Annotated in this window: 84 protein-coding genes and 1 tRNA gene (1 of these 85 running past the window's edge); 60 read left to right on the top strand and 25 right to left on the bottom strand. The window is 45.2% G+C overall.

Annotation, left to right across the window (positions count from 1 at the left end):
* The 5 genes from cdaA to HQN88_RS32095 form a co-directional block, all read left to right on the top strand.
* Positions 1–69: the end of a diadenylate cyclase CdaA gene (gene cdaA / locus HQN88_RS32115; RefSeq protein ID WP_173119988.1), read on the top strand. 753 nt of this gene lie to the left of the window's left edge; 69 of the gene's 822 nt are visible here — the last part of the coding sequence; its start codon lies off the left edge, out of view; the stop codon is at positions 67–69.
* Positions 62–1,306, top strand: coding sequence for a CdaR family protein (locus HQN88_RS32110; RefSeq protein ID WP_173119986.1), 1,245 nt, complete (start codon positions 62–64; stop codon positions 1,304–1,306). Before cdaA ends, HQN88_RS32110 begins: the two co-directional genes overlap by 8 nt.
* A gap of 30 nt (positions 1,307–1,336) precedes the next feature.
* The gene (gene glmM, locus HQN88_RS32105; RefSeq protein WP_173119984.1) at positions 1,337–2,677 is read left to right on the top strand and encodes a phosphoglucosamine mutase; all 1,341 of its coding nucleotides are present in this window, start codon (positions 1,337–1,339) and stop codon (positions 2,675–2,677) included.
* 465 nt (positions 2,678–3,142) lie between these two features.
* Positions 3,143–4,972 carry a glutamine--fructose-6-phosphate transaminase (isomerizing) gene (glmS, locus tag HQN88_RS32100; RefSeq protein WP_173119982.1) on the top strand — a complete coding sequence of 610 codons (1,830 nt, stop codon included), beginning with the start codon at positions 3,143–3,145 and terminating at the stop codon, positions 4,970–4,972.
* A 164-nt stretch (positions 4,973–5,136) separates the two neighbouring features.
* The gene (locus HQN88_RS32095) at positions 5,137–5,484 is read left to right on the top strand and encodes a helix-turn-helix domain-containing protein (RefSeq protein WP_274318812.1); all 348 of its coding nucleotides are present in this window, start codon (positions 5,137–5,139) and stop codon (positions 5,482–5,484) included.
* 362 nt (positions 5,485–5,846) lie between these two features.
* Here the strand turns inward: HQN88_RS32095 and HQN88_RS32090 are convergent, their stop codons facing one another.
* From HQN88_RS32090 to HQN88_RS32075, 4 genes are all read right to left on the bottom strand, one after another.
* Complete coding sequence (locus tag HQN88_RS32090) at positions 5,847–6,038, bottom strand: hypothetical protein (RefSeq protein WP_173119980.1); 192 nt, start codon at positions 6,036–6,038, stop codon at positions 5,847–5,849.
* Between the two features lie 683 nt (positions 6,039–6,721).
* The gene (locus HQN88_RS32085; protein ID WP_173119978.1) at positions 6,722–7,615 is read right to left on the bottom strand and encodes a hypothetical protein; all 894 of its coding nucleotides are present in this window, start codon (positions 7,613–7,615) and stop codon (positions 6,722–6,724) included.
* Positions 7,615–11,109: a hypothetical protein gene (locus tag HQN88_RS32080; RefSeq protein WP_173119976.1), complete on the bottom strand. Its 3,495-nt coding sequence runs from the start codon at positions 11,107–11,109 to the stop codon at positions 7,615–7,617. The genes HQN88_RS32085 and HQN88_RS32080 overlap by 1 nt, the downstream gene beginning before the upstream one ends.
* Positions 11,110–11,662: 553 nt before the next feature.
* On the bottom strand, positions 11,663–12,130 hold the full coding sequence (locus HQN88_RS32075) for a hypothetical protein (RefSeq protein WP_173119974.1): 468 nt from the start codon (positions 12,128–12,130) through the stop codon (positions 11,663–11,665).
* A gap of 54 nt (positions 12,131–12,184) precedes the next feature.
* Between HQN88_RS32075 and HQN88_RS32070 the strand changes: the two genes are divergently transcribed.
* The 6 genes from HQN88_RS32070 to HQN88_RS32045 all read left to right on the top strand — a co-directional run bounded on the left by HQN88_RS32070 (position 12,185) and on the right by HQN88_RS32045 (position 19,873).
* Complete coding sequence (locus tag HQN88_RS32070; protein WP_173119972.1) at positions 12,185–13,549, top strand: TnsD family Tn7-like transposition protein; 1,365 nt, start codon at positions 12,185–12,187, stop codon at positions 13,547–13,549.
* Positions 13,550–13,749: 200 nt separating this feature from the next.
* Positions 13,750–14,682, top strand: a complete 933-nt coding sequence (locus HQN88_RS32065) for a phosphoribosyltransferase-like protein (RefSeq protein ID WP_173119970.1) — start codon at positions 13,750–13,752, stop codon at positions 14,680–14,682.
* On the top strand, positions 14,682–16,607 hold the full coding sequence (locus tag HQN88_RS32060) for an ORC-CDC6 family AAA ATPase (protein ID WP_173119968.1): 1,926 nt from the start codon (positions 14,682–14,684) through the stop codon (positions 16,605–16,607). Before HQN88_RS32065 ends, HQN88_RS32060 begins: the two co-directional genes overlap by 1 nt.
* On the top strand, positions 16,597–17,547 hold the full coding sequence (locus HQN88_RS32055; protein WP_173119966.1) for a hypothetical protein: 951 nt from the start codon (positions 16,597–16,599) through the stop codon (positions 17,545–17,547). The genes HQN88_RS32060 and HQN88_RS32055 overlap by 11 nt, the downstream gene beginning before the upstream one ends.
* 27 nt (positions 17,548–17,574) lie before the next feature.
* Complete coding sequence (locus HQN88_RS32050; RefSeq protein WP_173119959.1) at positions 17,575–18,702, top strand: N-6 DNA methylase; 1,128 nt, start codon at positions 17,575–17,577, stop codon at positions 18,700–18,702.
* A 124-nt stretch (positions 18,703–18,826) separates the two neighbouring features.
* Positions 18,827–19,873: a hypothetical protein gene (locus HQN88_RS32045; protein WP_173119957.1), complete on the top strand. Its 1,047-nt coding sequence runs from the start codon at positions 18,827–18,829 to the stop codon at positions 19,871–19,873.
* A gap of 263 nt (positions 19,874–20,136) precedes the next feature.
* On the opposite strand, the gene HQN88_RS32040 is transcribed toward HQN88_RS32045, so the two are convergent.
* The 3 genes from HQN88_RS32040 to HQN88_RS32030 all read right to left on the bottom strand — a co-directional run bounded on the left by HQN88_RS32040 (position 20,137) and on the right by HQN88_RS32030 (position 24,501).
* Entirely contained in the window at positions 20,137–21,291 is a 1,155-nt protein-coding gene (locus tag HQN88_RS32040; RefSeq protein ID WP_173119955.1) for a hypothetical protein, read from the bottom strand.
* Entirely contained in the window at positions 21,288–23,204 is a 1,917-nt protein-coding gene (locus tag HQN88_RS32035) for an AAA family ATPase (RefSeq protein ID WP_173119953.1), read from the bottom strand. Before HQN88_RS32035 ends, HQN88_RS32040 begins: the two co-directional genes overlap by 4 nt.
* A gap of 616 nt (positions 23,205–23,820) precedes the next feature.
* On the bottom strand, positions 23,821–24,501 hold the full coding sequence (locus HQN88_RS32030; RefSeq protein ID WP_173119951.1) for a TetR/AcrR family transcriptional regulator: 681 nt from the start codon (positions 24,499–24,501) through the stop codon (positions 23,821–23,823).
* Between the two features lie 136 nt (positions 24,502–24,637).
* Between HQN88_RS32030 and HQN88_RS32025 the strand changes: the two genes are divergently transcribed.
* From HQN88_RS32025 to HQN88_RS31995, 7 genes are all read left to right on the top strand, one after another.
* A complete protein-coding gene (locus tag HQN88_RS32025) occupies positions 24,638–25,990 on the top strand; it encodes an MATE family efflux transporter (RefSeq protein ID WP_173119949.1) in 1,353 nt (450 codons plus the stop codon).
* Between the two features lie 303 nt (positions 25,991–26,293).
* On the top strand, positions 26,294–26,806 hold the full coding sequence (locus HQN88_RS32020; RefSeq protein ID WP_246320578.1) for a MarR family winged helix-turn-helix transcriptional regulator: 513 nt from the start codon (positions 26,294–26,296) through the stop codon (positions 26,804–26,806).
* A 50-nt stretch (positions 26,807–26,856) separates the two neighbouring features.
* Complete coding sequence (locus tag HQN88_RS32015; RefSeq protein WP_173119947.1) at positions 26,857–27,225, top strand: VOC family protein; 369 nt, start codon at positions 26,857–26,859, stop codon at positions 27,223–27,225.
* Positions 27,226–27,284: 59 nt separating this feature from the next.
* Positions 27,285–27,869, top strand: coding sequence for a TetR/AcrR family transcriptional regulator (locus tag HQN88_RS32010; protein WP_173119945.1), 585 nt, complete (start codon positions 27,285–27,287; stop codon positions 27,867–27,869).
* 317 nt (positions 27,870–28,186) lie between these two features.
* On the top strand, positions 28,187–28,900 hold the full coding sequence (locus HQN88_RS32005; protein WP_246320577.1) for an SDR family oxidoreductase: 714 nt from the start codon (positions 28,187–28,189) through the stop codon (positions 28,898–28,900).
* A 59-nt stretch (positions 28,901–28,959) separates the two neighbouring features.
* Positions 28,960–30,168 carry an MFS transporter gene (locus tag HQN88_RS32000; protein ID WP_173119943.1) on the top strand — a complete coding sequence of 403 codons (1,209 nt, stop codon included), beginning with the start codon at positions 28,960–28,962 and terminating at the stop codon, positions 30,166–30,168.
* Positions 30,169–30,644: 476 nt separating this feature from the next.
* Entirely contained in the window at positions 30,645–36,554 is a 5,910-nt protein-coding gene (locus tag HQN88_RS31995; RefSeq protein ID WP_173119941.1) for a galactose-binding domain-containing protein, read from the top strand.
* 138 nt (positions 36,555–36,692) lie between these two features.
* Here HQN88_RS31995 and HQN88_RS31990 read toward each other — a convergent pair whose 3' ends face one another.
* From HQN88_RS31990 to HQN88_RS31970, 5 genes are all read right to left on the bottom strand, one after another.
* Positions 36,693–37,010: a thioredoxin family protein gene (locus HQN88_RS31990; protein WP_173119939.1), complete on the bottom strand. Its 318-nt coding sequence runs from the start codon at positions 37,008–37,010 to the stop codon at positions 36,693–36,695.
* A gap of 32 nt (positions 37,011–37,042) precedes the next feature.
* Positions 37,043–38,158 (bottom strand): peptide-methionine (S)-S-oxide reductase MsrA, encoded by a 1,116-nt coding sequence (gene msrA, locus HQN88_RS31985; RefSeq protein ID WP_173119937.1) that lies wholly within the window; start codon positions 38,156–38,158, stop codon positions 37,043–37,045.
* Positions 38,159–38,185: 27 nt separating this feature from the next.
* Positions 38,186–38,740, bottom strand: a complete 555-nt coding sequence (locus HQN88_RS31980; RefSeq protein WP_173119935.1) for a redoxin family protein — start codon at positions 38,738–38,740, stop codon at positions 38,186–38,188.
* 15 nt (positions 38,741–38,755) lie between these two features.
* Entirely contained in the window at positions 38,756–39,472 is a 717-nt protein-coding gene (locus tag HQN88_RS31975) for a cytochrome c biogenesis CcdA family protein (protein ID WP_173119933.1), read from the bottom strand.
* Between the two features lie 221 nt (positions 39,473–39,693).
* Complete coding sequence (locus HQN88_RS31970) at positions 39,694–40,263, bottom strand: TetR/AcrR family transcriptional regulator (RefSeq protein WP_173119931.1); 570 nt, start codon at positions 40,261–40,263, stop codon at positions 39,694–39,696.
* 122 nt (positions 40,264–40,385) lie between these two features.
* Here HQN88_RS31970 and HQN88_RS31965 point away from each other — a divergent pair, with 122 nt between their 5' ends.
* The gene (locus HQN88_RS31965) at positions 40,386–40,709 is read left to right on the top strand and encodes a metal-sensitive transcriptional regulator (protein WP_173119929.1); all 324 of its coding nucleotides are present in this window, start codon (positions 40,386–40,388) and stop codon (positions 40,707–40,709) included.
* Positions 40,710–40,788: 79 nt separating this feature from the next.
* Here HQN88_RS31965 and HQN88_RS31960 read toward each other — a convergent pair whose 3' ends face one another.
* On the bottom strand, positions 40,789–40,947 hold the full coding sequence (locus HQN88_RS31960; protein ID WP_173119927.1) for a hypothetical protein: 159 nt from the start codon (positions 40,945–40,947) through the stop codon (positions 40,789–40,791).
* 246 nt (positions 40,948–41,193) lie between these two features.
* Here HQN88_RS31960 and HQN88_RS31955 point away from each other — a divergent pair, with 246 nt between their 5' ends.
* From HQN88_RS31955 to HQN88_RS31945, 3 genes are read left to right on the top strand one after another with little or no spacing between them, the layout of a single operon-like run.
* Entirely contained in the window at positions 41,194–41,394 is a 201-nt protein-coding gene (locus HQN88_RS31955; protein ID WP_173119925.1) for a copper ion binding protein, read from the top strand.
* Between the two features lie 14 nt (positions 41,395–41,408).
* Entirely contained in the window at positions 41,409–43,856 is a 2,448-nt protein-coding gene (locus HQN88_RS31950) for a heavy metal translocating P-type ATPase (RefSeq protein ID WP_173119923.1), read from the top strand.
* Between the two features lie 25 nt (positions 43,857–43,881).
* The gene (locus HQN88_RS31945; protein WP_246320582.1) at positions 43,882–44,745 is read left to right on the top strand and encodes a hypothetical protein; all 864 of its coding nucleotides are present in this window, start codon (positions 43,882–43,884) and stop codon (positions 44,743–44,745) included.
* A gap of 327 nt (positions 44,746–45,072) precedes the next feature.
* Here the strand turns inward: HQN88_RS31945 and HQN88_RS31940 are convergent, their stop codons facing one another.
* Entirely contained in the window at positions 45,073–46,293 is a 1,221-nt protein-coding gene (locus HQN88_RS31940) for a BNR-4 repeat-containing protein (RefSeq protein ID WP_173119920.1), read from the bottom strand.
* Positions 46,294–46,502: 209 nt separating this feature from the next.
* On the opposite strand from HQN88_RS31940, the gene HQN88_RS31935 reads away from it, so the two are divergent.
* The 3 genes from HQN88_RS31935 to HQN88_RS31925 are packed head-to-tail and all read left to right on the top strand — an operon-like array spanning position 46,503 to position 51,093.
* Complete coding sequence (locus HQN88_RS31935) at positions 46,503–47,513, top strand: aldo/keto reductase (protein WP_173119918.1); 1,011 nt, start codon at positions 46,503–46,505, stop codon at positions 47,511–47,513.
* Positions 47,510–48,223 (top strand): SGNH/GDSL hydrolase family protein, encoded by a 714-nt coding sequence (locus HQN88_RS31930; protein ID WP_173119917.1) that lies wholly within the window; start codon positions 47,510–47,512, stop codon positions 48,221–48,223. Before HQN88_RS31935 ends, HQN88_RS31930 begins: the two co-directional genes overlap by 4 nt.
* A 26-nt stretch (positions 48,224–48,249) precedes the next feature.
* Complete coding sequence (locus HQN88_RS31925) at positions 48,250–51,093, top strand: family 78 glycoside hydrolase catalytic domain (protein WP_173119915.1); 2,844 nt, start codon at positions 48,250–48,252, stop codon at positions 51,091–51,093.
* A gap of 33 nt (positions 51,094–51,126) precedes the next feature.
* On the opposite strand, the gene HQN88_RS31920 is transcribed toward HQN88_RS31925, so the two are convergent.
* Entirely contained in the window at positions 51,127–52,011 is an 885-nt protein-coding gene (locus HQN88_RS31920; RefSeq protein WP_173119913.1) for a helix-turn-helix transcriptional regulator, read from the bottom strand.
* 179 nt (positions 52,012–52,190) lie between these two features.
* Here HQN88_RS31920 and HQN88_RS31915 point away from each other — a divergent pair, with 179 nt between their 5' ends.
* The 11 genes from HQN88_RS31915 (at position 52,191) to HQN88_RS31865 (ending at position 67,514) form a co-directional block, all read left to right on the top strand.
* Positions 52,191–52,988, top strand: coding sequence for a phytanoyl-CoA dioxygenase family protein (locus HQN88_RS31915; RefSeq protein ID WP_056618113.1), 798 nt, complete (start codon positions 52,191–52,193; stop codon positions 52,986–52,988).
* 14 nt (positions 52,989–53,002) lie between these two features.
* A complete protein-coding gene (locus HQN88_RS31910; protein WP_173119911.1) occupies positions 53,003–54,154 on the top strand; it encodes a trans-sulfuration enzyme family protein in 1,152 nt (383 codons plus the stop codon).
* Positions 54,155–54,213: 59 nt separating this feature from the next.
* Positions 54,214–56,064, top strand: a complete 1,851-nt coding sequence (locus tag HQN88_RS31905; RefSeq protein WP_173119909.1) for a heparinase II/III domain-containing protein — start codon at positions 54,214–54,216, stop codon at positions 56,062–56,064.
* Positions 56,065–56,101: 37 nt separating this feature from the next.
* Positions 56,102–57,445, top strand: a complete 1,344-nt coding sequence (locus HQN88_RS31900) for a DUF455 family protein (protein ID WP_173119907.1) — start codon at positions 56,102–56,104, stop codon at positions 57,443–57,445.
* A 118-nt stretch (positions 57,446–57,563) separates the two neighbouring features.
* A complete protein-coding gene (locus tag HQN88_RS31895; protein ID WP_274319242.1) occupies positions 57,564–59,345 on the top strand; it encodes a sensor histidine kinase in 1,782 nt (593 codons plus the stop codon).
* Complete coding sequence (locus tag HQN88_RS31890) at positions 59,342–60,976, top strand: response regulator transcription factor (protein WP_173119902.1); 1,635 nt, start codon at positions 59,342–59,344, stop codon at positions 60,974–60,976. The genes HQN88_RS31895 and HQN88_RS31890 overlap by 4 nt, the downstream gene beginning before the upstream one ends.
* Positions 60,977–61,069: 93 nt before the next feature.
* Positions 61,070–62,143 (top strand): beta-galactosidase BglB, encoded by a 1,074-nt coding sequence (gene bglB, locus HQN88_RS31885; RefSeq protein ID WP_274319227.1) that lies wholly within the window; start codon positions 61,070–61,072, stop codon positions 62,141–62,143.
* Positions 62,144–62,185: 42 nt separating this feature from the next.
* A complete protein-coding gene (locus HQN88_RS31880) occupies positions 62,186–63,586 on the top strand; it encodes a Sapep family Mn(2+)-dependent dipeptidase (RefSeq protein WP_173119900.1) in 1,401 nt (466 codons plus the stop codon).
* Between the two features lie 192 nt (positions 63,587–63,778).
* A complete protein-coding gene (locus HQN88_RS31875) occupies positions 63,779–64,738 on the top strand; it encodes an ABC transporter permease (protein WP_173119898.1) in 960 nt (319 codons plus the stop codon).
* 27 nt (positions 64,739–64,765) lie between these two features.
* Entirely contained in the window at positions 64,766–65,686 is a 921-nt protein-coding gene (locus HQN88_RS31870) for a carbohydrate ABC transporter permease (RefSeq protein ID WP_173119896.1), read from the top strand.
* A 178-nt stretch (positions 65,687–65,864) separates the two neighbouring features.
* Positions 65,865–67,514: an extracellular solute-binding protein gene (locus tag HQN88_RS31865; RefSeq protein WP_173119894.1), complete on the top strand. Its 1,650-nt coding sequence runs from the start codon at positions 65,865–65,867 to the stop codon at positions 67,512–67,514.
* Positions 67,515–67,611: 97 nt separating this feature from the next.
* On the opposite strand, the gene HQN88_RS31860 is transcribed toward HQN88_RS31865, so the two are convergent.
* Positions 67,612–68,190, bottom strand: a complete 579-nt coding sequence (locus HQN88_RS31860; RefSeq protein ID WP_173119892.1) for a TetR/AcrR family transcriptional regulator — start codon at positions 68,188–68,190, stop codon at positions 67,612–67,614.
* Positions 68,191–68,419: 229 nt separating this feature from the next.
* Between HQN88_RS31860 and HQN88_RS31855 the strand changes: the two genes are divergently transcribed.
* From HQN88_RS31855 to HQN88_RS31845, 3 genes are all read left to right on the top strand, one after another.
* Positions 68,420–69,913: a DHA2 family efflux MFS transporter permease subunit gene (locus tag HQN88_RS31855; RefSeq protein WP_173119890.1), complete on the top strand. Its 1,494-nt coding sequence runs from the start codon at positions 68,420–68,422 to the stop codon at positions 69,911–69,913.
* A gap of 177 nt (positions 69,914–70,090) precedes the next feature.
* Positions 70,091–71,527: a SulP family inorganic anion transporter gene (locus HQN88_RS31850; protein WP_420794169.1), complete on the top strand. Its 1,437-nt coding sequence runs from the start codon at positions 70,091–70,093 to the stop codon at positions 71,525–71,527.
* A gap of 79 nt (positions 71,528–71,606) precedes the next feature.
* Positions 71,607–72,869, top strand: coding sequence for a voltage-gated chloride channel family protein (locus HQN88_RS31845; protein ID WP_173119998.1), 1,263 nt, complete (start codon positions 71,607–71,609; stop codon positions 72,867–72,869).
* Between the two features lie 332 nt (positions 72,870–73,201).
* Here the strand turns inward: HQN88_RS31845 and HQN88_RS31840 are convergent, their stop codons facing one another.
* The 3 genes from HQN88_RS31840 to HQN88_RS31830 all read right to left on the bottom strand — a co-directional run bounded on the left by HQN88_RS31840 (position 73,202) and on the right by HQN88_RS31830 (position 75,624).
* A complete protein-coding gene (locus tag HQN88_RS31840; protein ID WP_173119888.1) occupies positions 73,202–73,894 on the bottom strand; it encodes an MBL fold metallo-hydrolase in 693 nt (230 codons plus the stop codon).
* Between the two features lie 238 nt (positions 73,895–74,132).
* Entirely contained in the window at positions 74,133–74,735 is a 603-nt protein-coding gene (locus HQN88_RS31835) for a hypothetical protein (protein ID WP_173119886.1), read from the bottom strand.
* Between the two features lie 175 nt (positions 74,736–74,910).
* Complete coding sequence (locus HQN88_RS31830; protein ID WP_171637030.1) at positions 74,911–75,624, bottom strand: response regulator transcription factor; 714 nt, start codon at positions 75,622–75,624, stop codon at positions 74,911–74,913.
* Between the two features lie 299 nt (positions 75,625–75,923).
* Here HQN88_RS31830 and HQN88_RS31825 point away from each other — a divergent pair, with 299 nt between their 5' ends.
* Positions 75,924–77,162 (top strand): EAL domain-containing protein, encoded by a 1,239-nt coding sequence (locus tag HQN88_RS31825; protein ID WP_173119884.1) that lies wholly within the window; start codon positions 75,924–75,926, stop codon positions 77,160–77,162.
* A gap of 77 nt (positions 77,163–77,239) precedes the next feature.
* The gene (locus HQN88_RS31820; protein ID WP_173119882.1) at positions 77,240–80,494 is read left to right on the top strand and encodes a response regulator; all 3,255 of its coding nucleotides are present in this window, start codon (positions 77,240–77,242) and stop codon (positions 80,492–80,494) included.
* Between the two features lie 751 nt (positions 80,495–81,245).
* Here HQN88_RS31820 and HQN88_RS31815 read toward each other — a convergent pair.
* The 4 genes from HQN88_RS31815 to HQN88_RS31800 all read right to left on the bottom strand — a co-directional run bounded on the left by HQN88_RS31815 (position 81,246) and on the right by HQN88_RS31800 (position 84,367).
* Positions 81,246–81,608 (bottom strand): DUF5658 family protein, encoded by a 363-nt coding sequence (locus tag HQN88_RS31815; protein ID WP_173119880.1) that lies wholly within the window; start codon positions 81,606–81,608, stop codon positions 81,246–81,248.
* Between the two features lie 156 nt (positions 81,609–81,764).
* Positions 81,765–81,836, bottom strand: a tRNA-Lys gene (locus HQN88_RS31810).
* Between the two features lie 118 nt (positions 81,837–81,954).
* Positions 81,955–83,511, bottom strand: a complete 1,557-nt coding sequence (locus HQN88_RS31805; RefSeq protein ID WP_173119878.1) for an ABC-F family ATP-binding cassette domain-containing protein — start codon at positions 83,509–83,511, stop codon at positions 81,955–81,957.
* Between the two features lie 112 nt (positions 83,512–83,623).
* Complete coding sequence (locus tag HQN88_RS31800) at positions 83,624–84,367, bottom strand: spermidine synthase (protein WP_246320575.1); 744 nt, start codon at positions 84,365–84,367, stop codon at positions 83,624–83,626.
* A 259-nt stretch (positions 84,368–84,626) separates the two neighbouring features.
* On the opposite strand from HQN88_RS31800, the gene HQN88_RS38515 reads away from it, so the two are divergent.
* From HQN88_RS38515 to trpB, 10 genes are all read left to right on the top strand, one after another.
* Positions 84,627–88,244 (top strand): glycoside hydrolase family 44 protein, encoded by a 3,618-nt coding sequence (locus tag HQN88_RS38515; RefSeq protein WP_173119874.1) that lies wholly within the window; start codon positions 84,627–84,629, stop codon positions 88,242–88,244.
* A gap of 22 nt (positions 88,245–88,266) precedes the next feature.
* Positions 88,267–88,986 carry a stalk domain-containing protein gene (locus HQN88_RS31790; RefSeq protein WP_173119872.1) on the top strand — a complete coding sequence of 240 codons (720 nt, stop codon included), beginning with the start codon at positions 88,267–88,269 and terminating at the stop codon, positions 88,984–88,986.
* A gap of 250 nt (positions 88,987–89,236) precedes the next feature.
* On the top strand, positions 89,237–90,133 hold the full coding sequence (locus HQN88_RS31785) for a carbohydrate ABC transporter permease (protein WP_246320579.1): 897 nt from the start codon (positions 89,237–89,239) through the stop codon (positions 90,131–90,133).
* Positions 90,130–90,975 carry a carbohydrate ABC transporter permease gene (locus HQN88_RS31780; RefSeq protein ID WP_173119868.1) on the top strand — a complete coding sequence of 282 codons (846 nt, stop codon included), beginning with the start codon at positions 90,130–90,132 and terminating at the stop codon, positions 90,973–90,975. Before HQN88_RS31785 ends, HQN88_RS31780 begins: the two co-directional genes overlap by 4 nt.
* A gap of 80 nt (positions 90,976–91,055) precedes the next feature.
* A complete protein-coding gene (locus HQN88_RS31775) occupies positions 91,056–92,819 on the top strand; it encodes a cache domain-containing sensor histidine kinase (RefSeq protein ID WP_173119866.1) in 1,764 nt (587 codons plus the stop codon).
* Positions 92,797–94,407: a response regulator transcription factor gene (locus HQN88_RS31770; protein WP_173119864.1), complete on the top strand. Its 1,611-nt coding sequence runs from the start codon at positions 92,797–92,799 to the stop codon at positions 94,405–94,407. The genes HQN88_RS31775 and HQN88_RS31770 overlap by 23 nt, the downstream gene beginning before the upstream one ends.
* A gap of 182 nt (positions 94,408–94,589) precedes the next feature.
* The gene (locus HQN88_RS31765; RefSeq protein WP_173119862.1) at positions 94,590–95,918 is read left to right on the top strand and encodes an ABC transporter substrate-binding protein; all 1,329 of its coding nucleotides are present in this window, start codon (positions 94,590–94,592) and stop codon (positions 95,916–95,918) included.
* Between the two features lie 188 nt (positions 95,919–96,106).
* Positions 96,107–97,087: an aldo/keto reductase gene (locus HQN88_RS31760; RefSeq protein ID WP_173119859.1), complete on the top strand. Its 981-nt coding sequence runs from the start codon at positions 96,107–96,109 to the stop codon at positions 97,085–97,087.
* 164 nt (positions 97,088–97,251) lie between these two features.
* Positions 97,252–99,726: a S9 family peptidase gene (locus HQN88_RS31755; protein ID WP_173119857.1), complete on the top strand. Its 2,475-nt coding sequence runs from the start codon at positions 97,252–97,254 to the stop codon at positions 99,724–99,726.
* Between the two features lie 198 nt (positions 99,727–99,924).
* Positions 99,925–101,088 (top strand): tryptophan synthase subunit beta, encoded by a 1,164-nt coding sequence (trpB, locus tag HQN88_RS31750; protein ID WP_173119855.1) that lies wholly within the window; start codon positions 99,925–99,927, stop codon positions 101,086–101,088.
* A 436-nt stretch (positions 101,089–101,524) separates the two neighbouring features.
* Here trpB and HQN88_RS31745 read toward each other — a convergent pair whose 3' ends face one another.
* Complete coding sequence (locus HQN88_RS31745; protein ID WP_173119853.1) at positions 101,525–102,415, bottom strand: helix-turn-helix domain-containing protein; 891 nt, start codon at positions 102,413–102,415, stop codon at positions 101,525–101,527.
* 122 nt (positions 102,416–102,537) lie between these two features.
* Here HQN88_RS31745 and HQN88_RS31740 point away from each other — a divergent pair, with 122 nt between their 5' ends.
* The 5 genes from HQN88_RS31740 (at position 102,538) to HQN88_RS31720 (ending at position 106,825) form a co-directional block, all read left to right on the top strand.
* On the top strand, positions 102,538–103,611 hold the full coding sequence (locus HQN88_RS31740; protein WP_173119851.1) for a Gfo/Idh/MocA family protein: 1,074 nt from the start codon (positions 102,538–102,540) through the stop codon (positions 103,609–103,611).
* Between the two features lie 66 nt (positions 103,612–103,677).
* A complete protein-coding gene (locus tag HQN88_RS31735; RefSeq protein WP_173119849.1) occupies positions 103,678–104,514 on the top strand; it encodes a sugar phosphate isomerase/epimerase family protein in 837 nt (278 codons plus the stop codon).
* Between the two features lie 170 nt (positions 104,515–104,684).
* Positions 104,685–105,125 (top strand): MarR family winged helix-turn-helix transcriptional regulator, encoded by a 441-nt coding sequence (locus tag HQN88_RS31730; RefSeq protein WP_173119847.1) that lies wholly within the window; start codon positions 104,685–104,687, stop codon positions 105,123–105,125.
* Positions 105,126–105,198: 73 nt separating this feature from the next.
* On the top strand, positions 105,199–105,843 hold the full coding sequence (locus HQN88_RS31725; protein WP_337995185.1) for an NAD(P)H-binding protein: 645 nt from the start codon (positions 105,199–105,201) through the stop codon (positions 105,841–105,843).
* Between the two features lie 685 nt (positions 105,844–106,528).
* On the top strand, positions 106,529–106,825 hold the full coding sequence (locus tag HQN88_RS31720; RefSeq protein ID WP_173119845.1) for a hypothetical protein: 297 nt from the start codon (positions 106,529–106,531) through the stop codon (positions 106,823–106,825).
* A gap of 156 nt (positions 106,826–106,981) precedes the next feature.
* Here the strand turns inward: HQN88_RS31720 and HQN88_RS31715 are convergent, their stop codons facing one another.
* Positions 106,982–109,303: a helix-turn-helix domain-containing protein gene (locus HQN88_RS31715; protein WP_173119843.1), complete on the bottom strand. Its 2,322-nt coding sequence runs from the start codon at positions 109,301–109,303 to the stop codon at positions 106,982–106,984.
* A gap of 155 nt (positions 109,304–109,458) precedes the next feature.
* On the opposite strand from HQN88_RS31715, the gene HQN88_RS31710 reads away from it, so the two are divergent.
* From HQN88_RS31710 to HQN88_RS31695, 4 genes are all read left to right on the top strand, one after another.
* On the top strand, positions 109,459–110,979 hold the full coding sequence (locus tag HQN88_RS31710) for an extracellular solute-binding protein (RefSeq protein WP_246320574.1): 1,521 nt from the start codon (positions 109,459–109,461) through the stop codon (positions 110,977–110,979).
* Between the two features lie 666 nt (positions 110,980–111,645).
* Complete coding sequence (locus HQN88_RS31705) at positions 111,646–113,187, top strand: extracellular solute-binding protein (RefSeq protein WP_173119841.1); 1,542 nt, start codon at positions 111,646–111,648, stop codon at positions 113,185–113,187.
* 87 nt (positions 113,188–113,274) lie between these two features.
* Entirely contained in the window at positions 113,275–114,225 is a 951-nt protein-coding gene (locus HQN88_RS31700; protein WP_173119839.1) for an ABC transporter permease, read from the top strand.
* Between the two features lie 39 nt (positions 114,226–114,264).
* The gene (locus HQN88_RS31695) at positions 114,265–115,140 is read left to right on the top strand and encodes a carbohydrate ABC transporter permease (RefSeq protein WP_173119837.1); all 876 of its coding nucleotides are present in this window, start codon (positions 114,265–114,267) and stop codon (positions 115,138–115,140) included.
* Positions 115,141–115,343 lie beyond the last annotated feature (203 nt).

Below are 115,343 nucleotides of genomic sequence, written 5' to 3'. Positions count from 1 at the left end.
AAGCCAAAAGCGAAAACAAATGAGAAGAACCCTTTCATGAAATGGTGGGGAGGGCGTTCGAATGGATAAATGGTTACGCAATACAAACGTGGTACGGATCGTTGCGCTTGTTGTCGGGATACTGCTGTGGGTAGTCGTCCATATGGAAGAAACAAATATATCCGGGAACACAGCGCTGCGCGAGCGAGTGGAAACGATTAATAACGTCTCGATCACAACCAAATATGATGAGACGCACTACTTCATCTCGTCGATGAATCCTGCGAATGTACAGGTGATTCTGAAGGGGAAGGAATCGTCCGTTAAGAAAGTGACGGCTAGCAATACCTATCAGATTCAGCTGGATTTGACGCAGGTTGGCAAAGGCGACCATCAGGTTACCCTAGCACCGGTCGGAATACCATCGGATGTCGATGTGGAGATCGTTCCTAGAACGGTCCACGTCATGATTGAAGAGCTGCAGATGAAAGAGGTGCCTGTCGTCATTAATGTCAAAGGAACGCCTGCAGCAGGCCTCAAAGCGGGACAACCTATTGTGAAGCCAGGTAAAGTGTACATTACGGCACAAACGAGTAAACTCGATCAGATTGAGAATGTCCGCGGCGAGGTATCTGTGGATAAAGCTCAATCAGCAGTAACGAAGCAGGTCAGATTGCAGGCTTTTGACAAGGAAGGCAAAGAAGTAACCCTTAACATTAACCCTTCGGTGGTCGATGTCGAGGTGCCTATCACAAGCCCGTTCCAAACGATTCCGTTGCAGATCAAAGTAAGCGGTGAACCTCCTGCAGGTTTTGCCATCGCGATGATTACACAAACCCCTGATAAGGTGACCGTATACGGTGCACAGGATATTGTAGACCGCATGGAATTTTATCAAGGACCGCAGCTTAGTCTGCAGGATGTGAAGGAAACGAAGGACTTTGCACTGGACATTCCTCTCAGGAATAAAGTAACACAATTAGATCCTGCGAAGGTGACGGTCCATGTTGAAGTTGTGCCTTCGATCACGAAAGCTGTAGAGAACGTACCGATTACGATTATTGGTTCCAATGAAAATTACGAAACCAAAGTAACGCAGCCAGCGTCGGCTACCTTGAATATTACGGTAGAAGGTGCTCCTGCCATTATTGATCAATTGAAAGTTCAAGATATTCAAGCGATACTAGATGTTAGTAATTTGCCGCCTGGTAAGCATGAATTGAAAGTAACTTTAAATATGCCTACTTTCGTGAAACTAGGGCTTCCACAAGAAGTGAAGGCGATCGTAGAAATCAGCGAGAAAAATGTTAAAGCAGCAAATCCATAATGGGGAATAGAGAAAGAGGAGAATACAAAAATGGGGAAATATTTTGGTACAGATGGTGTGCGCGGCGTCGCGAATGGCGAACTCACACCAGAATTGGCTTATAAGGTAGGTCGCTGCGGCGGGTATGTGTTAACAAGACAAGCGAAGCATCCGAAAGTCGTGATCGGGAGAGATACACGTATTTCGGGGCCGATGCTGGAAGCGTCCCTTGTAGCAGGATTGTTATCGATTGGTGTTGAGGTGATTCGTATTGGTGTGGTGAGTACGCCAGCGGTTGCTTATTTGACGAAGGAGCTAGGCGCAGACGCGGGCGTTATGATCTCCGCTTCTCATAATCCGGTTGAGGACAACGGGATTAAGTTCTTTGGAGGCGACGGCTTCAAGCTATTGGATGAGACGGAGCTTGAGATTGAACAGCTGCTGGATGCAGCTGTAGATGAACTGCCTCGCCCAGTTGGCGGCGAGATTGGTACGGTTTCGGATCAGCCGGATGCGAAGTACGCTTATACGGCGTTCTTGAAGGAGACGGTGTCTGCGTCCTTCGCCGGCGTGAAGGTTGTTCTTGATTGTGCGAATGGCTCAGCCTATGAGCTGGCGCCTTTGATTTTCCGCGAGCTCGGAGCGGAAGTGATCACCATCGGCGCGGAGCCGAATGGGCGCAACATCAACGATGATTGCGGATCCACCCACCCAGAGACGCTACGCGCCGAGGTGGTTAAGCATGGCGCAGCCATCGGGTTGGCTTTTGACGGCGACGCGGATCGTCTGATCGCGATCGATGAGAAGGGCGATGAAGTCGACGGCGACTTCATCTTGAGCATTCTTGGCGATGCGCTGAATCGCAAAGGAAAGCTGAACCACGGCACCATTGTGACGACGGTGATGGCGAATATTGGTTTTTTCAAAGGCATTGAAAAAGCGGGCTTGAAGGCTCTGCAAACGGCTGTAGGCGATCGTTACGTGATGGAAGAAATGCGTAAAGGCGGCTACAATCTAGGCGGGGAGCAGTCTGGTCATGTTATATTCCTAGACTACATCTCAACAGGAGATGGCATTCTGACTGCGTTGCAACTGGTGAATACGCTAGTTGAATCGGGGCGTAAGCTGAGTGATTTGAAAGGGATTATGCGTAAATTCCCGCAATTGCTTGTCAACATCCGTGTAGCGGATAAAAGTAAGTTGAAGGACAATGCGGTGATCGAAGAAGCAATCCGTAAAGTGGAAGATGAGCTTGGAGATAACGGCCGTGTGTTGGTTCGTCCTTCAGGTACAGAGTCCTTGATTCGTGTTATGGCGGAAGGCCCAGACAAAGAGCAAGTAGAAGCATATGTTCACGATATTGCGAAGGTTATTCAAGAGCAACTGGTATAATAATAGGCTGCTAGTCCCTCATTTTTGCTGGAATAAGGCGAGATGGGGGATCAAGTATGCCAAAAACAAGTTGCAATGCTGGGTTAAAATGCATATGATGAAGTTACTCAAGAAGGAAAGGCAGGGCAGAGGTTATTTGTAACAAATAGCGCCAGAACTCGCATGCGGGACGGGAATGTAGGCTTTATAGGCTTACTACTACGCGGTGAGTTGACGAGGTGAAGGTGTTCGAAACATTCGGCGGGGACCTTCCGGCACGAGGAGTGCCGTTAAGTTGGAGAGCAAAATCGTTCGGGCGACCGGGCAGACAAGGATCCAACATCTATTAACGATTTATTAAATTTTACACGTAAAGAACGCCCTTATAGATGGTTTATTTCATTATGATTTATGACTGATTGAAAATCAGATCCTTGACAAACAGCCCTTCTAGAAGAGGCTTATACAAATTTGGAGGTTGTAACTATGTGCGGTATTGTTGGTTATATTGGAAAGCGTAATTCTCAGGAGATTCTATTGGATGGCCTTAAAAAGCTAGAGTACAGAGGCTATGATTCTGCTGGGGTAGCGGTGTATACGGCTGATGGATTGCAAATTAAGAAGGCCAAAGGCCGTATTGCGAACTTGGAGTCGAAGCTTGGTGAAACGCCGTTGAACGGAAGCGTTGGCATCGGGCACACACGTTGGGCGACACATGGTAAGCCTTCGGACGTGAATTCGCATCCACATACCGATAATTCTTTGAAATTCTCCGTTGTGCATAACGGGATTATTGAGAATTATATTACGCTGAAAGAAGAACTAATCGCGAAAGGCCATGTTTTCGTATCGGAGACGGATACAGAGGTTATTTCGCATTTGATCGCAAGTTTGTACGAGGGAGATATCCTCAAAGCGGTTCAGAAAGCCGTGAAGCACATGACAGGTGCGTTTGCGCTTGGTGTTTTGACAGAGTTCGAACCAGACCGCCTCGTTGCTGTGCGTCAAGCTAGCCCGCTTATTATCGGGATTGGCGAAGGCGAGAACTTCATTGGTTCAGATATTCCAGCGATTCTAGAGTATACACGCAATGTGTTCATTCTAAATGATGGCGAAATGGCGCTATTGACGCGGGATGCTGTCGAATTAATGACGTTAGAGGGGAATTTTATTTCCAGGGAAATGTTCCATGTCGATTGGGACATTGTTACGGCGGAAAAAGCCGGATTTGATCATTTCATGTTGAAAGAAATCTATGACCAACCGAAAGCATACCGTGACACGATGGGAAGTCGTATTTCGACTGACGGTAAGAGTGTGACGCTGAACGAGCTTACGATTACGCCTGAGGCAATCCGCAACATCAGCCGCGTGCATATCGTAGCTTGTGGAACAGCATTCCATGCTGGTATGGTCGGGAAGTATGTGATTGAGAAAATGGCGCGTATTCCGGTGGAAACGGATGTAGCGTCTGAATATCGTTATCGTTCCCCGATTATCACAAAGGATACGCTTGTGATTGTCGTGAGCCAATCCGGTGAAACGGCAGATACGTTGGCAGCACTTCGTGAAGCAAAACGTTGCGGAGCACACGTGTTGGCGATTACGAATGTTGTAGGAAGTTCTGTTGCGCGTGAGGCGAACGATATTATTACAACGTGGGCAGGACCGGAGATTGCGGTAGCTTCGACGAAAGCGTACACGTCGCAATTGATCGCGTTCTATCTCTTGGGCTTGCACCTGGCGCAAACATTGGACACACAAACGTCTGAGGAAATTGCTGAAGTGATTACAGCGATGAAGGAATTGCCTGCACAGGTAAGCGAGATCCTAGAGCAAGCAGAAGCGTTGAAAGTTGTTGCTGAAGAGATGGCGAAGCATGATAATCTATTCTTTATCGGTAGAGGTTTGGATTATGCGGTAGCGCTTGAGGGCTCCTTGAAGCTGAAAGAGATCTCTTACATTCACTCGGAGGCGTATGCTGCAGGAGAGTTGAAACACGGTACGCTTGCGTTGATCGAGGATGATATACCGGTGATTGCGTTAGCGACACAGCATGAGCTGCTAGAGAAAACGGTGAGCAACATTAAAGAAGTGAAGGCACGCGGCGCGAACGTATTGGGTATTGCTGTGGAAGGTGAAACGGAGCTGCAGAAATCAGTTGACAGCACATTCATTATCCCAAAAACGTTGGATGTGTTGACGCCTGCGTTGTCTGTGATTCCTTTGCAGTTGCTGTCTTACTACGCGTCGTTGGCACGTGGGAATGACGTTGATAAGCCTAGGAATTTGGCGAAGAGTGTGACGGTTGAGTAGGGTTTGGTAGCCAAAAGATCCTGATGTCTGGTGATATAAAAGTCGTGAACCAGTAAAAAAAGTCATGAACCAGTAAAGAAAGTCGTGAACCAGTAAAAGATGTCGTGAACCTCTAAGTCAGTCCCGATGAGTTTTATCATTCATCGGGACTATTTTTTTAAGGAGTGATACATATCGAAACAATAGGCAGCCGTATTAAAATGATTAGAAAGTTGAATAAGATAAATCAAGTTGATTTCTCTAATCGAATTGGAATATCGCAGGCAACACTTAGCGAGCTTGAACAAGACAAATATAAACCTTCGGTCGATACCATGCTTGCAATTGTTGAATGTTTCGATGTGGATGTGGATTGGATTCTTCTAGGATCTAGAGGTTCTCAAAATAGGGCTTTTGGAATTAGGAGTATCAATGAAAAAGATGGAAATATGCTACTTCATTTTGATAAATTAAAGGCAAGTGATCAGGATGAAATAGTTGAATTCATAAAGTTGAAAATAAATCGATATTAACTTTAACTTTTTTGAGTTCTGTTCAATTGTACTGTGAAAATAATGTGTAGACTGAAAAATCAAGTTTATTTGACCCCATCGTGGCGATAAACTCCCATGGAAATTAAAACTGCAGTCACTGAAAAAGATAACACTAAAGAAGACGCAGCATATTCATTTTTTAAAAGGGCAAAGCGCGCAAAATAAAGAGGTATTTGTTTCTTTAAAGAATTAGGAGACTTCTGAAATAGTCACAGAATAACCTGAGTTTTCTAGTCGTCGAACTGCGTACTTAACAATAGGTTGTTGTTTTTGTGTGTCAAAATAATCTTCTTCTGAGTCTACATACATTTCGTTACGAGTTATAAGAAAAAAGGGAATATTTACATATCGTGAGCCACATTGACGGCTGCTCGTTTTTTTCCTTTTCGTGCTGCCGTGCGTCTATACATAGCACCGAGATAGTTTTTTGAGGCTGCAAAAGAATGGGCTGCTTCAACTAAGGCAGATTTCAGATTTTTTTCCGTTTTTGGCTTAGGTTGAATTCCTTTTTCCTGCACTTTCGTAATGTCCAAGTACTAGTCCCCCAACATGAACAGAAATGTGCAGAGCTTGGAAACTGTTTTTTTAATATTCATCTCGCTTTCCTCTAAAATTTGTTCCGCCCATTCGAGTGGCTATACCAGTAATCAAACCTAAATGTTCGACGTGATCATGGAAAGGGGCTACCCGTATAGCGACTTGCTGATCTAGCATTTCGATCTGTTCACTTATGAAATCAATGGGAGTTAAGATGGTCATTATCATCAAACGTTGGTGAGGGGTTTTTGAAAGCGGGGAAGATGCTCTTGGTATTGAAGTAAATCAATGAAAAATGTCATAGTAACTAAATTCTGCTATAGATATCTACTGAGAAGGATTATTTGCTGCGGCATTTATTATGATTCCAGCTTTATCATGTGCCCAGCGATCAGTTTAGCTACGGGTTATAATCCCAGGAGAACGACCGATCTGCCCTGGCTACCGAATTAATACTCACAAAATAAAAGAAGTCAACCAGCAAAAAACTGGCTGACCTCATAATACGACGGATATCAAAGCCTCATATGAGCTACTTCACAAAAACATTTAATATTATGTACATGTCCGGTGAAACATCGTCAGATACGAAAAAATGTCCTTAGAATCGATTGGTCACTTATAAAAAAAGCACCGGGCTTTTAAAGCCCAGCGCTTTAGTAAACGGATATCGCAATTATTAGGTGGCTTCTTGAAAGAGGAAATTTCGTAAATCATCTTGGTGCAAATTCAAGACTTCCATGAAATAGGTAATTGGATTCACGGCTTGCTTGGAGGTTAGTATATAACTTAACAGTTTTGTTTCCAATTCTGACGGGGCCGATGCTTCCGTTCTGGTCGGTCTCCCTATCAGAGTGGAACATTTTTTTTGGAAAGCGCTAAAATACTTTCGGTTCGGGCGCCTGCGAAAAAGATCATGATATAAATAATCGTAATATTTGCGTATTGCTGAACTATAAAAGTCCTGCTGATTGGCGTACCAGTATATGATCTCTTCATTCCACTTTTCGACGATGCTTTGCGCTTTGGCGTCGCCTTTCGCATAATCTTCCTTCAGCAGGGTAAAGGCACGTTCCATACAATAGATCATTTCATTCGTTTGTTTCTCTAAATAGGCCAAGGCGTTCTTATAATCAACTTTGTCTTCCTTCACCCGCAGTGGGTCTGCAAAGAATATGCCATTCAAATCCTTCCCCAAACCATATACCCGATCCATCTGGTAATTCAGCTCTTCGTGCATATTGTGGCAATACCAACTTCTGAGTTCTTGGAGGCCGTACACAAACTTCAGCAAATCTTGTGCACAACGCATCTGGCCGTCATGCTGCGATAAATAGAACGAAAGATGTCTCAACAGACCGCCGTTCGTCCCGCGAAAGAGAAAGGAGCTGCAGTCAAAATACAACGTATACACATTGGTCAATGCAAGCCAAAACCTCTCCTTTTCGCTGTCTTGGTTGAAGAAGAACTTCGGGTTGTAATAATAGGAAAACAATAGGTTGGGATGAATGCTCTGAGCGAGAACGTTCATCTCCTGAACCTTCATGGAAGAAAATAGCACTCTCTCGTTCATCAGTCTTCAACCCTCTCCATTTCCTTGTAGCTGCCGCGTCGTCGATGTGCCTGAAAACCTGAATAGGAAAGGGACAATTGGATATCTTGGATAATCCCACCCCGACGGATTTCTTCCGGAAAATGAATATTCTCAACTCGATAAATGACGTGGTCGAGCAAAGGCCTCTGTTGCATCTTGTCGTTCTTGTCGTAAATCACCATATACCCGCGCTTATGTACTGCATCATATTCATACTTAAATTTGGAATGATAAGTCAACGGCACCCCATCTTCGTCACAGATCAAATGCAGCGCCCGTTTCTCGTGTTCTCTCGAATCTAGGAAAGGCTTGAGATAAGCGTTCGCCGAATTGAAATCCCCTAGCTGCGCGCTACATAACGCCGTCAAATACCGGATTCGATCCCTTACATTTTTACTGTTCTTGAAGTAGCTTTCGCATAACGATAGAAGCTCCTGCCACTGATGTGCATTTAAACGCGTCGGACGGCATTCCTTCTCCCCGAACAAGGGGGAACGGTTATAATACAACCATTTGATGTTGATATGCATAAACAAGCAGGCAGGGTCCTGATTCGTGATTTCGTAATACTTCTCCAGCAATTCAATGACCGTCTCACAAGCGGCCAGATGACTTTTTTTCTTTAACGGCTCGTTGTAGTCGAACTTTTCTTGCTCATTCTTTTCCAGGTCACGCAAAATATTACATGCTTTCAAATAGATCCCGTTCGGCTCTTTCTGCTCAACCGATAGATTGAAGTAGTCTTCGTTTTCGAGTAGCTGATCCATTTTCATTCCGATTTTGGCCCTCAGCAAGTTCAGTTCTTCCCGGCTTTCATATGAAAAACTGTCTTCTGATGCTTGGAACAAATCCAGAACCATATACATCTGTCTCAACGATCGAGTGATATACCCCAGGTCCTCTTTCCTTGCACGCTCAAGTTGATTTAAACCAGCATGCAAAATAGGGGTGTAGGCGTAGCCATTAGTAGGATAAGCGATAAGTACGTCTTGCAAAGAATCGAACAGCTCATCAAACAGCATGCCGCGATACGCTTCGTCCGTCTTAGGCAGTTGGAAGATCCTGTTGTTCAAATTTGCCTTTTCAATCTTCAACTGCGCCGTTATCAAGTCCATTCTGCGGCTATGTACAGAGTTAACGATTAGCTGTTCTCTTTCCCTGATTTGCTGTTCGGCGATCTCTAACGCTTCTTTGTAAGCTTCCAACTTTTCCTCGTTGATCAGTGTGCAGCGGACCATTAAACAATATTCCCTGCGTAGCGTAATCTCTTGCAGAACTAACGAATTGTCTCGATCCTTTACCCGTCGCTCCTTCAATACGTCGATTAATTCGTCGAATTTTTCGTAAGCATCCTCCCAGAGCGATTTCTGCTTAAAGGCGTTGTTATTCGGACCGATCAGCTGCAATATGTTACGAATCATCAAGTATTCCCTGTTATTATGACAGGACACATACCTTAGCAGATTCGAAACGATATTATCCAGTATTTGTACTTTCCCGTCTTTTTGGGTTGGGTTGATACCCAATTGCTCCAGTAAAATCTTCGACTCCAATTCGGTTCTCACGCTGATGCTACTGTCCCAGTTATCGTCGTCGTTTTGCTCGTAGGATAGGAACGTTGCAGAGGAAATCGCATCCCGAAGTGCTTTATTTCCCGTGTTAAATCCACCCATCATTCGTAGGGCAAGAATATAAGGCATCTTCTGTCCATACCAAGTGCATATGGCAATAGTTACTATAACGGTTCGAAACCTCTCGTCGATTTCTTTCCGACTCGCCTCCTCCGTTACGTCGTCAGCACAGACGAATCCGACAAACTTCTTGCCTGCAGTCTCGTATGCCGCCTTAATGGCGTTAGCGAACGTGCTTTCGAACATATCGGCTTCTTGGCTTTCAGTAAAGTCGATGACTCGATCGACGAGTTGGCTGGTTCCTTTATCGACTTCCCGAAACACTTTCTCGCCAATGGTCGAACGTATATCATCAATGATATATAAAGAAGCGAGAAAATTTTCATTCCCGCCGTATCGCTCGATCAAAATATTAACTTCCTCTTTACTCAGTCTGCCATTTTCATGTAGAATAGCCTTGATTTTCTCGAGCTCACCTTCTCTCAACTTGACGTCGGTGCTAATAATGCGAAAATCGTCGTCGTTTTTTTGGTTCGTAAATTCATAAGAAGAGCAGACGATTTGAACCTTTCTTCCTCTGCTTCGCAATGCATTGAGGAGCTTCACGGCCTTTTTTCGAGATTCCTGGGAATAGGCCGCTAAGTCCCAGATGATGAGAACTGGGACCGCCGAAACCGTCTTCTCCTCTAGAATCCTGACCAAATCTTCCAGATGACTGAACAGGCTATTAGCCTGCCATCCAGTTTCGTCCGAATAGTCATAAGAAAAGCTTATACTGGGATCCTTAATATAAATGACGGGATAATGCTGTTGCCTAAAAATCCGAACGGCCAAAGCGCCCAATGCATTCGATTTTCCGCTGCACGCCTGGCCGCATAGCATAATCGGTTTGGCTTTTCGTTCCCTTGTGTTGGCATCCTTCAAGATCCCTATCGTCGCATCGTACAACTCGTCCTCGAAGTAGCGATGAATGTGAAATTGATACTCTTCGCGGAAGCCATACCAGAGCGGTTCGCCTTCGGCGCTGTTTTTTAAGAAACTTTTAAAATAGTTGCCTCGCATCTCTCGAGGGATTACGACGCTTTTCTCCACCGTATCGTAGTCCAAGAGAGTGGCGAATCGGCTGACATAAAAGAGCGTTTCCTTCTCTTGCGTCGAGTTCAATGGAAAGGACGGGCCGCCCACGAACACTCTCTTTTCGTTATTTGAATCTCTCGAATAGAAATCGTCAAGGTCGCCGAATAAATAATCGGCTTCGAATTCTTCTTCGGCGAATTTCGAATATAAATCCGTAATCTTGTCCGGGGATGACACCGCAAATCCGTCTTCAATGGCTTCTTTGCATCGGCGATTCTCGGTAATTCGGTAGTCCGACTCCAAGAAATAGATGAGAGAACGTCTCTTCAGCGTATACGCAAGATTATTGAGCGCTTTCGCACCAATAACTTCGTGATTAGGATCAAAGCCTACGCAAGCCATGCGGCCGAATTCTTTGAGACGGTTCTTGATTACGTTGAACATATTCTCGGCTTCGGTTTCAATCTCGGATGATTTCCGATCTTGATTATAGTCTGGATCGCCGAACAGCCATACCAATGGCACCTGCGTCTTGCTCCAAACCACATCCTTCAAGTCCAAAGCGGAATACACCGGTTGTACTTTTCTGTTTTCGCTGGAAAACATATTAAGAATCTGCGGGTCCATCTGCGTTGTAAAGACGCAACTCCACCCGATTTTGCTAATATCTGCATGCCGACGAGGTTCGAATTCATCTCCTAAAAACAAGATCATCGGTTCTAAATTGATCATTTGTTGAATGTCCGAAAGTAAGTTATGTGTCAAAAAAATTATCCTCCTTAGCAGAAATGATAAACTAATTTGTAATCCTATTCGACGATATAGTCCAAAATCCTTCCAAATTATTCTTTACCAGTGCATTTCGTCTTGCAAATCAACTGATTGCATGAAGCGATTGAGGTCGTCGTATGTAAAGCAATCTAAGTGGGGCTTGACGATCGAATTAAAACTCCAGTAACAAGGGTTTAAGCCACTTTCTGTTGTGATTATTTACATGGAAAACCAGAGGATTGGTTAAAATTCGTGCATTTGAAGTGACTGAAAAATGGTATCAGTCATAGATGAAACTGGAAATCAACTTTTATTACCAGGCGAATTTTAACGTTTGGAGGTAATTAAACGCAGAAAATCGGTGGGTAAAGCTGGGCAGTAGCGTTGCATAGGTAAAGGTAGAGCAACATTAATGCGAAGGCATTCAAGGAATCATTGAAGGTCAAAAACCTGTCTCTATCCAACAAAATAATAGATTACCAAGTGATATGAAGGTATAGGTGAAAAAGTTGTTTCTTACCCTTTATGAAGTGAAACGGCTGAGCTACTAGCAGGTCTTATTTAATTTATCGATATTGTTTGCTAGAGAGAATAACGAATCTACTGTTCCTTGTAATACCCAATATTGTGTTCCATTTAGATGATGGTTTACTAAGTTAGTTTGTTGAGCTATTTCAACAAGAATGATATGTGTTAGCCTAGAGATGGAATATTCTTTGTTATCATAGTCCCATTGAACTTTAGGTTTACCATTGCCTAATAGTAATGTTGCCTTTGATATAAGTTCGCTATGATAATGATCAGAGGGTTTATTTACGGGTAACAATACAATGCGATCCCCATTTTTTATTATTCCCCTATCGAGCAGCAGTTGTAGACTGTTGCGTCTACGTCTGTTTTGTGATATTTCTGCAGTCTTTACATCATACTTAATTATTTGAAGAAATTCCTCAAAAGGATTGTTGCTTTCTAGAAACGCTGAAGTTACTCCGCTGATCTTCTCTCCAACATTCATTGAGAAATTAGCTTCAAAAAGTTGTCGGTTGATTAGAGAAGCAACAAGATTAAAGTGATCGGTGTGGCACTGGGGTATTCGGCTATGGAAGGACACTGCAAACATGGGCACGTCATTGATAATGACGCCGAACCTTTTAGCGATCATTTGCAAGAAGACATCCATGAAGATCTCGAATTTTTGTTTAAGTACAATGACCAGATGAGCTTAGGTATTGTCCGACAAAAGTTTCTTGAGCATCTTTTCAAAGGAGGATATGTATCCACAGATGGCAAAACACGTCGTCAACTACTGGCTCAGAACTTTCTCGAAAATTATTCATCGGATGAGCTAGCGAGTGTAGGTTTAAGTGCGGATTACATAGCTCAACGGAATACATTAGAAAGAGTATTCTGGGGAGATTCTCTTGTCATTAATTTACCAATATTATTCTTATTAATCAGGTTCATTGCAGGGTCACTTGAAAGTTTCATTAGTACTTCCGTCCCTTATGCAACTGAAATACCTTTTGGGCTGGGACCATGGCCGTGTGCAAATAAGTATTGCCCTGATTACAATAAAATGGTTATTCAGAAATGTAGTCGAGTAGACAACAGATACAGAGGTGTAACTGGGAAGTTCTATTGTGCCACCTGTGGTAATGAATACGTAAGGGACTGGAACAGGAAAAAAGGGATAAAGGAAAACATTAGAGCAGTAATTACAAGTGAAACAAAGAAAAACGAAATTGTGGCGCTATATCGTAATGGAGGGCTTTCCATGGAGACAATAGCATGCCAGTTGTACTGTTCAGTGTATTCAGTAAAGCAGGCAGTAAAAAGCGATCTACTATTAGGAATAGAGGAGCATGCATGCGCCGCGGAACAAATAAGCCCTAAAAGGGATGCTTTCCGCATCAAAGTTGAGTCCACAATTAATAAGAATCCGGGTCTAAACAGGTATGAGATTTGTCTGAAGTGCAAAACAGCATATGAATGGTTAAAAAGGAATGACACGGTTTGGTTGGAAAAGCGGTTACCTGTGTCAAAGTCGTTTGATAGATTTGATTGGAATGAAGTTGATGAATTGCTTTCTCAACGAGTTAGTGAAGTTGCACGGGGGTTAATTGAGAATAATCCTGGAACAAGGGTCGGCATCTATTCTATTATTGGGGCACTAAACAAAACAGAAAGTGGTCGGATTAAGAACTATAGTCAACATTTGCCCATAACACAAAAGGTGCTAGAACAAGTTGTTGAGACTAAAGAACAGTACCAGCTTCGTCACTTGGCAGCTTTGGTGTGGCAGCTTAAGAGTCATTATGGATATGAGGAAGTTACACTGGACACAATTCTATCCTATCGAAGGTCCTACAGGGCTATATCAAAAGATATGCGTGATGCAATTACTGCAAAGTTAGTAGAGATACAGAATGTATAAGACCAAAAGGGGGAATTTGCCCTCTTTTTTTATTTTCATGTTTGTATGAGAAGGAAAATAATGTTGATTGCTGTTGAATGTAACAGAAAATCAAAGTATCCCAGAGAAATACATGACGAGAATAAAGGAAATATTAGTAATTTGTCGAAAATAATATTAATGTGTTGCATAAATGAAACAGTTTAGAAAGTTGGTTGTCAATGACAAAAGAAATCCCTGTGGAAGCAACTGAATTTGTAAAAACAGTATTCGATAAAATCTCAACTCTTATTAAATATGGGGTATGGGGTAATGTATCAATTGACAGGTTTAAGAGATGGCGAAAGCAATTTACTACAGAAGAGCAACTGTACTATGCAGCATATTTAGCATACCAACTTATGTTTTATAATAAAAGAGATGTTATAGCATTAATCAATCATTCTTTCACAGAATCTATTCGTGAGATTGCACTTGCTTCAATTAATGACAGTAGCTATAAACAAAAAGATATATGGAGAGAGATCATATTACAAACAAAACAAAAGATACTGGTATGTCCGCTTGCAACCGATTCTGCAGCCTCAAGTAGTTTTATGATTGCAAGAATATTAAGAGATCAAAATATAATAACTGAAACTGAACTGTGTAATAACGTACAAGATATGATATATAAGCTTAGAAGAAGAGAGGTAAAGGCAATCATTTTTGTAGATGATATGATAGGGAGTGGAACTCAGGCAATTGAATTTTATACAAATCGGACAGATTTAGGAGAGAAATACATAAGCATTCGAGATATGATTGCTGAAATAAAACCGGATATTCCTGTTTACTTAACAGTTGCAGTGGCACCTCATGATGCAGTATTAGATGTAATTGACAAGACAGGGCTTAGGGTTATTGCGGCAGAGATACTCACAGAAAAAAATGATGTTCAAAAAGAGAGTTTTTGGTTTCCAGAAGATTTTACAAATGGAATTGAGTTTTTGAATGATCTCGAAACCGAAAAAAATATACCATCTAAAGGGTATAGAGAAAAATCATGGGCGGTAACTTTCGAACATGGTGCGCCCGATGTCTCGTGTCCTTTTTATTATAAGGAGCACAGTGAATGGATTTCATTGATCCGTTATAGAGGGGAAGATGTGTAATGGAAAATAAGATTATTTTTGCTACAAGAGCAGAAGAATTAGGTAATAGGGTATTTGATTATTTCGCAATGCCACCACAATCCTTTTACTCAAGATTGTTAAAAAACAAAGCAGCTGTCCTCGTAGGTGGGAGAGGCACTGGCAAAACGATGCTTTTAAAATCAATGGCACTTGAATATAAAATAATCAATAAAAATCAAGAAGAATCAGTAAATCTATGGGATATTGAGAATCATATAGGGTGTTATATAAGAATTGATACAAATGTTGTTTCTAGTTTTAGAGGCAGAGGAATAGAAGACGAGACTTGGGGGCATCTGTTTGCACACTACTTTAACTTGAGGATTTCCCAACAAATAACAAAGACCTTAAATATTATAAAAAACAAGAGCCTTATTCAGAAAGACTCGCTAAATGAATTCATAAACCGATATGCAGAGATAGTTGATTTTGATGGTGAAGCGTCTGATCTGAATTTCGTTGAAAAGGATATTAGAAGGAAGCTTGATGAATTAATAAAGTATATAAATAATCCGAGAAAAGTAAAAGAACCAATCCTGACAAATAATGGGGATATTTTTTTTGAATTATGTAATATATTGGCGGAAAACTCGCAATTCACTGGTAAGACCTGGTTTATTCTTTTAGATGAATTTGAAAACTTAAGTGAGAATCAGCAAAGAATAGTAAATACCCTAATTAAAATAAACCAACCACCAGTTATATTTAAGCTAGCGATGCGTCCGGGAGGTTGGTGGACTCAACAAACGTTATCTCTCACCGAGTCACTGGAACAGATTGCTGATTTTGATTTAATTGATTATCAAACCGATTTTAAACATGAAGATTATTCCCAATTGATTATCGAAGCATTTAATAAGAGCCTATCTCTAAATCAAGTTAGAAATCCCGACTTTCTAGATGTTAGAAATTTGTTACCGAATCTTGGGGCGGAGGATGAAGCGCTATTATTATTAAATAAGAGTAAGCGGAAACCGGAATATGTTGAAAGAATTATAGCTCACGTAAATAACTTTACATCGGATACAAATAAACAAAAAATGCTACTTGAGAAACTTATTTTAGAGGATAAACCGCTAGAAAGTAGGTTCCATTTAGTATTATTAGAACGCAAAATGACGCCAGAGAATATTGTTTTTTTAAGAGAAAAACAGAACAAAAAATTTATTGAGTTGTACAGGCACAATAGAATAGGAACTTTGTATCTACTTTGTAGTGACTACAAGGCAAGAAAAATATATGCTGGGTTTGAAACTTATGTATTGTTGTCATCTAAAATTATGAGAAACTTTGTAGCACTATTTTCTCGGGCTTGGGAATTAAGTGTCGATGAGGGATTCAGCCCACTAGAACCAAAGGCATTTGATTATTTGACGCAGTCTAGAGCAGCACATGATGTTAGTCGGGATAAAGTATTTGAGGTTAAATCCTATCCGTCAATTGGTTCGAGCCTTTCTTCGTTTACTAATCAATTAGGTCGTGTATTCGAGCAACTCAATAAGGATGAAAGACAAAGTCAGCCTGAGAGGAATCACTTTGCTATTCTTGGGGATGTATCTAATGAGGCTAAAGGGATCTTGCGAGGAGCACTGATGTATTCTGTTTTACAAGAAATACCAGCTACGAAATTAAGGAAAGATACAGAAATTCGAGGAAGTGACTATTTATTGAATAGAATATATGCACCATATTACAACATATCTATTAGGAAAATGCATAAATTGGAACTGCAATCGAGTGAGTTTGAAAATTTAATATTAGGAAGTGACCACGATAAAAAGGACATCTCTGTAAAGCTATTAAGAAAGTATCTAAAAAATGAAGCTGTTTCAACTAATGTTGTTGAAACTAAGCAAATGGATTTATTTGATACATTTCTTCAGGGGGATAGGAATGGATATTGAAAATCTCATATCTTGGAGAATACTAAGTGAAAACGATCTCGATAAATCATTAGAATCTCCAACGGTATTGATAAAGGGTTACCACACGGATGAAAGAGATAGTTATTTTAGAAGTAAGATGCCTACAGCAACTAAAATTGTGGTACTTACGTACGATCACTCTCTTGCAAAATTGAGCATTCAACTTGAAAACTTTTCGGAAGAGATTAATTTCTCTGATGATGATCCAATTGTGAACGCAGAAGATCTAGTACAAAAACTAATCCAATATGAACACAACATTGTAATAGACATCACATGTATGGCTAACGAAGCTATGTTTATTTTACTAAAAGCATTTTATGATTTTTCATATGATAGGTTAATAGTAACTTATGTGCAGCCTATCGAGTATAGTAAAAAAAGAGATGCTACGTTAATGCCCAACTTTCAATTAAGTGAAGGGATCACTTCAATTACCTCGATACCTGGATTTTTAAGATTATCTAATGATATGCAGTCATCTGTTCTAGTTTTCCTTGGTTTTGAAGGGGGAAGATTCAAAGAACTATGTGAGCACTTATTAACCGAGGGGCCAGTGGAAATTAGCCCGATAATACCACTACCCTCATTTTCAGCGGGGTGGCACATGTTGGGGCTTTATTTTAATTTAGACACGCTAAAATCTACTGAGGTGTTTTCAAAATTAAGAAGAGTCACTGCGTGGGATCCTTTTTATGCTTTGGAAGTATTGGAGTCAAGTTATAGAGAGCATTCAGAAAATTATCAAGTTATTGTGGCTCCTTTAGGAACCAAACCACACACTCTTGCATGTGCTTTGTTTGCTATTAAACATGAAGATGTATTAATTATGTATGATCATCCGAAAGTGAGTTCACATAGAACATCTGGTATTGGAGTGCGTAGGGTCTACTCACTTGAGGGCTTATTCTTCGAATAATTTGGCAGTAATAATAGGGTGAGATTAATGAGGGATTTTAGTAAATATTATACTCCTAAAAAATTGGCGGAATTCTTAGTTAATGAATGCGGGGTTATCGAACCTGCATCAATTGTTGATATTTGCGCGGGATCATGGAACCTATTAGATGCTGCAAGTGCTAAATGGAATGAAACCGAATGCATTGGTATAGATTTTGATATACGGTCTTCTAGAAGCCTGATAATGGATGGTAGGTTTTATTCATATGATTGCTTCAAGAATGATAAAAGGTTTGATTTAGTCCTTGCTAACCCTCCGTTTCAGTATGAGAAGGTTAGTAAACAATTATTAGAAGTAATAAAGGAAAGTATAAATTTTAACTTTAGTGGTCATATATACACCAGGATTGAAAGCACAATGATGCTATTTAATGCTCTTTTGGTCGGGGTAGGAGGTACACTAGCTTCAATAGTACCTAATAGTATTATTGAATCACAAAGTCAAAAAGATTTAAGAATTTTCCTTGCTAGTAAGTTTCATATACAGAAGATAATAAAGCTACCGGATAATGTTTTTGACCGAGATATTAGTACTTCTATAATAATTCTGAAAAATGAAACAAGAGAAGTCAACACTGAATATTATGGTGCCAATTCCAATGGAGGAGAATTTCAGAAAAATAGCATTGCAAGTTTGCCCTATGAAGAAATTATAAGCGGAAATTGGGGGCTTATTCCTGAAGGGAATCTTCAGCATAGTAGTACACAAAATATACTTCGAAATAACATTTCTAGTAGTGATTTACACGATAAAGTGGAAGCAAGTATTCCAGTTATTCATAGTTCGTCATTTTCAGCTACAAACTCAATAAATCATAACAAAATTAGGTATACCACAAAACTACCTGCTAAGGTCCATACTACCAAAAGAGGGGATATTATTTTAATAAGGGTTGGACGACAAAGTGGTAGATTCGCGATTATCACGGAGAGAGAAGAAGATTTTATTACTTCTGACTGTGTTCTGATTATTAGAAATCAATACTTAGAACTCAACGAAGATACCATAAAAACCTTGGAATCAAATTCAATTAAAAAAATTATTAAAGGAGTTTCCGCTAAATATATAAGCACCGCTGATTTACAAAAATACTTACAAGGCATCGTGAACTAGACTATTAATTTGATTTTAATGTCATATTAGATATTGAGTAGGAGTGATAATTGATCATTAGATTGAAAAGTAATATTCATTATGATTCTATTAATCCGATATCAAAAACTAAACGAGGTTTAGAATGAATGCACTAATAGCAACATATCAATCTGTAATGCAACGCGTGATTCAATATGTGGAAGACCGGGCTGGAATTATCCCTTTTAGTAGCATACTATTGTGGTATCTACGAATGCCATTCATAAGTAAGGTAGTTATAAACATTATTCTTAGTATTTTTTCAGTGTTTTTATTTTATAATATCGGTTTTGTTATACTTCAAAGTAAAGCTAAGAATGAAGTTCTCTCCTTTGTTTCAGCCTATAACAACTCGATAACTTTTCCGATACAACTTATTTATTCTTATGCTTTTATTTATTTCTTTCTATTAATAGGTTCAATGTTACCAGTAGCAGTTTTATATTATACTGTTCAACTAATTCATAATTATTTAATACCTAATTTAAATAGAAATAATTTCAGTTCTAAAAAAAAGAAGGTATTCATTTATGTAATAATTTCTTTAGCTTTATTAGTAGCATTTATTACATACTTTATTATTTCTAGAGAGATGTTTCCCTTTTTACTTTATTATTTATTATATCGATTAGATGGTCCAGGTTACTTTGAACAACTATATAAATATTTTATTTTTCACGAAGAACTTAGAATTACTGAGTACATTAATCTAGATAAGTTAATAGCGGAATTAAACATCGCTTTTATCTTACCTTCATTTATTACTACTCTTTCTGTATTTATGCTTTTTTTGGCGTACAAGTACCTAAAACCATTTACTGGAAAAAAAGCTATGTTATTCCCAGTTGTATCTTTGCCTTTATCTTTTCTTTTGTTGTTTTTATTCATTCTACATTCAACGCAGCAATGGGGGGCATTAGGAAAGAATCTAGCTCAGTTTGATAATGATTATGTATGCATAGAATATAATCATCCTAACAACCAATATGCTAGTTTAGCGGGGATACGTATTATCCAAACAAATAATGTGATTGTTTTAAGGAGTGTAACTGATATAACATATACCGTTTCTTCCGATAGAATTTATGTTAAATCATTATTGGAAAGGCCAAATAACAATTTAGACAATTCATGTTCAAATTATAGGTGATTTTAAGAGCGATTTTAAACTCTCAGTAATTAAAACTTCACTATGCATTAAACCACATCAACGTGGTATATTATGTGGTTCCCGAATTTTCTTTTGCATGGTAATATCCTAAGCAAAAATAAGCGTTACTGCTATGAAATTTTGAACTGCTTATGTGATTTCTTGATGTGCATACTTGTGGTTTACTTCAAATCTTAATGAGTGTTTAATGATTTAGGGCGTAGTGAAAAGACTGCCGTTGGCTCTCATGGCAGTCTTACTTGTTACCCTTTTATTATTACATCGTAGGCAAGCTTTGATAAAGGTCGCATTGACAGCTTTTCTGGCAGCAATTTGTTACCATATAGGAATAGATTGATTTGTTCTTCACTCAGCTTCATGGTGTTAAACAGCTTTTGCATGTCATCCTGATACGTCTTGGCATATGCATGCTTCTTGTAAAGTAGCTCTCTTACATATTCCTTATGGCTCTGATAGACCTTTGCCAAGTTGAACAATTCCATGCTGTTCTGAATTTGAACTGCATATGTGCTTGTACTGTCGAATTCCAAATCAAGATCAAAGTGTGTGCTATTTCCAGTTAAGGTATCCACAGTGCTATTTCCATTCAATTGCACCTTAAACCATGCACTTTCGTCAAACCCGCGGTGGTATGGATAAACAATATCATAACATTTGGCTAGTTTGAATCGGGAATTGCAGATTTGGCAAGAGGGTACGAAATTGAATAGTGACAGAGAGAAGAGTTTGAATGCGGAATTAGGATGAAAGTGATCCAGATCCGCTGTTGTCTTGGTTGTCCCATCCTCATCGTAGTGGGTAATATACTGACGATTACAATAAGGGCACACTTCTGTGCCGATCCGAGATAATATCTCATGGCGATAGTCTGCATCCATGAAGTCATAGTCTGTAACTCCGCTGATTGCTTGATTCAGAGTCTTTAGATCGCGTTTGACATCCTGTATGAAATTTCGGAACAGAATATTGTTCTGGAAATAACTCTGATGCCTGGCTTTATGACTGGAAATCCACGAGTTATCGTATCGGGATAAGAAATCTCTGCGATAATTCTCCCTATTCGGCTTGGAAATCGCCTTGCCTGCTTTGTTCAACTCATCATCGATTTGGAACGAGCCGAAGTACACAAGTTTACACGTCTTCATATAACAGTCGATCTGTGGGTAGGAGGAGCACGTCGTCTCCATTGGGCTGGAAAGCAGATCATCTACAAATCCGGTGTGGAGTAATCCGCTTGCGTCATCTTCCCACAGCGTAGTAAAGGCTGAGCCAGTGAACGGGTTCGTTATCGGCGTTGCGACCTTGGCCCTGTTGTATCTATTGATCATCTCGCCACGCATTTTGTTGCAATATTGCGGTCCGTTGGTTAGTAAGGGTGTTTGGTCTAATTGAATCATGGTCGTTCCCTCTGTTCGTTGCGTAGCCGTGCTAATTCCTGTTCTAACTCAGTAATTCGCAGATCGCGTTCGCGGGCTGGGAGAAGCCGCCTCTCGGCATCCCTCAACAACTCCTGTAGCTTCCTGCGAATCACCTCATCCCCGATTGCAGCAATTATCGCAAATATGTGCTCAATTCGGTCTTTATTGTACTCCTGAAGGCCAGTAATCTCCTGTAAAAGGTTAGTGAAGATGGTTTTTGCTTGCTCACCCAGTGGGGAATCGATGAAGAAGTCGCTTTTGATAATGTCGTAAAAATTACTCATGAGCCCGAAATTCGCCTGATGTACCTTTCTCTGTATTCCATCGTAGCTTTTCGTAACTCTAATGCAGCAGATATGCTCCTTTGGCACGTCCGATACTATGAAGGGAGAGTGCGTAGAAAGAATTATCTGAAATTTCACATCGCGCGCTGCATCAATTTTATTCAAGAACAAGACTAGGTTACGAATGTATCTCCGGGACCATTCGGGATGAAACGATGAATCTGGTTCATCCAAAAGTAGCAATACCGTATCGAGCTGCCGATTGTTGACAGCTATTTCAACGGCGGTATAGAGATTGGCAAATCCGTTTACAAATTCTAATTCCCCAGTACTCAGTCGACCGATGCTAATGTCCAACATCGGGTATGTTCCACATATATGGTTGAAGTACCAATCCAGATGCTGGAGCACATCATGAATAGCGACTTCATCTTGTTGATTGAGTTGTATGACGATCTTCGAAGTCTTGATGAAGAAGCGGTCATCCACGGCTTTTAGAAGTTGTACGAGACTATGAATTGCCTTAGTATCAAGGTGATGCCAGTCAGGATGTTTGAATTGAGTCATGATCTCGTTAAAGATTTGCAAGATCGTCAGTAAATACGCCACTCTCTCCTCAAAAGACAGATCTTTGCATGTAATCGCTTCAATGATTGCTCTGTACTTGATCAGCTCCTCTTCATTGAGAATCTCATGACACTGGTTCGCCCATGTATCAATGATGAGCATCTCCAGATACAGGATTATGAAGTGATGTTTGAGACTCCAGTCTGTGGGTATACGAGAGAAGTAGGTTATTTGGGTCTTATCCTGATATAGCTGTAAATCAAATGCCTCCAAAAGCTCTGAGCGCAATTCGAAAGTTTCGAAGATGTTATCGTATAGGGAGATCTCGCATATTGCTTCGGATGCAGTAAATTCTGGCTCAAGGACTTCATAACCTTTGCTCAGGAACTTATATAGGTTGGCATGAGAAGGTTTGTTCAAATAATCTCTCTTGAACCCCACATAATGGTCGCCCTCGTTTGTCACTGTGTCCCCAGCAAACCAGTTCCTCCTCCTCTCGTTCGTAAGATACAAGGAGAAGACACTCTGGTCCAAGGTAAACAAACGTTCTTCCCTCTCATAAGAGCTTTCTTGAATATATTCATAATAAACACCTGTTTCCGACTGGAAATCGAACCGAACACAAATGCTGTATTCATAGCTGGTGGTTTCGTAAATTCCACTTATATTGTCGAATATATGGGGATTATACCCTTCAATAACGAAGATATCTTCCTTCACATGATAGACGGCGAACCATTCTGTATAAGGAGCCTTCCCAGGTTGTTGGATGTGTTTAAACATACGAAGGCGTCTTGACTTGGTGGAGCCGATGAGGTCCATCAACGTAGTTTTGCCAGCGCCGTTCTTCCCAACAATCAAGTTGATGTTGCTAATCTTATCCCCCCATAAGCCCTTGTAGGGATTATTAATTTCTTTAATGACAAGCTTGCGTTCTGCTTGAAGATACTGCACTTTGAAGTCGTTAGTGAGATGGAACGCCTGTTCTTTTAGGCACCTATCAATATCACCGATGTACACAAATAATAGCTGTGGATGCACTGTTGTCCCTACCTTCCCTTCCAAGAATCATCTGTTTGACATATTCTATAGTCGACAAATGATTTCCTTTTTTAACCATACGAGTCGCATGGGAAGGGCGGATTGAATACACAACAGAATATCGTGGCTCGAGCCCATTTACAACCTTCTACAAGAGCACCTTGCCCATTGGTAGATCCTATAGTTAGAATTTAGTAGCCTTGGCAGTACAAATCGCTCCCCCCAAGAATCTGGTCATGAGATCATTATTTGAAAAGGTGGTTCACAACATTCTTTACATGGTAATTTTTAGTGGTTCATGACTTTCTTTTTTTCACCTTTGTCACGTGCCGCGGCAAACCCAGTAAAATCAACAAAATTAGTTCACGACTTTTATATCACCTGACACTGAGTGAGATATATCTCACTCAGGATCTTTTTTTGATTTCATAAAAATATATCTATTGCACCATTTGCTCTAAATTTGGCTGTACCACGTTGGAAACAACAGTGCTGTTGCAGCACTCATCAAACCGCCGCTAAAGACAAAGAAAACAAGTGCAAATATTAACGATAACACTTAGTGTTCAGTGAATACCGCCCCTCCGAAAATCGGATCGGCATTTTGCTTTACATTCTACTTTTCCTGTTCCTTTATCACTTGCTCAATTCCTAACAGGATCAGCTTCAAGCCGAACTCAAACGATCGGTCAGTCCCCATCAGCTCGAACTGCCCGCTCTTGAACATCCTCCGGAATAGTCCTGCATCCGCCTCACTCATGGCGTCCAGGAGGCGATCCATCTCCCTCTGCGGAAACTCTCCCTGCTCCTTAAGGACAGCCGCTACATTTCGCTGATGCTCATAATCATCAAGAACGAAGTAGAAGACATAGTTCATGACCGTAAGGATCGCTTGTAATTGATGCTCTTGCTCAAGCGGGGTCGATTCCATGCAGAGCAGCATACGGTTGGTGAACCGGATAATATCCGGCTCGTGGGGAAGCGTAAGCATCATCAGCTGCGTGGAACAAGGGTACCTGCGCAACACATCCCGTGTTGTTATCGCAAACCCTGTTAGCTGCACCTTCCAATCTCCCTTGCCGTCGAATTCATCCAAGGTTATTTTTGATATCTGGTTGGCCAATCGTTGGTAGAGATCTTGCTTGCTCTTGAAGTACCAATACAGAGAGGGAGCCTGGATTCCTAGTTTGTCGGCCAAGCGTCTCATACTGAATTTCTCGATACCATCTGTCCCAAGAAGCTCCCACGATGTACTCAAAATCTTTTCCTCAGAAATCTGAGGCTGCTGCTTTTTCATCGTTACTCACCTTTCCATCTAACAGTGTAAGGTTTTCCTTTACAGGTCTATAGATTCATGATATCATCTAACACTGTAAGGCACAACCTTACAGTGTTAGAGTAGAGGTCAAATACACGATGAAAGTAGTGATCATATGGATGCAGAAAACCTCCATTTTTTTGAGAAAGCTTCAATCGCCAAAGCCGTAGCTCATTTCGCAGTTCCCATGATGCTAGGCACGTCAATGAGTGTTATCTATTCCATCTTGAATGCCTATTTCCTTGGCACGCTTCATAATACCGCTATGTTAACTGCACTCGCACTAACCTTGCCATTATTCGCGGTCATTATGGCGTTAGGTAACTTGATTGGCATGGGCAGCGGTACATTCATCTCCCGTTTGCTAGGGGAGAAAAAATACGAGGATGTCAAACATGTATCTTCATTCGCCTTTTACAGCAGTTTAGTTCTCGGTCTTATCGTGATGGCTGTCAGCCTTCCAATGATTGATTCAATCGTTCGTAGCTTGGGAGCAACAGCTGAATCCTTCGCATTCACCAAGGACTACGTCACAATTATGCTGATTGGTTCGCCAATCGTCGTATTATTCTTCACGCTGGAGAATATCGTTCGATCGGAGGGAGCCGCAATCACGTCGATGACGGGGATGATTCTGAGCGTTGTCGTGAATATTATTCTTGATGTGCTCGTTATTTTCGTGTTCCATTGGGGCGTAAAAGGCGTTGCTTCTGCTACGATCATTTCTAACTTGGTTGCGATTGTCTTCTACGCCTTCCACATGAGAAGTAAGAGCCAATTCTTAACGATCTCCTTAAAATGGTTCAAGGCTACCAAAGAAATTGTGAGCAATGTATTCAAAATCGGAGTTCCCGTCTTTATTATGAGCATTTTCCTGGGTGCGATGTCGCTCATCTTTAACCATTTTCTTGTTGAATATGGGGATCCGGCAGTAGCAGCTTTCGGAATATCGTCGCGACTATTGCAATTTCCCGAATTTATTCTAATGGGACTATGCGAGGGTGTCGTGCCGCTCATTGCCTTTTCGTATACGGCGAATAAATTACGCATGAAGCATACAGTTGGATTTACGATCAAAGTGATCGTGGTGTTGGCCGCCGTGTTCGGCGTCATCGTCTATTTAATTTCCGACCACTTAATCGGATTATTCACGAATGACCCGCAATTAATCGAGATGGGCAGCTACATCCTGCATGTAACGTTCTTATCCCTATTTATTACGGGTATGACCACGTTGTTTACAGGGATCTTTCAAGCAACGGCGCAAGGGACCGCCGCATTCATTATGTCCGTTATTCAGGGGATTACTCTGATTCCTGTGCTCTATTTAGCCAATCGAATGAATGGCTTTCACGGTGTAGTCTGGTCGCTCGTCATAGCGGATGCCGTCGCGTTCCTTGTTGGTGCTATTATGCTGTATATTCTGCGGAACAAATTGCAGCCGGATTTGGATAGTTTAGTACAGTAAGAAACATAACTTGCAGAAAGACATGGCGTACGCAAGTCGCTATGCTCAGGCTTACCATACCGGGAGGAATGGTAAGCTTCCTTTTTACCCATCGGACTTGCAACACCATGTAAATCAATCTCGCCATGCTAGACGCATCAGTGCTTGCGTTGGCGCTTGTCCAAAACAGTAATTTCGAGGGAGGTTATTCGCTACTAGGAGCAAATGATGTACGAGTATTCGTCGCCTAAGGCGAAAATCGCTAAGGTGTAACATTATCATTATACAAAATTGTGTTCATAATTAGTTGCGATAGCATCCTATTTGTCATATACTAAAATTAGTTGCAATAACATCCTATTTAAAGGGGGAAATACACTGGGTCACCAATGGAGTCAAAATGACGGAGGTAAACCATCAGAATCACATGGCCAATACATCTCAGCCATATACCGCCATATGCAGATAGCGATCTCAGCGGAGTTAGCGGCATATCGAATTGGAAGCGGGCAATATATTTTTCTAATGGCAATCGCGTTTGGTCAGCCAATTACACAGAAAGCATTGAGCGAAAAGCTGCTTATTGATAAGACGACAACCGCGAAAGCAATTTCTAAGCTAGAAGTAGAAGGCTATGTACGGAGGGAAGTCGACACCGCGGACAACCGCTACCAGTTGTTATATTTGACGGAAGCGGGACATGAGGTAGTACCAAAGGTACAGGAAGCTCTGGCTCATGTAAAAAATAAAACCCGAAAAGGCATGACAGACGAAGAGTATGACAAGATGTTAAACCTGTTGAAAATCGTGCTTCACAATTTGACCGAGCAGGAGTAGACGCAGGATTGTTCGGAAATGAGTTAATAAATGTGAGGAGGAGAACTATAATGAAAGCTATTCCTTTTATCGTTGTGGAAAATTGTAAGGATGAAATCAACTATTATCAGAGCATTTTTGGTGGCGAAATCGTGATCTTACGCAAACAGGGAGAAGAAGTGCTTAACGCGGACCTACATGTAGATGGCGCAATCCTTAAATTTGCTGATACATTAGCGGCAAAACCAGCAGTGAAAGGCGATTATGTGAGAGTGTTCGTGAGCATCGAGAAAGAGGAAGCGTACCGAACAATCTATAGAGAGCTTGCAGCCAATGGGGCTATTAACGTAGACATGTATGAAGCACCATTCAACGGACTGCTAGCCATTGTTACGGATCGAAACGGCGTTTGCTGGGTATTGTCCTATTATCGAAGTTAGTGCATTCTTGACTGACCGTTCTTAAACGTGTATGATAGCTAGGAAAGGAGGTTGTTAGGATGGCGAGACCTAAAGAGTTCGATCAGGAAGCCGCGCTAGATAAAGCGTTGGAGGTGTTCTGGGAGAAAGGTTACGAACGAACATCGATTCAAGACTTGGTGGAACGTACAGGTGTTCATCGTGGTAGCTTATATGATACGTTCGGGGATAAGCATAAATTATTCTTAACTTGTTTGGATCGGTTCCGAATGGTTGCGAAGGAACGTGTGTATTACATCTTGGAAGAAGAAGGCGAACCCAAAGAGGTATTGCAGCGCTTCTTTACGAAGCTGATCGATGTTTCACTAAGCGATGAGAATCAGCGCCGCGGATGTTTTGTGGCAAACACGGCTATGGGAATTGCTAACACGGATCCCGTTATATCACTGCGTGTAGAAGCTCATACACTCGATTTGGAAACGACATTCTATCATTTCCTGATTCGCGCGCAACAAAAAGGAGCACTCAAGAGTAAGTTTGGGATTCGTGAACTTGCACGGTTTCTTGTAAATACAAGACACGGTCTGCACGTTATGGCCAAAACAGCAACAGATCGCAAAATGCTGGAGGATGCAGCGGCGGTGGCTATGTCGATCTTAATGTAAGAAAGATCATAGCCGTCGGCATTTATTTGTCGTTTTTGGAATGATTGTTCTTGAATAAAATTCGTTTTTCATCAAATACTATACAGATAAATCAGTGGAACTCAATTATGATGGGGAATGGTTATAAATAGTTATTGACCGATCGTTCTTGAATTGGTATGCTGTATGACGTAGGGAAGATGAAAGACGATGGATAAGGGCGAAGGCTAATTACGCCCTGAGATGTAGGAGTTTCATAGTCAACAAAAAGGCATTTTTTTAGCCAATTAAAGAATGGTCATTCTTTAATAATGAAAATATGAATTGGAGGCATTACAATGTTGAACATGACAAATCAAATTGCGTTAGTCACAGGAGCGAACAGGGGGCTTGGCCGTCAATTTACGCTTGAACTGATTGCTAGAGGGGCTAAAGTGTATGCGGGTGCTAGAAATCTTGAAACTGTAGATATTCCTGGTGCCATTCCGATTCAATTAGATATTACGGATCCGAAATCTGTAGCCGCGGCTGCTGAAGTAGCAAAGGACGTGACGTTGTTAATTAACAACGCGGGGTCATCAACCGGCGCGTCATTGCTCGAAAGTGACTGGGATAACATTCAACTAGAATTCGATACGCATGTGTTCGGTACACTCGCCATGGTTCGTGCATTTGCACCGATTATTGAGCGAAATGGTGGGGGAACCATTCTGAATGTACTCTCTGCCCTATCCTGGTTCAGTATCGGGGACGCTGGAGCTTATACCGCTGCTAAATCGGCAGAGTGGGGATTGACTAACGTGCTGAGACTGAATTTAGCTCCTCGCAACATACGAGTTGCCAGTCTGCACGTCGGGTTTATGGACACAGATATGACTGCGAATATTCAAGCGCCAAAAGTTAATCCTACTGATATCGCCAGAATTGCTATTGACGGCATTGAAGCCGATAGCTTGGAGATCGTAGCTGACGATACGAGTCGTAAGGTGCAGAAAGGCCTTGCAGGTGGAGTGGCAAGCTTGTATCCACAGTTATTTCAGACTCAGGAGTAAATTAGTAATCGATTAGTTCTAAACAAGGTATGAAAATACTAATGAAGGAGGAAAGATGAATGAAAACATTGTCAACGAAAGCGGCCTTCTGGGCCGTAGCTTGGATATTAACAGTCAGCTTGTGGGCAAGTACAGCTCCTTCGATTGTATTTCCTATTTATGCTTCGGAATGGCATCTTTCGAAGGCAGTAACGACAGGTATTTTTGCAACATATCCGATCGTGCTTATTCTGGTCCTCATTATCTTAGGGAACATTTCGGACTACATTGGCCGTCGAAATACATTGTTAATCGGGCTTATTTTTCTACTCATAAGCGCATTAGCTTTTGCTTCAGCACCGAATGTGTTTTGGCTGTTTGGTGGTCGAATACTGCAAGGTATTGGAGTTGGGCTGACAGCAGGTTCTGGTGCCGCGGCACTTGTCGAATTTAATCCGAAGTCCAATCAGAAATATCCTGGATCCATTAATACAATCACACAAGCTAGCGGGTTGTTTTTCGCAACGATTATCGGTGCCATTCTCATTAAATATGCCCCGTCGCCGCTGCATTTTAGTTACTGGGTTTTAACCGCTATTGTGTTGATTAGCATGATCTTATGTTTCTTCATTCCGCAAAATAAAATTGTTAGGAAAACTGGTTGGAAGCCGCAAGGTATTCAAATCCCGCCAGGACAATGGGGTCTATACGCATTAGCTGCATTAGCAGTAGGCACGGGTTTCGCGAATGGTGCAGTCTTTTTGTCGCTAGGCGCTCAAATTGCACGTGACGTCATTGGAACGAATGACATTCTTATTATAGGAACAGTGCTGTCGATATCATATTTGCTTGGCGCGGTTAGCGCAACGATTGCAGGGCGCTTGGGTCCTAGAACGTCGATCAGAGTTGGGATGATTTCCGCCTTTTTGACCGTGATTATGTTAGTTGCCGCTTCGGAGTTGCATTCCTTTGTGCTATTCTTCATCTCGTCGATCCTCGGTGGGCTTGGCTATGGTTTCTCTGCTGCCGGAGGAATTGGTATTGTCGTAATCAACGCATCTGCTCAATATCGCGTACAGTTTATCTCTGCGGTACTGGTTGTCGCTTATTTGTTCCAAGGCCTCAGCGCATACGGTGGCGGGGTGATATCGACGGCATATGGTTTTAGTAATGCGATTTGGATTCTAGCTATCGTTGTGGCTTTCCTTGCCATCCTTACCTTATTCCTTTCGATGAAAAACCGCATGGCAATGGTGCCAACACCTGTTACGCCTAAACCGATTGGATGATATATAAGCATGCAAAATCCCCTTTAATATACACTCAAAAAAACCTTATGAACATAAGGAGTGAGTGAAATTGAAGGGGATACTTTGCGTGCGAAACGTCATTTTAGACATTTACAAAAAAAATAAAATATAGATCATACATAAAAACTATCGCTATATAGGCAATAATACCCATCAATTTACATGAGTTTGTTTGAGGGTATGTACACGCGATGAGACTGCGTACATCTAGAATTATTGTCTCAAGCTCGGCTGAAATAATGAACCGAAAATTATATTTTAATGCTTTCCATTTAGGCATAAATTGGACTAGTAGGCCCGACCCTTAGGTAGATGTGCTCATTGTTTTATTTTACCAGTGGATAATATAATCAGGCTGTGAAATACAGTCGACAAAATTCGCATGGAAACGTGGACAATGACTGCATGCACAGTTCGAACCCCATAGGGGCAACATCTAAGGAGGATAAATCGGTATGGCTTTACAAGCTAGAAGTATTCGCAAGAAATTTTTTAAGATTATTTCTGTATTGATCGCTTCATCCATGGCACTTAGCGTATTTAGCGTGTTACCTACCCCAAAGGCGACTGCCGCAAAGGCTGCTGCTAGTTCGCATCTCATTTCGTATGAGGGAGCAACGTACGCTTCATCGATGGAGGGCGGATTAACGCCCGATAAGGCGGTAGATGGCGTCACGGACTCCCGCTGGGGAAGTAGCTTTAGTGCAGATCCACAGTGGATTTATGTTGACCTTGGTGCTAAGGCAACCATTGACCAAGTTGTTCTTCGCTGGGAAAACGCCTATTCCAAATCCTATAAGATTCAAGTATCCGACGATGAGGCGCAGTGGAAAGATATTTACGTAAATGCTGCCGGTGACGGGGGCGTGGATACGATTGCTCTAACAGGATCTGGGCGTTACGTTCGTATGTTGTCTCTCGAGCGCGCAGGGAATTATGGCGTTTCGCTCTATGAATTTGAGGTTTACGGTACAGGTGGAACTAACCCTCAGCCCATAGTTCTTGGTGAGGATGTTGCTTTAAATAAACCAGTTGTCGCTTCCTCCTACCAAATTGCTGAGAAAGACAAACCACTTATGATCCCGCAGAATGCTATAGACGGGGATATGAAGACGCGATGGTCCTCCCACGATACTAGCGATGAGTGGATATATGTTGATTTAGAAAGCGTTCACACGATCGGACGGATTCGTTTGCAATGGGAAAATGCTGCAGGTAGAATTTACGACCTTCAAGTATCTGATGATGCCGTCAATTGGAAGACGATTTACAGAGAAGTGAATGGGCGAGAAGGTTTAATGGATACGCAGGTCTATGCCAGTGGCCGCTATGTGCGAATGAAAGGCATTAGTCGGACGACTAGCTTTGGTTACTCGCTATTCAATTTCTCCGTGTATGATTACGTGTCAGGGGATCCTCAACCAACGTATACCATTCCGACACTGCCAACTGCTTCTACAGTAAACGTTGGAAAGGGTAGTTATTTGACCAATGATGTTTCAATGCCACAGCCTAGACCGCCGGTCAATAAAATGGATGATGTCGCTGCGCCGATTGCTTCCAACGATTGGTGGCAGTCCGTATTGATTAAAGATTTGAGTGACAGTTTGATCACACTACCGCTTAAATCCAAATATACCAATCAAGGTCTTAGTATCCTGAACCCTGGCGCGGGCTGGGTGGATGAGAGTGGGAACTCGCAGTATGCAGGCGGAGATCCCGATGTTTACTTGATGTCTGGCAATATCAGTGCCTCCCGCATTAAGAATAAAATATCCGGGTACAGCGACTGGGCTGCTACTGTCGTATTAAGTGACAACGAGACCGAAAAAATGAAAACAACGTTCGTCAAAGGTTCACCTTATCTTTACTCCGAGTTCAGCGATCCATCAACGCCGGAATTATACTTTCCTGCTACAACGCGGTTTTTCGATGACCGCAACAACGAGATCCTGTCGTCTGAAGGCGCTTCTGTAAAAGCGGACCATATTGGTTTCACTGTTACCAACAAGGATGGGGCTCCGAAACCCCAAACCGTAACCCGAAACTACGGTGTGTTCGCACCGGAAGGTTCAACTTTTACGAAAGTCGGGGGCAAAATTAAGGTTCGATTAGGTAATGAACAGCATTATTTGTCCTTGGCTACGATTCCTGAGGCCGGTGATTTGAACTACTTTTATCAACATGCTTATGCTTTCGTCACAAATACGACAGTCACTCCGAGTTTTAGTGAGGATACGTCGGATGTCACGACCAAGTTCGATGTGATGATTGATCAGAAGCGGGCAGATTTGGCTCCAACAACTTTGATGACATTATTGCCGCATCAATGGAAGTTGACGGATTCATCACTTACGAATCTTACGTATTCGTCCATTCGGGGTACATTGAAGCTGCATGAAGGCAACTCCTTTACCACGGTAGACAAATTCAACGGAATTGTGCCTCAATTTACAGAGCCGAGTGATCCATCATACTCACGTACTGCTCTGTTAGAGCAATTGGACTTCCTAGATGAGTCGACCTCCAAAAACATCATGGCAGGCGATGCGTACTGGCAAGGAAAAGTTCTTCATCCTTTGGCTATGGGTGTATTGATTGCCGATCAAATCGGCGATACCTATTATAAAAATGTTTTCCTTAGCAGATTGAAAACGATTTTGACCGACTGGTATACGTATACGAAGGGCGAACCGGAATACTTTATGTATTACGATCCTACCTGGGGTACTATGTATTACAAATCCAGTGAATTTGGTGCAAACACAGGTTTAACGGACCACCATTTTACGTATGGTTATTATGCGTTCGCTTCCGCCATCCTAGCCACGTATGATCAAGATTTTAAAGACAATTACGGCGGCATGGTTGAGCACCTTATTCGTGACTATGCCAACCCATCCAAAAACGATCCACTCTATCCATTCCTTCGCAACTTCGATCCGTATGAAGGCCATTCATGGGCTGGCGGGTATGGGGACAATAACAGCGGGAATAACCAAGAAGCAGCGGGAGAGGCACTCTTCGGTTGGGTCGGGGAATACATGTGGAGCTTGCTTTCTGGCAGCAAGGCAGATCGCGATATCGCCATTTATGGCTTTACGACCGAACTAAAAGCGGTACAGCAATATTGGTTCAATTATGACAACGACAACTGGCTGCCAGGGTTTAAGCACAAATCGGTCGGTCAAGTATATGGAAGTGCATATAATTTCGGTACATTCTTCAGCGGTGATCCTGTTAATGTATACGGCATCCACTGGCTGCCGACTGGTGAATATTTGACAAGCTATGGCTTTGATACACAAAAAGCTGCAGATTTGTACAATGGCTTCGTGAAGGATAATAAGGGGCCTGAGACGGCTTGGCAGCATATTGTTTGGCCAATCCAGTCGCTTAGCGATTCACAAGGCGTTCTGAACAAATGGACGACGGAAGGTACACAGAAGAACGAAATTTTCGATACCTATTGGTTTGTACATAACATGGCTACTTTGGGTCAGCGCTCCAACGAGATCTGGGCAACAGGCTGGTCGAGTGCAACGGTGTATAAAAAAGGAACTACTTACTCATCGATGATCTGGAACCCGACGAACGCACCTGTTACGGTCACTTTCCGCAACGCAGCTGGTATAACCGGCTCTGCCATTGTAGGGCCAAAAAGCCTTGTGAAAGTTGATCCTACGAAAGTTAGTGACAGGAATCAAAAGATAGCTCCACCATTAGCGCCGGATTCTTCACAGAATACGTCGGGTCAAGCAATCGAATTGACTTATGCCGATAATGAAGCATGGAGAAACGCGATTAACACGGTAAAAGTGAACGGAAGCAAGGTGGATACTTCAAAATATCACGTAGCACCAGGTAAAATCACCTTGGATTCCAGCTTATTTGTCGAGGAAAACAGCTATATCATTACGATTTCAGCTGACGGATATCCGGATGCTGCGATTGAGCAAAATATCATTACGAGCTCTACGGTTAACCTTGCGTTGAACAAACCAACCCTTACTTCGGAGAAATCGAACAAAGCTGGTTCCTTCGCTGTAGATGGCAAGTTGGATACACGTTGGGAGTCTGATTTCAACGATCCACAGTTCATTACTGTCAATCTGAAATCAGCATATAAAATTAGCCATGTACGCTTGAACTGGGAAAATGCCGCAGGCAAAAACTATACCGTTCAAGTTTCTAAGGATGGGGAGTCATGGACAACCGTATACACTACAACGCGCGGACATGAAGGGATCGATGATATTACATTCCCAGCAGTGGATGCAAGATATGTCAAAGTGGACGGTACGAAACGGACAACGCAATACGGATACTCCCTTTGGGAGATCGAAGTATTCGGCACCCCTTCAGGTGCTCTGGATACACCTGACCTAACGGCAGATACGACTATGAATAGAGTTGGTCAGCCAATTGACATCACGTTTAACACAGATGCGGCTTGGAGTAGTGCGATCAGCGCTGTGAAGGTCAATGGAAACGTACTGAACATGGGTCAATATAGTGTTGCGTCTGGAAAAATTACGTTGGATGCTTCTGTATTCCCTGAGGTCGGCAGCTATGAGATTGCGATTGAGGCAAAAGGGTACACGACGGCTGCCGTTCAGCAAGTTATCATCACGAGCTCAACTGTGAACCTTGCGTTAAACAAACCGACATTCACCTCGGTAGATCAAGGACAAGCAGGCAGTAAAGCGGTTGACGGAAACAAGGATACAAGATGGGAGTCGGCGTTTACCGATCCTCAATTTATTACGGTTGATTTGGGCTCAGAGCACACCATAAGCCGTGCGCTTTTGAACTGGGAAAATGCCGCAGGTAAAAGCTATACGATTCAGGTTTCCACAGACGGAGCCAATTGGAAAACGGTTTATACGACAACTTCGGGTCAACCAGGTATCAACGACATTTCATTCTCACCAGTGAGTGCTAGATATGTGAAGATGAATGGTACAGCACGGACCACGGCATATGGCTATTCGTTGTGGGAGTTTGAAGTATATGGCAACCCATCGAATGCGCTAGCAGCTCCTACACTGAACGCAGATACTACGTTGAATAAGGTCGGTCAACCGATTGAAATCACCTTCGCGGATGATGGGGTATGGCGTAATGCGATTAACGCGGTGAAGATCAACGGAGCGATTGTGTCTGCTGCTCAGTATAACGTAGCATCTGGGAAATTGACTTTGGACGCATCCTTATTTGCAGAGGCTAACAGCTATACGATCAGCGTTCAGGCATCAGGCTACAACGATGCTATCGTGCAGCAGGAAGTGACTACAAACACGAATTTGGCTCTTAATCTTGCTTTGAACAAACGGACGATTACCTCCGAGAATCCGCTTCAAGGCGGGAATAAAGCGGTGGATGGCAATAAAGGTTCTCGTTGGGAGTCAGCTTTCAGCGATCCGCAGTTTATCACGATTGATTTGGGCGTCGAGCATGTCATTAACGCTGTGCGCTTGAACTGGGAAAATGCAGCGGCAAAGAGCTATACGCTGGAAGTTTCCTTGGATGGCGTAACATGGAAGACGGTCTATGCGACAACAACAGGTAAAGCTGGAACCGATAATCTTACATTTGCTCCAGAGAGCGCAAGATATGTGAAGATGAACGGTACGACACGAACAACGCAATATGGCTATTCGCTTTTTGAATTTGAAGTGTATGGCAGCGCCGAAACGGCACCAACAGTACCCGTTACAACACCTGTTCTAACGGCAGATACAACGAAGAATACGGTAGGTCAGCCGATTGAAATCACTTATGTAGAGGATGCAGCATGGCGTGAGGCGATCCAAACGGTGAAGGTCAACGGAGCTGCGTTAAACACAGCGAACTATACCGTATCACCGGGGAAAATCACCCTAGACGCTTCCTTATTCACTGAACCTGGTAACTACGTGATCAGCGTTCCGGCGACCGGATTTGGCGAAGCTTCCGTTCAACAGGTTATCACGCCGAACTTGGCAGTTAATCTTGCTCTGAACAAGCCGACACTCACGTCGGAGAACCCATTGCGAGGTGGCAGTGATGCGGTGGATGGAAATAAGGGCTCACGTTGGGAGTCGGCATTCAGCGATCCACAATGGATCATCGTTGATCTGGGAGCAAATGTCTCGATTAGTAATGTCGTTTTGAACTGGGAAAATGCTTCAGGCAAAGCGTACACCGTCGAAGTATCTACGGATGGAGAGTCATGGTCACCTGTGTATGCAACGACAACCGGAAAAGGCGGCATTGTTAACATTGACTTCAGCCCAGCCAACGCTAGGTATGTAAAAATGAACGGCACGCAACGTAACACGCAATATGGCTACTCACTATTTGAAATGGAAGTATACCAATAAGGGTATCTGTGAATAACTTAAGCTAGTTAACATTGAAAGGACCGGAGACACTTTGTAAGAAGTGCTCCCGGTCCTTTTTGACCACTAAAACGCGGTCGCTCATCCTCGAATGGCTTCGATAGAAGGTTTTCTCATATATCAGACTAGGGTCTCTAGATATTCTCTAATCTGGCTTGGCGTCTTGGCAAATTTGCTGTGCAAATGAGCTAATTTCTGACCCTTTTTGAAAACTAGCAGGCTTGGTATACCTCGCACTTCATACTGCTCTGCAAGATCTACAAATTGCTCCGAATCAATCGCATAAAAATGCTTGTCGGGGTGTTCAGTGATAATGTCCCCAATAAAACGATCTAAATTCTTACAATCGTGACACCACGTTGCATCAAACTTTAAAACCGTAAAGCTATCATCATTGATTTTATCTTGAAATTGTTCGGAGGATTGTATTCTTTCCATAGTGGTTTGCTCCTTTATATTGAATTTCTTATTCATTCCACAGCTGCACGTAAATATCCATAGCCTTCCTGCTGCATCTTATCCTGTGGAACAAATCGGATAGAGGCGCTATCGATACAATATCGTTTACCGGTCGATTCGGCGGGACCGTCATCAAACACATGTCCGAGATGAATGGCTCCTACACGACTCTTAAGCGCCGTACGAATCAAGTTATAACGCGTATCCTTCTCATAAGTCACGACATCCGGATCAATCGGTCTAGTAAAGCTTGGCCACCCGCAGCCTGAATCGTATTTGTCACGACTGGAGAAGAGGGGTTCTCCTGTAGCGATATCAACGTAGATGCCAGGATCATACGTATTCCAGTATTCATTGGAGAAAGCTTGTTCCTCAGCCCCAAGCACAATGACTTTATACTGAAGATCAGATAATTTCGCTTTCAGTTCTTCGTTACTCGGTCGTGTGTACAAAGTGGGGTCAACTTTAATAGGCTCATCCAGAATGGTTAAATCAACGTGGCAGTAGCCATTTGGATTTTTCACTAAATAATCTTGATGCTCTTCCTCAGCTAAGTAATAGTTCGTTAAAGGCAGCACTTCCGTGACGATCTTTTTATCATATTTCTTCTGTTCACTTGAGATCACTTCATTAATAACGGAGATGTCGCTTTCGTCAACATAATATACGCCTGAACGATAACTAATCCCTGCATCATTTCCCTGTTTATTTAAACTTGTTGGATTGATGATTTTAAAGAAACGTTTCAGCAGGTCGGATAACGCAATTCGTTCCGGATCATACTTAACTTCGACGGTCTCGGCAAACTTACGATCCTCCCGAACAACATCTTTATAAGTGGGATTTTCTCCTATGCCATTCGCATATCCTACAGTTACATCCTGTACACCAGGAATACGTGAAATGTAAGCTTCAACGCCCCAGAAGCATCCGCCAGCCAAATAGATAGTTTGCAGCTTGCTGTTGGAGTAATCAATACTATCATTCGGGTTTTCTGAACGGGTAGTCGTGGGTCCTGTACTTGCTTTTGTAGCTTTCGTTGTAGTTTGTGAAGTGAAACTTGGACTTGCACAAGCTGTTACAAACAGTAGGAGCAGCAAACTACTTATATGAACAAATTTTCTCATTTCATTTCCTCCTAAAAGCTTCGATCATCAATGAATGTCGCCAAAGTTGGTTTGTATCACACTATTCGAGTTATGACCTGGCACCGATTTAGCTAGAATGCCATCAGAACCGATGTAGTACGAGGAAGGATACCCTCTGACCCCGAACTTCTGAGCCCACTTGCCATCTTCATCTAGCAAAACGGTTACATGAGTTCCTGTTTGGTCGGCCTGTAACCCCTTAAACCACTTGGTAAAACGCTCGGAGGATTGCTCACCTCGATAATTGGGGTTAACGATAGTAATCACTTTGAAATCGTTGTCTTGACTAGCCAATTCATCAATTTCATCTAACCCGGCTAAACAGATCGAACACCAAGAAGCCCAATATTTCACATAAACCTTTTCCCCAGCAAAGCTAGCTAGATCTACTTTCTTGCCATCTAAATCTTTCAATGTAAACTGAGGTGCAGCCTGTCCTTTATTTAAAGCAGTTGGCGGTGAATGCTCTGACTGTGCTGCTTGCGTACTTCCACAAGCCGTGAGAACTAGTAGCGTGAGCAAGATAGCTATAGAAACCATCCAATTTCTTTGTATTATCATGATAGAATCGCCTCCCTAGTTAGTTAAAATAGTAGCAAATATATTTAGGTTATTCGTCATCAGTAATACGCCCATCACAATAAGTAAGATACCGGATATGACTTTAATAGCAGGTGTATAGGCATTCAGTTTTCTTAGCTTACTTAATAGTAAATCTGAAAAGATGGAGAGAATTAGAAATGGAATCGCTAATCCAAGTGTGTAAACGAGCATATATCCTCCGCCAACCAGCGACGACCCTTCACTTGCAGAAAGGCTAAGAACAGCAGCTAATATGGGGCCGATACAAGGCGACCATCCGAAGCTGAACGTTAAGCCAAGCAAGAATGCCGCCGTGAAACCCTTCCGCTCACTCGTTGAAATCGTTAATTTTCTCTCCCGCTGTAGAAAGAGCAGTTGGATAAGACCTGTCTGAAAGATCCCGAATATAACAACAACGGCACCACAAAAGACGATAAACGAGGAGCTATTAATAACCGTCCCCAAGGCTCCTGCCCCAAATCCAAGTAGCAAGAAGACGGAAGAGATGCCTAAGATAAAAAATAAGGTATTACCGACCAGATGGGGATGAAGCTTCATCTTTCCTAATCGGATTGCCCTTACGTTACCTCTAGGTGAGACCGCTCCGAGATGAGCCATATATACAGGAAGTAAAGGTAAGATGCATGGTGAGAAAAAAGATAATAATCCAGCAATAAAAACACTTCCGGCAAAAACATGTTCAGTGAACATATATGTAGCCTCCTTCCTGACTTGTTTCTATATAATAGACCGGTCGTCTAGTGAATGCAAGCTTTGTGCTGAAATTAATTTGCGAACGGTTGCTATAAGAGGGATTCAGGCATGTGAGGACGGTTTACATAAAAATTAAAAAACAGCAGATCAGTGGTTACGTTGAACGGCTGTTTTGGGTAACTAGCTAAACATAAAGATGTCTAGTTTGTCTATTTTGTCTAGTAGAGAAGATCGGTAAAAATTGTAGTGATGGTTAGTTCTAGAGGTGCACTGGAGCGGGAGACCTTGCACTGAGCGAGGGCACCTTCGATACTGGCAACGATGTGGGTGGCAAGCCTCGCAGGATCAGAGTTCGTGGAGATTTCACCAGCCTCTTTGGCCTCGGTAATTGTTAATGTGAGCTGTTTGACCCAATTGTCGAGGGCGGCAGCAACAGCGCGCGAAACCAAGTCACTTTGAGATGGCATTTCCGTCGAGAAGTTTCCGAATAAGCAACCTCGCACATATCCATCACGCTCTGCAAAGTCTAGGAGATGATCGATATGGTTATGAATACGTTGAAGCGGGGAAGTGCTGGAACTAGTCAGGAGTTCGATACGATTATTCTTGGTGTATTCAATGACAGTTGCTTCAGCCAACGCTTCCTTACTTGGAAAGAAGTGATAGAAGGAGCCCTTGGGTACGCCTGCGGCCTTGGTGATGTCGAGCACACCAGTCGCTGTATAACCGCGCGAATAAAACAAGTCAAGCGCGGCGGCGATAATCGTGTCGCGAGTATTGGGTTTCATAGGAAATCTCCTTTCTAATACCCCTATATATTAGACCGGTCGTTTATAAAAATGCAACCCCTTTTGTCATTTGCATAGGGTGGGGGGCTATGATAAAATGCAATCAATAGGGAGTGATAGGGATGACGGAGGAGAGCCATTCACACGAGATGTGTGCATCTTCAAGCGAACGAAAGAGTCACCATTCCGATAAAGCCAAGAGTAATCTGATCACGCGATTGAACCGGATCGAAGGGCAAATTCGTGGGGTTAAGGGGCTTATTGAGAAGGATACTTACTGTGATGATGTGCTGAATCAGATTTCATCCATCCAATCCGCGTTAAATGGGGTAAGCAAGCAATTACTTGAGCATCATATGAAAAGCTGTGTCATTGATCGCATTCAAGAAGGCGATGAAGAAGTGATAACCGAGTTATTAACAACGATAAATAAACTCATGAAATAGGGACGGAGCTATCCTACCCACGTACGTAAAAGGACTTCACCATCTCGATGAGGTCCTACGTGTGTTCATTATCACGTGTCTATTTCTTAATAAGGTTCAATTTAAGCGCCTGCTGTTCCGTTAGAATAAACTCCTGTTGAGGCCAAATATCCTCATCTGCATCTCTGCCGAAGAGACGAAGAAGCTCTAGCCAGACCCCTTTTTCTATCGCCTCTGCAGCTGTAATCATGATGTTCATAATAAAACACCTCCTGTGTTTAATTACACGGATCTATTGCTTTTAAAACGAATTAGGCAGGATGTTCCGAATGTGCTTTATGGATAGGATATGCGCAAGGCTATGAATTCATCCACGAAATGTGTGGGAAGATAGGTGGATGCCTATGGTGAACCCTTAAATGTGTTAAGTCTCGGACTTGACTAATATAGGGTAGGGGGGTATACTAAGTTTATTGACGATAACCATAATAAAGGAGAATGAACTATGCAAAATGTAACGTTAAAAGTAGCAGGCATGTCCTGTAACCATTGTGTGAATTCCGTTGAGGGAGCTTTAAAAACGATTGGCGCTACCGGGAAAGTGGACTTAGCAAGCGGTACGGTGAATGTGGATTTTGATGAAAATAAGCTGACACAAGATGCAATTAAAGAAGCGATTGAAGAGCAAGGTTACGACGTCAACTAAAAGAGGTGTAGATCATGGAAACTGCGGATGCTGCAACAAACACGAAGCAAACATCACTGCAGATCACGGGAATGACATGCGCCGCCTGTGCCAATCGGATTGAGAAGGGTTTGAACAAGTTGGAAGGGGTCACGGAAGCCAATGTTAACTTCGCGATGGAGCGAGCAACGGTAACTTATGACCCTAGTCGCATCGATGCAGCCAAGATGGAACAAAGCATTCAGAAGCTAGGCTATGATACGCTGAAGGAAGCCGTTGATTTACAGCTTGAAGGCATGACCTGTGCAGCCTGTGCCCAGCGGATTGAGAAGACTTTAAACAAGTTGCCTGGCGTGAGCGTGGCGACGGTTAATTTTGCGATGGAAACGGCCCATGTCGTGTACAATCCAGCCGATCTTACGGTATCTGACATGCAGAAGCGAGTGGAGAAGCTCGGCTACAAAGCAGTTCCTAAACAAGAGCAAGGCGACCCCGCGGAACACAGGCAGCAAGAGATCGGAAAGCAGAAGCGTAAGCTCCTGATATCAGCGATCTTATCATTGCCGTTGCTGTGGTCGATGGTCAGCCACTTTTCGTTTACCTCATGGATTTGGATACCGGAATTGTTCATGAATCCGTGGTTTCAATTGTTGATGGCAACGCCGGTTCAGTTTTACATCGGGAGACAATTCTACGAAGGTGCTTATAAAGCGCTGCGCAATGGCTCTGCCAACATGGATGTACTGGTTTCACTAGGAACATCGGCAGCTTACTTCTATAGTCTGTATTTGACGATCGCTTGGGTTATCGGGGGCGCCGGCATGCATCATGGACCGTCTCTGTACTATGAAACAAGTGCTGTACTGATTACGCTAGTCATCATGGGGAAATTGTTTGAAGCATTGGCTAAGGGACGGACATCGGAAGCGATTAAGTCTTTGATGGGGCTGCAGGCGAAGACCGCGTTAGTCATCCGCGAAGGGCAAGAGCTCAACATACCCATTGAAGAAGTGGTGACGGGAGATATTGTGCTCGTCCGTCCTGGAGATAAAATACCGGTAGACGGAGAAGTGCTTGAAGGTCTATCCTCTGTGGACGAATCGATGCTCACTGGCGAAAGTCTGCCCGTAACTAAGAAACCTGGTGATGCGGTAATCGGAGCAACCATCAACAAAAATGGTAGGCTTCGCATGCAAGCGACAAAGGTCGGGAAAGAAACAGCGCTGGCACAAATTATTAAAGTCGTGGAAGAAGCGCAAGGTTCAAAAGCACCGATTCAAAGGGTGGCCGACGTTATTTCTGGGATTTTCGTTCCCATTGTAGTGGGTATCTCACTTGTCGCTTTCCTAGTGTGGTATTTCATAGTGACACCGGGCGATTTTGCAGGGGCTCTGGAGAAAGCCATAGCCATCTTGGTTATTGCTTGTCCTTGTGCGCTGGGCTTAGCGACACCGACTTCGATTATGGCGGGATCAGGGCGAGCGGCCGAACTGGGGATTTTGTTCAAAGGCGGCGAGCATTTGGAGAAGACGCATCAGATTGATGTGATCATTTTAGATAAAACAGGTACGGTCACCAAAGGAAAGCCAGCACTAACCGATGTATACGCGGAAGGTGACGAAGCGCAATTCCTACGACTTGTAGGCGCAGCGGAGAGAAACTCGGAGCATCCCCTCGCAGAAGCAATTGTGGCTGGGATTAGAGAAAAGGGCATTGAACTACCCGCAGTAGAATCATTCGAAGCCATCCCAGGCTATGGCATTCAAGCTGTCGTTGAAGGGAAAGAGCTGCTCATCGGAACGCGACGACTCATGGAGCAATTCGGTGTAGATGCGAAGGTTGCCTATGACACGATGTCGAAGCTCGAGGAGTCTGGTAAAACAGCTATGCTTGTTGCCATTAATAAAGGGTACGGGGGTATAGTAGCTGTAGCGGATACCGTCAAAGAAACGTCCCATGCCGCGGTTCGTCGTTTGAAGGCGATGGGCATTGAGGTCATCATGATCACCGGAGATAATGAACGGACGGCCAAAGCGATCGCAGATCAAGTAGGTATTGAGCATGTCCTCGCGGAGGTACTACCAGAAGGCAAAGCGGCAGAAGTGAAAAAACTCCAAGCGCTAGGAAAGAAAGTGGCGATGGTTGGAGATGGTATTAACGATGCACCGGCGCTAGCGACGGCTGATATCGGGATGGCGATCGGGACGGGTACGGATGTGGCGATGGAAGCCGCTGATGTAACGCTTATGCGCGGGGACTTAGCGAGCATTCCGGATGCGATCTACATGAGCCGCCAAACGATGCGCAACATCAAACAAAATTTGGTCTGGGCACTCGGCTACAATACGTTAGGGATCCCCATTGCTGCGCTTGGCTTATTGGCGCCTTGGGTGGCGGGGCTTGCCATGGCATTAAGCTCGGTTTCTGTCGTTCTTAATGCGCTTCGGCTGCAACGTGTGAAGATTCGCAAAGAATTGACCTAGACATAGGAGAGAGAAGCGCGTGTATATGCATAAAATAGGGCTTATCTCAGTTATGCTCGCGGTGCTGTTTCTAAGCGCATGCAGCAGTGTTAGAGAAGCCTCCTCGAGCAAGAGTCAGCATGGCAGTCATGGAACAGCACCTAGCCCAGCAAGTACTGATGAACACAGCGGACATGGGGGAGAAATGCCGAAGGCATCCACGAACCTGAAAGCAGCGTTCACCTTCGGATCGACAAGTCTGCAAGCCAATGAGAAGTCGGAATTAACGATCCAAATTACGGATGATGCCGGCAAAGCAGTGACTGATTTTCAAGAGAATCATGAGAAGCTGCTGCATTTGATTATAGTGAATCACAATCTATCGTCTTTTCAACACATTCATCCGGTCTACCAAGGAAATGGCAAGTTTACGGTCAGCGCAAGCTTCGATGCAGGCGGGGATTACAAGCTCATCGCTGATTTTATTCCTAGTGGTGGAACGAGCACTACGCTCAGTCAATGGGTAAAAGTTGCCGGTAAAGAGGCAGAGCATACCGTGCTTAAAGCAGATGCCAAGCTGCGGCAAGAGGTTAGCGGTAAGGATGTTGAACTTTCCTTGAGCAGCTTGAAGGCCAAAGAAGAGGTAACACTCCGCTTCACAATTCGAGACGCTCAGACGAAGAAGGAGATCACGAATCTGCAGCCATACTTAGGCGCTGTAGGCCATGTTGTCATTCTGTCAGCCGATGCCGAACAGTACATTCATGTACATCCGCTTGAGGAGAAGGCAACGGGTCCCCTTGCAAAGTTCGCGACCTCATTCCCAGAAGCGGGAATCTATAAGCTGTGGGGACAGTTCCAGCATAATGGAGAAGTGTTTACAGTGCCTTTCGTCGTTGAGGTGAAATGAGTCCATATAAGCTAATGAATAAGGGGATGTCCCACTGCCGCATCACATTTAGATGTAAAAACTACAGCTAATGTGCTCGAATTTGAGGTGTTTTCGTGATTAGATGGAAAAATACAGGTAAATTCTATGAAATTTGATAAATCGATACAATTGGAGGAATTTAACTACAGGAAATACAGTTAATCATCCGAATTCGCTAAATCCGTTTCAAATAGATGGAGTAAATCTAGTTAATTTATGGGAAGTTGTTTTATTCTTCATGTGTCAATAACGAAAAAGAGGCGTTTCAATAAGTCTACATAGACTATTGAGACAGCCTCTTTTTGTTTATTGTGTCCGCGTAACTAACTTCATCTTCAAAGCCGTCTCATAGTTAGTAAAATGCACATAATCCCCATGCATCCACAGAAGGAGCGCGTCTTCTTGTCCGTTGTTCCTAGCTAGGACAGGCCTCACGTTATTGTGAGAAGAACCACTGGTCACGGCAGTAGATTCCCATGTTTTACCTTGATTCGTCGTGTGCCAATGCTCGATTTCGAAAATACCATTGACCAAACGCGACAGATACACGTTGGCCGGATCGGCATGATCGAGTATAAGTCCGCCCGAGTAGAAGGGTTCCCGTTCCACGGCGCCTTGCTCGGTTTGCGGGAACCAAGAACCGCTGGCTGTCATTTCATGATTCTCCCACGCATCGCCGTTCCAATAGCTGTACCAATAACGGTGGTCCGAATTGGCGTGGAAGACGGCGTACACGATGACAGGGCGACCATGGGCATCCACCGCAATATCCCAGATCCATGCCTTCGTATCGTGCAGGGTTCCGTCGAAAACCACATCGGCTTCACGGGGAAGCATAGGCAGGTCGGATAGCGGCTTTATAGTTGAACCGTCCGCATGAGAGAGGATGCCATCTTGGATGCTAGCACAGTAGATGCTGTTGTGCGGTTCTATATTCGGGTGCCCGTCGGTAAAAGCAAACCAGAGGGTATCCTCGCGATTACTGGCATACTTAACGTAGGGGCGGGCCCCTTCTCCCATGATTAAGGTTTGGGGTTCCGACCATGTCCCCTCTTTATCGAGTAAAGAACTGAAATTAGGTTTGAAATTACCGCCGCGCCAGAACAAATATTGCTTGTGTTCTTGGCGGAGATGAATCGGATTTGGATATGTATATCCATGCATGCCGCTCGTATTCTCCGGAAGTTCTTGTTCAGCGCCAAAGGACGTGATATCCTCTGCCGTTTCCATTTGACGGTAATACATCGTCTTCCCATTATGAGCAGAGTAGTAGATGACTGCACGTCCATCTTCAGGGAAATACAACGCGGGGTTCGCATGGTCATCCTGCTGCAGACTTGGCTTAATCATGACGGAGTTAACGGACTCGTCACGATGATCATAGGTACCGATCATGACATGGCCCTGCTTCGTTAACCAACCGACATAGGTACGGTCCTGCTGTCCGACAAATCGGACTGCCCGTGGGTCAGCGAAGAAACACCACGCCCCATCCTCGGTAAAACTTGCATGCTGTTCGCCTCGCATAGAAATCAATTCCTCCTTCATATACGTTTCGTCCCTCCATGTATTCGGACGCAGATACGTGGAAATGTCCGGAATTTCCTACATTCTACCTCATCCGTTCTGAGCTGTGAAGTTCGAATTTAGCGTGCTTTTTCTGGCAGATCGACCAAGAAAATCACTTCGTAAGCGCCTTATACTGAAAGGTGATTCGAGGGAGGAGAATGCTGCCTATGCAATATCGGAAATTTGGCAATACGGGATGGGATATTTCAGAAATCGGTTTCGGGGGCTGGCAGATTGGCGGTGGCGGGGCTTTCGGTCAAGTCGATGACCGTGATTCAGTGAAAACCTTGCTTGCAGCTTGGACTAGGGGAATTAACCTTGTAGACACAGCTCAAATGTATGGTAAAGGCCACTCGGAGGAAGTCATCGGTCAGGCACTCAAGGAATGGCATCACAATCATATTTATATTGCTTCCAAGGTGCAGCCCGTTCAATGGCCGCATCCGAATGAGCTTGATCCAACTATGACAGGGCGCTATCCCAAAGCTCATATTCGCAAGCAGTGCGAAGACAGCTTGACCAGGCTAGGTGTGGAAGCCATTGATTTGTATCAGTTGCATGGTTGGTTCCCTAAGGGGTTAGAAGATCTAGAGTGGCACGAGGCGTTGACGGAACTCCAGAAGGAAGGCAAAATCCGTGAATTCGGCGTGTCCATTCGCGATTATCGTCCGCAGGACGGTATTGCGCTTGCAGAAGCTGGGCTGATTCAGGCTGAGCAGGTTGTTTATAATATTTTCGAACAGAGGCCTGCAGAAGAACTGTTTCCTACATGTAAGAAGAATGGCGTCGCTGTTCTTGCCCGGGTCCCTTTTGATGAAGGTTCGCTAATCGGCAGCTGGACACCGGAAACTTACGATACGTTCGCGCCAGGTGATGTAAGACGGAACTATTTCAAGGGCGAGCGTTTCCCGCGGACGCTGGAGAAGGTGGATGCGATTAAACGGATGGTCCGTGAATACGATGCAACGATGACGCTTGCCGAAGTTGCGCTTCGTTTCTGTTTGTCGAATGAAGCTGTAAGCTGCGTCATTCCGGGGATGCGCAACGTGAACGAAGTGGAAGTCAATCTCAAAGTATCGGATGGCAAGCCGTTGCCGCCAGAGTTGCTGGAGCAATTGAAGCCGTTCAATTGGCCGCGCAATTATCATAATCCGGATACGTTGGTGGATCCGTTATGAGTGCTTTTGCCAGATTCCATAAGCGCTTAAAGGAGAAAGCAGACGATGTCCGAGCTCGCCCCGTCACTTACGTTGCTTTCGGTGATAGTGTGACCCAAGGATGCATGGAATACGCTACCATCGAGCATGAGCAAGTCTACCACAATCTGCTGAAGAGTCGTATCGTGAAACGGTATCCTACGACGATTCTGAATGTCATCAATGCTGGCGTATCGGGGGATACGGCTGTGAAGTCGGAGGCGAGATGGCAGCGGGATGTAATTGCGTATCAACCGGATCTTGTGACCATTGGCTTCGGCGTTAATGATTGTCATGCTGGGGAGGCAGGGCTTAAGCCATATTTGGAGAAGATGGACGCGTTAGTGAGAACTGTGAAGCGAGATACAGAAGCAGATCTGCTGTTGCTTACGCCAAATATGATGATGTTGCACGACAACAATAACATTCATGAGAAGGATCGACCTGTCTTGCCTGGATTCTTAAATGCGGCTGAGAAGGGATGTTTACGGCTGTATACCCTTGCGCTGAGGGCGTATTTGGAGCAAGAAAAGCTGGCTTATGTGGACATATATGCGTTGTTTGAGGACTGGTTGCTAAAGGGGCAAGCCCCTCATGTTAGATTAGCCAATGGCATTAATCATCCGGATCGCGCCATGCATGTCCAAATAGCAGAACGAATCGAAGCTCGAATATTCGAAGGACACGAATAACTTCTACAAAAGGTGGGGAGCACCGCATGTTCGAACAAGCGAAATGGATATGGAGGTCGGGAGACCGAAGACCTATTAATGAGCACATTCTTTTTAGGAAAACGTTTACATACGAGACAGAGATATCTAATCGAGCAATACTGTCTATCTCTGCGGATACCAAGTTTAGGTTATGGGTAAATGGAACGGAGCTGGGAGAAGGACCTATTCGTTCGACCGCAGATCACTGGTATTACGATGAGTTTGATATTACTCACCTATTGAAGCCAGTTGCGAATGTAATTGCCGTACAGGTCTGGCACTACGGTCATTCCAATTATCAATACATCGAGAATGAAGCGGGTCTTCTTGCAGAATTATGCTTGCAGGGCGAAGAAGGTATTCAAGTGATTGGCACAGATGAAACATGGCTCTGTTGTAGACATGAGGGATATGATGCTGATGTCGTCAAGCGAAATGTGAATTTGGGTTGGATGGAAATATACGATGCCAATGCGCTGAGCGATCAATGGGTGCTTCCCACTTACGATGACGGGAGCTGGGTGAGTAGTGAAGTTGTTGCTCCCTATGGAGGAGCGCCTTGGGGGCGACTGTATCCCCGAGTCATTGAGCCGTTGTCCACACAGATCATCAGGCCGAAGCAGATCCTAGCACTTAGTGAAATTGCACCCATCCGCCAAGTGATATCTGTCAATATGCGAGATAATTTGTATCCAGGCTCGCGCGATGCGAATGCGAAGATATTCAGCGGGTTTTTGGCCGTTAGGCTGGTGGCTGAGTCAGAAGCCAAAGGTCGTTTAACGTTCGCCCATTCCAAATGGAACGGCGTTCAGGGACGGTTCAAGATAAATGACCGCTGGTATGTTCATAATGACGAGATAGGGCTGGCAGCTGGCGAGCATCTGTTCATGCTGGAAATTTGCGGCGTTCATAATGATTTGTTCTGCCATATGGAATTTGATTTCGATAGGGAACTGCATTTCGCTCATCCTAGGGGGGACGATCAGGACAGCTCCTTCGTAACCATTGGCCCATTCGAATCGATAGAATCGTATGCCGATGGCTTTCAGCCTGTATACGGGGGCGTTGAGAAGAGAACAGGTTTGAATCACGAGCATGCGCTGCTGCTGGAAATAGGAGCTTGCTCCACTTTGAAGGCGTTCGAGGCGTACCATGACATGTGCAAAAATGTTCATCCTAGGCATGTGCTTGTTAATAAAATGATCTATTCGTTGATGATGCGTAAACGATTCGTCAAGCACTATCCCATTACGAACCAGCTAGAGCGAATGCTCCATGATCATCTGCTGCCGACAGTACTTCCTGACACCGTAGAAGGCGGGGATCTGGAAATCGTATTGGATTTCGGGAAAATTTATGTAGGTACGATTGAACTAGAAGTTGATGCACCTCAAGGGACGGTGATCGATGTCTACGGCTTCGAGAACCGCGTCAATGGCGTCAATGCCTATACATCCGGCTGCAATAATTCATTTCGATACATTTGCCGTGAAGGTAGACAGGTGTTCAAGAGCTTTACCCGGATGGGATTCCGATATGTGATCGTGGCGGTGCGTAACGCTAATACGCAGATACGGATTCACCGAGTTCAGCTGAACCAATCTAGCTACCCGGGCACGGATAAAGCGTTATTCCGCTGTTCAGATCCCTTGCTGAATGACATTTGGGAAATTTCGAGGCATACCTCACATATGTGCATGGAGGATACATTCGTCGATTGTCCCACCTATGAGCAGGTATTCTGGGTAGGGGATTGCCGAGTGAGCGCACTTGTTAACTATCAGTTGTTCGGTTCCTATGAGCTTGTCAGGCATTGCTTGGAAATGGTACCGCGTTCGCGGAGCCAAAGTCCGCTTCTGCTTGCCTTATTTCCTACGGATTGGCAGGCAGCAATTCCGATGTGGACGTTTAGTTGGATTATTGCCTGTAAGGAGTATGTCGATTACAGCGGCGACCCTACATTCATCGAGGCGATCTATCCGGAAATCAGGATAACACTCGAAGCGTACAGAGGATTTCTCAACGACGATGGCCTATTCGATACCAGCTCTTGGAATATGCTCGATTGGGCGCCAATCGATATTCCCTCCGTTGGTGTAGTCACAGCGCAGCAGGCGCAGTTGGCCCAATGCCACCGAATCGCAGCGGAGATGGCGGAAACGCTGGGTCTACAAGGCGAAGCGAGGGAGCTGCTACAACACGCAGAGCAGTTGAAGCGCGCGATTGGTGAACATTTGTGGGACGATGAGGCTCAAGTCTACCTAGATGGTATCCACCGTAATGGTAAGCCTTCCACAACGACAAGTCTCCAGACGCAAGTGTTGCTGTATCTGGCGGACTGCCTGGGAGAGCGGCAGATGCTCATTATCGAACCTCAGCTGCTTCATCCACCGAAGAGTTGGATTCAAATTGGCTCTCCCTTTTTCTCGTTCTATTTGTTTGAGGTGTGGAAGCGTTTCGGTGAACTGGATCGCACACTGGCGCAAATTAAGACGGACTGGGGTCAAATGATCCGATACGGCGCCACCACTACGTGGGAGACCTTTCAGGTATTCCCTAGGAGTCATGCGCATGCTTGGTCAGCTGCGCCAGCTTTTGTCCTTGGCAATCAGCTGCTGGGCATTGAGAAAGTAGAGGAGGGTTACCGGAAAATTCGAATCGCCCCGCCTGTGACGGAACTGCTCTGGGCAGAGGGGAGCGTTCCGACTGTTTACGGGCGTATCGATGTATCGTGGTCCAAGGAAGCGGGAAAACGAGTGATGCATGTAGCTGTTCCGCTAGAAATTCAAGTAGAGGCTGTACATGAGCAGTGGGCGGATTGGGATATTCAGATTCATGTGATCGGATAGCGCGGAATGGAGATGTTCAGGCAGGTGATGACGTTAAGCTTCTTTCTGGCCTCTGCGGAATTTGCCAGGTGAAATCCCGTTCATCTGCTTAAAAAGCTTGTTGAAAAAGCTCAAGTCGTCGAAGCCGACCTCTTGCGCTATCTGTAAAATGTTGCTATTTGAAGAGAGCATCAACTCTTTCGCTATCCGTATGCGAATTTCATTGCGGAATTCGATAAAAGTCTTGCCCATGTACTGCTTAAACCTAGATGTGAAGGCGGACTGGCTCATGCCGCACATCTGGCTGACTTGGGCAAGCGACAGCGGATTCGCGTGATGCAGCTCGATAAACTCGGCTACGCGCTCAATAATTTTATGCTCAGAAGCTAGCGCTGTCATTGGTTTGTGCAGCATTTGATCGTAGCAGCGGCTGAGGAATACGAACATTTCGATGAGTCTGGTCTTCACGAGCAGACGATAACCGAGCATCTTCTCGGTGTATTCGCTAAGGATACGGTCCAGCAGCTGTTTCATCTCGATCCGTTGGTGCGGATTCAGTCTGAGATGGGATTGGAAATGCACGGACTGCCGCAGAAAAGGCTCCACATAGAAAAAGTCGACGAACGACGTTACGTTGGATAGCGATTGAAGCTCGTGACTTAAAATGGAAGGAGCAAGCAGTATGTTATAAACGATGAGATGTTCATCCACGAAATAAGCATGCTCGACATCCGGCTCGATGACGAAGACGTCACCTTCTTGGATAAGGTATTCCGCTCCTGCATAGATATGACGACCCGATCCCTCTACCACATACACAAATTCGATGAATTCGTGTGAATGCGGCTTGACGGATTCTTTTTTTTTGAACGTGTACTGCTCGAGATGAAAGGGGAATTCGGATGCTTCCAAGTAAGCTTCGTTTTGAAATCGGGTCATCGGACAAGACCTCCGGATAGGAAGATAAGTGCTTCAGTACTTTTTATCATAGAGTATATCTAGTTAGAAGGAAAGCTGGTAAATCACCTTGAAACTCTGATGAATTCACCAAGTCTGCTCCCCTGTACACATGATAAAGTGAAATTAAAGTACAGAAAGTACAAAAGGAGCTGGCTGCCATGACCAACGCTATTCAATCGCTATTAACCTTGGAGCAACGCACATTTTATCAAGAGAACGGGTTCGTGCAAGTGGATAATGTACTGAATGAGCAAGAGTTAATTGAGCTTCGTCAATGCATGGAAGAAGTGATGGTCGAGGAGTCTGCGTCGCTGTCCTTGCAAACGGATAAAAAAGGCGGCAGCTACTACCGTGTGCTTAACCAGCGTGTTAACGTCTGGCGGGACCATGCCGGCATGCATAAATATTCATTCAACCCGCGTTTTGCGCAAATGGCACTCGAGCTTACTGGGGCTAGCGGGATTCGTCTCTTTCACGATCATGCCCTATGGAAAATGCCAGGCGATTCGAAGCCGACCCCGTGGCATCAAGATTACCCTTATTGGCCCATGACGGAGCAGGGAGCTATGTCGATATGGATCGCACTCGATGACGTGGATGAATCGAATGGTTGTATGATGTTCGTACCGAAATCGCAAAATGCCGGTAAACTGAACCATATCGATTTGGCTAATCCTCAAGATTTATTCGAGTTCGTTAAAGGGACCGATTACGAGAACGCAAAGCCTGTGAAGGTGCCGTTAAAAGCAGGCAGCTGTACGTTTCATAATGGGCTTACCTTTCACTATGCGCATTCAAATGTAACGGATAAACCTAGGCGTGCACTTGCGATTATTTACATGCCGGATGGAACGACCTTTAACGGGAAGAAACATGCGATAACAATGGATTTGAACTTGCAGGAGAATCAACCGTTGGCAGGTCGGATGTTCCCACTATTAGCCTCCAGATCGTAAGGAGGAGGGTAGATATGGACAAAGATGACTTCAAGAGTAAGGAAGACCTTCTTGCTCATCTCGGTGACGATTATGACCGTTTTTTGGGTGCCATCGTCCCGCCTATTTTTCAAAATTCACTGTTCACAAGGAAAACGGTTAATCACGGGTATACGTATACGCGCGTAGCCAACCCGACGACGGAGATTGCCGAAATGAAAATCGCAGCGCTAGAGGGTGGGGAGGAAGCACGTTGTTTCTCTTCGGGCATGGCCGCTATAAGCGCTGCCTTGTCCTACTATCTTGAGAAAGATAGCCATGTGATCTGTCCCCGTGCGGCCTACGTGCCGGCGAAAGCATTTCTGGAAACCTACATGAAGAAGTTCGGCTGTGAGGTTACGCTCGTATCAGGGGAAAGCATCGAGGAATTCGAACAAGCGATTCGCCCGAATACGAAAGTTATTTATTTGGAAAGTCCGCTATCGAATATTTTCTCGCTTCAGGATTTGCAGGCCATCTCCGCTTTGGCGAAATCTTACGGGATTGCGACGATTATTGATAATACATGGGCGACGCCGCTCTATCAGAATCCTCTAGCCTATGGCATTGATCTTGTGGTTCACTCCGCATCGAAATATTTGGGTGGACACAGCGATATTCTGGGTGGTGTCATTGTAGGCAGTAAGCAGATTCTAGAATCGATTACCAATAACGAAAGAAGTTTGTTTGGGGCTGTTATGGATCCCCACCAATCCTGGCTCCTTATTCGGAGCTTGCGAACCCTCGCGGTTCGGATGAGGCAGCATGAGGAGAATGGCAAGAAGGTCGCTGCTTTCCTTGAAGGTCATTCTCGCGTATCCGCTGTCTACTATCCAGGCTTGCCTAGCCATCCGCAATACGAGCTTGGGTGCAGGCAGATGTCCGGTTACTCCGGTTTACTAAGCTTCGTGCCTAAGGGCGACAAACAGCAGATTATGAAGATGATGAAGGGCTTGCGCTATTTCGAAGAAGGTCCCAGCTGGGGTGGTTTCGAGAGTCTCATTAATTCACCTGGGCTATGGGTCAACGAGGAGACATCCCTCTTGTCAGGAATTCCGATCGGTCTGATGCGCATTTCAGTTGGTCTAGAGAGTGCAGATTCGATAATTGAGGATTTAGATCGCGCACTGGTCGGAATGACACGCTAGTCGTTAAGGGAAACTGTCGATCGTAAATTGCACGAAGTATGAAGGAGACGAGTGTTGACGTGAGCTATGTACAGGATTGGCAGGCTGTTCAAGAGAAAATTCGGACGGAAGCTTGGGCGAAGACCGTTTATGATACTCTGGTTGAGACCACGGAGTGGTGGGTCACTCATTACGCAGATGATCCAAGGAGAATTACGGGGTGGGGGCATAACTATTTCTGTGAAGCTTGCGGGAGCAGGATTGATTTCGAGCGGGAAGCCCCTCATGTGAATAGCTGCGGAAGCTGTGGCCACGTCAACAAGGGTGCACGATTCGATCAAGCCTGGAATTATTTGTACCGGGATGAAGCGCACAAACACGTTTTTTATGCAGGGGTGCTGTATCAGCTCACGGGCGATGAACGTTACCCGGCTTACATCCGCAGCGTCTTGTCATTCTATTGCGATCATTATGAGCAGCTTCAGGTAGATGTTCCAGCGGGTTATGTTGGAAAAATAGCTGGCATTAATCTCTGCGATGCGGTTGGTATGATTTGGCTATTGCAGGGCATGGAGATGATTAAAGAGACGTTCAGCACCGCAGAGCTTCAGCACTACAAAAGTCATCTGTTTAATCCCCAGGTAGAGCTGCTGGAAAAACTCTGTAAGAGTATTCACAACATTACGTGTTGGATGAAGGCGGCTGTGGGCATGACGGGGATGTTCTTCGGTGATAGCAGCTACGTGGAGAGAGCATTGGAGGGGCCATTCGGCTTGCTGCAGCAATTGCAGCAGGGGGTAACAGCGGAAGGTTTCTGGTACGAAGGTTCATTTCATTATCATTTCTATTGTGTAGAACCGTTTACTTATTTCCTGTTATTCGCCCGTATGTATGAGGTGACATGCAATGGGATGGAAGAGATTGTTAAACGGATGTATGTGTTCCCAGCTGAGCTTGTGTTCGATAACGGTGTTTTCCCGAATCCGAATGATGGCTGGCCAAATATCGCACTGACTCACTATGCGGGACAGTATGAGTACGCGAATCGATTGTTCCCAGATCCAGCCTTTGAATATGCGCTTTCCAGATCCTATGGGGCGTACTATCGGCAAACGATGGCTTATGGAGGGATGATCGAAAACTCACCTGAAGGGTGGGTTCAGCGTCTCCTCTTCGGCAAAGGGGAATACGCAGGGGAAGAGATGCTCCGCGTCACAACAAACTATCCAGCTTCTCAGATTTGTTCGTTACGGGCAGGGAAAACAGCTTTATTTATGAAATACGGACTGAATACGCGGAGCCATGCGCACCCTGATGTAATGAATATCGAGCTGTTCGATGCGGATTACCTATGGTCTCACGATATTTCCTCGAATGGGTATGGTTCTTTCTTGTTTCTAGAGTGGCAGCGGAAGACAATCGCTCATAATACAGTCGTCGTCGATGGTGTTGATCAGGTCTATTCGGAGCGGGGAATGATTGAACAATTTGAACCGGAGAGGAATCGCATCCGTGCCAAAGCGAAAGAGGTATATCCTGGCGTTGATTATGCACGCGATATTCAGCTTCAAGAAGGATGCATCTCGGATACGTTTGAGGTCATCACTGCGGACGAACATCAGACAGATTGGCTTTTTCATTGCCAAGGGAGGATGGAGACGGCGTTTGAAACGCAGCCGTGTTCACCCATCGGGAGCGAGTTTGGCTATCAGCACTTGATGAATCTGCGTGTATGCACGACAAGTGACAGCTGGTCGATACGGTGGATTATGGGAGAAAGAACGTTAACGCTTCGGATGGAAGGGTGCATAGGAACTGATGTTTATGTATTCGAAGGCTACGAAGATACAACAGCTAAGAAACGATCCGGTGTGTTGGTAAGAAGGCAAGGGTGTGGAGCGGCGTACCGTGCCGTTTATACGATAGAGTGAAAGCTTAAAGTCAGTTCTTCTTAGGGGGTAATTATCAATGGCGAAGAGAATTGAAGTGGACGTAACGGATTACAGCTTCCTTGAAGCTGCTTCTTCCTATAAAGGCTCGCTGCTGCGACCGATAGATACCGCAAAGTTGCTGAAGATGTGTTTCTGGTTAGAGTTCGAGCTGTCACGAATGACGATGGGATGGGTCTCGTCTGTTCCAGATTGGGATCTGAAAGGGGAACTCGTGCGATTATCGTACCTGCACACCCAGCATATGGTACAGCTGCGTGAACGGATCAGCGAGTTGCCTGGAGCGGATATTAATGAGAAAGCCTGGACGCCGAGTGGTCTCCAAGAAGCTTGTCAGCGTATTACACAAGCGGGCGGGCTGATTGAATTTGCTGCTGGCTATAAGTTCATCGTCCAGAAGCTTTATGAGCAGTATACCGCTTTCCATGAAACGCTGGATCCGATCCTCGATGGACCGACGTTTGATAAACTGCGATATATCGAGCTGGATAAGGAGCAGATGCTTTCCTGGGGCATTCCTTACGTGAAGTTTGCTTATGTGGAAGATGGGCAGAAGCGTGAGGCGTATCATAGTTGGCTGGTTTATATCGATCACGTATGGAAGGTGCTTGAGAAATCATCGTCGGGGAAAAAGATTGAGTGGCCTGACCATCCGGTTCTTGAGCCGGCAGGCCCGATCCCACTGAAACCTGCTAATGATCCCAAGTATCCGCATGTCGATCTGACGAAATATAAAAGTGCCATGTTCGATCCGAAATCTCCCACTTACGATAGCTTAAAACATATGATCTTCATCAATGCCAGTGAAATGTCGGCTGTAGAAAGCTTAACCTATCTGTACTACGGTGTACAAAAAATGCCCGTAGATTTCTACCTGGATGTAGCACGGCACACCTGGGATGAAGTTCGCCATAGTCAAATGGGCGTTCGTCGATTGAAACAGATGGGCTATCGTACGGAGGATTTCTCTTGGCATCCATCCACAGCGCCGACGCCAGAAACGATGGATCAAGTGTTTCCTGAGTTCTATGCTAGTCTGACGATGGTTATGGAGCCTTGTTCTTTCATAAAGAAGCGCAAGTCGATTGGTGCCTTCATGAAGCACGGTGATCCCCTGTCATCTATCCAATCCGAATACGATATTGCTGACGAGCGTCTGCATGTTGGGTTCGGGCAGAAATGGGGTGCGAAGCTATTCGAGCATATGGAGGATTTCATATCAGCTCAGAATGCAGCAGAAACGGTTAAGCAGATGCACCTTCGCAAAATGGGTTACAGTCAAGAGGAGATTAACAAAGTGCTGCACAGCTTCCCAGAATTCTGTGGGTTTGCAACGATGGAACTTAATTACGACAAGTACTAATCCATACAATCAATAGCCGATTACCGTGGAAAGGTTTATAATGCTAACAATAAGTGCGTGAGCTGTGGGCTCACGCACTTGCCATTCCATCAGAATGCGGGTGAAGCGTTTGTCTAAGGTGATTTCCAAATTTCTGAATTTAAAGCTGCGTACGAAATTTCTACTGTCCTTTACAGTAATGATCTTATTAACTGTGCTGATGATTAGCATCGTTAATTACTATGTGTCTGTAAGCGTAATCAAGCAGAATACATCCGTTTTTTCTCAATACTTAATTGAGCAAATTGGGATAAATCTCGAGAAACGGACCAAGGACATCGAGGAGCATGTATTCCAACAATTCCGAAATTCCACGCTGAATACGACGCTGAGCATTTCCAAAGATGCAAGTGAATCGGATTTGTATATAAAAAATAAGGTCATTAGTGAGTTTATGAAAGATTTAGTGTTTTCCAAAGATGAGTACTTGTCGGTCATGGTTATTGATACGGCGGGCAACTCATTCGGGTTCGAACGCAGTGCGACCCAAAACTACAACAAAGACCTAATGAATCTGAATATCGAGAAGATTAAAGATCAGCGTGGTCGCACTTCTTGGGTTCCGGGAAGTAGCAACGTTATCTTCATGGAAAAGGCTGTATACGACGTTACGTCTAGCCGTTATGTGGGCATGATTATCGTTGGTGTGGACATTAATCTAATTGGTAGCATATACACGAATGTGGATGAACTCACGAAGGGGAACATCGTCATCTTAAACGAGGTACTTGAACCGCTATTGTACGACAGGCTTGTTTCCGAGCCGACTCGCTATTTCATCGAAAACAAGATGTACGCTGGGAAGCCCAGTCTCAATCAGGGTTTTCAATTTGAAGGGCAAACGTACATTTCTACTATAATTTCAACACCCTATGACAAGTGGATGATTGTCCAAGTTATCGCTGTCAATGAATTAACACGTGGCACAGAAGTCATCAAGTTTTGGACATTGAGTACCATTCTTGTCTCACTATTCCTAGCTTTCATCTTAGCGGTTATCATTTCTAGCAACATCACAGGAAACGTTCGACTGCTGCTCCAAAGTATGACGCACTTCTCCGTAGACTTTACCCATAAAGTCATTGTTCCCAGAAGCAGAGATGAAGTAGGGCTGCTTGCGGAGAAATTCAATTCGATGGCTCAGAAGATCAGCGAGTTAATCCACACCGTCTATGAGGAGAAGCTGCTTAAGCAAAAAGCGGAGTATCGCACGCTTCAGTTCGAATATAAGGCGCTGCAAGCCCAGATTGACCCCCATTTCCTCTACAATACCCTGGAGTCCATTCATAGTTTAGCCAAGCTGCGTGGCGACGAACAAGTCAGTGAAATGATCTACCTTCTCGGCAAGCTGCTCAGAGAGAGCATTAGCAAGAAGGGGGATATCATCTACCTGCATGAAGAAGTGGATTTTATTAGGAGTTATTTATCTATTCATCAAATCATCTATGGCAATCGAATTGAAGTTAATTATTATTTTGACACGAGCTTGATGGCCTTTAGGGTTCCTAAATTCATTCTGCAGCCACTCGTAGAAAACTCGATCAAGCATGGGATTGAAGAGAAAGTAGGTAAAGGGATTGTCAGTATCGGCTGCTGGATGAAGGAAGACGTTCTCTATCTTGAAGTATCCGATAATGGCGTAGGCATTGATGAAGAAACGAAGGAACACTTGCTCAACCCACCAGAGCACTCGAAGCTGAAACAGAAGGATAAGCATACGAACGTTGGGATTATCAGTGTGCACAAGCGGATTCAAATATTATTTGGAGAAGAATACGGCTTAAGTATTATGAGTGAAATGGATCAGGGGACAACGATTCGGATTCGTCTTCCCATCCTGACGGAGGAGAGCTCCAAATGACATATAAAGTCGTGGTTATTGACGATAAACCGCTGATCCGGCAAGCGATTGTGCAAATGATTGCTTGGGATAAGCTAAATTGCACCGTAGTCGGTCAAGCGGAGGATGGAATAGAGGGTAAACGTTTAATTAAGGAGCTTCAGCCAGACATTCTCGTGACGGACATCAAAATGCCAGGCTTAAGCGGGCTCGATTTAGCTGAAGAGATGAGTACGGACTTTCCTTTGGCCAAGACAATCTTAATTACAGGTTACCAGGATTTTGAATATGCGAAGAGGGCTGTTCGACTTGGTGTATTCGATTTTATCGTCAAACCCATTAATTACGAAGAGCTAAGCCGAGTGATCGGGAGTGCTGCATCGGAGATCGATTTTAAGCGCAAGGAGAATGAGAATACGGTCAAGATGGCGTCTGCTTACGTCGAGTTGGAGAAACAACATAGCGATTCTATTCCCACGCTTAGAAGTAAGCTGATTAGTGATCTGATTACAGGAACAGGCGATATGCAAGAACAAGTCAAGAAACTTGAAATCCTTTATAGCCGATACGTTGTGCAAATTGTTCGTCCAGAAGATAGAGGGGGGTATTCTGGTGCAACGAACGCAGTCAAGATTAAGCAACAGATACAACTCCGTCTAACGGAACAAGCGCATAGTCTAGCTGCCAAGCGTGATTTCTATGTGATTGAGTCTCAGCGGAATAATGACCTTATATTCGTATGTTTATTCCCCAAGGTATTGTCGCAGAGGGAGTTCAGAATGAAGCTGCAGGGCTTCTGTAATGCGTTTATTGACGTGGCTAAAATGAAGGAGCAAATTTCCTGTCATATTGCGGTCAGTTCCGTGTATAAATCACTTCTTGAGCTGCCGGAAGCTTTCAGGGAAGCTTCTTCGATTATGGATTCAAGCTTTTTCCTGATGGAGGAAAGTGTGTTATTCCCGGATCATTGCGAGCAAGAGAAGGAACTGGGTAAATTCTCAATTATTCAGGACTTGGAGCAGTTTAATCAAATGTTGGAGGACAAATCCAGCGAAGATATAATGGCGTATTTGGAGCGGTTTCTGAAGCAAATTACCGCCTATAGCGAAGGGAATATTCTTGTCGTGAAGGGGTTACTCTCCGAAGTTTGTCTTGCAGTCGCACGCTATTATTTCCGTGTAACTGGCGATGAGTTCGGACTTGGTAAAAGTGTCGACCAAATTCTTGAGGATGTGTATCGGCTGACGAGTATGAAAGAAGCTTCTACTTACCTCACGACGTTTATTGGAACGATCAAAAAGAAGCTAGAAGGCGGGGAAAAGGTCTATTCCCTTGTTGTCAAAAAGGTAATCGATTACATCAACAGTCATATCGCCGACACCATCAACTTGACGTCAACCGCTGAACATTTTGGCCTGAGCTCGAGCTATTTAAGCAGGTTGCTGCGTACAGAAACCGGTATTAATTTCGTGGATTTGGTGTCTAAAGCTCGAATAGAGACAGCCAAGCGTTTGCTTATGGATCCCAAAAATAAGGTAAATGAGGTAGGCGAAATGGTAGGGTATAAGGAATACGCTTATTTCTATCAGGTTTTCAAGAGACTTGAAGGTCAGTCGCCGAAAGAATATAAGAACAGAGGTAAAGAAATCTAATAAAAGGGTAAGATTCTCGTATGTAAACTGCTGAACGTGTGCGTTACATTATGGTTACAAGCACTTTATAGTGCGTATTGGGAGGTGCTTACCGTGACTATAACGCAAATACAGCGGCAAGAGATAGAGATCATGATTCATAAAGTCATTAGCGGGATGAAAAATCTGGAGGCAACGATCCAGGAAGACACGCCAATCAGCATTATTACGATGGATAAATGGGACTGGTCCCAAGGAGTAGGCTTGTTCTCCCTCTATTTGTATTATAAGGAAACCCAAAATCGGGATGTGTTTACGTATTTAACGGAGTGGTTCGATAGCCGGATTCGCGAGGGGCTTCCACCGAAGAACGTCAATACGATGTGTCCGCTGCTTACGCTCAGCTACTTGTACGAGGAAACGCGCAATCCAGAGTACTTACGGATATGTGAAGAGTGGGTTAGTTATGCGGCAGATGAGATGCCACGCACGCCTGAGTTTGGGATTACCCATGAGACGATCGATAATGCGAATGAAGGTGAGTTATGGGACGATACGCTCTATATGACGGCGTTGTTCATGGGCAGGATGGGCATTTTGTTGGCCAAAGATCACTATGTACAAGAAAGTATTCGTCAGTTCCTCGTCCATCTGAAGTATTTGACGGATAAGAAAACGGGACTATTTTTCCATGGTTGGAGTTTCAAGGAGGGGCATAATTTCGCGGAAGCGCTCTGGGGTCGCGGTAATGCGTGGTACACGGCTGGGTTGGTCGACTACCTAGATATCGTTAAGATACCGCTAGGTGTAGAAGTATTCCTGCTTTCTTCGCTAGAACGTCAGATTCAGAAACTGACGGAGATGCAAAGACCGAGCGGGATGTGGACGACACTGCTGAACGATCCGACATCCTACGAGGAGACTTCAGCAACTGCGGGGTTTGCTTACGGCATTCTGAAGGCTGTTCGCAAAGGTTATATCAGCGAAGTCTACAAAGAAGTCGGGTTGAAGGCACTGCGAGCGGTTATGCATAAGGTTGACGCCAAGGGAGCCGTTCACGGCGTATCTTACGGAACACGCATGGGGCGTACGTTACAGTTTTATCGCGACATCCCACTATGCCCGATGCCCTACGGGCAATCCATGACGCTGCTGATGTTGGTAGAAAGTCTTCATCATGTCGACTGACTGTTGGTTGGAAGCGAATGTGAAAAAGTGGGAGGTATATAGATGATCATTGGGAAAGAAATTCACAAATATCGGGATGCGATTACAGCTGGTATTTCCGAACTTGTACAAATAAGAAGCATCATGGGCACCCCGGAGCCGGGAAAACCATTTGGAGCTGGCGTCGATCATGCTTTGCAATATATGCTCCGATTGGCTGAATCGTTAGGGTTCGAAGTGACCAATGTGGACGGGTATGCGGGTCATGCCGAATACGGACAAGGTGAGGAAATCGCTGCAGTGCTTGTTCATCTGGATACAGTAGAAGAAGGGGCTGGATGGATGTTTCCGCCGTTTGGAGGCCTCATCGAGAATGGCAAGATTATCGGAAGAGGTGCGTCCGATAACAAAGGACCAGCTGTAGTCGCCTTGTATGCGCTGAAAACGCTAATGGATTTGGGCATTACCGGCAGTCGCCGTCTCCGCTTGATCTTCGGTACGAACGAGGAGAGTGGCATGAAAGACCTCGACTACTATTTCGAGAGGGAACAGCTTCCGGTTATGGCATTTGCGCCTGATGCGGGCTACCCTATTTTCAATGTGGAAATGGGAAGTATGAACGTGGTGTTTTCGAGTGAACAAGAATCTACTTCCACGAAACCGCAGCTGATGATCTTGTCTCTGAAGGGTGGCAACATGCTTACACTGATTCCGGAGACCTGCACGGCGTCGCTTTCTCTCGCGCAACTCACCGACAATCAGGTGGCAGACTTTCACGATGCAGTTAACCTGCATGCGAATATGTCGTTCGCATACGACAGGGATTGCGGTCTAGTCTTAACGGCGGGAAGTGAGTTTCTAGCAGACAGTCCAACAGGCTCGCGAAATGCGATCGCGAATATGGTTGCTTTCCTCTGTGCGCAAGGACTGACTACGAATTGGGATTATTTCTTACATTTCCTAAACAGTAAGATTGGCGCCGAGAAGGGTGGGCAGTCGCTCGGAATTGCTTGCAGCGATAGCGTATCAGGTTCGTTGGTTGTTTATTTGCGCACCATTTCCTGTGACCTTCTTCGTGCGGAGTCCCTAAGCAATATTCGGTATCCAGTCAGCCATGATGGTGCTGGTATATTAACTACGATTGCTGGCCTTGCAGGCAAGAATGGCATCCACATGGAACTGACGCGACATCTATTTCCGGTGTATGTGCCAGAGACCCATCCCGTCATTGTCCGGTTAAGCCGCGCTTACAAGAAAATCACCGGTGATGAAGCCGTGCTGCTGCGTATGGGTGCCGGCACCTATGCCCGTAAAATGAGGAACAATGGTGTCGCATTCGGTGCGGGGTTGCCTGGAGGCGTTGATACCCGTGTCCATCAAGCAGACGAATTTATCTTTATCGATGATATGATGCAGCATGCCGAAATCTGCTTACAGGGCATGTATGAATTATTAATCGATTAACAGAAAGTAAGAGATAGGAAGCTAGAAGTAAAGAAAACTAATAAAAAGTAAAATTTCTAGCATGTCAATCGTTTTCGCAAGGAAGTACACTTGCAACATGCCTAGAAGAATAGGCTGAGCAGTGAGTTTATTTACTAGTATAGAAAACGCTTTCACTTGTGGGGGTTCGTATTTGGAGAAAGGAGCAAGGGTATGGAAGTACAATCTCAGAAACAGCATGTAATTGCACAGACGGACCGTAAACCGAGAAACGCTTTTACCAAAGAGCTCTTTAAAAATTACGATTTGTACTTACTGCTTGTCCCGGGCATTATCTTCTTCTTTGTATTTTGTTATATTCCTATGTTCGGGCTTGTCGTTGCTTTTAAGGATTATAACATCTTCAAAGGCATCTTCGATTCGGACTGGATAGGCCTGCATCATTTCAAGGAGATGCTGCAGATTCAGGATTTCTATAGGATCGTCCGCAATACGCTGCTACTTAATGTGCTGGGTCTCATCGTGGGATTCCCAGCTCCAATTATTCTGGCGTTGATGCTGAATGAGATCAGAGCGAAATATTTCAAGAAAATATCGCAATCGCTTCTGTATTTGCCTCACTTTATGTCATGGGTCATCATGGGCGGGATTATTTATAATCTCCTATCCCCGAAATATGGGATCATCAATAGTATGATGAGATTCATTGGGATGGAAGAAATCTATTTCATGATCGAGGAGACCTGGTGGGTCATCGTCTACACCTTGTCCAGCGTATGGGCAGGAGCGGGATGGGGAACGATTATTTATCTTGCAGCGATGACGATGATCGATCCTTCTTTGTACGAAGCAGCTGTTATGGATGGTGCAGGCAGATGGAAGAAAATCGTGCATATTACGCTGCCGGGAATTATGCCAACGGTTATTATCCTGCTGATTCTCAATATCGGTCATATGGTTTCTATCGGTTTCGAGCATCCTTTTGCCTTGCAGAATCCTGTTGTTACCAATATCTCGGAGGTAATCAGCACATACGTTTATTCTTCGGGGATTAAGCAGGGACAATTCGGCATTACGACGGCCATCGGGATGTCGCAATCCATCATTAATCTTATTCTTGTGCTTGGTGCGAATTATTTTGCCAAGCGTCTGGGTAAGGAAGGACTTTGGTAAAATTCGAATGAGTAGGAGAGTAGAGATATGGCGGCTACTGCACACAAACATGGAAATAGACGCAGCTTATTCGGCAAGTATTCAGGATGGGACGTCAGCTTTAACATCGTTAATTATACGCTGCTCATCCTATTTACCTTCATTTGTATATTTCCTTTCATTAATACGTTAGCTAATGCCTTTAGCTCCAGCCATGCCATTCAGACGGGTAAAGTGGTGCTTTGGCCTGTAGATTTTCAGCTTGATGCGATGAAATCGGTCGTCACAGATTCCAATATTATCAGATCGTTAGGTGTAACGATCTATATCACGGTAGTTGGTACTGTACTGAACATGTTATTCTCGATCACAACGGCTTATCCCCTTTCTAGGAAGGATTTGAAGGGCCGCAAATATTTTATGAATTTCATGATTGTGACTATGGTTTTCAGTGGCGGTATGATTCCCAGTTACTTGTTGATCAAGTCGCTAGGACTGTTAAACAGCTTATGGGCGTTAATGCTTCCAGGTTTAATCAGCGCCTTTAACGTTATTATCATGAAATCCTTTTTTCAGGATCTCCCTGAAGAGCTGCGCGAGGCGGCCGTCATGGACGGCTGCGGCAATTTGCGATACTTAGCACAGGTAGTCCTTCCCCTATCTGGTGCCGTATTGGCAACGATCTCTCTGTTTTATGCGGTCGGTCATTGGAACTCCTACTTTGCAGCAGTCTTGTACATCGACGATTCAGCGCTCTATACGTTACAGGTGAAACTGAGGAACATTTTGCTGCTTGCCCAGATGGATACCTCTTTGGAAACAATGCAATCGTTGGATAATCTCAACGTCATTGAGGAGTCTCTGAAGGGAGCTACGATTGTCTTCGCGACTGTACCGATTCTCATCGTTTACCCTTTCCTGCAAAAGTATTTTGTAAAGGGGTCGTTCCTCGGATCTGTTAAAGGATAAAGAATAAGCTGAATATCAAAAAAACTATCAAAATGTCAAAATTATCGAATAGAAACGCAGCATGAAAGCGCCTATATTTACAATGCAAGCGCTTAAGTAAAGTGTTATCTCAACAAGATATGGGTGAAATCCCAGTTCAACGAGTAGGTCTGCAAATGAATACTAGGGAGGAAGCAGTATGGTAAAGGTGTTTAAAAAAGGGGTATTAGGAAGTTTGACGGCTATGCTCATGCTTTCGGGTTTCTTGGTTGCTTGCTCCAACAAGGATGACGGGGCTAGCACAGCAACAACTTCACCTAGTGGCAGTAACTCAGCAGCACCAAGTAAAGAACCTGAAAAACCAGCCAAAATTCGTGTCACCTTGTGGGACCGCGCGAATGCGCCAGAGGGTCAGAACCTGGGCAATAACTCGATTATTAAATACGTCATTGATGAAACGAAGAAGATTGGTCTGGACGTGGAATTCGTTTCCCTGCCTAGAGCGCAGGAATCGGAGAAATTGAATGTGTGGATGGCTTCCGGCGAAGCACCTGACCTTATTTTAACCTACTCCATGGACACAATCTTCAAATTCGCTGAACAAGGTGGATTATGGGAGCTGGATACGTATCTAGCCAAATATCCAGACTTGATAAAGAATAACAAAGTCGCGCTTGACCAAGTGGGTATGTACAAAGGTAAGCGGTATGCGATTCCTGCCCTGAAAGCAAACACGTATTCCGGTCCTAACATGAAGATTCGTAAAGACTGGCTTGATGCGCTAGGGATGAAGAATCCGACTACGAACGAAGAACTCTATCAGGTATTGAAAGCTTTTAAAGAGAAAGACCCAGGCAACGTAGGGAAAGACAAAGTGATCCCATGGGCTCTCCCTGCGATTAACCAATCGATGAAAGCCTTCTACTATGGTCCCATGTTTGGCTTCGGCGTCAATATGGACGGTCCGAGTAATCAGTTCTATGCGCCAGATGGCAACTATAAGAATGGTGTCTTCACATCTTCCGTTGCTACGCCTGAAGGAAAAGCCTATTACCAATGGATGAACAAAGTGTACAAAGAAGGACTGATCTCCAAGGAATTCGTCACCGATGTGAACTCGCAGCAATTTACGCAACAAGTTAACAGTGGTGTTGCCGGTTTCGTCGATTCCAACGACACACCTTGGAACATGAATGTGGCTACACGTAAGTCGGTCCCAACCGCAACTTGGGTACCTGTAGAACCATTTAAACGTCCGGATGGATCTCAGCTTATGTCAAAAGTATCGGATTTCTCTATGCTTGTGGCTGTTCCGAAATCCAGTAAGAACCCGGATGCTGTTATGAAGTATCTGAACTGGATGGTTCAACCGAAGAATCTTGCGACCGTACAAAGCGGAATCGAGGGAGTAAACTGGAAGGATGACGGTGGAGTTAAAGTCCAGATTGATCCTGAACTGAACAAGAAAACTACGTGGGTATCTCTGGCGGGAGATCTTGCCATTGTTCAGCAAGGGGGACCTGCATTAAACAAAGAACAACTCCTTAAGTCAGTAGCACTTTCACTTCCGGACGAAAAGCAGCGAGAAGAATATGCCAATTCATTCGTTACTTACTATGATATTTTCAAGAAATTCGGCAAACCGAACACAGTGATTGACTCACCTCGGCCTGTAGCCCTGAAAACCGTAGCAGTCATCGAGAAAAGCCTGTATGAAGGGATCTCTAAAGTGATTATATCTGCGGACTTCGAGAAAACGTATGCGGAGATGCTTGGCAGTTGGGAAAGAGCTGGAGGAAAAGATTACGACAAAGAGATTAGCGACGCTTATAAAACGATGAAGAAGTAACAAGATTGCAATTGCATGTAGGGGAGCGAACCGATTTCTGGTTCGCTCCTTTTTTGCTAACCTGGATAGCAACTAATATGCCCGCGTGGTTGCAGGATTATTCCGGTTTGGGCAGATGCAGGAGCTCTGCAAGCTGTAAAGCCAGGAATTCTGGTGTGTAAGGCAAATCATTGCGAAGCCAGAAGACGATCGTGCCAATGATGGCTGAGGAGCCGTACCAGATGGCGATATCCCTCTTAACCTTCACATTTATAGAGGACGAAGCCTCTAACTTGTCCATTCGACTCGTGATAAAATCAGCGATCAACTTCATGAGCCGTTCCGTGAATACAGGAATGCGCTTGGAAGCAAGAAGTACCTTATAGAAATTGGAGTTTTCCGCGATATGCTCAAGCATATTCAGGATGATCTGAATATTGAAACCAGGTGGATCTGGTGCTTCCTTCAATATACTATGGATTTCATTAATCATTTCCTCAGCTAACTTATCAATCATATCTGGAATATCTCGATAATGAAGATAGAAGGTAACGCGATTAATCGTTGCTCGCTCCGCAATACGATTCACGGTAATTTTCTCAACATCAAGCTCCTGAAGTAATTCAATAAATGCTTCTCGAATCAAAAGCCTTGTACGAAGCACGCGGGGATCTGTTCGTTGTAATTTGCTTGTCATAAGTAATCAGTTCCTTCTTCCTTAATAGGATATACGACAATTTCGACTTGATTTGTGGATTATGTAAGGGGTAGACGACAAATTCATTAAAACTGTTAACTAATAAACATTTATAAAAAAGCTGTTGCTTGTGAACATGAGGTTTGATGACTATAATACTATTTACATCAAGTTTATTATACAACACATTGTCAATTAGTTAGAAATTGAATTTGAAAGGAATAATGATATGAGTAAAATTACTGCATTTGATCCTAGTTCTATTAAGAAAGGTCCCCTTTTGTTTGTCATGATTCTGGGGGCATTCATTGCCGTTCTGAATCAGACGATTATGAGCGTTGCCTTACCGCCACTCATGATCGAATTCAATATTGCCGCTTCAACAGGACAATGGTTGACCACTGGTTATATGTTGGTTAACGGTGTGTTGATTCCGATAACAGCGTTCCTCATGCAACGCTTTACGACGCGGGAGCTATTCCAAGCGTCGATGATTATTTTCCTCATCGGTACCATTGTTTCCGCCGTGGCGCCAGGTTTTGAGATGTTGTTGACGGGTCGTCTGATTCAAGCAGCAGGGGCAGGTATTATCATGCCGCTTCTGATGAATGTTATTTTAACGATCTTCCCTCCAGAAAAGCGTGGAGGAGCAATGGGAATGGTTGGATTGGCTATCATTTTTGCTCCTGCCGTAGGTCCTGCTCTAGCTGGTTATATTTTGGAACACTATTCGTGGCGTACTCTTTTCTACGGTATTATTCCAATTGTTGTTGTCGTGATTGCCGTCGCTTTTATCTATCTGAAAAATGTATCTGAACGTCAATATCCCAAAATTGATATGTGGGGTGCCATCCTTTCAACGATCGGATTCGGTTTCCTTCTGTACGGCTTTAGTAGTGCTGGTGGCAAAGGTTGGTCAAGCGCAGAAGTTATCTTATCTATTATTGTAGGTGTAGTTGCATTAATTTTGTTTACATGGCGACAACTGGTTATCAAAGAACCATTACTAGATCTTAGGGCATTTAAACATAACATGTTTACTTTGACCACTTTAATCAATATCGCAGTAACCATGGTTATGTACGCGGATATGATGTTGCTTCCGCTGTATTTGCAAAATGCTCGCGGATATACGGCGTTAGAGTCTGGTATTCTTATGCTTCCTGGCGCATTGCTTATGGGCTTAATGATGCCAATAGCTGGCAAGCTGTTCGATAAATTCGGAGCGAAGTGGTTGTCCATTATCGGGATGGTCATTACGATCATAACCACGCTTGGATTCATCAATTTGACGGATTCCACAAGTTATACGTACCTAGTTCTCATGTCCACAGGACGTCGATTTGGTATGGCACTATTCTTAATGCCGATCACGACGGCGGGGCTCAATCAATTGCCTGCAAGGCTGAATGCGCACGGTACTGCGATATCCAATACCATTAAGCAAGTGGCTGGCGGCGTTGGTACGGCACTATTGATTACCGTTATGACAACTAGAACCAAATCTCATGTCATCGAGTTAATGACCGCAGGTAAAACGGCGACTGCTACGAAGGATATGATTAAAGAAGCATCCATTCAGGGGATTAATGATTCTTATTTAGTTATTATTGGAATCGCGGTTGTCGGCTTGGTGCTGTCCTTCTTCATCAAACGTGTAGGTCAAGCGGAGGAAGAAGAAACAGAAGTTGTGACAAATCACAAACCAGTACACGCATCGTAAGACAAATAGAAGCCTCTCGGTTAAGTACAGTGCACTCCTTTGGAGTGTGCTGTGCTTTTTATTTTTGATCTAGAGGGATGTCGAACATTTGTGTATAATGAGACAAGTTGACGAACGGACCCGACTTTTCTGAGACTGAAAGGTCAAGAAACACGAAGAAGGAGTGGTGCTAGGTTGTTGGTTCATAGGTTTAAAATGGCGTGGTTCTCCAACGTCCGGAAGGATGTACTCGCGGGGATAACTGTCGCCTTAGCGCTAATTCCCGAGGCTATCGCCTTTTCGATCTTAGCGGGCGTAGACCCGATGGTGGGGCTGTATGCCTCTTTTTGTATTGCTGTGACGATTTCCATAGTAGGCGGTCGCAGAGGGATGATTTCGGCAGCAACTGGCGCTATGGCTTCGTTAATGGGTCCTGTCGTGGCAAAATACGGTATCGAGTATTTATTTGCCGCGACGATACTTACCGGCGTTCTCCAGTATGTGATGGGGCTTTTGAAATGGGGCAGATTCATTACCTTTATCCCCCATTCGGTCATGACGGGATTCGTGAATGCCTTGGCGATCATTATTTTCATGGCGCAGTTCCCCAGTTTTGAAGGGGCGAATTGGCAAATGCTCCTGATGATTGCTGGTACGCTGGTTATTATTTATGTGTTGCCGCGATTCACGCAGGCAGTGCCCTCACCCTTAGTGGCTATTGTTGTTATGACGATCATTGCTATGAGTCTGCATCTAGATCTTCGAACCGTTGGAGATATGGGCAAAATCACACAAGAGCTGCCATTTTTCCATATTCCACAAATTGATTTGTCCTTTGAGCTCATCTGGCGCATGCTGCCGTTCTCCTTAGCCCTTGCAGTTGTTGGTATGACGGAATCACTGATGACGGCCACGATTGTAGATGAGATGACGGAAACGAAAAGTGATAAAAATAAAGAGGTCAAAGGCCAAGGGATCGCGAATGTGGTCTCAGGGTTGTTCGGTGGAATGGCAGGGTGTGCGATGATCGGGCAAACGGTTATCAACGTGAAATCCGGAGGGAGAGCGCGGTTATCGACGTTCGTATCCGGGGTGTTTCTGCTATTCCTTATTCTTGTTCTTGGTGATGTCGTTCGGCAAATTCCGATGGGAGCGCTAGTTGGCGTGATGTTCATGGTATCGATAGGGACCTTCGATTGGCGTTCACTGCGGACGTTAGCTAGAATTCCGCGGAGCGATGCCTTGGTTATGATCGTGACGGTCGCCGTCGTTTTGGCAACATCCGACTTGGCTTTAGGCGTTGTAGCTGGTGTGATTTTGAGTGCATTGGTCTATGGTTGGCGATCTGCAAGAATTAAGGCTCATGCCAGTATAGAGAAGAATGGTTCCAAAGTGTATCGGATAACGGGACAGCTGTTCTTCGGTACGATGGCGCATTTTGTAGAGCTTTTCGATTATAAAAATGACCCGGAAGCAATCGTTATCGATTTTAGCGCTTCTCATGTATGGGATCATTCGGCCGTGACGGCGATTGCCAAAGCCATGCAAAGATACGAACAAATTAATAAGACGGTCACGATAATTGGCTTGAACGCGGAAAGCAAGCTTCTGATGGATCGAGTTGGACCACTGTAACACTAGGCCTTTCAATGAGGGGTGAGAATTAACGTTGAAACATCGTCTAAGGGCACTCGCTGCACACGCCGCTGCATTCATGCATGTTGCATTAATAGGTTCATTTATTAAATGGATTTTCTATGGAAGTCTAGTGGGGATTGTGACAGGTTCAGCTTCGGCGCTGTTCCTAGCCAGCTTAGATCTTGTTACCGAGAAGCGAATGAACCACCCATGGTTGTTGTTCCTTTTACCTCTAGGCGGGGCGCTGATGGCTTATATCTATCTGAAAATGGGCAAAAATTCAGGCCGGGGGAATAACCTGATCCTAGAACAGCTGCACGGAGGGAAGGAAGCGATTCCTTTTCGTATGGCTCCACTGGTGCTCATGGGGACGCTGGTCACGCACGTATTTGGCGGATCAGCAGGTCGTGAAGGGACAGCTGTGCAAATGGGGGGAAGCTTCGCTGAGTGGATAGGGCGTATCTTCCGTGTGGACGAGGCGGATCGCAAAATTTTGCTCATGTGCGGCATCAGCAGCGGGTTTGGCTCTGTTTTTGGGACACCGCTTGCCGGAACCGTCTTCGGCTTGGAAGTGGTCGCCATTGGAATGGTGAGGTATCAGGCGCTGATCCCATGCTTTATTGCCAGCTTGGTAGCGCATCTCGTTACCCTAGCCTGGGGGATACAACATATTCACTATGCCATGGGGAGCGTACCAGAGTTATCCACAGGGGTTATACTCAAGGTTGTGTTGGCGTCGATCCTTTTCGGATTAGCTAGTATCCTCTTTAGCGAGCTTACTCATGGGATGAAAAAGCTGTACACGCGGCTATTCGCGAACCCAGTATTGCGAGCCTTTGTCGGCGGCCTTGTCATTATCGCGCTTGTTGCGGTATTCAGAACGAGGGACTATCTGGGGCTGGGCATCCCTTTACTGCAGCAAGCTTTTGAAGAGCCGGTAGCTCACTTCGCCTTCTTGTGGAAAACGGTATTCACCGCGCTCACGCTCGGCGCTGGTTATCTCGGCGGGGAAGTAACCCCGCTGTTCGTTGTTGGTGCCACCCTGGGCAATTCGCTAGCTGATTTATTGGGCCTTTCTGCGCCATTCTTAGCGGCGCTAGGGCTAATCGCTGTATTCAGTGGCGCGACGAACACCCCGCTAGCTTGCTTCATCATGGGCGTTGAGTTATTCGGCTCCGAGGGGATCCTCTACATGTTCATGGCGTGCATCGTGAGCTATTTGTTCTCCGGCCACTCAGGGATATACACGTCACAGCGAATCGGTTTGTCCAAATCGAGAAGACACGTTGTGCCCGAGGGAGCAACACTGGCTTCGATCAAGGTAAAGAAGAAAGAGTGAGTGAGTGTACACAGGCCGTCCTGTAAAGTAGATAAGTCTACTTGTGGACGGTCTGTTTTATTTGTTGAAACCCTCGTTGTAGTCCGATTTTCCCGAACTAAACCGGGGAGTTCTTGTGAAAACGGTGAAATAGTCCGATTCTACCGAACTATTTCTCCGTTTTCCTAGCTTGAGGGTCGTTTGGGGCGATTTAGTTAGGCAATTTCGGACTAACTAAGATGTATGGACGCGCGTAGCGGGATTAATTCGGCAAAATCGGACTAAAGGGCGCCGGGGGAGTAATTTGGCCCGAGCTAGTCGAAATAATCGACTAACTCCTCTGATCCACCAAACTACGCCCATTTGGCTCGAAACGTTTGCGAAGCCTTCGCGAGCAAAGGCTTGCCATGGCCAAAGCAAGCGACGTTGAACTCCGCCTTCCCTAGGCGTATCAAGTCCTGCTTCGCTTGCGAGAAGTTCTCGTGGCCGATGCTCCAGCCAAGGCCCATCATATTCGCCGCTGCATCCGCGGCGAACATCACGCCGCCTTGCTTCGGCAGCAGCAAGGCCAGTTGCCCTGCGCTATGCGCGGGAGCAGGGATCGTTTGCAAACCAGCAGCGAAGTCAAGCGTGTCATTCGCTTTTAGATAGCCGTCGATAGGAAAGGTTTCTATCGGCGTTTCTTTGATGAATAAACGGAACAACAGTTTATTCATCAGTCCAGGCGTTGCTGTCAGCGGTCGCTGCGGCTGCCCCTTCTCTACGATCAGCGCATCCACTTCGCTGATATAGATCTTTACTTGCGGAACCTCGCGCTTCAGTGCAGCTGTACCACCTACATGGTCAGGATGACCATGCGTCAGTAGAATGGTTTTCAAGTCAGACGGCTTGTGGCCAATGGCTTGAATTCCCTCCAAAATTTGGGGAGCACTTCCTGGCGTGCCGGTGTCTATCAGAATAAGACCATCCTCCGCTTGGATGAAGTACGCATTAACGGTCCCAAGTGGTAACAGATAAACACCTTCAACAAGTTGTTGAACTTTCATCTTCATTGCCCCCTCTCCCAATCAAAGATAACAAGTAAATAGAGGTAATAATCCCTACTCATATTTAGCGTGCCTAACTAATAGAACGGAAAATACAAATCTCGATATATTTGCTTGATCCAATAGCTTAAATGGTCTTGTAAAGGATGCGTGTACGTAATAAAAAGCCACTGTGTCCAGTGACTTTATCACGCATATTCCTCATATTGAATTCGATTAGTTCCGTTAAGGAAGTGGATTACAACGGATGCGGCATGAATCTGGAGGCACCTGATTTGAACAATCCTGCTAGAATAACACAGTGCAAGGCAACAACTTCCTGTAACCAATCGGGCTTGGCAGGGTATTCAGCAGATAAGGTATGAATCTCTTGGAGGGCTATTTGTTGCGCAAAAAGAAGGAAATCCTCGCGTAAGCAATAGAGGTCCTGTTCAAGCTCAATGGGTGAGTGTTGCAGGGCATGGAGTCCTCTGCCGATACAAGCGAAAGTCTGTAAGGTGGGTGGAAGCCGACAAGACAGCCATTTGATACACAGTGCGATCTGCCTTTGGTTGGGAGCTTTCTTTAAGTTGAATTGATGATTCAGATCGAGGATGCCGTTGGGAATGACATAGGGTGCTTCAACCGAGGAACTGAAGATATGAATGTGCTGTTCCCCCACATGAATGATATCGAGATGGTCCGGGATTGCTGCAGCCCAGACAGCTTTCTTCAAAGCGACTAAATGATCTTCTTTTTTTTCATACTCAGTGTGCTCAGTGCTGTCAGTTAACAAATCAGATAATTCGTTGTTCCCTCGACCTAACGTACCTAGTTTCCTCATGTACTTATCATTGTGCATACGAATACCTCACCTGTAAGTTACATAGTTATAGTTACCGCGGCAGCGGTGTTCAGAATTCAAATGATAACGGAATACCACTGGAAGGTCAACCCATTTTTTACTATTTTTTTAAATAAAGAAACAAAAAAATAAGACCCTATCCAATCCTGGATCGGGTCAATATGTAATTGGCTTAGATGACAAATTTATAGCCTACGCCCCATACGGTCTTGATATATTTTGGCTCTTTGGGATTGATCTCGATTTTCCTGCGCAAATTCGTAATATGTACATCAATCGCCCGCTCATTTATGTAGGAGTCGAATCCGCGTAAAGCATTGATCAGGTCTTCGCGACGATATACCCGTTCAGGATGTTCAACTAGCAATCGAATGAGCTCAAACTCAGAGAAAGTCATTTCGATCGATTCACCTCGTACGTGCAAGGTTCGTTTCTCTAAATTAATTTGGAGCTCCATGGCGGGAACGGTTATCCGTTGGCGTATCGGGGTAGGAGTAGCAAGTTGCTGCTCAGCGGGTAGTTCCTTTTTGAAGCGGCGTAATAGGACTTGGATGCGGGCCTTCATTTCATGCATACTGAATGGTTTGCATAAATAATCATCGGCACCAACGGTAAAGGCTTCGATTTTCTCGCTGACTTTGGAATTAGAGGAGATGATAATAATCGGAACAGGTGTTAGTCCTCGTAAGGAATTGCATAGCTCTGTACCTTCAAAGTCTGGGAGAATAAGATCAAGTAGAATCAGATCTGGTTGGAAATTGTGTAAGGCCGTTAGACCCTCCTGTCCATTGTGGCACCTGAGAACTAAAAAATCTTCCTCCTTCAGATACATGCAGATCATCTCACCGATAATATCATCGTCCTCAATTAATAGAACTCTGTCCATTAGAAGGTCCCCCTAACGCATAGTTTTCTAATTTGAAATTCGTAAAAGTGATGAGGTGAGTGATGTTGCTAATATTTAGCTAATAATTCTATTATACGCTGTCGAATTTTAAGAGTAAACCGTTTTCATCTATGAATTTCAAAAAAATGTTAGTAAAATATTAGCGAAAAGAAGGTGTCAAATTCATAGGATTTAAGTAAGTAACCTAATAAGTGGAAAGTATACTGGTAGTATAAGTAAGAATGGCTTGAAGAGGTGGCGGGGAAATGAGTCTGATAGGCAGGCATGGAGTACTATTAGTGAGTAGATTGGAACGAACGCAGGGGGTCATTGCGACCATATTAAAGCAGGATGAACAGCTTATACTGTCAGAGGTTGTAGCAGATGGCAGTGCTGCACTAGCATGTGTGTTTCGTGACAGACCGGACTTGATCCTCATTGATATGGACTTGCCTGATTTATCGGGACTTTCGGCACTGCAGTTAATCATGGACCATAGTCCTATTCCTGTAATCATATTAAGTACACTGACATCAGAAGGCTCGGCTCAAACGATCCAAGCGATGCGTTTTGGTGCAGTCGACTATTTCCATAAAGAAATGTTAGTTTCGGGTTTGGAGGGGAAGGGGGTTGTCACTTACTTCCTCGAACGTTGTAAGCTTGCCGTTCAAAACGGTGTTAAAGGTGTATATCCTGCAACCATACACTCAGACGGATATATGGACAGTTTGCAGCCTGGCGCTCCGTTAATCAATGGCGCTTTGCTGCAGAGACGGATGGACATTGAATTGCATCTACGACACGCGATATCGAAGAAAGAATTTAATCTTGTCTATCAGCCTGTTGTTGATATTAGTACGAGCTGTGTTGTTGGGATGGAATGTCTTCTTCGCTGGGACAATGGTGATGTCGGCTTTGTCCCGCCTTCGGAATTTATCTCGATTGCAGAAGAAAGCGGGCTTATCCACGAGATTGGAGAGTGGGTGCTGCGAGAAGCGTGTAGACAGAACCGGAAATGGCAGCTTGCGGGCTTGCCACCCATGTTTGTAGCTGTTAATTTATCGCGCAAGCAGTTCAACGATTGTCGTTTAAGCGGAATCATTGCAGCGATCCTGGAAGAAACGGGCTTAGAGCCCAAGTACTTAGAAATTGAAATTACAGAGAGCTTAAGTGTGGATGCCAGATTAGCTGCGGATACACTAGGGAAGCTCAAAGAGCTGGGACTGCGCATTGCTATGGATGATTTCGGGACAGGCTATAGCTCGCTTGGCTACCTGCGTGACCTCCCGGTGGATAAAATAAAGATAGATCAATCTTTTATTAAAGGTTTACAACATGGCCAAGTGAATGCAATCATTGTGAGTACCATGCTATCGATGGCGAAGCAATTGAACCTCTCTGTGGTCGCAGAAGGCGTTGAAACCGAAGAGGAGCTGCAGGTGCTGCGCGAGTATGGCTGCCGCTTCGTGCAAGGCTATTATTTTAGCAAACCAGTGGAAGTTAAACATATTGAAGAAATGTTGTATCAACTAGCCTAAATGAAATGATAGAATGAGGAAGGATAAGTTAGAAGCGTATCCGAACTAGAGTCAGAAACGGGTTGGTGATTGTTCTGTTGCGTGATTTGATTGTCAATTTTGCGTTAATAACGGTCTTTGTCGTAGTTGTGGAACATTTCTTACTTGTCATGAAGCTTGATCAGAGGCCAACTTGGTTACATAAAGTCTACATAGGTTTGGCGCATGGTGCGCTTGTGGTCGTCTTGATGAATTTCAGTATTCAAATGGCGCCACAGGTGAGTTTGAATTTCCGTGGTGTCGGTTTGCTGCTAGCTGCCTATATGGGAGGAATGCTTTCTCTATTCATTACGTTTGCGTGTGTGTGGATAGCTAGATTTGTCGTGGAAGGTGCGATTTCTTTGCCGCTTTTCTTTATTGGCCTTGCAGCGATTACTGGAACTGGCATCATATTTGCCCAAGTAAAAGCGTATTGGATGAGATGGCTGTATGCGTCTACGTTCTTTTTTGCTTTTTATTATGCCATGATATGGCTCGTATTCAAGACTTCACTGGATGTTATTCTGAAATACATCAGCTATCAGTTAATTTGTGTTTTTGTAATCGCTTGCTTCATGCGGTATTTACTTCGAAATCGGGAATATAAAGGGCAGATCCGGCAGGTCGAGGAAGAATTGCTGGATATGCTGCGTTTTCAACCTGGATTCACGTTTAAGCTCCATAAACATCGTGATGAATTCGTTTACATTGTTATTGAAGGACAGCTATTGCAGATGCTGGGTCTGAAACCAAGCCAGTTTATTGGCAAGAAAATAAGTGAAGTGAATGTATTTAATGAATCTTTTCTGGCACGTATACAGCACTATTACGAAAAGGCATGGCAAGGTGAACGTGTCAATTACGAATATGACTATAACGGCTTTAATATCCTAGTCAGTCTACAGCCCGTCTATAAAGATGGTTATGTCATTGAATTGATTGGTTCTGCTTGTGATGTGACGGAGCAACGCGCTGCTTTGATTAAAGCAAGAACAAGAGATGAACAGTATCGGACCTTGGTAGAAAACTCAGAAGACTTCATATTTCGATTTCGATTGGATGGTACGATTGCTTCGTCCAATAGTAAGATGTATCTGACGTATCAGATGGATGCCGACCAAGTAAAAGGAAAGCTGCTAACCGAATTGGTCCAAATGGACGAGCCGGAGACATGGGAACTAGGGTTTGAACAAACCGTTCTGCAGCGAAAAACGCAACAGTTCGGTATTCACCTTCTCCATCCGGATGGGTCCGAGCATGCCTACAATGTGACGTTGTCACCGCTATTCACGGAAGATGAAAAGGAAATTGATGGTGTAACGGGAACGGTCCACGATATTACGGATCTGAAGAAACGCGAAGAAGCGGATCAGTCTAACAGGGCTAAGAGTCAGTTCTTGGCTAGGATGAGTCATGAAATACGAACGCCGCTCAACGGGATCATCGGTTTATCTTTACTTTTACAAAGGACAGAGCTAACTACCATTCAGCAGGATTATTTGAGCAAAATTGATTCATCCTCTAACGTTCTACTTGCTACGATTAATGATATTCTTGACTTCTCGAAGCTTGAAGCGGGTAAAATGTCCCTAGAAACGGTAGATTTCTCTCTGGAGGCATCCCTCCAAAAGGTAGCTGATCTTACGAGTGTATCGCTAGGGAAGAACCGAATCGAGATTATACTCGAAACGTCGGAGGATCTGCCTGATCTCGTCAGTGGTGATCCATTTCGCTTAGAGCAAGTGCTCATTAATCTAACGAATAATGCGATTAAGTTTACCAAGAGGGGTTATTTGAGATTGAAAGTCGCTCTAGAGGAAAAGTCAGATGAGGGGTACTTACTCTCGTTTGCCATGGAGGATACGGGCATCGGAATCTCTAAGGAGCAGCTCTCGAAGCTCTTCGTTCCGTTCTCACAAGCAGATACATCGATGAGTCGGCGATATGGGGGGACAGGCTTAGGTCTTGTCATCTGCCAACATTTGGTGCAGTCCATGGGTGGTGTTTTGCAAGTGGAGTCCACCCTTGGCCAAGGAAGTCGATTCTATTTCAACTTAATGCTAGGGAAAGCTTGTTCGGAAGAGGACGTGCAGCCAAATAGGGGGCTGCCGAATCCTAATTCTTGTCAGAATCAGCGAATTCGGATTGCCGAAGATCATCCTCTTGTTGCTAAGCATATCGCTGAATTACTTGAAGCGATGCACTTACAGACAGATCACGTAGCTACAGCGTCGGAATTGGTGGCAGCTTTAGAGAAAGATGCATGGAACGACTCGCCTGTTGACTATGTGCTTCTCGATATGCAAATGGAAGATCTCGAGTATCAGGATGGGTTAGAGCGAGTGATCGCACCTATTGACCGTTCACGTACGCAGATCATTGCGTATACGACACTGGATGGCAGGGAATGGATGTCAGAGTTGCCAGAGGCACTGCAAGCCGATGTTGTGCTTGTGAAGCCAGTAAGTAGAGCGAATCTGAAGCTGGCTATCGAGGGACTAGCTCAAAGGGAGATCCGAACGATTGCAGCGGAAACTACGCTGATGACTCACGCGGAAGCGGAGCGGGGGACGGAGTCGAAAGGGAACATTCTCGTGGTAGAAGACAATGAGATCAATCAGCTCGTCATTTCGGAGCAATTGAAGCAATTGGGCTATCATACGGTGATCGCACAGAATGGTCTTGAAGCTTTGGAATTGGCTGACAGCCAGCCATGGAAGCTGATTCTCATGGATATACATATGCCAGAGATGGATGGCTATGAGGCTACACAGAAGCTGAGGCAGCGCAAGCATTTGAACCTCGTGCCCATCGTAGCACTCACCGCGAATATGCTTATGCAAGATCGCATGCAGCTGCTGAAGCTGGGCATGAATGATTTGCTCGTTAAACCGATTACGGAACGGCAGCTGACAGATATGTTAGGGAAATGGAATCAATTGAGTTTGTTGGACCAATATCCAGGTGTAGGTGTGGAGCAATTACTGCGGAATATTGATCAGAAGCTGCATATTTTCCAGTATATGCTGGAGAGATTTAAGCAGGATTATCATAACTTCTATGATCAGCTGATCCCGTTTATAGATGGCGGGGAGCTTGTTGCGGTAAAAAGGAAGATTCACACCCTTAAAGGGATCGCTGTGAATTTCTACGCAGATGCGCTGGTGGCGGGGGTGCTCGCTATGGAGAAAGAACTGGAGAATGGCATCCATCCACAGGAAGTCATACACATTCTGAGACAAATTCAGTATGAGATTGACGCAATACTTGGACATGGCAATAGTCCCGGTATTGTATTAAGTGAAGCTCAATGACCATGTAGACTGTTGAAAGTGAAAAGACAAAAGGCCTGATGTGATGTTGACCGATGGAATGGTCGACGTGCATCGGGCCTCTATTTTTTGCGAGAAATTATAAGTTCACAAGATAAGCCGTGGTGTGTTCCTTGAATCACTTGGATATCCCTAAGCTTGCTCTAATGAAAGGTAGGGATATGCTGATTGCGAGTAGAGTTGGCGGGGAAGAGTAAAGTAGTAGGGAGTAAAGTAAAGTGAAGTAAGTGAAGTGAAGTAAAGTGAAGTAAAGTGAAGTAAAGTGAAGCAAGATAAAGTCGAGTGAAGTCAAGGGGAGTAGAAGAGAATAGAAGAGAGCGGGGGGATTAATTGTAGAAATGGAAGTGGAAATAGAAGTACAGCTATGGATTGCAGGAAGTTTTGTAAGGGTATACGTTGCTCCAGCAAATAACTGGATTTTATACATTTAAATGTCGAGATTTTCCGATCAAATTTGTAATAGATGGAAAACCTACAGTTAATATAGTGCATTTGGACAATATGAGCAGAAAGTGGTGATATTAACTTCATATTTTACAGTTAAATTGATTTTTAGAGGAAATTCCTCGTAATTAGCTGTATATTTTCCAGTTAATTCAAACGTCGCGGCAGCGTACCACCCGCACCCGCACTCGTACTCGTAACCGCGCCCCCCCAGCGCCGCCGTGGAGCCCCGCGTCTATGCCCAAATAAAAACACCCGTCCTAATAGGACGGGCTGCGAACGCTATAGGCTAGGCAGAACCAGCGACGTACGTTAGCCCATAGGAGAGCCAGACGAAATGATACACATTGACGGCTGCATAGACGATAACGGTGAGGGTTAGGCAGGGCTGAACCCACAACTTCTGGCGAATATAGGGATATATGAGCATTAGTGCAAGAGGGAATATAAGTTTCACGAGATAATACGCGATGATGTGCCATTCGTAGAGATGGCGGATGAACGGATTTGCCTCTTGAATGAGGGCTAGCTGCAAGCCGATATCGGTGAATAACGCGTCCAAAAAGCAGAGAATGAGCAGCAATACAAGCAGTTTGCTCTTAAACATGAATCGAAAAACAAGCATAGGGTTCCTCGCTTTCCGTGGCTTCATTCGGATGCGTTCCCGAGTATCGGGCAGGTCAGAGATGATGAGGACGAATCCTTCTATTGATACATAATGTATCATCTAGAGTGCAGTTTGTCCAGTTTAAAGCTGCTATGAGAAAATCCCCCTGCGATCCAATGCGGATAGCAGGGGGATTCAATATAGGCCCGGTGGGGGTCGAACCCACAACCTACCGGTTAAGAGCCGGTTGCTCTGCCATTGAGCTACGGACCTGAGATCTGCTCATTGTAACATGCTGCGTAAGGTAGGGTCAATCTATTTTGCAAAACCTGTCTTAAAATAAAGAGCTTGCCCCATCGTGATGGGGCAAGCTCTTTAAGATACGTGTGGATTAGAATACTTTCGTCGTCCACGACTCACAATTCCAAGTCTCTGTCACGACATCGCGATAGAAGTCAGGTTCATGGGAGATCAGGATGATGCTGCCCTTGTAAGCTTTCAGTGCACGCTTCAGTTCTTCCTTCGCATCGACATCCAAATGGTTTGTCGGCTCATCGAGCACGAGCAGGTTGGTTTCGCGGTTGATCAGCTTACATAGGCGGACCTTCGCTTTCTCGCCACCGCTGAGCACGACAATTTTGCTCTCGATATGTTTGGTCGTTAGTCCACAGCGAGCAAGCGCCGCGCGAACCTCGAATTGGTTCAATGAGGGGAACTCGTTCCACACTTCATCAATACACGTGTTGTTGTTGGATTCTTTAATTTCCTGTTGGAAATAGCCAACTTGTTGGTTTTCACCTTTATGCACGGAACCGGACAACGCTGGGATTTCGCCTAAAATGCTGCGCAGCAATGTCGTCTTCCCGATCCCGTTGGCACCGACGAGGGCAATTTTCTGACCGCGTTCCATACGCAGGTTAAGCGGACGGGATAACGGTGAATCGTAACCGATAACTAGATCGGTTGCTTCAAAGATGAGCTTACCTGCCGTACGTCCTTCTTTGAAGTTGAACTGCGGCTTCGGTTTCTCTTTGGCAATCTCAATGACTTCCATCTTGTCGAGCTTCTTCTGTCTGGACATCGCCATGTTACGAGTTGCAACACTCGCTTTGTTACGTTGAACGAAGTCCTTCAACTCTGAAATTTCTTGCTGTTGGCGTTTGTACGCGGACTCCAGCTGGGATTTTCTCATTTCGTGAACTTCTAGGAAATGGTCATAATCGCCGACATAGCGATTCAAGGCTTGGTTTTCCATGTGATAGATCAAGTTGATTACGCTGTTCAGGAACGGAATATCATGCGAGATGAGGATGAAGGCATTCTCGTACTCATTCAGATAACGCTTCAACCATTCGATATGCTGCTCATCCAAATAGTTCGTAGGCTCATCGAGGAGCAGGATGTCTGGCTTTTCCAAAAGAAGCTTCGCCAGCAAAACCTTCGTACGCTGCCCACCGCTCAAATCATTCACGTCTTTATCTAAGCCGATATCTGTCAGACCCAAACCGCGGGCCGTTTCTTCGATTTTGGCATCGATCATGTAGAAATCCTGATTCGTTAACGTATCTTGAATCGTTCCTACATCCTCGAGCAAACGATCAAGCTCTTCAGGCGTTACGTCGCCCATGCGGCCATACATATCGTTCATCTCTTGTTCCATATCGAATAGATACTGGAAGGCACCTTTCAACACGTCGCGCATCGTCATGCCTTTGCTAAGTACGGCATGTTGATCGAGGTAACCAACGCGCATACGCTTGGACCATTCGACTTTCCCATCGTCTGGCTGCAGCTTGCCGGTAATGATGTTCATGAAGGTGGATTTCCCTTCACCATTTGCGCCAATAAGTCCGATGTGCTCGCCTTTCAACAGGCGGAAGGATACATCGTTGAAGATCGCGCGATCCCCAAATCCGTGACTAAGTCGTTCTACGTTTAATATGCTCATGAATGACACCTTTTCTATTGAACTTTTTTGTTGATATGAATTTATGGCTTCTTACATTTTATTATAAACGATAGGAAGCAAACAACTCCCCCAGGCTAATAAAAAAAGGAAATTAAGCTTCATCCATCAGGATATGCCCATAGCCTGGCTCTATTTCGACGAAGCCAGCCATATGGCGCATGTGGCAGGTGATCGGCTTATTTTGACCCATTAAGATGATATTCTGCAGATCGCGGCGTCCCTCGGAAGGCAGGGCGAATGCTTTAACGTAGTTAAATACTTCGCTAAGTGTAGTATGAATGGCGGCAAGGAGCGGGTCATGCTCACCTTTTCCCATGAGGTTCAGGAGGATAGCACCTTCGTTTTCGAGCTTTTCCCCAGCCAGTTGGAAAAAGGTTAATGACGTTAATGACAGCGGTGTGCCCTTGTCAGTAAAAGCATCAACAAGGATGTAATCGTACGTTCGTGGAGGCTCGTTACTTAGGAGCTGCCTGCCATCTCCAATGTGCACATTGTCCTGGTTGTAGCCGAAGTAGCGCCTGCTCAGCGCCACGACATGTTCATCCAACTCCGCAACGGTGAAGCGTTTCTCTTTCAGGTGGGAAGCGATCGTGCCAATCCCGTGACCGATGAGGAATACACGTTCATAATTAGGCGCGTTCACGCTCATTAAGTGAACCATGGCTCGGGGATATTCGAAAAGTATGCGATCTGGATGCTCCAAATCCATTGCACCTTGCATGACATGATTGGAAAACTCTAAAATGCGAAAGCTCCCTTTTTCATCTGCAAAGGCAGTAGTGTCATAAATGGAGATGTCATGGTGGGCGGTTTGTTCTTTGTATAACACGTTCAACGAGGAGATCTCCTTCGATAATAAGTATGTGGACAGTATATCATAGCTGGCAATCTGAATAGCAGGACATAGGGAACGTAATGACAAGTCATAGTAGGAATCATGACCAGTTATTATGTAATTCATTACGTGGTCAGGGGAAATACAGGAGCTAAGTCTCTATCCTCTACCTTGCGATATTGTCGATAATGAATGGGATTAGCGCGAGAAAGCGTCATGCCATCATTAGCAATGTTATCCAAGACGAGGAGGTAGAAAGGTGATACAACGTAGATTTAAAAAAGCTGCTGCTGTGAGGCTGACTTTGGCTATAGCACTTGTTTTGGCTGGTTCAAATACAGCTGGCGACATAGGTAGTCTGCCAACAGCAAAAGCCGCAGGTATGCCGGCTCAATTAACGGTATATGGCGATAAGCTTGGGAGTTCCTTCAATGATTACAGCTGGGCTAACCACACCTTAACGGAGAAAAAAACGGTTCATACAGGCAGCCAATCCATTCGTATGAAACCGAATCATGACGATGGGCTGTATTTGTATAATGACCGCATTATTCGCGTGTCTGATTACCCTGTGTTGGAACTATGGTTGAGCGGCGGGCGTGCAAGTGCCCAGAAGCTAGAGATAGTCCTAAATGCTGGAGGGGAACAGGTCGCTTCCATCCCGTTGAACGAATCTTATTTTCAGGGGGGGACTTGGCAGAAGGCGACCATCGATCTAGATAAACTGAACATTCCAAACGGCATATTCGATGGGATTCTCATTCGCGGTACGACAGCGGGTCAACAGCCGGAGGTGTACATCGATGATGTAACATTAACAGGTCGTGTCGTGGAGAAAGTGGATACCGTTGTACTCACCGGTATTTCTGTAACACCGTCCCGTCTCAATTTGCTAACGGGTCAAACAGGAAATATCGCGGTAAACGCAGCGTATTCGGACGGCACTTCGGCTCCTTTGACACAGGGTGCGATCTGGAGCTCGTCAGATCCTAGCGTTGCATCGGTGGCTAATGGCACGGTTAGCGCGCTGAATGCTGGCACATCGGTGCTGTCTGTGGTGTATGGCCAAGCGCGCGCAGAGACGACAGTGCGGATCTCGGAGATTGCGCCTCCCCCCGTTCATGACGGCCAAGCGGCGATGCACATTTATGAAGATGAACTGAGTGACGTTTTTCAAGATTACAGCTGGGCACAGCATAATCTAAATGATTCATCTGTTGTTCACACGGGATCCAAAGCAATCTCTTTCAATCCAAGCGGTCAAGGCGGCTTATACCTGTATAAGGGGAATGGAGCGGTTCAGGTGAAGGATTACGACCGCCTCGAATTCTGGATTAATGGAGGGGACTCTGGTGCACAGCAGCTGGAACTGGTATTTAACGCTGGCGGTCAAGCTGCGGCGAGGGTGAATATTGGCAGTCTGATCGAAGGCGGTAAAATTCCTGCCAACGGCTGGACAAAGGTACAGCTTCAGCTGCCGGAACTGCACATCACGGATCAGTTATTCGATGGTTTGCTATTTAGCGGCTTAAGCGCAGGTGAACAAGGTACCGTATATCTCGATGATATTCGCTTGCTAGAGAAGTATGTCGCGCCTCCCGTATTGGTGGAAGGCGTCCTGTCTCAATACGGCATGGTGCTAGCTCCTGGCGACAACGCCAAGCTTATTTATGAGGCTCGTTACTCGAATGACACCAGTGCTGATGTGAGCGGCCAAGCGATATGGACCACAAGCGATCCTGGGATTGTCACCGTAGATAAAGGTGTGTTGAAGGCTGCAGGAAGTGGCTTAGCGAAGCTGACTGCTGTTTATGGCACAGCATCGGCTTCCATGTACGTACAGGTCGTTCCAGTCACACCTGAAGCTGTCTATCAGGATGGATTGGCTGAGGGGTACGATACGTGGAGTTGGGGAACGAATAATTTCGCTAATGTGCAGCCAACAGCATCGGGAGCGAAGTCCATTTCCTTTCTAGCCCAAGGGTATGACGGTATTTGGTTGCATCGCAATACGAAGATGGATCTCGATCATTATTATGGCTTAACGTTGAAGGTTCACGGCGGCTCCGTGGGTGGACAGAAGCTGCATGTGAACTTGATGGACAATCGAAGTTTCGTCGGGGAGCTTAATCTCGACAGCGTGCTGCCAGATGGCGTACCCGCCAATCAATGGACGGAGGTTAAGCTGAAATTTGCTGACCTAGGTATCCGTGAGCTAACGTTCGATGGCATTGTCGTATCGGCGTGGGGCGAGCATGATCAAGGAACGGTCTATTTTGATGACATTAACATGCTGAAGACCACATCGGTCGTTAGCTTGCCTGATCCAGAGCTTCCAACCGTCCAAGTAACGATTGACTCAACGAAAGGGCGTCGCGCCTTAAGTCCTGGTATTTTTGGTGTTAATTTCGAGGATAACCCTTCGGAAGGGCACTCCACGATGAATGTGCCAGTCAAACGCTGGGGCGGCAATGCGATGACCCGTTATAACTGGGAAATCGATACGACGAACCGTGGCGGCGACTGGTACTTCCTGAACATTGCGAATGATAACACGGATCCGTCAAAGCTGCCGAACGGTTCCTTGTCAGACCGATTCATTCAGGATTCCAAAAATACGGGCACAGAGGTCTTGCTACAGGTACCGACGATTGGCTGGACACCGAAGAGTCGTGATACGAGCTGGAGCTTTTCAATTGGTAAGTATGGCCCGCAACAAGGCAACGAGTGCGATTGGCACGAAGCTTGGTGCCGCAAAGATGCCGGAAATGGGAGGAATAAGGATGGCAGTTATTTGACAGGCAACGATCCTAGGGATACGTCCAAGCAGGTCAGCTTTGATTTCGTGAAGCGATGGGTCCAGCATCTCCAACAGCGCTTTGGTTCTTATGTGCACAACTATGCGCTCGATAATGAGCCTATGCTGTGGCCGCATTCCCATTGGGATGTTCACCCGCAAATGACAACCTATGATGAGGTTTGGACTTATACGCAAGACTATGCTCAGGCGATTAAGCAGGCAGATCCAGAGGCTAATATCTTCGGTCCTGTTCCTTGGGGCTGGTGTGAGTATTTCTACTCGGCGAAGGATGGCTGTTCACCTGGCAAGGATATGGAAGATCATAACAACAAGCCTTATTTGGAGTGGTTTTTGGGCAAAGTAGAGGATCATCGCCTGCAAACTGGTCAACGATTGGTCGACACGCTCGATATTCACTATTACCCAGCTGAAAATAATGTAGCTTTCTCCAGCGATGAATCCAAACTGATGACGAAGCGACGCTTTGACTCCTTGAAGTCGTTGTACGATCCGAATTTCACGGATCCGTCCTCGTGGATTCAAGAACCCGTGAACCTGATACCACGGATGCATGAACTCATTGCGAATAACTCGCCGGGGATGAAGCTATCTATCTCCGAATATAACTTCGGAGACGGAACAGGTATTGGCAGTGGACTTGCGCAAGCTGAGGCGCTTGCCTTATTCGCTCGCGAAGGCGTCGATTATGCCATGCGTTGGGGAGCGCTTCTTGGCAATACGCCACTGGAGGACGCGTTCAAGTTGTACTTGGATTATGACGGTCAAGGCAGCCGCATTGAAGGTGAAGTTGTCAGCGCAACGAGCTCCAACCTGAATACGATAGGCGCTTATACGATTGTATCGCCGCAAGGCAAGCAATACGTGTTGCTGTTCAATAAAGATACTGCTCCGCGTGAGGCCAAGCTGCAGTCGGATTTATCGCTGAATGAGGCAGCATCTGTCTACCGATTTGATGCACAAAAGCGTCTTGCCCCAGCAGGAACCGTTCAAGGAACAGACCAAGGTCTTTCCGTGAAGTTGCCAGCGATGTCTGCAACACTAATTGTCATCCCTTAAACTAGCGAAGGAGGAACCGTAGATGAATAAACGTTTGCGAAACAAAGGAATCGTTATCTCTACACTAACCGTTATGTTCACTCTCTTTTTGACGCAGATGAGCTTTGGTGCAGGTTCATTAACGGAAATTAAAGTCTTTTTGAACACAGGTATCAAGGTTATGTTGAACGGAAAGCCCTTTGAACCGACGGACAAGGATGACGGCACCAAGCTTGTTCCGATCACATACAGAGGTTCAACGTATCTACCGATGCGAGCGGTAGCCGAAGCTGCAGGGATTCAAGTTACCTGGGACCCTCAAACGGAAACGGCCTACTTGGGTGAAGTAGGTGGCAATGTGGCTCCGAACTCGATTAGTTACATCAAAGCATCACCCGAATTTGTTTACAATGGGAATGCGACGTATCGCTTGGCAAGCAGAACACCAGAGGAGTTGGCAACCACTGACGGAACTATACTGAACTATGGGTATGTGACTGGAGGCAGTCGTTCGGTCAATTTGGAGGTCACAACGGATTTCCAATACGATAAATTTAAAGCTAAGATTTGGGCGGCAGATACCCTAACTAAAGATGATTTGCAGGTAAAGGTCATGGATGAACATAATGTTACGGTGAAGGAACTGAAAGTGAAGTGGGGTCAAATCACAGAGTTGGAGCTCAATGTCAAAGATACGAAGGCCCTTCGAATCTATGTGCAAGGCGATAGAAGCATTGTTGGTGAACCGATGTTAGGAAAATAATCCTTAATTGACATTAAACAATAGAAGTATCCTCCTCAGCAGAAAAGCGAGGAGGATTTTTTTGTTCATAACGGGGGTTGTGTTCGATTGGGATGAAGTTGTGTTCAATCCTCTCATTTTCTTGGGGGGAGGGCTCTTTTATACTGATGGTAGATGAAATTACTATTAGAAAAGGGTGAGCCCCAATATGCGTACACAACCTACGACAAATTCTAGTAAGCATGCCCAGAAGAGGTTCGCCGCCTTTAATATGAAGGGCCGCTGGGAATCGCCTATAGCAGGATATTTGTTCATCTCTCCATGGCTGCTTGGCTTCTTGCTCTTAACCTTATGGCCGATGATCCGGTCGGTTTATTATTCCTTTACCAAGTTTACTTTGCTGGACGCTCCTGACTGGATCGGCTTGAGAAACTATGAACGCATCTTCGCCGACGATGAAACATTTAGACAGTCACTCACTGTTACGCTGCTGTTCGTAGTAATCTCGGTGCCGCTCAAGCTGGTGACTGCTCTGTTGGTTGCTATGCTGCTCAATAAGAACATAAAGGGTATTTCTGTTTATCGTACATTTATTTATTTACCGTCTCTGATTGGAAGCAGTATCGCTGTAGCAGTTTTATGGAAAAATATTTTCGGAATCGACGGCTTTATCAATAAGTTTTTGGGCATTTTCGGAGTGGAGGGGATCAGTTGGATTAGCAGTCCCGGTACGGCTCTTGGCACGCTAATTATTTTGGTGGCGTGGCAATTCGGCTCTTCCATGGTCATTTTCCTTGCAGGTTTGAAGCAAATTTCAAATGAGCTATACGAGGCTTCATCAGTCGATGGTGCATCGAAGCTCAGACAATTTTTCAACATTACATTGCCTATGCTTTCCCCAGTGCTGCTGTTCAATCTGGTGTTGCAGACAATCGGCTCATTCCAAATGTTCACACAGGCATTCATCATTACGAAAGGCGGTCCGATTAACTCTACGTACATGTATGCCCTATATTTGTACGAGAGAGCCTTCGCTCGCTATGATATGGGGTACGCTTCAGCATTAGCTTGGATTCTGCTAGTTATTATCGGGATCGCAACTGCCCTGATCTTCGCATCGTCCCGCTATTGGGTATTCTATGAGACAGAAGGAGGCCGCAAGAAATGACAATCATGCAACGCCGGACTCTCGGCTCACATATCTTCTTGGCCATTTTCAGTATCGTTATGGTCTATCCAATTCTCTGGTGGGTTGGTGCTGCCTTCAAATCTAATGACGAGATGAGCTCACCTAATTTGTTCCCAAGTGTATGGCTGTGGAGCAACTTCACCGAAGGCTGGGTCGCTCTGCCGAAATATACGTTCACACACTTCTACATTAACTCTTTTGAGCTTATCGCGGGCGTACTGATTACATCGGTGCTTTCCTGTAGTCTCGTCGCTTTCGGCTTTGCCCGTCTTGACTTTCCGCTCAAAAATGTCTGGTTTTCTATTCTGATGGTCACGTTGATGCTGCCTAGTCAGGTGACGTTGGTTCCGCAGTATATTATGTTCAATACCTTCGGTTGGATTAATACGTACCTGCCGTTCTATGTCCCGCATGCATTAGCTGGTGGTATCGGTGGACCGTTCTTTATTTTCTTACTCATTCAGTTCATTCGGGGACTTCCGAAGGATTTGGATGAATCGGCTAAGATTGACGGCTGCAGTTGGTTCGGCATTTACTGGCGCATCATCTTGCCACTCACGAAGCCTGCACTTGTCACGGTAGCCATCTACTGCTTCCTATGGAACTGGGATGATTTCTTCGGTCACCTGTTGTATATCAACTCGGTAGATAAATATACGGTAGGGCTTGCACTCAAATTGTTTGTAGACAGTCAATCTGCGTTGCCTTGGGGGCAACTGCTGGCGATGTCACTCCTATCCATTGTTCCTTCGTTAATTATCTTCTTTATGGCTCAACGTCATTTTGTGGACGGCATTGCTTCCGGTGCGGTGAAGGGGTAAGATTTGGAGAGCTACTGAAGAAGCTGCGATATGTGCAGCTTTTTTGGCTTTTATGATTACTGCCTGAAGGGAGAGTCTTGATGAATTTATTCAAACGCGTGCGGATTGACCGCTTGTTTTTCAGGAGCTTCGCTTCATTTCTCTCAATCCTGTTGCTCATCTTTACATGGATCAGCTACAATGTAACGTCGCGGGAGCTGGCGGATACGTCATCCTACTACCAACAAGATATGCTCAACGAGTTGAATAAGCAGATTGATATCCAGCTGAAATCGATCGAACAAATGTCGCTGGCTGCCTCCCGAAATATGAATACGATTGGCTATGATCCCTTCGAAAAGGATCCGTTCGAGTTATTTCATCGAAGGGACGATATGCTTAGGATGCTGGCTAGCATCACCTACAGCACGACGATGGTACAGTCTATCTACTTATATATAGATAACCCTACGAAGACCGATCCACAGGCTCCAGTGCAAATTCTCGATATGGCGCATGTCAGAGAGGAGCCATGGTATCCCGAGATTGAGAAATCAGACTTTACTTGGGTTGGGGAGCGGACGCTCCCAACCAATAAAGGTCCGCAACGATTTATCAGCTTCGCTCGCAAGCTATATAACACTTCGGACAAATACTACGGTCTGCTGATGCTTAACGTAAAAGCGTCCGCCATCGAAAGCCTTGTTCGCGGGGAGTCCGAAGGCAAAGAGAGAAATCGGTTGCTATTGGATGCCAGTGGCAGGACGATCGCGACGATTGGAAAACCGACATTAAGTGAATCGGAGCTCCAGCTCATTGGCAGCAAGGACATGGTATCGGATTATATACACCTTCCTGACAATCAGGGGGAGGGGGCTCTTCTCGTATGGAGCAAGCTGCGATCCGACTGGATGCTGATTGAAGTCACCCCTTGGAAAGATATTGTGCACGGCAGTATCCGTCTGGCTTATATTTTAGTCTCCGTCGGTCTGACGGCTATTTGCATCACCGCCTTCTTTACACTGTTCCTATCAAGGCAATTCACGAAGCCGATTAGTCTGCTGCTTGCGCGAATGGGGCGTGTGCCGGCTACGGGAGCAGCAATGGATTTACCTACCGACTATAGGAATGAGTTCGGGAGTCTATTTAACGGCTACCGCAGGCAAATGGAGCGGATTGAAGAACTGCTGAAATCGCTGCGATCACAGCATAAGCGCCAGCGAGAAGCAGAGATATTGGCGCTGCAAGCCATGATTAATCCTCATTTTTTATACAATACCTTGGATCAGCTGAACTGGATTGCCATCGATTCCGGACAAGAGAAAATCAGTGCAATTGTATCGCTAATGGGTAAGATGTTTCGAATCGGACTATCCAACGGAGAGACGGTTATTCCGATTCGGGATGAGCTGACACACGTGGATTGCTACTTGCAGATTCAAAAAATCCGCTGGGGAGAACGCCTTACGTACGCCATAGATGTAGATGAGGATATGAAGGATCTATTTATTCCACGTTTAACGATTCAGCCATTTGTGGAGAATGCATTCATTCATGGTTTTCATGGCAGAAGGGCTGGCAACGTTAACATCACCCTAAGACGTAAGGAAACCGAAGTAGAAATTATCATTACCGATAATGGTGTCGGACTGAAGACAGATTGGAATCTACCCAAGCCGCGCAAAACCGGAGGCTATGGGGTTAGGAATGTTATGGAACGAATAGCTGCCTATTTCGGGCAGCCCTACGGAGTTACGATGCGAGACAGAGATGAGGGAGGAACGGAAGTGGTCCTGCTGCTGCCTGTTCTGCACAATAAAACAGAAGTGGAGGAAGCATTCCATGTGGAGAATACTTATTATTGATGATGATTTTCAAGTGCTAGAAGGGATGAAGAAATCGATCCCTTGGGAGCGGTTAGAGGCGGAATGGGTAGGAGAAGCGATGGATGGGCAAGAGGGACTGTTGAAGGTCAAGGAAACCAGCCCAGATATTATCATCACCGACATTTATATGCCAGTAATGAACGGACTTGAGATGATCGAACAGCTGAAGCAGGTGGGATTTCAGGGTGAAATCATCATTCTCAGTGGATATTCCGATTTTCAGTATGCACGCCAGGCGCTGCGATTACAGGTTAATGATTACTTGTCGAAGCCGGTTACGATGGATGAGTTGGGCAGTGTGCTGGAACGGGTAATCGGTGAGCTGGAGGCCAAGGAACTGGCGAAGCTGGAGCAAGAGGAAACGCAGCGCAGATTGATGATGTACGAGCCCTTCGTGCAGAAGGAATGGCTGAAGTCTGTCGTCACTGGAACACTCGGACGTGCTATGGCGGAGCAAAGTATGGAGCCCGTCGTCGATAAAGCGTGGCTAAGACAGAAGCATCTAATTGTAGGCATCGAATTGATGGGGACCATCCGTGTCTCGAACCTGACCTTAACGGATTGGAGCTTGTTCCGGTTCGCTTTGGCTAATATCATCTGTGAAGTGCTGGAGCGGGATTGGCCCCAATCGGAGTTCATCGAGCTGCATAGCCATCATGCTGCTATTATCTTTCATATCCCTTTAGAGCAATCGGATGAAGAGGCACGAGCATGTATAAGGCGTATTGGCGAGCATATCACCGAATATACCCAAACCTATTTGAAACTAAGTATCCGTATCGGAATAGGGAGTATACAGACAGACTGGGGACAGCTCTCGAACTCAACAGAAGAGGCCTTCTTGGATCTACTGCAGCAAACGTTGGCCGGAGATCAGGAGACTCGCTTGCCTAAGCTGGATGTGACAACTTCAAGTTCCACAATACGGCCGATTAAGTTTTATCAAGAACTGGCTGAGGCTATCGTGTATGCAAAAGAGGAGGAAACGCTTGCGATTGTTGACGCCTATTTGGAGCAGCTTCGTCAGATGCCTTCCGTAACGCCGATGTATCTACAATACTTAAGTTCGGAGCTGTGGACGATTCTCGCCTATTCGTTATACAGCACTGGCGTAGTACTAGACGACTTGTTCCCCGGATTGCCAGCAAGCCAGGAAATAACTAAGATCCAAACGATCGACGAACTGCGCGATTGGCTTGAGAGTAAAATCTCCGGTATTTCCTCACAACGTGGCTGGAGCGAGCATTCCAAACATAAGGAAGCTATTGATTTCATGATTCATTATGCGCATGAGCATTATGCAGAGGACATCGCTTTGGAAGATCTGTCCAAACAACTGTATCTAACTCGCAATTACTTGAACCGGATGTTCAAAAAAGCGACGGGAGAAACTTTTACGAATTATTTGATTCGTGTGCGTTTGGAGAAAGCCAAAGTATTGCTGGCGGAAGGCAAGCATATGATTTACGAAATATCGGAAAAAGTAGGTTACAAAAATGTGGCGTACTTCAGTTCCATTTTCAAAAAGCACTATGGAATGAATCCTAGCGAGCTCGGTAAGAAGTAGGTTGTGCTCGATTGTGGTAGAAATGTGTTCATTACCCTTATTTTTATTGGAGCCTTCCATTCATATAATGAAGTTATAAGCGCTGCTGATGAATGGAGTTGCTACCGTACCTTCGTTCCTTTTATCGGAAAGGCTTTAACACATGGACCTGAATATGGAAGACAGGGAAGGGGTTTAACAGAATGATGAAGAAGCAGATAAAAAGATGGGGTTTACTGACAGTTACAGCGCTTACAGCTGTAAGCCTAACCGCTTGCGGTGGCAACACTTCGACGAAAACGACCGAAACTGCAAAACCGAGCAGCGGTGCAGCAGCAACAGCAGCAGCAGTGAGTGATAAACCGGTGAAACTGCGTATTGTATGGTGGGGCTCACAAGCTAGACACGATGCGACCCTAAAGGCGCTTGACGCCTACACGAAGAAACATCCAAACGTTACGTTTGAACCGGAATTTTCCGGGTTTGATGGTTATGCGGACAAGCTGGCTACTCAGGCTGCGGCGAAAAATGCGCCAGACATCATCCAAATGGATCCGGCTTGGTTAGCGGAATATAGCGGAAGAAACCAGCTCGTGGAGCTGTCCAAAGGTATTAATACGGCGGATATAGATAAATCATTGGTTGACTCTGGTAAGTATAAAGATAAGTTGTATGCAATTCCTTTAGGGAATAACGCGACGGGCATGCTATTCAACAAGAATGCGGTGGACAAGCTCGGTATTACTCCTCCGGCAAATGGCTGGACATGGGATCAATACTTCCAATTCGGCAGAGATGCGAAAGCGAAGTTGGAGAAAGATAAATATGCGCTTATGGATGCGTCGAGTGATTACACCGTTTTCGCTTCCTACCACACCAGCCAAGGCAAAGGTTATCCGGTTACGGTAGACGGTAAATTTAATTTGGACAAGGATACGTACCTGACGTACATGAAGAAATATGGTGATCTTCGAAAAGAAGGCGTTGTTCCCCCTCCGGATATTGCGACGACAGATAAAGAATCCGATGCAAAGATGGATTTGATGAACAACGATACGGTCTTGATAAAGCGCAGCTTTGCAGCCTTGTTGCCTGGCTTTGATGGTGTGAAACCAGGAGCTTATAAATTTGTTACGCAGCCTAAAGGCGCCCAATCTAGCGGCTTCTTGAAGCCGTCTATGTTCTGGTCCGTCAGCGCGGACTCCAAGAATATCGAAGCATCCAAGGCGTTTATCGACTGGTTCGTGAACGACACAGAAGCCGCGGATATTCTGACAACAACTCGAGGTGTACCTGTTTCCAAAAAGGTTCTCGACTATTTGACGCCGAAGCTAACTCCTGCGGACAAACAGCAAATCGAGCTGATCAAGAATGTGGCTCCGGATGCGCAGCCATTTAATCCTGGCGCTAAAGGCTGGAGTAACTTTACAGCCAAGGACTTCAAGGATATTGGTGAAAAAGTGATGTTCGGTAAAATTACTCCGGAAGCGGCATATGAGGAATTGGTGAAGAAAGCAAAGGATTACCAATAGGCATGTAGGCAACTACCTTTGGGCAAAATATTAGAAACTCAAGTCGTCGAGATGTTCTCGACAGCTTGAGTTTTTCTCGTTGGCGACAACGCATCTCGCTTCATCGGGTGAATTGGGTGATTCCTACTCGTATCGTGTATAATCAGTGGAAGAATCACATCATAGCTAGTAAGGAATAGGTGAATAGTATGGTGGGGAAAGCAGTACTCCGGCAGATGGGCAGTTCGTCCTTAGCGTTATCGCCACTCGGACTTGGCTGCTGGCAATTCAGCAATGGTCAAGGAATGGTTGGCAAGTTTTGGCCAGTCTTGAAGAAAGCCGATGTGCGCAGTATCGTTCAGACCAGTCTCAAGGGCGGGATTAATTGGTTTGATACAGCGGAGGTTTACGGAAAAGGTCAATCTGAGCAAATGATGGCGGAAGCGCTGCGCGAAGCGGGGCCTTTGGCTGACGGAGCACATATTGCGACCAAGTGGTGGCCGTTCCTTCGCACCGCAAGCAGCATCACGAGTACGATCGATGAGCGCATACGGCTGCTGGAGAATCGGACGATCGAGCTGCATCAAGTGCATCAGCCGTTTTCATTTTCATCCGTTCGAGAGGAAATGAACGCGATGGCAGGACTTGTGAAGTCAGGTAAAATCAAGAACGTAGGCGTCAGTAATTTTTCTGCTGATAAAATGCGTGAAGCCGACCGCGTCCTCCGCGAGCACGGACTTCGCCTCATTTCCAACCAAGTGAAGTATAGCTTGCTGGATCGCAGGATTGAGCACAACGGGATCATGGATGCTGCTAAGGAGCTTGGTGTCGCGATTATCGCTTACTCCCCGCTGGAACAAGGGATCTTAAGCGGCAAGTTTCACAAAAACCCAGAGTTGGTGAAAGCGATCAAAGGTCCGCGCAAATTCACATCGTCTTTCCGTGCTTCAGGGCTGCAGAAATCGAAGCCGCTGATTGACAAGTTAGATGAACTCGCATTGATCTATGATGCGTCACCGACGCAGATCGCACTGAATTGGCTGATTCATGCGCATGGTGAGACGGTGTTCGCCATTCCAGGCGCGTCGAAAACGCATCACGCGGAAGAAAATGTGAAAGCCATGCAATTCACACTAACCGAAGAAGAATTAAAGCAAATCAGCGATGTTTCGAATCGCGTGCTGAACTAATAAGAGAAGCCTCCAATCACTTCATCGTGAGTTGGGGGCTTTTACCTATTTCGCAGAGAAATGAATGATATACAAATCTCTCCTATAAGTCTATGAATATACTATTTTCTGTCATATAATGGGATGTATTATATTCGTTGTATCTAGTTTACAGGGGGAGTATCATGAAGATTTTTATTCGAAAAGGGATAGCCGCCCTACTGGCCGCTGTTTGGATTGCGGCCGTTGTTGTGCCGATCAGTGCTCAGGCAGGCAGCAATGCTGTCGCCTATGAGGACGTGCCAGCCGATTACTATGCGAGCCAAGAAATTACATGGCTTAAACAAAAAGGGATTATTCAAGCCGAAGAAGACGGTAACTTTCATCCGGATGATGCCGTTACACGTGGAGATGCTGCGGTATGGCTCGGCAAGGCGCTCAAGGTGCAGAAGCCGAAGTCATTGCATGGATTCACGGATGTGCCAGAAGCCAGTCCTTACGCGGAAGCGGTGAACGCTTTGAAAGAAAGGAATATTGTCCAGGGGGATGGTGGGTTGTACCAACCTGAATCCTTCCTGACACGTGAACAGATGGCGAGCTTGCTCGTTCGTGCTTTTCAGCTCAAAGATAATGGCATTCAGGCCTGGATCAAGGATGAGGGCAGCATCGCAAAGCCGCATCATGAAGATGTAATAAGACTGAAGCAAAATTTTATTACCGAGCAATTGACGTTTATGCCACAGGATCGTGTGACGCGTGCACAGCTTGTCTTATTCATATATCGGACGATTACTGCGCAGGAAGAGACGTCACAAGGTGCGGTTTCATTAGATGATCTCTTGAAGCTACCAGATAAGGCTGCTTTACGTTTATCACCTGACGGTACGACATTAGCTTTATTGCAACCGTGGGAAAACCGTATGAATCTCTTTATTCAAAAAGTTGGAGAGACACAAAGCACACGGATTACCAGTTCCAAAGACGAAAATATTCAAAAACTATATTGGATTACAGACAAAGTGCTCGTCTATTCCGTCGATAACGGCGGTACCGAAAATACGCATATTCATGTTGTTCATGTAGATGGTACGGGTGATAAAGACCTGACTCCCTATACAAATGTAAAGGCGGACCTGCTTGATGTGCGGCCTGCTCAGAAAGAAGAAGATTTTGAACTTTTAGTTACCATGAATAAGCGGGATCCCAAAGCAATGGATGTTTATCGGATTAAGCTGGGATCAGGTGATACAACCCTCCATGTGCAAAATCCAGGAAACGTCAATTATTGGCAGACCGATAATTGGGGTCGTGTTCGTGCAGCGATAGCTGTAGAAGGCGAAAAAACAAGCCTCCTTTATAGGCAGGATGAGAACAAAGATTTTGAGAAAATTGCGAGCTTTGATGCAAATGATACCTTTATTCCTGTTATGTTCACTTACAATCCAGCGGCTAATGCAATTGATCAACTCTATGCGGCTTCCAACGTTGGACGCGACAAGGTAGCACTGGTTACTTATGATTTAAGCACGAAGAAAGAGACGGAAGTCATCTATGTAAATGACGAAGTCGATATTAGCAATTTCATTTATTCCTACAAGAAGAGGTCCATTCTAGCTGTTTCCTATGAGACGGATGATGTTCATTTGAAGTATTTGGATAAAGAGTTTGAAATGATGTCGCGCCAAATCGATGACAAACTGCAAAACACGCATTGGGGCATTATTGGTTCACCGGATAAAGATGTCCTGCTGCTGCATGCGGGAGGGGATAAGTCATATGGCAGCTATTATTTATATGATCGCAAGATGGAAAAGCTCGATAAAATTGCAGATAGTAATCCGAATCTGGATGAGAAGAAGTTGGCCGACATGAAGCCGATTTCTTTTAAAAGCAGAGATGGTTTGACGATTCACGGATATTTAACGTTACCTAAAGGCGCAGCAGCAACGAAACTGCCCCTTGTTGTCAATCCGCATGGCGGGCCGAGGGCTCGCGATTCCTGGGGCTACAGCTCGGAAGTTCAACTGTTGGCTAGCCAGGGGTACGCTGTGCTGCAATTAAATTTCCGAGGCTCAACAGGCTATGGGAAAGCCTTTCTGCACGCTGGAGATAAGCAATGGGGCCAAGCGATGCAGAATGATATCACGGACGGTGTTAGATGGCTGATTGAACGGGGGACCGCAGACCCTGAACGTGTGGCGATATATGGAGCCTCCTACGGTGGATATGCGACGTTGGCAGGTATGGCGTTCACGCCGGATTTGTACGCAGCAGGTGTGGATTATGTGGGTCCTTCTAGTCTATTAACGTTTTTGGACTCGATGCCGCCATATTGGGAGATTGGTCGTTCGCAGATGTACCAACAGGTAGGTGACCCTGTCAAAGATAAGAAGATGCTCCAAGCGTATTCGCCCTTGCTGCATGCGGACCAAATCAAAGCTCCTCTTATGATTGCGCAAGGCGTGAACGACCCGAGAGTGAAGAAAACGGAATCCGATCAAATGGTGGCAGCGCTACGCAAACTAGATGTCGACGTACCTTATATGCTTAAAATGTCCGAAGGGCATGGTTATGCCAAGTTAGAAAATGAACGGGATTTCTACCAGGCACTTATCCACTTTCTGAATAAGAACGTGAAGAACAAGAAGAAAGCGTCGTAGAATTATATTGAGGGCTGTCCTAGTAGGGGAGCCTTGAATGAATGAGAGGCCTTAGGGCCTCTTCTTTGTCTATGTGCTGACGGACTACTTCTTGAAGTTGTAAAATGTGCAACACCACAAACTGGCTATTTATGGTACGATGGAAACTAGGTCGGACAGACACAGACTATTACTATGTATATTGGAGGCGCTTACAGTATGAGTCAGGAACAATTGCAGGAAGGGTATTTTGGGGAGTTCGGAGGCAGCTTCGTGCCGCCAGAATTACAGGAAGTGCTAAATTATCTGAGTGAGCAATTCTATAAGTATAAAGATGATGCGGAATTTAATGAAGAATATAGTTATTATTTACGTGAATATGTGGGTCGCGAGAATCCACTGACCTATGTGAAGAGGTTGTCGGAGACTTGGGGCGGTGCGAAAGTATATCTAAAGCGTGAGGATCTGAACCACACAGGTGCGCACAAAATTAATAACGTAATCGGTCAAATTCTGCTCGCCAAGCGGATGGGCGCTAAGCGGATTATCGCCGAGACTGGAGCGGGACAGCATGGTGTCGCAACGGCGACAGCCTGCGCCATGTTCGACATGGAATGTATCATCTATATGGGCGCCGAAGATACGCGCCGTCAATCCCTGAATGTTTTCCGGATGGAGCTGCTTGGTGCTACCGTTGTTCCAGTTCATAAAGGACAGGGTCGCCTGAAGGATGCCGTTGACGAAGCTTTGGGAGATCTTGTTCAGAATTACAAGAACACGTTCTACTTGCTTGGTTCTGCGGTCGGTCCACATCCGTTCCCGTCGATGGTTAAACATTTCCAATCGATCATCAGCGAGGAATCCAAGCGTCAGATTCTCGAGAAGGAGGGTCGCCTGCCAGATGCGGTTATCGCTTGCGTAGGGGGAGGAAGCAACGCGATCGGCGCGTTTGCCCACTATCTAGACGAACCATCGGTTCGATTGATCGGAGTTGAGCCGGATCAAGCGCCTACGTTGACTGAAGGTGTTCCGAGCGTCATTCACGGCTTCAAGTGCCTGGTGCTGCTGGACGAGGAAGGCAACCCACGCAAGACCTATTCGATTGCAGCCGGTCTCGATTATCCAGGCATAGGGCCGGAACATAGCCATTTGAAAGTAACGGAGAGAGCGGAATATGCGACAGTCAGCAATGATGAAGTTTTAGCGGCATTTCAGGAGCTGTCTCGCACGGAAGGGATCATCCCTGCGCTTGAGAGCGCACATGCTGTCGCTTATGCGAAGAAGCTTGCTCCAACGATGAGTAAGGATCAAATCATCATCATCAACCTCTCTGGTCGCGGAGACAAGGATGTCGAACAAGTGTTCCAAATGCTTAAGAAATAAACGATCAGCAACAAGCCGTCATGTAAATGTAACAAACCTGAAATCTGAATTTCAGGTAAATTTAAGGTAACAAGCCTATACTAAATTTCGACCCCCTTTTTAAATATAGATAACTTGAGACCTGCGGCCCGTTGCTGTGGGTCATTTTTTTTGTTGATGTACGGATTTAGAAAATTCCGAATTGCATATTATTCCATAGATCATACAAATAGCCCACAGTCAGGATGGCAGCGAGCATAGTAATGCATGCGTTAAATTGTTTGAAAATGATGGAGGTCAGTAAGACCGCTAGTGGAAGATAGTACATATAAAGATGTAGTGGGAGGGCAGCGCAGTTCAGTTGAACGGCAAAAAAGCTGCCTCATGGCAGCTTTCTAAGTACGCAGTAAAAGGAAGAATCAGGACAATAGCTTTGGTTGTATCATGCCAGTCCAGTTTACGTTACTGCACGACCATGCTCAACCCGCCTGTACTCCTTCGGCACAATTCCCTTACTCTCTCGGAATATCCGCGAAAAGGTTTTGTACGAGCCATAGCCAACTTCCAAGGCGATCTCCGTGACACTCATGTCGGTGGAGACCAGCAGGCTGCAGGCATGACGCAAGCGCAGATCGTGCAGGAAGTGGACGAAGGTTTGGCCTGTCGTTTGCTTAATCACTTCGCTGATGCGTGACACGCTCATCGTGAAGCGAGCTGCCAGATCGGATAACGCCAAATCCTCTTGATAATTCCGATGGATATAATGAATAATCGGCCACACGGCGTGGCTGGATCTTGAGGTGGATTTGGCCAATGTTGCAGCTTCTTCCTCTCGGCCTGCGTGCTGGAATCGATGCCGATCGAAGCGGATTAGTATTTCCTTCAATTTGGCCTTCAGCAGGGTCTGCCTGTACCGCTCGTCACCGTGATACTCTTTCACCATCTCTTCGATGAGAGCTGACATCATCTCTTGCTCAGCCCCTTCGAACTGTACATAAGCTGGCAATCCATTCGCATCATTAAACAGATCAGAGAGGCCTTGATCGTTGCCTGGTTCCATGAGCAGATCCATACTGAACATGCCGTTGAAGAGAACTAGCTTTTGACCCGGGTTCGTAAAAATCTCATGCACCTGATAGGGCAGCACAAAGGTGAACGTGCCAGGTGCCATCGTATGTTTCACATCATTTATCGATTCTGCGCCATGTCCTTCTACCACATAAGAGAACTCAAGGTAATCATGACGGTGCGCGCGAAAACCGTGCTCTAATGTATTTCTACTTAGGTGGAACGGGAAGGGGGAGTGCATATTGGGGTATGTTTTCAGATAATCTGGAAAATACGTCATGATCGGTCAGGGCTCCTTCGAAAAAATGGGACGTTTTCCGAATATACGGTACGACTTCTTAGTGATCTTATTTTATCATAAAAGCAGAGTCAACAGCGTGTACTTATGAGGAGGAACGAATCGTGGAAAGCGTTAACAAAATTAGAATTGGTATTATTGGTGCAGGCAATATTGGCGGGGTTCATATTCGGGAGTTTTCAAAGCTGGCAGAACTCTGTGAAATTACGGCGATTACGGATGCGTACTTGCCTTTAGCTACAGCGAGAGCGCAAGAGCATGGCATTGCTCATGTGGCTGCCACACCGGAAGAACTGATTCAAAGCGCGAACGTCGACGCTGTTATTATTGGGGTGCCGAATCAATACCATGCTTCCCTTGCTGTACAAGCGATTGAAGCGGGCAAACATGTACTTATCGAGAAGCCAATGGGCATTAACGCCGAAGCGGCGAAACAAATATATGAAGCAAGCAAAGCGGCGAATACGATCGTGATGATTGGTCACCAAATGCGCTGGGAATCCGTTCCTATCCAAATCAAAGAGCAGGTTGAAGCGGGCGAGCTAGGTAAAATTTATACAGCCAAAACAGGCTGGTTCCGTCGCAAAGGTATCCCAGGATGGGGAACTTGGTTCACGAAAATGGATGAGTCCGGTGGCGGTCCATTGATCGATATCGGCGTTCATATGCTGGATCTTGCCCTTTATTTGATGGGGAATCCGAAACCAGTTTCTGTTGTTGGTGCAACGTATGCAGAATTCGGACCGCGCCGCAAAGGGATTGGCACATGGGGCAAGCCGAATTGGAATGGTACGTATGATGTAGAGGATTTGGCGACTGCGTTGATTCGTATGGAAGATGGCAGCACGCTGACGCTTGAAGTGAGCTGGGCCGTTCACATGGACACGGACAACACGCCTTTCGTGCATCTGATGGGATCGGATGGCGGAGCTAGTTACAAGGGACCTACGGGGAAATTGCTGACAGAGAAATTCAACCGTCCGATCGAGACTGAATTGAAAAAGCCTGAGAATGATGAAGGCGAGCGCCTACGTCTTAGCCTACATTTCCTAGATTGTATTCGTGAAGGCAAACAGCCGATCACATCGGCACTTTCCGGTTATACGAACAATTTGATTCTTGATGCGATTTATGAGTCTTCGCGTACGGGCAGTGAAGTGAAGTTGAACTGGGATTAGTTGCGGATAGAACGATGAACAGACTAGAAAAAAACGATAGCAGAAACCATTTGGAGGGATTATCCGATGCTTAGAGGATTAACGAGAGCAGGGCTTGGCAAGATTGAGAGCAATGAGCAGTTCATCGAGTTAGCGGCAAAATATGGCTTCCAAGCGGTCGACATCGACGCTTTGAGCCTTGTAGAAGCTCACACCGTTGCTGGTGCACGGGAGTTACTAGAGAAGAATGGACTCGTCGTCGGTTCCATCGGTTTGCCCGTGGAATGGCGTTCCACGGAAGAAGTGTTCCGCGAGGGGCTGCCGAAGCTAGCCCAAGCCGCGGAAGCGGCAGCAGCGCTCGGCTGCACGAGCTGCTGCACGTATGTGCTGCCCTCGACGGACCTCGGGGCAGCGCACTTCATGGCGCTCGCGACGCGCAGATTGCGCACGTGCGCCCAAATCCTAGGCGCCTACGGCATCCGCCTAGGGTTGGAGTTCGTCGGTCCGCATCATCTGCGGACACGTTGGCAGAACCCGTTCATCTGGACAATAGATGAAACGCTGGATTGGATCGATGCGATTGGCGAACGCAACGTGGGCTTGCTGTTCGATTCGTACCACTGGTACACGAACGGTGGGACTGTCGCTGATATCGAGAAGCTCCGCGTCGATCAGATCGTGCATGTGCACATCAACGATGCACCGGATGTGTCGGTTGAGGACGTGCTAGACAACGGACGTGTGTATCCGGGCGAGGGTGTTATTGATTTGGCAGGCTTCCTGCAAGGCCTGAAGCGTATTGGCTACACCGGCGCCGTGGCGCAGGAGATCCTGACGGCCGAAGCGCCGACAGATTCTCCGGAGAGCTTGGTGGAGCGGTCCAAAGCTGGCTTCGACAAGGTGTACGCGGCGGCGGGGCTGTAGGTTCTGTGTTGTTTGGAGAGCGAATCCATTGGGATTCGCTTTTTGGTTTCTGTGGGGCACTGCTGCCTCGAACGCAACTCCTTGGGGATTTGAATTTGACAAATTGCTCGTAATTGTAGTAATTTAATATCAAACAAGTTAAGTGCTTAACTAAATGGCGGTGGTGACATATGAAAGAGCTGCATGAATACGTTCATGATTTACCGATGCATACACGCGTTTTTTTCTCACTGGTGGAAGCGACGGCAAATTTAGTTGATGTCTCCGAAAAATATTGGCAATCCAAAGGTTTGAATGGTGCAAGAATTCGAATTTTGGTTGAACTTATGAAGGAAGGAGGAACTATGCTACCCTCGATGCTCGCCAAGAAAATTGGCGTTACGAAACCGAATATTAGCCTTTTACTTATCCCATTAGAGAATGAAGATTTAATTCGTCGGGCAAGTCATCCCAAGGATGGTAGAAAAACAGTGATTTCAATAACAAGCGAAGGTCAGAGTCTACTGTTAAAATATTTACCTGAAAATCGTCAAAAAATTGCCGAAAAAATGAAAGTGTTGGAGGAACAAGAAATGAAACAACTTCTTGTTTTATTAAATAAACTACGGTGATAATAACCTAGTTTTATTCATTTAGTTAAGTTCTTAACTTAAATTATAACTTTAGGAAGAAGGGAAAAATCCAATGGCGATTGTCATTACAGGGGCTAATGGTAAATTAGGGAGCTTAATCATGAAGCAACTCCTTAAGAAAGTTTCAGCCGATCAAATCATTGCTTGTGTTCGCCAACCTGAAAAAGTAGAAGAATATATGAAGCAAGGCATTCAAGTGCGATTCTGTGACTACGATAAACCTGAAACACTTGATCAATCATTTGCCGGAGCCTCCAAGCTATTATTGATTTCAAGCTCTAATACCGATGATACGATTCGCTTACGCCAACATGCCCATGTCATAGAAGCGGCGAAAAAAGCGACAGTGGAGCATCTTCTATTTACGAGCTTTGCTTTTCCTGGAAAGGGCTCGATTTCACCAACTCATCTATATTTGGCTACGGAGCATGCCATTCTTACAACCGGAATTCCATATACGTTTCTGCGGAATGCCTTATACACTGATTTTGTCGGAGTGCTTGGTTTGGATGCTGCAATAGCTGTAGGCGAGCTGAGCGTTTACCCTGGAAATTGGAAATTTAATACCGTGACTCGCCATGATCTCGCTTTAGGAATAGCAGCAGTTCTTAGCGAATCGGGCCATGAGAATAAGACATACGAACTTACTGCTCCTCACTACTGGACATTCCATGATCTAAGCGGTAGCTCTGTCTGACCTTACAAGTAAGCCAGTTTCCCTTCGTCAGAATCCTCAGATTCAAAACTGGATATATGGGTTCTTGGGCAAGATTGATACATCTTCTACCTCAGCAGATTTGGAAAAATTAATTGGAGGGCCCGTCACTTCACTAAAAGAAAGCATTGCACAATTTATCGCCACTTAAAAAATGATTAACAACTTTACGCAGCCCAACTTGCTGCAACTTAACCAACCCAACTCACCTAACTAACTTACCACAACCTAGAGTAGCCTCGATCGACCGCGCTTCCAACTAGCTGAAATCTGAATTAAGGGAGCTTTGGCGGCTCAATGACACGCTTTGCCCCCTTTGAGAAATAACTGGACTTTCTCCAGCTAATTCGTGGGAAATCCACGTCTGAGGACGTTTAACTGGATTTCCTACAGTTATTTTCCTGCCTTTTCCACGTCAACGCCAAAAAGCTGAAAATTAGCTGTAGGAAATACATCTAATCACAGATTCTCAGTGAATCCGCTGAAATTAGCTGTAGTTTTTCCAGCTAAATGGCGCCACAGTAGTCCCAAGCTACCTTCCGCAGCGATTCCCCCAGCCCCATTCATCCCCTTCGACAAAAATTCCTACGTTTCGTCCCTAAAGTGTGACAAACTTCTCACGGAAACTCGGGTACGATTTTAAAAAAAGCGAAAAGGAGATAAGATCATGCAAATTAAGAATAAACAGGATATCGGCTTGATTTTGGACAACTTTTCAAACTTCGCAGAGTGGGACGCAGCAGGGAAGAAGCTTTACCTTGTTTTTGCTGATAAAAAACGTGGAGGTCAATGGACCTTAATGAGTTATGAGGACGAACGCTTCAGTGTGCATGGCGTTGGGAAAGATTATGAGGACGCAGAAGAGTTGTTCTTTGATGAGCGTAATCAGGTGCTCTCCTTCCTGTGGGACAACCGTGCCGCGCTTAAAGCAGCGGTCGATTCGAGCCAAGTCGTTTCGGCGTAATCGCGTAGAAACGAAGATCATGTGGACAAGCCTCCTCGAGGCTGTCCCACATCTCGCAAGACGAACAACAGCCTGCGAAGCCACCAACAATCATGTGGTGGCTTCGCAGGTTGTTTGCTTTTTACTGTCCTCGCACTTCACTCAGGCTTCCCGCCCCTAAGTACTAGGCGGCAAGCCCTCCCTCTGCTTATCCCGGTACTGACCGGGCGTAAGCCCTTCCTGCTTCCGGAAGGAGCGGATGAAATTCTGCGAGTTGTTGTAGCGCAGCTTCGAGGAGATATCCTTGATCGGCATATCGGTCTCGGAGAGCCATTTTTTCGCCATATTGAAACGATAGTTCGATAAGTAATCGCTGAAGGAGCAGTTCGTCTCTTTGCGGAAAATGCTGCTCAAATAATTAGCATTGTAATGCAAGCGAGAAGCGCATTCCTCGAGTGTCAGATCCGTGTCGTAATAATGCTGCACGAGATCGATAATTTTTTCGGAAATGTTGTGGTACTGCGCATCCTGTCTGTCGCGGTAAATACGGATCAGCGGATGGATGACTTCGGTCCAGAACCAGTCCTCGATCTCGGCGGTCGTGTGCAGGCCGAGCACTTCCTCGAACAAAGAGCCTTTGTTCGGGTGAATTTGATTCAAGGCGATGCCAGATTCCTGCATCATCATCAGTAGGTTGTTGAGCAGCCGCGCTAGCGGAATTTGATACTCCTGCGGGGTGAGCTGCGCCGCAAAAACAGCATGCAGCAGCTGCTTCAACAGCTCGCGCGATTTATCCTTTTCGGCTAGCTTAATGCTGTCTATTAGTTCATTCTCAAGAGGCTTCGGATAGTTCAAATTCAAGTAATGCTTGCCTGAGTTGATGTTCTCATACTGAATGATGATGCCCTCGCCGAGCTTGATACGATGCTTCAAAGCCTCCAAGCCTTCTTTGTAGGCCAGCGACATCTGGGTGAACGCATGAATCGGCAGGGAAATTCCAATGGAAATATCCAGCTTCAGGAAGTTATAAATATGCTGTTGCACCTGCTCGGTCAGGCCATACACCATCGTGCGGAAGTCACTATCAACTGAGTCCGCGCTACCGATTAAAGTAACGATGGTCTGGTCAATCAGGATCGGCGCTAAGCGCTGCTCCGAAGGGATGAGCTCCTCCATCATGTTGTGCACGGCGAAGAGCAGCAGTTCCATGTCCTTTTTCTCATAGCGCGTGTGGTCGATGGCGTCGATTTGGATGGTGATGACGGACATTGTTTTCCAAGCAGCGATATGGTCGGTATAGCCGAATTGCGCGAGTTTTTCGAGCAATTCCCCCGATTTAATGTGCCCTTGAAACGCCTTAATCAGGAAGAAGGTCCGCACCTGGCCGATATGCTGATGGACTTCTTTTTCGAGCTGCGATTTCGATTGGAACAACGTATGCACATGCTCGCTGATCATCTGAAACTCATTCGCTTTGCGTTTCTGATTCCCGCTCACCAAGCCTCCGATTTGATTCAGAAGAAGTTGGATCGGTGAGTACATTCTACGCGAAACCAACCATGCTAGCACCAAAGCAAGAAGCAGCATCAGTATACAAATGTAGATCGTATAGGTCCCGATTTTGCTGGATTCTTTGGTCAAGCTTTCGATTGAAGTCAAGGAAAGGTAGGTCCAGTTGTTCAGGTTCGAACGCAAAAAAGTAACGGAATACGGTTTGTCGTGAATGGAGGCACGGAACTGTCCGCTGCCATCTTCAAGCGATTTAAGGTCGGTCAGACCGGCCGCAGTAATAGATTTCCCAATCAGACTGGGATCGCTATTCATCACGATTCGCTGTTGTTCATCCATGATGACAATGTCATCGGGATGTTCACGATCACTTTGAATCATATCCTGCAGTGAGCAGGCGGGAATATTGGCTAACGCCATGCCGAATTTATCGAGCCCGGTGGTAGGCAGCTTTTTAACTAACGAAATACTATAGTCGCAGGTCACGCTTCGCGCATTTTCTTCGGTGTAAAACCACTCGGAAGGATTTAGTAGCCACGTACTGTTATCCTGCGTATTCATCAACGCGATTAATTTATCGGCAAACGGGTAGGTATCGAATCGGTACAGCCCTGAATTTTTGATCATCCAGTTCTGTTTCGCATTAATCAAGAGCACATCTTCCAGCCTCGTGTCAAAAGATTGCATGTACCGAATCTCGCTTCGCAGATCATCGTACATCATGAAATCGGTTACAGTTAGCGGCATATCCATGGCCTTTTTGAGAACGGTGGAATTAATGACCTGATTCAGTGTATGGTTGACAGTGGTTAATTTCTGCTCTACATTGGAGTTAATTTGGGTGATTAACTGCATTTTTCCTTCGTTTACATTTTTTTGTATCTCGCTTGAAGACGTGAAGAAGGCGAAAGCGCCGATAAAAATCACAGGCAGCGTACTAAGCAGGAAGCTGAATATCGTCATTTTGCTAAGAAAACTTAAAGAGCGCATCGCATCCAACACCTTATCTGTTCAAAGAATCATTCGTCAGACTATCTATGTATTGTAGTCAAGAGTGCGGTTCAGATCAATAATCATCTGCAATTGGGATAATCATTATCTCATATTTACTACCCAAAACACAGCTGTTGCAAGGAGGAGTTAGCATGAGAAGTGGAATAGTTGGCCAGCGGTTTAAGTGGACAGGACGAATGAGTATAGCTCTTATTGCCATCCTGTTAATCAGTGCTTGTCAGAACAACAACACGCCAAAAGCAGAAGATGATAAAGGCGCAAGGCCTGTAATTTCTATTATGGCACCTCTTCATTTTCCACATCCGCCGATACCTGAGCTTGTCCAAGCGATTGAGAATCGAACGCAAACGAAGCTGGAGCTGAACTGGGTTCCTGATGGCATTTATACGGATAAAATGAATACGGCTCTTACGACCAACTCATTGAAAAAAGCAACTTACGTGAAATATACGGACTATATGTTGATGAAAAATTCGATCCGTTCCGGCGCATTTTGGGATATTGGGCCTTATTTGGCTGCTTATCCGAACTTGAATAAGTTGAATAAAGAGATCTTGGGGCAAGCGGCAGTTGATGGTAAAATCTATGGCTTATACACGGAGCGCCCGTCCTCGCGGCAGGGGATTATTATACGTGAGGATTGGCTTAATAATCTGAAGTTGAAAAAGCCAACGAATTTAAATGAGCTTTATGAGGTTTTAAAAGCGTTCACATATGGTGATCCTGATCGCGACGGGAAGGACGATACGATCGGATTAACGGACCGCAATGATTTGGTGTTCGGTTCTTTTAAGACGCTCTCCTCCTATTTTGGGGCACCGAATAATTGGGGCGTGTCGGGTGGGAAGCTTGTACCGGAGTTTGAAACGCAGCCGTATATCGAAGCTATGAATTTTATGAAGAAGCTATATGAGGAGAAGCTGATTAATTCGGATTTTGCCGTGACGAGTAAGGAAGTGCAGCGGGATAAGCTGATTCGGGGCACGGCCGGCGTGTACATTGGCAGTATGCAGGATGTGCAGCGTCTGTCTGATGAGGCGCAGTTAGTGAATCCAGAGGCGAGATTGACGTTGGTCAATCATATTGAAGGACCGCAAGGGTTTCACATATGGTCTATTCCTAATTATAGTGCATTATATTTGTTCTCGAAAAAGGCGATGCGGACTGAGGCGGAGCTCAAGCAGATGTTGCAGTTTTTTGATCGGACGATGGATAAGGATGTCGCCAATCTCATGAAGTATGGTCTAGAGGGCCGGCATTATACGGTTAAAAATGGGCAAATTCAGCTCTCCGAAGAGACGTCGAAGATTCGTGTCAACGAAGTCAACGCGTTGTATGCGCTGATGATCGCAGATCTGAACAACCCGAATGTCATTCCCGTTGTGGAAAGTGAATCATTATCCCAACTGGCTGATACGCTTAGCTTGGATAACGAGAAATACGTCGTCAAGGATCCGACACTCGGCATGGAGTCGAAGACCTACGACGAGCGAGGCGTCGAGCTGTACAAAATCATCTCCGATGCGACGTACAATTATATCCTGGGCAAGCTGGATAAAGCGGCTTTTCAACAAGAAATCGAGCGTTGGAAGCGCGGCGGCGGGAATCAGATGATAACGGAGTATAATGAGGCGTATGGGAAGAAGGGGTAGTTGGGTCCCGCACCTGCAAACTCTGGGACATCGTGCGAATAACTGGATTTCCTACAGCTAATTTTGTCGGATTTCGTTGGGAAATGCGATTAGATGGAAAATAGGTAGTTAATTTGAGCTACTATCGTCGAAATGGGCAGTTTAGCTCAGATTAAATGGAGGAAATCCATCTAAATCGGAAATTGGGCGTATTGTGGAGAATTTAGATGGAGATTTTCCAGTTATTCACCTGATTGAGGTAAACGTACAATGGCAACAAGTAAGTTGCACGTATAAAACAGGCGTGTTAAGATTATAAATAACAAAAGAGACGTGCGGCTAACACGTCTCCTGTACAATCATTTGGTGGGCAACCTCCAAGGTAGTTGCAAGGTGTAACCCACTGATTAGGCCTTCAACCTGAGTGGGTTACTTTCGTTTTTCGATATAGGTTAACCATAACGAGTCTACCAACCGGTAGACTTTTTCTTTTGCCCTTTTAGGGCGAAAGACTCAACCCCACGGCCTGAAAGGCCTCCTCAATAATCATCTACTCACCTGATAATCATCATCTCACATCCCGCGCCAGACGTGGGTTATATGAGTAAATGATTGTTTCGGCACCCGTAGCGAACCGTGTAATGTGTGAGTTGTAGCACACCACATTTTCACGGAGGTCAAACCGATATGAAGAGAAATTTAGTTACGATTCCACTAAGCGTACTACTCGTTTCCAGCTTTGCTCTGGCCGCATGCGGAGATAAAGAAACACCTGCATCAACATCTGCAGCATCGTCATCAGTGGCAGCGACGACAACAACAGCGCCGAAACCGACAGACAATACACCAACAGCGATTACAATCATGGCACCGCTGAATACAGCACAAACACCTCCAGATACGATTATTAAAGAACTTGAAAAGCTGACGAACACGAAGTTGACGTATCAATTCTTCCCGGCAGACACGTATGAAGAGAAGTTGAACACGACGTTTGCGACAGGCGCACTGCCACAAGCAACGTATTTGAAAAACCAAGCAACGTTCATTCAAATGAAATCAGCGATCCGTGATGGACAGTTCTGGGAGATTGGCCCTCTATTGAAAGACTTCCCGAACCTAAGCAAATTGAAATCCACAACGAATGACAATACGAAAGTCGATGGCAAATTATACTCCTTGTATCGCGGTGTAGACATCGCTCGTCAAGGTCTCATCTACCGTAAGGACTGGGCAGACAAGTTGGGTCTGAAACCTCCTGCTAATCTAGATGAATTGTTCGCCATGGCGAAAGCGTTCACTGAAAATGACCCAGACGGAAATGGTAAAAAAGACACCATCGGTTTAACAGATCGTAACGATCTGATCTATGGCGCATTCAAAACAGTTGCTGCTTGGCAGGGAACACCGAATAACTGGGGCACGAAGGATGGCAAGCTAGCTCCGGAATTCATGTTCCCACAATATGTAGCGACGATGGATTATTTCAAAAAAATGCGTGATGGCGGCTACATCAATAAAGATTTCGCTGCTACGAGTAAAACTGATCAACAAAAACTGTTCACAAGCGGAACTGCAGGGATGTACATCGGAGCGATGACAGACGTTTCCACGTTGAACAAAGATTTGGTCAAAAACGTACCGACAGCTGTAGTTGATGTACACAGTATGGTAGCTGGACCTGACGGCAAATTCGCAGCATGGGCACTACCTGGTTATGCCAACGTTGTGCTATTCCCGAAATCCGCGAATAAAACGGAAGCTGATCTTCGTAAAGTACTCGCCTACTTCGACAAAATGATGACACCAGAAGTAGCTAACATGGCGAACTGGGGCATTAAAGATGTGAACTACAGCGTAGCCGATAACAAAGCGAAGAAGCTGGATGAAGAGAAATGGACACGCGAAGTGAAACCGTTCACAGATGCAGCAATTGGTGATGAAGATACGTCTGGCAGATTCTTGGGTATCCCTACGATTCCAGCACAAGGTAAAGCAGATGAGTTGAAAATCGCGAACCTGAAGTTTGCCGTTCAAGATCCCGTAGCGGCACTAGATTCCAAAACAAACCTTGAAAAAGGTGTTCAACTACAAGCGGTTATCGTCGATGCAACGAACAAGTACATTTACGGAACGCTGGATAAAGCTGGCTTTGATAAAGCGGTTGAAGATTGGAAAAGTCGTGGCGGCAGCAAAATCATTGAAGAATACAATGCGCTTAAAAAGTAATTCAGCAACACCGTGTCTGACTAGTCAAGGCGAGAGGGCTGCTTGCACCGCGGCAGTCTTCTCCTTTTAAGGAAAGGAAGAAGTCCTATGCAAGAAGTGAATGTGTCGCAACGTGTTGTCGCGAGGAAGTCGAGCAGTGAACTGAGCAGGCGTCTTTGGAAAAATAAATGGATTTATGTTATGTTGCTGCCGGGGATTCTCTACTTTATTGTCTTCAAATATATCCCCATGTATGGATTAATCATTTCCTTCCAGAACTACAAGCCCTTCAAAGGAATTAGCGGGAGTGAATGGGTCGGTTTTGAGCATTTTCAGCGCTTGTTTACAGAGCCGGATTTCTTGAATATTTTGAGCAATACGTTAATCTTGTTCGTTATGAATCTCTTATTTTATTTCCCGATTCCGATTATTTTGGCGCTCATGCTGAATGAAGTCAGAGGGGATCTCTTCAAGAAAGTGTTTCAAACGATCGTGTACCTGCCTCACTTTATGTCATGGGTCATTATCGTCTCCATCTCCTTCGTTATGCTGACTATGGATGGCGGCGTTATCAACGAGTTAATTACGTATTTCGGCTTTGAAAAGGTGAATTTCTTACTGGCTCCAGAATGGTTCAGACCGATTTATATTCTGCAAGTCATTTGGCGTGAAGCAGGTTGGGGAACGATTATTTATTTGGCGGCGATTGCCTCCATCGATCCTGGGTTGTATGAGGCTGCTCGTATAGATGGCGCAGGACGTCTGAGACAAGTGTGGCACATTACGCTGCCAGCGATCCGAAGTGTCATTATTGTTTTACTAATTTTGAAAATTGGTGCGGTTCTCGAGCTCGGTTTTGAACATGTGTATTTGCTTCTTAACTCCATGAACCGAGAAGTTGCTGAGATCATTGATACTTATGTATATACAGCAGGTTTGAAACAAGGGCAATTCAGCTACAGCGCAGCGATCGGTTTGTTCAAATCCTTTATTGGACTTGTTCTGGTGATGATTGTGAACCGGATTGCGAAGAAAATGGGCGAAGAAGGCGTTTACTAGGTTTGAGTAGAGCGTAAAGCAGCTAGGAGGTTGAAAGTCGTGGTAGAAGATAAAACAATGGCCGGCAGAATGTTCGGTATTATCAACTATTTGTTATTAACCATTATCGGATTGGTTACGATTATCCCGTTCGTGCACGTGGTGGCAGGTTCCTTCACGACGAGTGCGGAAATGGCGGCGAAGAAATTCGTCCTCATTCCGACGGACTGGAGTATCGAGGCTTATCGATTTATATTTTCAACGAATACGATATTTAAAGCCATGGCCGTATCGATCGGGACGACGTTTATCGGCACCATGATCAGTATGTTCATCACAGCGCTGATGGCTTACGGCTTGGCACGCAGAGATGTGGATGGACGTAAAGTGATTATGTTCCTCGTCGTATTCACGATGTTGTTCCACGGCGGGTTGATCCCGACGTTTCTGGTCGTCAAGGAGCTTGGCATGATCGACACCTATTCGGCGTTGATTCTACCAACAGCGATTAGTGCGTTTAACTTAATTATTTTGAAAAATTTCTTCCAGAACATCCCCGAAGGATTAGAAGAGTCGGCGAAAATTGATGGCTGCAGCGACTTCGGTATCTTGTTCCGTATCGTGCTGCCGTTGTCGATGCCGGCGATTGCTACGATTTCATTGTTCTACGCGGTAACCTATTGGAACACGTATATGAGCGCGATTCTCTACATCAATGAAAGCGCTAAGTGGCCGATTCAGGTTTTGCTTCGTCAAATCGTTGTGCTTGCCAGCGGCATGGACGTGAGTTCCGATTTGGATAGCGTAGCACCACCACCAGCGCAGTCGATCAAAATGGCCGTTATCGTTGTAGCAACGCTTCCGATTCTGTTGGTTTATCCGTTCTTGCAGAAGCATTTTGCTAAGGGTGCGATGATTGGATCTATTAAGGGATAGGTAAACCGATAGACGCCCTGGAGCTCAAGCAACTCCAGCAATCTAGGGAACTCCCCGCCGCGTCGCAGGTTAAATGGAAAACTGGACCTCTGTCAAGAAAGTAGACACCTAATAAGAGAAGTTAACTAACGCTTTTGTAGTAAAGTTCTTCAAATCGATCCGGCGAGACATAGCCCAAAGAACCATGGATTCTTTTACGGTTG

The sequence above is a fragment of the Paenibacillus qinlingensis genome (assembly GCF_013204845.1).
GTDB lineage: Bacteria > Bacillota > Bacilli > Paenibacillales > NBRC-103111 > Paenibacillus_E > Paenibacillus_E qinlingensis.
Note: the sequence above shows the minus strand (reverse complement) of the source record. Positions and strands in the feature narration are given on the sequence as shown.

Excerpts from the sequence above, each read along its gene's own strand:
- HQN88_RS31990 (WP_173119939.1), bottom strand. The coding sequence starts at position 37,010 with ATGGAAAGAATACAATCCTCCGAACAATTTCAAGATAAAATCAATGAT.
- HQN88_RS31710 (WP_246320574.1), top strand. The coding sequence starts at position 109,459 with ATGAGAAGTGGAATAGTTGGCCAGCGGTTTAAGTGGACAGGACGAATG.
- HQN88_RS31980 (WP_173119935.1), bottom strand. The coding sequence starts at position 38,740 with ATGATAATACAAAGAAATTGGATGGTTTCTATAGCTATCTTGCTCACG.
- HQN88_RS31765 (WP_173119862.1), top strand. The coding sequence starts at position 94,590 with ATGATGAAGAAGCAGATAAAAAGATGGGGTTTACTGACAGTTACAGCG.
- HQN88_RS31730 (WP_173119847.1), top strand. The coding sequence starts at position 104,685 with ATGAAAGAGCTGCATGAATACGTTCATGATTTACCGATGCATACACGC.
- HQN88_RS31930 (WP_173119917.1), top strand. The coding sequence starts at position 47,510 with ATGAGTGCTTTTGCCAGATTCCATAAGCGCTTAAAGGAGAAAGCAGAC.
- HQN88_RS31805 (WP_173119878.1), bottom strand. The coding sequence starts at position 83,511 with ATGAGCATATTAAACGTAGAACGACTTAGTCACGGATTTGGGGATCGC.
- HQN88_RS32015 (WP_173119947.1), top strand. The coding sequence starts at position 26,857 with ATGAAAGCTATTCCTTTTATCGTTGTGGAAAATTGTAAGGATGAAATC.
- HQN88_RS32085 (WP_173119978.1), bottom strand. The coding sequence starts at position 7,615 with ATGAACGAGAGAGTGCTATTTTCTTCCATGAAGGTTCAGGAGATGAAC.
- HQN88_RS31995 (WP_173119941.1), top strand. The coding sequence starts at position 30,645 with ATGGCTTTACAAGCTAGAAGTATTCGCAAGAAATTTTTTAAGATTATT.
- HQN88_RS31890 (WP_173119902.1), top strand. The coding sequence starts at position 59,342 with ATGACATATAAAGTCGTGGTTATTGACGATAAACCGCTGATCCGGCAA.
- HQN88_RS31785 (WP_246320579.1), top strand. The coding sequence starts at position 89,237 with ATGAAGGGCCGCTGGGAATCGCCTATAGCAGGATATTTGTTCATCTCT.
- HQN88_RS32010 (WP_173119945.1), top strand. The coding sequence starts at position 27,285 with ATGGCGAGACCTAAAGAGTTCGATCAGGAAGCCGCGCTAGATAAAGCG.
- HQN88_RS31875 (WP_173119898.1), top strand. The coding sequence starts at position 63,779 with ATGGAAGTACAATCTCAGAAACAGCATGTAATTGCACAGACGGACCGT.
- HQN88_RS31760 (WP_173119859.1), top strand. The coding sequence starts at position 96,107 with ATGGTGGGGAAAGCAGTACTCCGGCAGATGGGCAGTTCGTCCTTAGCG.
- glmS (WP_173119982.1), top strand. The coding sequence starts at position 3,143 with ATGTGCGGTATTGTTGGTTATATTGGAAAGCGTAATTCTCAGGAGATT.
- HQN88_RS31770 (WP_173119864.1), top strand. The coding sequence starts at position 92,797 with ATGTGGAGAATACTTATTATTGATGATGATTTTCAAGTGCTAGAAGGG.
- HQN88_RS31915 (WP_056618113.1), top strand. The coding sequence starts at position 52,191 with ATGACCAACGCTATTCAATCGCTATTAACCTTGGAGCAACGCACATTT.
- HQN88_RS32065 (WP_173119970.1), top strand. The coding sequence starts at position 13,750 with ATGACAAAAGAAATCCCTGTGGAAGCAACTGAATTTGTAAAAACAGTA.
- HQN88_RS31950 (WP_173119923.1), top strand. The coding sequence starts at position 41,409 with ATGGAAACTGCGGATGCTGCAACAAACACGAAGCAAACATCACTGCAG.
- HQN88_RS31860 (WP_173119892.1), bottom strand. The coding sequence starts at position 68,190 with ATGACAAGCAAATTACAACGAACAGATCCCCGCGTGCTTCGTACAAGG.
- HQN88_RS31935 (WP_173119918.1), top strand. The coding sequence starts at position 46,503 with ATGCAATATCGGAAATTTGGCAATACGGGATGGGATATTTCAGAAATC.
- HQN88_RS31870 (WP_173119896.1), top strand. The coding sequence starts at position 64,766 with ATGGCGGCTACTGCACACAAACATGGAAATAGACGCAGCTTATTCGGC.
- HQN88_RS32060 (WP_173119968.1), top strand. The coding sequence starts at position 14,682 with ATGGAAAATAAGATTATTTTTGCTACAAGAGCAGAAGAATTAGGTAAT.
- HQN88_RS31830 (WP_171637030.1), bottom strand. The coding sequence starts at position 75,624 with ATGGACAGAGTTCTATTAATTGAGGACGATGATATTATCGGTGAGATG.
- HQN88_RS31735 (WP_173119849.1), top strand. The coding sequence starts at position 103,678 with ATGCTTAGAGGATTAACGAGAGCAGGGCTTGGCAAGATTGAGAGCAAT.
- HQN88_RS31975 (WP_173119933.1), bottom strand. The coding sequence starts at position 39,472 with ATGTTCACTGAACATGTTTTTGCCGGAAGTGTTTTTATTGCTGGATTA.
- HQN88_RS31715 (WP_173119843.1), bottom strand. The coding sequence starts at position 109,303 with ATGCGCTCTTTAAGTTTTCTTAGCAAAATGACGATATTCAGCTTCCTG.
- HQN88_RS32055 (WP_173119966.1), top strand. The coding sequence starts at position 16,597 with ATGGATATTGAAAATCTCATATCTTGGAGAATACTAAGTGAAAACGAT.
- HQN88_RS31955 (WP_173119925.1), top strand. The coding sequence starts at position 41,194 with ATGCAAAATGTAACGTTAAAAGTAGCAGGCATGTCCTGTAACCATTGT.
- HQN88_RS31790 (WP_173119872.1), top strand. The coding sequence starts at position 88,267 with ATGAATAAACGTTTGCGAAACAAAGGAATCGTTATCTCTACACTAACC.
- HQN88_RS31970 (WP_173119931.1), bottom strand. The coding sequence starts at position 40,263 with ATGAAACCCAATACTCGCGACACGATTATCGCCGCCGCGCTTGACTTG.
- HQN88_RS32025 (WP_173119949.1), top strand. The coding sequence starts at position 24,638 with ATGGATGCAGAAAACCTCCATTTTTTTGAGAAAGCTTCAATCGCCAAA.
- HQN88_RS32005 (WP_246320577.1), top strand. The coding sequence starts at position 28,187 with ATGTTGAACATGACAAATCAAATTGCGTTAGTCACAGGAGCGAACAGG.
- HQN88_RS31960 (WP_173119927.1), bottom strand. The coding sequence starts at position 40,947 with ATGAACATCATGATTACAGCTGCAGAGGCGATAGAAAAAGGGGTCTGG.
- HQN88_RS31845 (WP_173119998.1), top strand. The coding sequence starts at position 71,607 with ATGCATGTTGCATTAATAGGTTCATTTATTAAATGGATTTTCTATGGA.
- HQN88_RS31865 (WP_173119894.1), top strand. The coding sequence starts at position 65,865 with ATGGTAAAGGTGTTTAAAAAAGGGGTATTAGGAAGTTTGACGGCTATG.
- HQN88_RS31705 (WP_173119841.1), top strand. The coding sequence starts at position 111,646 with ATGAAGAGAAATTTAGTTACGATTCCACTAAGCGTACTACTCGTTTCC.
- HQN88_RS32045 (WP_173119957.1), top strand. The coding sequence starts at position 18,827 with ATGAATGCACTAATAGCAACATATCAATCTGTAATGCAACGCGTGATT.
- HQN88_RS31775 (WP_173119866.1), top strand. The coding sequence starts at position 91,056 with ATGAATTTATTCAAACGCGTGCGGATTGACCGCTTGTTTTTCAGGAGC.
- HQN88_RS31835 (WP_173119886.1), bottom strand. The coding sequence starts at position 74,735 with ATGCACAATGATAAGTACATGAGGAAACTAGGTACGTTAGGTCGAGGG.
- trpB (WP_173119855.1), top strand. The coding sequence starts at position 99,925 with ATGAGTCAGGAACAATTGCAGGAAGGGTATTTTGGGGAGTTCGGAGGC.
- HQN88_RS31920 (WP_173119913.1), bottom strand. The coding sequence starts at position 52,011 with ATGACCCGATTTCAAAACGAAGCTTACTTGGAAGCATCCGAATTCCCC.
- HQN88_RS32050 (WP_173119959.1), top strand. The coding sequence starts at position 17,575 with ATGAGGGATTTTAGTAAATATTATACTCCTAAAAAATTGGCGGAATTC.
- HQN88_RS31745 (WP_173119853.1), bottom strand. The coding sequence starts at position 102,415 with ATGACGTATTTTCCAGATTATCTGAAAACATACCCCAATATGCACTCC.
- msrA (WP_173119937.1), bottom strand. The coding sequence starts at position 38,158 with ATGAGAAAATTTGTTCATATAAGTAGTTTGCTGCTCCTACTGTTTGTA.
- HQN88_RS31815 (WP_173119880.1), bottom strand. The coding sequence starts at position 81,608 with ATGAAGCCACGGAAAGCGAGGAACCCTATGCTTGTTTTTCGATTCATG.
- HQN88_RS31880 (WP_173119900.1), top strand. The coding sequence starts at position 62,186 with ATGATCATTGGGAAAGAAATTCACAAATATCGGGATGCGATTACAGCT.
- HQN88_RS32075 (WP_173119974.1), bottom strand. The coding sequence starts at position 12,130 with ATGAATGTTGGAGAGAAGATCAGCGGAGTAACTTCAGCGTTTCTAGAA.
- HQN88_RS31945 (WP_246320582.1), top strand. The coding sequence starts at position 43,882 with ATGCATAAAATAGGGCTTATCTCAGTTATGCTCGCGGTGCTGTTTCTA.
- HQN88_RS31965 (WP_173119929.1), top strand. The coding sequence starts at position 40,386 with ATGACGGAGGAGAGCCATTCACACGAGATGTGTGCATCTTCAAGCGAA.
- HQN88_RS32110 (WP_173119986.1), top strand. The coding sequence starts at position 62 with ATGGATAAATGGTTACGCAATACAAACGTGGTACGGATCGTTGCGCTT.
- HQN88_RS31855 (WP_173119890.1), top strand. The coding sequence starts at position 68,420 with ATGAGTAAAATTACTGCATTTGATCCTAGTTCTATTAAGAAAGGTCCC.
- HQN88_RS31910 (WP_173119911.1), top strand. The coding sequence starts at position 53,003 with ATGGACAAAGATGACTTCAAGAGTAAGGAAGACCTTCTTGCTCATCTC.
- HQN88_RS31925 (WP_173119915.1), top strand. The coding sequence starts at position 48,250 with ATGTTCGAACAAGCGAAATGGATATGGAGGTCGGGAGACCGAAGACCT.
- HQN88_RS31725 (WP_337995185.1), top strand. The coding sequence starts at position 105,199 with ATGGCGATTGTCATTACAGGGGCTAATGGTAAATTAGGGAGCTTAATC.
- HQN88_RS32030 (WP_173119951.1), bottom strand. The coding sequence starts at position 24,501 with ATGAAAAAGCAGCAGCCTCAGATTTCTGAGGAAAAGATTTTGAGTACA.
- HQN88_RS31700 (WP_173119839.1), top strand. The coding sequence starts at position 113,275 with ATGCAAGAAGTGAATGTGTCGCAACGTGTTGTCGCGAGGAAGTCGAGC.
- HQN88_RS31840 (WP_173119888.1), bottom strand. The coding sequence starts at position 73,894 with ATGAAAGTTCAACAACTTGTTGAAGGTGTTTATCTGTTACCACTTGGG.
- HQN88_RS31755 (WP_173119857.1), top strand. The coding sequence starts at position 97,252 with ATGAAGATTTTTATTCGAAAAGGGATAGCCGCCCTACTGGCCGCTGTT.
- HQN88_RS32000 (WP_173119943.1), top strand. The coding sequence starts at position 28,960 with ATGAAAACATTGTCAACGAAAGCGGCCTTCTGGGCCGTAGCTTGGATA.
- HQN88_RS31900 (WP_173119907.1), top strand. The coding sequence starts at position 56,102 with ATGGCGAAGAGAATTGAAGTGGACGTAACGGATTACAGCTTCCTTGAA.
- glmM (WP_173119984.1), top strand. The coding sequence starts at position 1,337 with ATGGGGAAATATTTTGGTACAGATGGTGTGCGCGGCGTCGCGAATGGC.
- HQN88_RS31720 (WP_173119845.1), top strand. The coding sequence starts at position 106,529 with ATGCAAATTAAGAATAAACAGGATATCGGCTTGATTTTGGACAACTTT.
- HQN88_RS32040 (WP_173119955.1), bottom strand. The coding sequence starts at position 21,291 with ATGATTCAATTAGACCAAACACCCTTACTAACCAACGGACCGCAATAT.
- HQN88_RS31780 (WP_173119868.1), top strand. The coding sequence starts at position 90,130 with ATGACAATCATGCAACGCCGGACTCTCGGCTCACATATCTTCTTGGCC.
- HQN88_RS31940 (WP_173119920.1), bottom strand. The coding sequence starts at position 46,293 with ATGCGAGGCGAACAGCATGCAAGTTTTACCGAGGATGGGGCGTGGTGT.